General features: G+C 31.0%; 95 protein-coding genes and 1 tRNA gene (2 of these 96 cut by a window edge). 45 read left to right on the top strand and 51 right to left on the bottom strand.

What is annotated here, in order from left to right; genetic code table 11:
• From GCL57_RS13235 to kdsB, 20 genes are all read left to right on the top strand, one after another.
• A protein-coding gene (locus GCL57_RS13235; protein WP_152213834.1) for a DegT/DnrJ/EryC1/StrS family aminotransferase crosses the window boundary here: on the top strand, positions 1-901 show its 3' portion. Its footprint begins 206 nt before the window's first position; only the last 901 of its 1,107 coding nucleotides appear in the window; its start codon lies beyond the left edge, outside the window; the stop codon is at positions 899-901.
• A gap of 78 nt (positions 902-979) precedes the next feature.
• A complete protein-coding gene (locus GCL57_RS13240) occupies positions 980-1,735 on the top strand; it encodes a methyltransferase, TIGR04325 family (RefSeq protein WP_152213835.1) in 756 nt (251 codons plus the stop codon).
• Entirely contained in the window at positions 1,732-2,478 is a 747-nt protein-coding gene (locus tag GCL57_RS13245; RefSeq protein WP_152213836.1) for a formyltransferase family protein, read from the top strand. The genes GCL57_RS13240 and GCL57_RS13245 overlap by 4 nt, the downstream gene beginning before the upstream one ends.
• 4 nt (positions 2,479-2,482) lie before the next feature.
• Complete coding sequence (locus GCL57_RS13250) at positions 2,483-3,625, top strand: DegT/DnrJ/EryC1/StrS family aminotransferase (RefSeq protein ID WP_211363265.1); 1,143 nt, start codon at positions 2,483-2,485, stop codon at positions 3,623-3,625.
• A 3-nt stretch (positions 3,626-3,628) separates the two neighbouring features.
• Positions 3,629-4,048, top strand: a complete 420-nt coding sequence (locus GCL57_RS13255; protein ID WP_152213837.1) for a sugar 3,4-ketoisomerase — start codon at positions 3,629-3,631, stop codon at positions 4,046-4,048.
• Complete coding sequence (locus tag GCL57_RS13260) at positions 4,045-4,977, top strand: SDR family oxidoreductase (protein ID WP_152213838.1); 933 nt, start codon at positions 4,045-4,047, stop codon at positions 4,975-4,977. The genes GCL57_RS13255 and GCL57_RS13260 overlap by 4 nt, the downstream gene beginning before the upstream one ends.
• Before the next feature lie 24 nt (positions 4,978-5,001).
• Positions 5,002-5,541, top strand: a complete 540-nt coding sequence (gene rfbC, locus GCL57_RS13265; RefSeq protein WP_152213839.1) for a dTDP-4-dehydrorhamnose 3,5-epimerase — start codon at positions 5,002-5,004, stop codon at positions 5,539-5,541.
• The gene (gene pseB / locus GCL57_RS13270; RefSeq protein ID WP_152213840.1) at positions 5,522-6,544 is read left to right on the top strand and encodes a UDP-N-acetylglucosamine 4,6-dehydratase (inverting); all 1,023 of its coding nucleotides are present in this window, start codon (positions 5,522-5,524) and stop codon (positions 6,542-6,544) included. The genes rfbC and pseB overlap by 20 nt, the downstream gene beginning before the upstream one ends.
• A gap of 74 nt (positions 6,545-6,618) precedes the next feature.
• On the top strand, positions 6,619-7,236 hold the full coding sequence (locus GCL57_RS13275; RefSeq protein ID WP_152213841.1) for a cytidylyltransferase domain-containing protein: 618 nt from the start codon (positions 6,619-6,621) through the stop codon (positions 7,234-7,236).
• Positions 7,237-7,292: 56 nt separating this feature from the next.
• Positions 7,293-8,270, top strand: coding sequence for a sugar nucleotide-binding protein (locus tag GCL57_RS13280; protein WP_152213842.1), 978 nt, complete (start codon positions 7,293-7,295; stop codon positions 8,268-8,270).
• A gap of 38 nt (positions 8,271-8,308) precedes the next feature.
• A complete protein-coding gene (locus GCL57_RS13285) occupies positions 8,309-9,358 on the top strand; it encodes an N-acetylneuraminate synthase family protein (RefSeq protein ID WP_152213843.1) in 1,050 nt (349 codons plus the stop codon).
• Entirely contained in the window at positions 9,355-9,912 is a 558-nt protein-coding gene (locus GCL57_RS13290; RefSeq protein ID WP_152213844.1) for a GNAT family N-acetyltransferase, read from the top strand. Before GCL57_RS13285 ends, GCL57_RS13290 begins: the two co-directional genes overlap by 4 nt.
• Positions 9,913-9,936: 24 nt before the next feature.
• The gene (locus GCL57_RS13295) at positions 9,937-10,995 is read left to right on the top strand and encodes a class I SAM-dependent methyltransferase (RefSeq protein ID WP_152213845.1); all 1,059 of its coding nucleotides are present in this window, start codon (positions 9,937-9,939) and stop codon (positions 10,993-10,995) included.
• A 259-nt stretch (positions 10,996-11,254) separates the two neighbouring features.
• Positions 11,255-11,530, top strand: a complete 276-nt coding sequence (locus GCL57_RS13300; protein ID WP_152213846.1) for a hypothetical protein — start codon at positions 11,255-11,257, stop codon at positions 11,528-11,530.
• Between the two features lie 244 nt (positions 11,531-11,774).
• Complete coding sequence (locus GCL57_RS13305) at positions 11,775-12,686, top strand: class I SAM-dependent methyltransferase (RefSeq protein WP_211363266.1); 912 nt, start codon at positions 11,775-11,777, stop codon at positions 12,684-12,686.
• Between the two features lie 12 nt (positions 12,687-12,698).
• Positions 12,699-13,994 (top strand): DUF4910 domain-containing protein, encoded by a 1,296-nt coding sequence (locus tag GCL57_RS13310; RefSeq protein WP_152213848.1) that lies wholly within the window; start codon positions 12,699-12,701, stop codon positions 13,992-13,994.
• Positions 13,995-14,393: 399 nt separating this feature from the next.
• Positions 14,394-16,181, top strand: a complete 1,788-nt coding sequence (locus GCL57_RS13315; protein ID WP_152213849.1) for a hypothetical protein — start codon at positions 14,394-14,396, stop codon at positions 16,179-16,181.
• A 34-nt stretch (positions 16,182-16,215) separates the two neighbouring features.
• Complete coding sequence (locus tag GCL57_RS13320; RefSeq protein WP_161597766.1) at positions 16,216-17,178, top strand: glycosyltransferase family 2 protein; 963 nt, start codon at positions 16,216-16,218, stop codon at positions 17,176-17,178.
• 41 nt (positions 17,179-17,219) lie between these two features.
• On the top strand, positions 17,220-17,954 hold the full coding sequence (locus tag GCL57_RS13325) for an HpcH/HpaI aldolase family protein (protein ID WP_152213851.1): 735 nt from the start codon (positions 17,220-17,222) through the stop codon (positions 17,952-17,954).
• A complete protein-coding gene (gene kdsB / locus GCL57_RS13330) occupies positions 17,951-18,742 on the top strand; it encodes a 3-deoxy-manno-octulosonate cytidylyltransferase (protein WP_152213852.1) in 792 nt (263 codons plus the stop codon). The genes GCL57_RS13325 and kdsB overlap by 4 nt, the downstream gene beginning before the upstream one ends.
• A gap of 24 nt (positions 18,743-18,766) precedes the next feature.
• Here the strand turns inward: kdsB and GCL57_RS13335 are convergent, their stop codons facing one another.
• The 4 genes from GCL57_RS13335 to GCL57_RS13350 form a co-directional block, all read right to left on the bottom strand.
• Entirely contained in the window at positions 18,767-19,681 is a 915-nt protein-coding gene (locus GCL57_RS13335; protein ID WP_152213853.1) for an SGNH hydrolase domain-containing protein, read from the bottom strand.
• Positions 19,678-20,052: an acyltransferase family protein gene (locus GCL57_RS13340; RefSeq protein WP_152213854.1), complete on the bottom strand. Its 375-nt coding sequence runs from the start codon at positions 20,050-20,052 to the stop codon at positions 19,678-19,680. The genes GCL57_RS13335 and GCL57_RS13340 overlap by 4 nt, the downstream gene beginning before the upstream one ends.
• 107 nt (positions 20,053-20,159) lie before the next feature.
• Positions 20,160-20,777, bottom strand: coding sequence for an acyltransferase family protein (locus GCL57_RS13345; RefSeq protein WP_161597767.1), 618 nt, complete (start codon positions 20,775-20,777; stop codon positions 20,160-20,162).
• A gap of 105 nt (positions 20,778-20,882) precedes the next feature.
• Complete coding sequence (locus tag GCL57_RS13350) at positions 20,883-22,583, bottom strand: hypothetical protein (RefSeq protein ID WP_152213856.1); 1,701 nt, start codon at positions 22,581-22,583, stop codon at positions 20,883-20,885.
• Between the two features lie 1,192 nt (positions 22,584-23,775).
• Here GCL57_RS13350 and GCL57_RS15015 point away from each other — a divergent pair.
• From GCL57_RS15015 to GCL57_RS13410, 12 genes are all read left to right on the top strand, one after another.
• The gene (locus GCL57_RS15015; protein ID WP_281349674.1) at positions 23,776-24,126 is read left to right on the top strand and encodes a winged helix-turn-helix domain-containing protein; all 351 of its coding nucleotides are present in this window, start codon (positions 23,776-23,778) and stop codon (positions 24,124-24,126) included.
• Between the two features lie 670 nt (positions 24,127-24,796).
• Positions 24,797-25,813 carry an NAD(P)-dependent oxidoreductase gene (locus GCL57_RS13360; RefSeq protein WP_161597768.1) on the top strand — a complete coding sequence of 339 codons (1,017 nt, stop codon included), beginning with the start codon at positions 24,797-24,799 and terminating at the stop codon, positions 25,811-25,813.
• Positions 25,810-26,841: a Gfo/Idh/MocA family protein gene (locus GCL57_RS13365; RefSeq protein WP_152213859.1), complete on the top strand. Its 1,032-nt coding sequence runs from the start codon at positions 25,810-25,812 to the stop codon at positions 26,839-26,841. Before GCL57_RS13360 ends, GCL57_RS13365 begins: the two co-directional genes overlap by 4 nt.
• A gap of 10 nt (positions 26,842-26,851) precedes the next feature.
• Entirely contained in the window at positions 26,852-27,469 is a 618-nt protein-coding gene (locus GCL57_RS13370; protein ID WP_211363267.1) for a D-sedoheptulose-7-phosphate isomerase, read from the top strand.
• 22 nt (positions 27,470-27,491) lie between these two features.
• Positions 27,492-28,154, top strand: a complete 663-nt coding sequence (locus tag GCL57_RS13375) for a cyclase family protein (RefSeq protein WP_152213860.1) — start codon at positions 27,492-27,494, stop codon at positions 28,152-28,154.
• A gap of 41 nt (positions 28,155-28,195) precedes the next feature.
• Positions 28,196-29,200: a class I SAM-dependent methyltransferase gene (locus GCL57_RS13380; protein ID WP_152213861.1), complete on the top strand. Its 1,005-nt coding sequence runs from the start codon at positions 28,196-28,198 to the stop codon at positions 29,198-29,200.
• 30 nt (positions 29,201-29,230) lie between these two features.
• Positions 29,231-30,004 (top strand): HAD-IIA family hydrolase, encoded by a 774-nt coding sequence (locus tag GCL57_RS13385; RefSeq protein WP_152213862.1) that lies wholly within the window; start codon positions 29,231-29,233, stop codon positions 30,002-30,004.
• Between the two features lie 100 nt (positions 30,005-30,104).
• The gene (gene rfbF / locus GCL57_RS13390; protein WP_152213863.1) at positions 30,105-30,884 is read left to right on the top strand and encodes a glucose-1-phosphate cytidylyltransferase; all 780 of its coding nucleotides are present in this window, start codon (positions 30,105-30,107) and stop codon (positions 30,882-30,884) included.
• Positions 30,881-31,951: a CDP-glucose 4,6-dehydratase gene (gene rfbG / locus GCL57_RS13395; protein ID WP_152213864.1), complete on the top strand. Its 1,071-nt coding sequence runs from the start codon at positions 30,881-30,883 to the stop codon at positions 31,949-31,951. Before rfbF ends, rfbG begins: the two co-directional genes overlap by 4 nt.
• A gap of 23 nt (positions 31,952-31,974) precedes the next feature.
• The gene (locus GCL57_RS13400; RefSeq protein WP_152213865.1) at positions 31,975-33,099 is read left to right on the top strand and encodes a DegT/DnrJ/EryC1/StrS family aminotransferase; all 1,125 of its coding nucleotides are present in this window, start codon (positions 31,975-31,977) and stop codon (positions 33,097-33,099) included.
• 51 nt (positions 33,100-33,150) lie between these two features.
• Positions 33,151-33,600 (top strand): dTDP-4-dehydrorhamnose 3,5-epimerase family protein, encoded by a 450-nt coding sequence (locus tag GCL57_RS13405; RefSeq protein ID WP_152213866.1) that lies wholly within the window; start codon positions 33,151-33,153, stop codon positions 33,598-33,600.
• Positions 33,593-34,402, top strand: a complete 810-nt coding sequence (locus GCL57_RS13410; protein WP_152213867.1) for a glycosyltransferase family 2 protein — start codon at positions 33,593-33,595, stop codon at positions 34,400-34,402. Before GCL57_RS13405 ends, GCL57_RS13410 begins: the two co-directional genes overlap by 8 nt.
• Before the next feature lie 41 nt (positions 34,403-34,443).
• On the opposite strand, the gene GCL57_RS13415 is transcribed toward GCL57_RS13410, so the two are convergent.
• From GCL57_RS13415 to GCL57_RS13450, 8 genes are all read right to left on the bottom strand, one after another.
• Complete coding sequence (locus GCL57_RS13415; RefSeq protein ID WP_152213868.1) at positions 34,444-35,250, bottom strand: class I SAM-dependent methyltransferase; 807 nt, start codon at positions 35,248-35,250, stop codon at positions 34,444-34,446.
• 30 nt (positions 35,251-35,280) lie between these two features.
• A complete protein-coding gene (locus GCL57_RS13420) occupies positions 35,281-36,180 on the bottom strand; it encodes a class I SAM-dependent methyltransferase (RefSeq protein ID WP_152213869.1) in 900 nt (299 codons plus the stop codon).
• Position 36,181: 1 nt separating this feature from the next.
• Entirely contained in the window at positions 36,182-37,522 is a 1,341-nt protein-coding gene (locus GCL57_RS13425) for a nucleotide sugar dehydrogenase (protein ID WP_211363268.1), read from the bottom strand.
• 9 nt (positions 37,523-37,531) lie between these two features.
• Positions 37,532-39,397: an asparagine synthase (glutamine-hydrolyzing) gene (asnB, locus tag GCL57_RS13430; RefSeq protein WP_152213870.1), complete on the bottom strand. Its 1,866-nt coding sequence runs from the start codon at positions 39,395-39,397 to the stop codon at positions 37,532-37,534.
• A gap of 67 nt (positions 39,398-39,464) precedes the next feature.
• The gene (gene nusG / locus GCL57_RS13435) at positions 39,465-39,965 is read right to left on the bottom strand and encodes a transcription termination/antitermination protein NusG (protein WP_152213871.1); all 501 of its coding nucleotides are present in this window, start codon (positions 39,963-39,965) and stop codon (positions 39,465-39,467) included.
• Between the two features lie 152 nt (positions 39,966-40,117).
• Positions 40,118-41,695, bottom strand: a complete 1,578-nt coding sequence (locus GCL57_RS13440; protein ID WP_152213872.1) for a response regulator — start codon at positions 41,693-41,695, stop codon at positions 40,118-40,120.
• A gap of 2 nt (positions 41,696-41,697) precedes the next feature.
• Complete coding sequence (locus GCL57_RS13445) at positions 41,698-42,633, bottom strand: hypothetical protein (protein WP_152213873.1); 936 nt, start codon at positions 42,631-42,633, stop codon at positions 41,698-41,700.
• Positions 42,630-43,136 carry a hypothetical protein gene (locus tag GCL57_RS13450; RefSeq protein WP_152213874.1) on the bottom strand — a complete coding sequence of 169 codons (507 nt, stop codon included), beginning with the start codon at positions 43,134-43,136 and terminating at the stop codon, positions 42,630-42,632. The genes GCL57_RS13445 and GCL57_RS13450 overlap by 4 nt, the downstream gene beginning before the upstream one ends.
• A gap of 185 nt (positions 43,137-43,321) precedes the next feature.
• Between GCL57_RS13450 and fumC the strand changes: the two genes are divergently transcribed.
• Positions 43,322-44,716, top strand: a complete 1,395-nt coding sequence (gene fumC / locus GCL57_RS13455) for a class II fumarate hydratase (RefSeq protein WP_152213875.1) — start codon at positions 43,322-43,324, stop codon at positions 44,714-44,716.
• A gap of 5 nt (positions 44,717-44,721) precedes the next feature.
• Here the strand turns inward: fumC and GCL57_RS13460 are convergent, their stop codons facing one another.
• Positions 44,722-45,684, bottom strand: a complete 963-nt coding sequence (locus GCL57_RS13460; RefSeq protein WP_152213876.1) for a hypothetical protein — start codon at positions 45,682-45,684, stop codon at positions 44,722-44,724.
• 263 nt (positions 45,685-45,947) lie between these two features.
• Between GCL57_RS13460 and pheS the strand changes: the two genes are divergently transcribed.
• Both pheS and pheT read left to right on the top strand, forming a co-directional pair.
• Complete coding sequence (pheS, locus tag GCL57_RS13465) at positions 45,948-47,072, top strand: phenylalanine--tRNA ligase subunit alpha (protein WP_161597769.1); 1,125 nt, start codon at positions 45,948-45,950, stop codon at positions 47,070-47,072.
• Between the two features lie 27 nt (positions 47,073-47,099).
• Positions 47,100-49,928, top strand: coding sequence for a phenylalanine--tRNA ligase subunit beta (pheT, locus tag GCL57_RS13470; RefSeq protein ID WP_152213878.1), 2,829 nt, complete (start codon positions 47,100-47,102; stop codon positions 49,926-49,928).
• 74 nt (positions 49,929-50,002) lie between these two features.
• Here pheT and GCL57_RS13475 read toward each other — a convergent pair whose 3' ends face one another.
• Positions 50,003-51,448, bottom strand: coding sequence for a hypothetical protein (locus GCL57_RS13475; protein ID WP_152213879.1), 1,446 nt, complete (start codon positions 51,446-51,448; stop codon positions 50,003-50,005).
• 144 nt (positions 51,449-51,592) lie between these two features.
• Between GCL57_RS13475 and GCL57_RS13480 the strand changes: the two genes are divergently transcribed.
• Together GCL57_RS13480 and GCL57_RS13485 are read left to right on the top strand one after the other, a co-directional pair.
• Positions 51,593-51,817: a NifU family protein gene (locus tag GCL57_RS13480; protein WP_130611241.1), complete on the top strand. Its 225-nt coding sequence runs from the start codon at positions 51,593-51,595 to the stop codon at positions 51,815-51,817.
• 3 nt (positions 51,818-51,820) lie between these two features.
• Positions 51,821-52,972 (top strand): Mrp/NBP35 family ATP-binding protein, encoded by a 1,152-nt coding sequence (locus tag GCL57_RS13485; RefSeq protein WP_152213880.1) that lies wholly within the window; start codon positions 51,821-51,823, stop codon positions 52,970-52,972.
• Positions 52,973-52,979: 7 nt separating this feature from the next.
• Here the strand turns inward: GCL57_RS13485 and GCL57_RS13490 are convergent, their stop codons facing one another.
• From GCL57_RS13490 to GCL57_RS13540, 11 genes are all read right to left on the bottom strand, one after another.
• Positions 52,980-54,374: a homocitrate synthase/isopropylmalate synthase family protein gene (locus GCL57_RS13490; RefSeq protein WP_152213881.1), complete on the bottom strand. Its 1,395-nt coding sequence runs from the start codon at positions 54,372-54,374 to the stop codon at positions 52,980-52,982.
• The gene (locus GCL57_RS13495) at positions 54,358-55,398 is read right to left on the bottom strand and encodes an alpha/beta hydrolase (RefSeq protein ID WP_152213882.1); all 1,041 of its coding nucleotides are present in this window, start codon (positions 55,396-55,398) and stop codon (positions 54,358-54,360) included. The genes GCL57_RS13490 and GCL57_RS13495 overlap by 17 nt, the downstream gene beginning before the upstream one ends.
• A complete protein-coding gene (locus tag GCL57_RS13500; RefSeq protein WP_152213883.1) occupies positions 55,385-56,230 on the bottom strand; it encodes a HesA/MoeB/ThiF family protein in 846 nt (281 codons plus the stop codon). The genes GCL57_RS13495 and GCL57_RS13500 overlap by 14 nt, the downstream gene beginning before the upstream one ends.
• Positions 56,231-56,256: 26 nt before the next feature.
• The gene (locus GCL57_RS13505; protein ID WP_152213884.1) at positions 56,257-57,120 is read right to left on the bottom strand and encodes a HesA/MoeB/ThiF family protein; all 864 of its coding nucleotides are present in this window, start codon (positions 57,118-57,120) and stop codon (positions 56,257-56,259) included.
• A gap of 123 nt (positions 57,121-57,243) precedes the next feature.
• Positions 57,244-58,410 (bottom strand): response regulator, encoded by a 1,167-nt coding sequence (locus GCL57_RS13510; protein ID WP_152213885.1) that lies wholly within the window; start codon positions 58,408-58,410, stop codon positions 57,244-57,246.
• 142 nt (positions 58,411-58,552) lie between these two features.
• Positions 58,553-58,627 (bottom strand) — tRNA-Asn (locus GCL57_RS13515).
• A gap of 123 nt (positions 58,628-58,750) precedes the next feature.
• Positions 58,751-59,413, bottom strand: coding sequence for a hypothetical protein (locus GCL57_RS13520; RefSeq protein WP_152213886.1), 663 nt, complete (start codon positions 59,411-59,413; stop codon positions 58,751-58,753).
• A gap of 15 nt (positions 59,414-59,428) precedes the next feature.
• The gene (locus tag GCL57_RS13525) at positions 59,429-60,871 is read right to left on the bottom strand and encodes a DUF4340 domain-containing protein (protein WP_152213887.1); all 1,443 of its coding nucleotides are present in this window, start codon (positions 60,869-60,871) and stop codon (positions 59,429-59,431) included.
• Positions 60,868-62,526, bottom strand: coding sequence for a motility-associated ABC transporter substrate-binding family protein (locus GCL57_RS13530; RefSeq protein WP_152213888.1), 1,659 nt, complete (start codon positions 62,524-62,526; stop codon positions 60,868-60,870). The genes GCL57_RS13525 and GCL57_RS13530 overlap by 4 nt, the downstream gene beginning before the upstream one ends.
• A gap of 3 nt (positions 62,527-62,529) precedes the next feature.
• Positions 62,530-63,258: an ABC transporter permease gene (locus tag GCL57_RS13535; protein ID WP_152213889.1), complete on the bottom strand. Its 729-nt coding sequence runs from the start codon at positions 63,256-63,258 to the stop codon at positions 62,530-62,532.
• Positions 63,255-64,235 (bottom strand): ABC transporter ATP-binding protein, encoded by a 981-nt coding sequence (locus GCL57_RS13540; RefSeq protein WP_152213890.1) that lies wholly within the window; start codon positions 64,233-64,235, stop codon positions 63,255-63,257. Before GCL57_RS13540 ends, GCL57_RS13535 begins: the two co-directional genes overlap by 4 nt.
• 173 nt (positions 64,236-64,408) lie before the next feature.
• On the opposite strand from GCL57_RS13540, the gene GCL57_RS13545 reads away from it, so the two are divergent.
• The 3 genes from GCL57_RS13545 to GCL57_RS13555 all read left to right on the top strand — a co-directional run bounded on the left by GCL57_RS13545 (position 64,409) and on the right by GCL57_RS13555 (position 66,497).
• Positions 64,409-64,906: a response regulator gene (locus GCL57_RS13545; protein WP_152213891.1), complete on the top strand. Its 498-nt coding sequence runs from the start codon at positions 64,409-64,411 to the stop codon at positions 64,904-64,906.
• A gap of 6 nt (positions 64,907-64,912) precedes the next feature.
• Complete coding sequence (locus GCL57_RS13550) at positions 64,913-65,698, top strand: aspartate kinase (protein ID WP_152213892.1); 786 nt, start codon at positions 64,913-64,915, stop codon at positions 65,696-65,698.
• A 106-nt stretch (positions 65,699-65,804) separates the two neighbouring features.
• On the top strand, positions 65,805-66,497 hold the full coding sequence (locus tag GCL57_RS13555; RefSeq protein ID WP_152213893.1) for an NAD-dependent epimerase/dehydratase family protein: 693 nt from the start codon (positions 65,805-65,807) through the stop codon (positions 66,495-66,497).
• Here the strand turns inward: GCL57_RS13555 and GCL57_RS13560 are convergent.
• The 6 genes from GCL57_RS13560 to bioB all read right to left on the bottom strand — a co-directional run bounded on the left by GCL57_RS13560 (position 66,492) and on the right by bioB (position 74,225).
• Positions 66,492-67,880, bottom strand: coding sequence for an NAD-dependent epimerase/dehydratase family protein (locus GCL57_RS13560; protein WP_152213894.1), 1,389 nt, complete (start codon positions 67,878-67,880; stop codon positions 66,492-66,494). The genes GCL57_RS13555 and GCL57_RS13560 overlap by 6 nt on opposite strands.
• Positions 67,881-67,916: 36 nt before the next feature.
• Complete coding sequence (locus tag GCL57_RS13565) at positions 67,917-68,654, bottom strand: SDR family NAD(P)-dependent oxidoreductase (RefSeq protein ID WP_152213895.1); 738 nt, start codon at positions 68,652-68,654, stop codon at positions 67,917-67,919.
• Between the two features lie 20 nt (positions 68,655-68,674).
• Positions 68,675-69,646: a class I SAM-dependent methyltransferase gene (locus GCL57_RS13570; protein ID WP_152213896.1), complete on the bottom strand. Its 972-nt coding sequence runs from the start codon at positions 69,644-69,646 to the stop codon at positions 68,675-68,677.
• Between the two features lie 120 nt (positions 69,647-69,766).
• Positions 69,767-71,968, bottom strand: a complete 2,202-nt coding sequence (locus GCL57_RS13575) for an aminotransferase class III-fold pyridoxal phosphate-dependent enzyme (protein WP_152213897.1) — start codon at positions 71,966-71,968, stop codon at positions 69,767-69,769.
• 24 nt (positions 71,969-71,992) lie between these two features.
• On the bottom strand, positions 71,993-73,189 hold the full coding sequence (locus tag GCL57_RS13580) for an aminotransferase class I/II-fold pyridoxal phosphate-dependent enzyme (RefSeq protein WP_152213898.1): 1,197 nt from the start codon (positions 73,187-73,189) through the stop codon (positions 71,993-71,995).
• Positions 73,179-74,225, bottom strand: a complete 1,047-nt coding sequence (gene bioB, locus GCL57_RS13585) for a biotin synthase BioB (protein ID WP_152213899.1) — start codon at positions 74,223-74,225, stop codon at positions 73,179-73,181. Before bioB ends, GCL57_RS13580 begins: the two co-directional genes overlap by 11 nt.
• Positions 74,226-74,343: 118 nt before the next feature.
• Here bioB and GCL57_RS13590 point away from each other — a divergent pair, with 118 nt between their 5' ends.
• Entirely contained in the window at positions 74,344-75,654 is a 1,311-nt protein-coding gene (locus GCL57_RS13590; RefSeq protein WP_152213900.1) for a beta-ketoacyl-[acyl-carrier-protein] synthase family protein, read from the top strand.
• A 73-nt stretch (positions 75,655-75,727) separates the two neighbouring features.
• Here GCL57_RS13590 and GCL57_RS13595 read toward each other — a convergent pair whose 3' ends face one another.
• From GCL57_RS13595 to GCL57_RS13630, 8 genes are all read right to left on the bottom strand, one after another.
• Complete coding sequence (locus GCL57_RS13595) at positions 75,728-77,188, bottom strand: hypothetical protein (RefSeq protein ID WP_152213901.1); 1,461 nt, start codon at positions 77,186-77,188, stop codon at positions 75,728-75,730.
• A gap of 343 nt (positions 77,189-77,531) precedes the next feature.
• On the bottom strand, positions 77,532-78,131 hold the full coding sequence (locus GCL57_RS13600) for a hypothetical protein (RefSeq protein ID WP_152213902.1): 600 nt from the start codon (positions 78,129-78,131) through the stop codon (positions 77,532-77,534).
• 10 nt (positions 78,132-78,141) lie between these two features.
• A complete protein-coding gene (locus GCL57_RS13605; RefSeq protein ID WP_152213903.1) occupies positions 78,142-79,551 on the bottom strand; it encodes a hypothetical protein in 1,410 nt (469 codons plus the stop codon).
• A 13-nt stretch (positions 79,552-79,564) separates the two neighbouring features.
• Positions 79,565-80,305: a hypothetical protein gene (locus GCL57_RS13610; protein ID WP_152213904.1), complete on the bottom strand. Its 741-nt coding sequence runs from the start codon at positions 80,303-80,305 to the stop codon at positions 79,565-79,567.
• A 30-nt stretch (positions 80,306-80,335) separates the two neighbouring features.
• Entirely contained in the window at positions 80,336-81,154 is an 819-nt protein-coding gene (locus GCL57_RS13615) for a Hint domain-containing protein (protein WP_152213905.1), read from the bottom strand.
• 42 nt (positions 81,155-81,196) lie between these two features.
• Entirely contained in the window at positions 81,197-81,547 is a 351-nt protein-coding gene (locus tag GCL57_RS13620) for a hypothetical protein (protein WP_152213906.1), read from the bottom strand.
• 474 nt (positions 81,548-82,021) lie between these two features.
• Entirely contained in the window at positions 82,022-84,352 is a 2,331-nt protein-coding gene (locus tag GCL57_RS13625) for a penicillin acylase family protein (protein ID WP_152213907.1), read from the bottom strand.
• Positions 84,352-84,573 carry an MbtH family protein gene (locus tag GCL57_RS13630; RefSeq protein ID WP_211363269.1) on the bottom strand — a complete coding sequence of 74 codons (222 nt, stop codon included), beginning with the start codon at positions 84,571-84,573 and terminating at the stop codon, positions 84,352-84,354. The genes GCL57_RS13625 and GCL57_RS13630 overlap by 1 nt, the downstream gene beginning before the upstream one ends.
• Positions 84,574-84,781: 208 nt before the next feature.
• Here GCL57_RS13630 and GCL57_RS13635 point away from each other — a divergent pair, with 208 nt between their 5' ends.
• Positions 84,782-86,137, top strand: coding sequence for an MATE family efflux transporter (locus GCL57_RS13635; RefSeq protein ID WP_152213908.1), 1,356 nt, complete (start codon positions 84,782-84,784; stop codon positions 86,135-86,137).
• Here the strand turns inward: GCL57_RS13635 and GCL57_RS13640 are convergent.
• The 7 genes from GCL57_RS13640 to GCL57_RS13670 are packed head-to-tail and all read right to left on the bottom strand — an operon-like array spanning position 86,033 to position 106,325.
• Positions 86,033-86,701 (bottom strand): hypothetical protein, encoded by a 669-nt coding sequence (locus tag GCL57_RS13640; protein WP_152213909.1) that lies wholly within the window; start codon positions 86,699-86,701, stop codon positions 86,033-86,035. The genes GCL57_RS13635 and GCL57_RS13640 overlap by 105 nt on opposite strands.
• Positions 86,702-86,745: 44 nt before the next feature.
• Positions 86,746-87,585 (bottom strand): class I SAM-dependent methyltransferase, encoded by an 840-nt coding sequence (locus GCL57_RS13645; protein ID WP_152213910.1) that lies wholly within the window; start codon positions 87,583-87,585, stop codon positions 86,746-86,748.
• The gene (locus GCL57_RS13650) at positions 87,582-90,248 is read right to left on the bottom strand and encodes a lyase family protein (protein WP_161597770.1); all 2,667 of its coding nucleotides are present in this window, start codon (positions 90,246-90,248) and stop codon (positions 87,582-87,584) included. Before GCL57_RS13650 ends, GCL57_RS13645 begins: the two co-directional genes overlap by 4 nt.
• Positions 90,238-91,353, bottom strand: coding sequence for a pyridoxal-phosphate dependent enzyme (locus GCL57_RS13655; protein WP_161597771.1), 1,116 nt, complete (start codon positions 91,351-91,353; stop codon positions 90,238-90,240). Before GCL57_RS13655 ends, GCL57_RS13650 begins: the two co-directional genes overlap by 11 nt.
• A 14-nt stretch (positions 91,354-91,367) precedes the next feature.
• A complete protein-coding gene (locus tag GCL57_RS13660; protein WP_152213913.1) occupies positions 91,368-98,651 on the bottom strand; it encodes a non-ribosomal peptide synthetase in 7,284 nt (2,427 codons plus the stop codon).
• A 29-nt stretch (positions 98,652-98,680) separates the two neighbouring features.
• Positions 98,681-103,138 (bottom strand): type I polyketide synthase, encoded by a 4,458-nt coding sequence (locus GCL57_RS13665; protein WP_152213914.1) that lies wholly within the window; start codon positions 103,136-103,138, stop codon positions 98,681-98,683.
• Positions 103,125-106,325, bottom strand: coding sequence for a non-ribosomal peptide synthetase (locus GCL57_RS13670; RefSeq protein ID WP_152213915.1), 3,201 nt, complete (start codon positions 106,323-106,325; stop codon positions 103,125-103,127). Before GCL57_RS13670 ends, GCL57_RS13665 begins: the two co-directional genes overlap by 14 nt.
• Before the next feature lie 530 nt (positions 106,326-106,855).
• Here GCL57_RS13670 and GCL57_RS13675 point away from each other — a divergent pair.
• On the top strand, positions 106,856-108,769 hold the full coding sequence (locus GCL57_RS13675; protein ID WP_161597772.1) for a glycoside hydrolase: 1,914 nt from the start codon (positions 106,856-106,858) through the stop codon (positions 108,767-108,769).
• On the opposite strand, the gene GCL57_RS13680 is transcribed toward GCL57_RS13675, so the two are convergent.
• The 4 genes from GCL57_RS13680 to GCL57_RS13695 all read right to left on the bottom strand — a co-directional run bounded on the left by GCL57_RS13680 (position 108,766) and on the right by GCL57_RS13695 (position 112,361).
• Positions 108,766-109,491 (bottom strand): hypothetical protein, encoded by a 726-nt coding sequence (locus GCL57_RS13680; protein ID WP_152213917.1) that lies wholly within the window; start codon positions 109,489-109,491, stop codon positions 108,766-108,768. The genes GCL57_RS13675 and GCL57_RS13680 overlap by 4 nt on opposite strands.
• A gap of 21 nt (positions 109,492-109,512) precedes the next feature.
• Positions 109,513-110,721 (bottom strand): tetratricopeptide repeat protein, encoded by a 1,209-nt coding sequence (locus tag GCL57_RS13685; RefSeq protein WP_152213918.1) that lies wholly within the window; start codon positions 110,719-110,721, stop codon positions 109,513-109,515.
• A gap of 82 nt (positions 110,722-110,803) precedes the next feature.
• On the bottom strand, positions 110,804-111,445 hold the full coding sequence (locus GCL57_RS13690; protein ID WP_152213919.1) for a hypothetical protein: 642 nt from the start codon (positions 111,443-111,445) through the stop codon (positions 110,804-110,806).
• Between the two features lie 34 nt (positions 111,446-111,479).
• Positions 111,480-112,361: a hypothetical protein gene (locus GCL57_RS13695; RefSeq protein WP_152213920.1), complete on the bottom strand. Its 882-nt coding sequence runs from the start codon at positions 112,359-112,361 to the stop codon at positions 111,480-111,482.
• Between the two features lie 47 nt (positions 112,362-112,408).
• On the opposite strand from GCL57_RS13695, the gene tyrS reads away from it, so the two are divergent.
• Both tyrS and GCL57_RS13705 read left to right on the top strand, forming a co-directional pair.
• Positions 112,409-113,674: a tyrosine--tRNA ligase gene (tyrS, locus tag GCL57_RS13700; RefSeq protein WP_152213921.1), complete on the top strand. Its 1,266-nt coding sequence runs from the start codon at positions 112,409-112,411 to the stop codon at positions 113,672-113,674.
• 12 nt (positions 113,675-113,686) lie between these two features.
• Entirely contained in the window at positions 113,687-115,012 is a 1,326-nt protein-coding gene (locus GCL57_RS13705; protein ID WP_152213922.1) for a hypothetical protein, read from the top strand.
• 3 nt (positions 115,013-115,015) lie between these two features.
• Here GCL57_RS13705 and GCL57_RS13710 read toward each other — a convergent pair whose 3' ends face one another.
• On the bottom strand, positions 115,016-115,343 hold the end of the coding sequence (locus GCL57_RS13710) for a S8 family peptidase (protein WP_161597773.1). It continues 920 nt past the right edge of the window; only the last 328 of its 1,248 coding nucleotides appear in the window; the start codon falls outside the window, past its right edge — the gene reads right to left on this strand; its stop codon occupies positions 115,016-115,018.

Consider the following 115,343-nt stretch of genomic DNA (forward strand, 5'->3'; position numbering starts at 1 on the left):
GTTAACATTAAAAGCATTTGATATTGGCGCAGGAGATGAGGTTATTACAGTATCACATACAGCTCTAGCAACATCAGCAGCTGTGTTGTTAGCTGGAGCCACTCCAGTCCTCATTGATATTGAAGAAAATTATTACACACTAGATCCTTATAAAATTGAAGCCGCAATCACTTCAAGAACAAAAGCAATTATTCCAGTGCATTTATATGGGCAACCGTGTGACATGGATCCTATTTTAGAAATTGCAAAAAAAAATAATTTACTTGTGATAGAAGATTGTTCTCAGGCCCATGGCGCAACTTTTAAGGGAAGAAAAGTTGGCACACTTGGAGATGCGGGTTGTTTTAGTTTTTATCCCACTAAGAATTTGGGTGCACTGGGTGATGCAGGTGGCATTATTACAGACAACGAACACTTACAAATGAGAATTAAGCAAATACGCCAATATGGTTGGAATTCAAAGCGGATTAGCCAAGAGCCTGGTTGCGTTTCTCGATTAGACGAATTGCAAGCAGCTGTATTACGTGTAAAATTAAAACACCTCGATTCTAATAATGCAAAGCGCAATTCCATTGCTCAAGAATATGAAATGAAATTAAATAAATCACATTTAATTCTTCCAAAAATTCGACTGGAATGTGAACATGCTTTTCACCTTTATGTTGTCCGTTCACAAAAACGAGAACTATTAAAATACGATCTTGCAGAAATTGGAATTGAAACTGGAATCCATTATGCTTATCCAGTGCATAGACATCCTGGATATTGTGATAAAATTAGAATTTCACAAGAGGGACTAGAAAGAACAGAAAAGATTGTTCAAGAAATTTTAACATTGCCAATATATCCTGAGTTTGAATCAGATAATATTTTTAAAATGAATGAAGTACTACATTTTTGATAGAACTCAATTTAATTTAATTAGATATGAAACGAATATATAATTTTAAAATCTTTAATTTATAGAAGTATAATAGAGATGAATCAAATTAATAGTGTTTGGGAAGGTGTTTTTAAAAGCTTTGAAGAAGCTGAAGGTGACTTAGATGCATTTGATTCAGATATATGGATAAATAAACAGAAATTACGAGTTACTGAAGGGATGCAGAAGTATAGAAACAAAATTTTTCATTCAAATGAATATCCTCTTTCCATAATGATAGCAACAATTCTATCCCAAAATGAATCATTAAAAATTTTAGACTTTGGAGGAGGAATGGGACTGCAATATTTAGAATTAATTGCTACAGTCCCAGATGCTATGGAAAAAGTAGAGTACTATATAGTTGATGCTAAAAAATTGATTGAAAATAGACCTAGAGATCTAAATATATTTAAAAAGTTATACTTTTTTACTAGTATTGAAAATATAAAAGAAAATATAGATATTATTCATATTGGAAGTACATTACAGTATATTGATGACTGGCGCAATCTATTAGTTATGTTGAATGCAAAGCATTCTCCATATTATTATGTATTTTCAGATATTTTAGCCGGCAATATACCAACTTTTATTAGTCATCAGATTTTTTATAATAAAAAAATACCGATTAGACAAATAAATATAGATGAATTCAGAAATTTTGTTTATAGTTTATCATTTAAACTAATATATCTAGTAGATTTTCAAGTTCCAATTTTAGGAAACTATGAATTGCCTAATTCGTCTCTTCCTGAAAATTATAGATTAAAACATTCTTGTAATATGATTTTTAAAAAATTATCTTTATGAAAAATTTAATTTTTGTTTCTAAATATATAGGACTAGAGTGTTTAAAGTTCCATCTTGAAAAATATATAAATGATTATAATTATATTGTTGTAAGCGATCCAGAAAAAGAACAAATTATTAATTATCTAAAAATAAATAATATTCAATATATAGATATTGATAATTTTTCTATTAATAACTTAATGAATGAAAAGTTTGATTGGCTTTTAAATTTATGGGGAGGATACATATTTAAGCATGATATATTAGAGAGAGTTCATAACTCCTTAAATATACATCCAAGCTTTTTACCATTTGGCCGAGGCAGAGATCCTGTTGTTTGGGCTATACGTAATAGAAGTCCTGCAGGGGTTACATTGCATGAAATAAATAATCAAGTTGATGGTGGAGATATCTGGTATCAAGAAGAAGTGCCTTATACCCTACCAATCACAGGAAATAATTTATATCAAAAGGTAATAAATTCTTGTATAACAATTTTTAAAATCCACTGGCCTAAAATTAGAGACAAAAAATATATAAAAAGACAACAGGATACCCACAATCTACCCACATTTAAAAGAAAAGATTTATTTAGTGATCAAATTATTAATTTCAAAAATCTAAATTCTGAACAAATAGATATAATTTTGAAAATACTCGCACATGATTTTGATAAAAATTATTCCGCATTATTAATAATAGATAAAGAAAAGTTTAAAATCAGGTTTCATTTGGAAAAAGTTGATACTGAAGGAATTTAAATCTATGCAAAATGATATTTTTATGGCTGGCCCTTGGATTACAGATTTTGAAGAAAAATTTGTTTTAGACGCCTTAAGAAATGGCTGGTATGGTAAAAATGCATATGCCTATGTAGAAAAATTTGAATATGAATTTGCAAATTATCATGATCGTAAATATTCATTAATGACACCAAACTGCACAACTTCAATTCATTTACTACTTGCTGGCCTTGGAATACAAGATGGTGACGAAGTCATCGTTCCGGAATGCACTTGGATTGCAAGTGCCGCACCAATTACTTATCAGCGTGCCACAACAGTATTTGCAGATATCGATCCCATAAATTGGTGCATAGATCCAATTGCTATGGAAGAAAAAATCACTTCAAAAACAAAAGCAGTTATAGTCGTTGATTTGTATGGCAATATGCCAAATATGGATGTTTTACAGTCTATTTGCGATAAGCATCAAATATATTTAATTGAAGATGCTGCTGAATCTCTAGGGTCAAAATTCAAAAATACCCGAGCTGGAAAGTTTGGTATTGCATCGGTATTTAGTTTTCATAGAACGAAAACAATTACTACTGGTGAAGGCGGAATGCTTTTAATGGATGATGAAAATCTTTACAAACGATGCAAATTTTTAAGAGATCATGGAAGAGCACCTGGAACTTATTTTAATACGGAAATTACCTTTAAGTATATGCCATCTAATTTAGCCGCTTCACTTGGATATGCCCAATTTTTAAGAATTGAAGAGCTAGTAGCTAAAAAAAGATGGATCTGGCAAAAATTTAAAGAAAGTTTTATTGATCTTCCTGATATTTATTTAAATCCTGAACCAGAAGGTGTTGTAAATAGTGTATGGTGTACGGCTCTTGTTTTTGGAAAGTCGCACTCGGTCACTAAAGATTATGTCATGAATGAATTAAACCGATTAGGATTGCCATCCCGTCCTTTTTTCTATCCCCTGACTTCGCTTCCTGCATTTGGTTCAAAATCTGAAGAGGGTCGTATAAATAGTCCTATAGCATATGATATTTCCGAAAGAGCAATAAATCTACCATGTGCATTTAATGTGAATGAAGAACAAATAAAGCTCATAAGTGAAACAATAAAGTTAGTATTAAAAAATGTTCACAAAAATATGGTGAATAAATAAAATATGCAAAAAGAATTAATGGGAATAAATACACTCCAATTGATTACATTTCCACTATATGATGTTAAAAGCTCATTTCTTGTAGTTTTTGAAGGAGGAATTAATATTCCATTTCAAGTGCAACGCCTTTTTATAGTTAAATCGCAAGAAAAAAGTAAAAGAGGTTATCATGCGCATAAAGAATGCTCTCAATTACTTATTGCCCTTAACGGTGAATGTCTGATTACTTGTGATGATGGAAATGAAAGAAAAGAATTTCTTTTAAATAAACCCTCTGAAGGTCTTTTAATTCCTCCTACAATATGGGCCGAACAGGATTATTCTTTTGACGCAATTCTTTTAGTATTAACCGATAAGTTTTATAATGAAAATGATTACATGCGTGACTATAATGATTTTTTAACTTTTCGAGGGGTTATATGAAGATAGTTGTGACAGGTGCTCTAGGACATATTGGCTCAAGACTAATTAGAGAGCTTCCCAAACATTTTGACTTTCTTGAAGTAATCATTATTGATGATTTGTCCACACAACGTTTTGCAAGCCTTTTTAATTTACCAAAAAATGTTCATTATAGAATGATTGAAGGCAAAGTTCAGAATATAGAATTAGATAAAATAATTTTAGGAGCAAAGTGCCTTATTCATTTAGCAGCTACGACAGATGCATCGGGGACAGCTGATAAGCCTGAAATGGTACATAAAAATAATTTAGAATCAACACGGGCTGTTGCAAATGCATGTCTCAAAAATAATATCCCTATTATATATCCTTCCACTACAAGTGTATACGGTTCACAAAGTTCACTTGTTGATGAAGAATGTACAGAATTATTTCCACAAAGTCCTTATGCAGAATGCAAAATAAGTGAGGAAAATTTATTAAAAGATTTGTTTAATATTGGCTTAAGGGGAATAATTTGTAGATTTGGAACCATCTATGGCACTTCTCCAGGGATGCGATTCCACACCGCGGTCAATAAGTTTTGTTGGCAAGCTGTGTTAGGCCAGCCTATTACAGTATGGGAAACGGCATTTCATCAAAAAAGGCCTTATTTAGATCTTAAAGATGCCGTAAATTCTTTTATATGGATCATTAAAAATGAATTGTACAATGGGTATATAATGAATGTAGCAACTTACAATCACACTGTAAATGAAGTGGTTGATGCTATTCAAAAGAATATTCTAAATATTCAAATTGAATATGTGCAACACAAAATTATGAACCAGCTTTCTTATGAAGTCTCTTCTACTCGATTTTTAAATACTGGGTTTAGCTTTACAGGAAAACTGGAAATAGGAATACTTGATACCATTTCTTTATTAAAAAATACGATTAGTAAATTTTAATAAATTAAAATGAAATATTAAACAATGAAATTAAATAAAACTGGATTTGATGATCTATTATTAATAGAAGTAAATTTTTTTTATGATTTTCGAGGGAGTTTTTTTGAGTCTTGGCGTGAAAATGAATATAAAAAGCTAGGAATAAATGAAGTATTTATTCAAGATAATATCTCTATTTCAAAAAAAAATATCTTAAGGGGGCTTCATTTTCAAAAAAATCAAGGTCAACTTGTTACTGTTGTCCATGGAAAAATTTTTGATGTGGCTGTAGATCTAAGACCAAATTCAAAAACATATAAAAATTATTTTTCTATTGAGTTAAACTCCAAAAACCCCAAACAACTTTACATGCCACCAGGTTTTGCTCATGGCTTTTGTGTTTTAAGCGATCTTGCAATCATAAATTACAAATGCACTCAATATTATAATAGTAAAGATGAAGGAGGGATTATTTGGAATGACCCCTCAATAGATATTAAATGGCCGCTTAATGACCATATAATTTCTGAAAGAGATTCATCATTTCCTAAATTAGGACACAACTATGACAGAATATGCACTTAAAAACTTTCTCATTAGAAAACCTGATCTTACAAATAAAACAATTTTTATTACAGGTGGAACAGGATCTTTTGGAAATAAAATTGTTGAAACACTCATAGCACAATATGAACCTAAAAAGTTAATCATTTTCTCTCGTGATGAGTTAAAGCAATATGAAATGGCTCAGAATTTTCCCGAAAATAAATATAAGTTTATGAGATATTTTATCGGTGATGTTCGTGATTATAATCGTTTAGAAATGGCTTTAAGAGGGGTCGATATTGTTATTCATGCAGCCGCTTTAAAACATGTACCCATAGCTGAATACAATCCATATGAATGTATACATACAAATGTCATTGGAGCAGAAAACATTGTACGTGCTTCTTTAAGAAATGGTGTTCAAAAAGTCATTGCCCTATCTACTGATAAAGCAGTCAGTCCCATTAATTTATATGGAGCTAGTAAGCTTGCTGCAGAAAAAATATTTGTTGCTGCCAATAATATCCGGGGTTCCGATCCTACTATTTTTTCTGTGGTACGTTATGGAAATGTCGTAGGTTCTCGAGGAAGCGTTGTTCCTTTTTTTAAGAGACTTTTATCTGAAGGAGCAGAATCTTTACCTATTACAGATTTAAAAATGACGCGCTTTTGGATTACCTTACAGCAGGGGGTGGATTTTGTATTATCAAATTTATCATTAATGCAGGGTGGCGAAATATTTATTCCAAAAATTCCAAGCATGAAAATAACGGATCTTGTGGATGCCATTCAACCAGGAATAAAATCACATGTTATTGGTATTCGTTCTGGTGAAAAATTACATGAATGGATGCTGACATCCGATGAAGCTCTGCAGTCCATTGAATTAAATGATCGCTACATTATTTTACCATTTGCTGTTAAAGGTTGGGCTAATAATAGTATTGATTTTATTCCAATATGTGAGCGTTTTGTTTATTCCAGTGAAACAAATACAGAATGGATTGATACACATCAACTCAACTTAATGATTGAGTCTTAAAATAAAAGCAAATATAAATAATTTTATTATAAAATACTTATAGTCAATAAAAATCATCTTAGGATTTTAGATTTATGAAGAAAGTTGTCATAATTCAAGCACGAATGACTTCCACACGCCTTCCTGGAAAAGTTATGCTTCCTTTAGGAGATAAAACTGTGCTTGGGCATGTATTTATGCGCTCCTGGAATATTAAAGGTATTGATGAAGTTTGTTGTGCAATACCTGAAGGTGTAGAACATGATATATTAGTTTCAGAATCTCATAAATACAATGTAACAGTATTTCGAGGTTCAGAAAAAAATGTTTTAGAACGCTATTATTTAGCAGCAAATTTTTTAAATGCTCAAATAATCATGCGAATTACAAGTGACTGTCCTTTAATAAATCCAGAAGTCTGCAGTAATGTTCTAGAAACCCATATAAAAACTAGTGCAGAGTATACATGCAATAACTTGCCACCAACTTGGCCTCATGGGTATGATTGTGAAGTATTTGGTTATAAACAATTAAAAGAAGCCTACCAAAACGCAGTTGAATTATACGATTTAGAGCACGTTACTCCTTGGATGAGAAGAGCTTATAATGTAATTAATGTCCCAAATCCTGAAGGCAATTTTTATAGCCAAAGAATAACTTTAGATACACCTGAAGATTATTTTAATATCAAAAATATTTTTAATACTTTGTAATAAAAATATTTTTTCAAATTAAAATTAATAATAGATCTAAAAAAGGAATTCTTTAAATGCTAAAGAGATATTCTTTTATAGTAAAAACTGAACCTAAAGAAAGTCAAAGTGGAAAAATCCTGTTAATAGGATCAACAGGTTTAGTTGGAAGTAACCTAATAAGTCTTTTCAATTCAGAAGAAATAATACACGTCTCTAGGCATCATAAGAATTGGCTAAATTCAAATAATATTTTTCAACTACAAAATGATGTTTTTTTAACACCTGAAAAGCTTTTTACTTACGCTAATTATACATCTTGCGTTATTTTTTTAGCATTTCCAACGGACCTTGATGAATTAGAAAAGCTAAATGACGAAAAGCAAAATATTTTTGTTAATTCTTTTTATCATTTTGTTAATTTTTTTTCAAATCATCAAGTACCTATATTGTTTGCATCTACTGACGCAGTATTATGGGGGGTTAACCCGTTGCTGCGTAGTCCTAACACTCCACCAGTAAATCCACTAAATGTATATGCAAAATTAAAAATTCGATGCGAAGAAATTATATTAAACAATGCGGGTAATGATTCTATTATTATTAGAATAACCCCAATAGGATTTCATCCTTTTGAACCTTCCCATGGTTTTTTAGGGAAAATGTGCTCGCTTATTCGTAATCAAAACATAGAGGGCTATTCTAACAATGAAATTACTCCTATATCGGTAAATCAGCTCGTAAAATGGATTTACGATTGGGCAAAAACCTTGAGAAAAAAGCAGGTCTATCTAGATAAGATTTATCATTTGTGTTCACAAGACTCTATCTCAAAATATGAACTACTATTAACTGTTCTTAAAAATTATAAGAAAGAAAAAGAGCTTATAAAAACTCAAATGAAAACAAATACCTTAGCAAAAAGGGCTATAAATCAATGTTTAATTCCAACTATAAATGATAATACACCATTTTTCAAGACGAAAGAAGTAATTGAAAATATTCTAATACAAGCTTATAATATAAAGTATTATAGAAATAATTTTTCCAAATAAATATTTTTAACTATTCATGGCTATAAAACGGAGACTGTATGTTTGATAAACTCATTAAAATTGGAAGGTATGATATTTCAATAAATAATCCGACTTTTTTAATTGCTGAAATTGGTAGTAATTTTGACGGTTCTTTTGACAGAGCAAAGAAACTTATTAAAGACGCAAAAGATTGCGGAGCTCAGGTAGCAAAATTTCAATCATTTAAAACCGAAAAAATTATCAGCGCAAATAATTTCGGAAAATCTTCTTTCCAAAAAAACTGGGATCAAAGCGTTGGTGAAGTATATAAATCTGCTGAATTTCCCCTTGATTGGATGCTAGAACTTAAACAATATACAGAAGAACTAGGATTGGAATTCATGTCATCTCCTTATGATTTAAATGCTTTAGATGAATTGGTAAAAATTGGAGTTTCATGTATAAAAATTGGTTCAGGCGAGATTAGCAATCCTGAGTTTCTTAAATTAGCTGCTGAAACAAAGTTACCCATCATACTTGCAACTGGCGCAGCTTCACTATCTGAAATAGATGAAGCAATGAATATTTTCGACAAATCAAGAAATTCTAAAATAATACTTCTTCAATGTATTACTCAATATCCAACTCAATTTCAATATGCGAATATCAGAACAATTGAAACATATAGACAAACATATGGATGTATTGTTGGTTATTCAGATCATACACCAGGTTTAGCTGTTCCTTTAGGATCAGTTGCTTTAGGAGCTCGAGTTATAGAAAAACATTTTACAGATGATAAAAGCAGAAAAGGTCCAGATCATCCATTTGCAATGGATCTATTAGACTTTAAAGAAATGTCAGAACAAATTCGAAATTTAGAAAAAGCATTAGGAAACTCTTGGAAAAAAATAGAAGCATGTGAAGAAGAAACAATTATACTCCAACGAAGAGGCCTTGTTACTACTCAAAAAATTTATAAGGGTGAGCCGATAACAAAAGAAAACTCTACGTTGCTCAGACCACAAAAAGGAATTTTACCAAAGGATGTTCAAAATGTACTTGGTAAAATGTTAAATAAAGATCTTGATGCAGAAACCCCCATTCGTTGGGAGGATATAACATGATTTCAAATGGAAGTATTTATTTATTACCTCTCGAAAAAGAAAACCTGCAACAGCTCCAGCAATGGAGAAATAGCAATGATTTTAGAAAATATTTTCGAGAATTTAAAGAACTTAGTATGGATCATCAAGAAAGATGGTTTACTAAAATCCAATCTCTCCATTCTAATGATTTTATGTTTGGAATTTATGATAAAAAAAATTCTGAACTGATCGGTGCATGCGGCTTATGTTCTGTTCACTGGATATATCGAAATGCGGATTTGTCTTTTTACATTGGAAAGGACTCTCTCTATGCTGACCCTTTATATGCAAAAGATACTGTATTATCATTAATAAAATTTGCCTTTAATGATCTTAATTTAGAAAAAATTTGGTGTGAAATATATGAAAATGACGAAAAAAAAATAAATATATTAAGTCAAATAGGGTTTAGCAAAGAGGGATTTTTAAGACACAGTTCTTATAAAAATGGTAAATATATTAACAGTTTTTATTTTGGAATTTTAAAAAATGACACAATCAAATCTGAAGATAATCATCTAAATAAAGATTAAATTAACTCAATAGGCAATCTAATTATGTCAAATACACATCAAAAATCAAACGAAAATGTAAAACTTAAATATTCAAAGTCATCATCATTCTATCTTAACACTAAAAAAGATTTTTTCACTGATAATGATAAACTTCTTAATAATTCTATAATCCAAAATCAACTTTATGCTTCACAAGAGCCTCGAATAAATTGTAAAATTTGCCAATCAAAACTTAATACAACTTCTGATTTCCAGCAGAATGGAATCGAATATTCATTTTGTAATGAGTGTGGACACTTGAATGGTATTTTTGAAGATACAAAGCTATTTATTGAAAATCTATACTCATTAGATAGCGGTACAGAATATGCAAAAAACTATTTAGATATCAACTTTGATAAGAGAACGAGCGACATATACATTCCAAAAGTTGAGTTTTTATTAGAAAATATTCCAAATAAAAAATATAAGCTTCTTGATATTGGTTGTGGTAGCGGATATTTTGTTCATGCTTCTCTTCAAAAAGAGATAGAAGCAATAGGTATGGATATAAGCAAGGCTATGACTGACTACGGTAATAAGCAAATATCATTACTCAGAAATATATCTCCACTCAAATGTTACAATGAACTATGTTTTTTTAATTCGATTAAAGAAACCCAAGCAGACATCGTTTCTGCTTTGGGTGTAATTGAACATTTACGAGAACCACAAAAGTTATTTGAGGCATTTAGAGAATGTAAAGCAACTTATCTCTACTACTCAGTACCAATGTTTTCATTGTCTGTCATTTTAGAAAATATATTCAATCAAATATTTCCAAGACAGCTCTCTGGAGGGCATACGCATTTATTCACCGAAAGTTCAATAAAAAAAATGAATTCTCTTATTGGTGTAAAACCCATTGCCGAATGGAGATTTGGCACAGATATGTTAGATTTATACAGAAGCTGTACTATTATGCTCAGTAAAAATAATGCTTCAAAAAAACTTCTTAGTCATTTACAAATAGGTTTAGGTAATAATATCGACAAACTTCAAGCAGTTTTTGACAACAATCATTTTTGCTCAGAGATTCATCTTATAGCTTCTAAAAATTAAAATTATTTAATATTATATAAACTTTAATTATTCATCTATTCTATTGACAATAATTTATTTTTAAGCTAATCATAAAAGGTTTTACAAATGATAAAGTCACATCTAGGATTAATAAAAAAGGAATTAGTCCCAATAAAGGATATGGCTCTATTTCCTGTACCCATTTTTTTTAGACGAATCACCTTCGTCGCTATCGCTTCGAGTGGTACCCTTAAGACGCAATTCAGGAGGAGCCCTTCTTTGCAATCAGGCAAGGCATTTGAATAAAGATATTTTACCTAACTTTTATTATCGCCCCTTTCCCAATTCTGATACAGCATACTTTAGTGAAGAAAAATATATGAAAACTATTTATCCAAATTTAAAAGTTCTAACCGGCGATATGATTAAAAACATTTTAAAAACAAAATTATTGATATTAGATCATTATAGAACAGCTTTTTATGAAGCGATGGCTGCCAATACACCGCTCATTATATATTTTGGATGTCCAGAACTTAAATTTACCAAATATGCTGAAGAAATGTTCCCCTAATATTGCACGTTTTTCATGGTACCCGAATCGCCTACGTGGCTCTGCTAACTTGTCCATTGACTCCCCTTTTCTTGGTGAAAAAGTGTCAACTTGAAATGGGGGTTACGGTCAGATGTTTAAAAAACGCTTAGATTTTAAAGTAGCATTGATGAAATCAATGCTCACTGTACAATGGATTCTTAGTATTTTGATTCTTTAATATAATTATTATTCAAAGAGGTAATTTATGAGTAAGGAAAAAGACTTGCTTCAGCAGCATTATGATGCGTCAGCAGAAAATTATCATTTACAGTACGAACGAAATCTTCTTTCTGATGTAAATCGTGCATATCCTGCTAACTACTTTAGACTTCAATTACTCTTAAATTCTTTTCTTCGAAATAATGTAAAGCGTGTTATTGAAGTTGGTGTTGGTGAAGGAACCCCTTTAGTGACTTTAACTAAAGGTGGTATTGATGTTGCTGGATTCGATATCAGTGAAAGTATGGTCTCTAAATGTAAGTATAATTTCAAAAAAAATAATTTAGATGAAAGCAAAATAATGTGGGGGGATATTCAAGACCCAATAACATACGCCTCTCTTTTAAAAGATGGTCAATTCGATGCTTTGCTTGCGATGGGAGTAACTCCACATGTAAGAAATGATGAATTTGTACTTAAAAATATGCGGGATATGGTGAGACCAGGAGGAAGGGTTTTTATCGAATTTAGGAATAAACTCTTCTCGCTATTTACATTCAATAAATATACTTATGAATTTATTATGGATGATCTATTGCGTGGAGTTAGTCCTAAGATTAAGAAAATCGTCGAAATGGATCTAAAGAAAAGATTAGAGATGGATAAGCCGCCAGCACGATTAATTGGTGAAAGTGCTCATCTAATCGACGAATCTGTAAATGATAATGTTCCAGGATACGATGCTATTTTATCAAAATTTCATAATCCATTCGAAGTTTTAGATCTATTTAAGATTTGTGGATTTGTAGATACTCAACTACTTTGGTATCATTTTCATCCAGCGATGCCGTATCTAAATGAACAAAATAAAGAGTTATTTCGCGATGAAGCTCTTAAACTTGAGCACGATACTACAGGATGGAGGGGACTATTCTTGTGTTCTGCATTTGTTGTTGAAGCTGTTAAGCCCAAGTAATAGAGAAATTTAATGATAGGAACTGAAATACATAAATTTGCATGTTCGCTTTGGCATTTGAATAGAAGTATCACTGGTGATGGAGTTAGGCAAACGCTATCAATTATCAAAGAAGTTTTGCCTGACTTATCGATTGTAGAAGTTCCAACTGGAACTTCAGTTTTCGATTGGACTATTCCCAAAGAGTGGAAAGTTAATGATGCTTACATTGTCACGCCAAGTGGAACAAAAATATGTTCGTTCAAAGAGAATAATCTCCATTTAGTTGGGTATAGCATCCCAATTCATAAGAAATTAAGTCTCAACGAATTACAAGATAATCTATATTCATTATCAGATCAGCCTACGGCTATACCGTATATTACCTCGTACTACAAAGCGCGTTGGGGATTTTGTATATCGCAACAACAGCGAGATAGCTTACTGGAAGGTGAGTATGAGGTGTTTATTGATAGTGAGTTATTTGATGGTTCGTTAACTTATGGTGAACTATTTATTAAAGGAAAATCTCAAAGCGAAATTTTCATTTCAACCTACGTTTGTCATCCTTCTATGGCTAATAACGAGCTTTCTGGGCCAGCTGTTACTACTTTTATAGCAAAATGGTTATTAAGCAAAGCCAATAATAGATTTAGTTATCGATTTGTTTTTATTCCAGAAACTATTGGATCTATTGCTTATCTTAGTAGAAACAAAGATTATCTAAAATCTAAAGTTATTGCTGGTTTTAATGTGACTTGTATTGGAGATAATCGTGATTATTCATATTTACCATCGCGTAATAGTGAGACAATTAGTGATGCAGTGTCTAAACACGTATTAAAGCATATTTATCCAACATATAAATCCTATAAGTGGGCAGATAGAGGAAGTGATGAGAGACAGTATTGCTCTCCTGGAATTGATTTACCAATTGCATCTATTATGCGAACAAAGTATGGAAAATATGATGAATATCATACATCGCTTGATAATTTAATCAGTGTTGTAACGCCCGAGGGACTTGATGGTGGATACAATGTACTTAAGCGAGCTATAGAAGTATTGGAAAAGAATACTTATCCGAAAGTTAATGTCTTTTGTGAGCCACAATTAGGTAAGCGTGGCCTGTATCCAACTCTTTCTACAAAATCATGTAAATCTGAAGTTAGATTAATGATGGATTTAATTACGTGGTCAGATGGTACTAAGTCAATGCTTGATATTGCTGAGATATGTGATGTTCCTGTATGGGAACTTTATCCAATTGCTATGAAACTTGCTGAGCACAATTTATTAACTTTATATGATTATCCAGTCTCTTCTTAGATATCCACGATATGTGCTTCTAAAATTGATTTTTATAAAGTCAATAAACGTTTTCTAAAAAAAAGATTAAAATTAAAAATGCATACCGTATATCAAAATTAACTACATTTTATGAAATATTTTTTCATTAATATCTTTATGCTTTCAATCTTATTTTCAACTAATATAAACCATATATTTTGGCATAGATATCCTATTAATAATTTTGGATAATATACTTTCAAAAACATCTAAAATAAAAATATTTATGTTTTAACTTATGAAGAAAATCTTTTTAAAATTATATGATCTCTCAATTAATAATAAAGATTAATAAATATTTTTATCATAGTATCAAGTATATTTTTTGCTAAAGATAAACCACTTGCTTATACAAAGTAATAAAGGAATTGCTTCTTCATGATTAATTTGCATTTAGGACTTTTAAAAAAAGAATTAGATCCAACAAAAGATATGGCCTTATTTTCTTATTCGTATTTCAATCAGGAATTCTTAAAGAAACCTTTAAGTTTCTATAATATTAATACTTTAAGATTATTTAATAATTTCAATGAAAGAGAGATTATTTATAAGAAATGTAAAGAATTGGCAGATTTATATGTTTTAAAATATAAAAAGTCATACGAGTTTCAAAATAATGTTAATTATAATGAAAAATTTTATATACTTACATTAATGCCGTATTATTTTACAATAATTAATTTTTCATTCTCAAAATATTTATATATTAAAAAATTTATAGAAATGAATAAAGAAAAAGAATTTGTTTTAGAAACATTCGAATCTGATTTATCTAATCGATTTGAAACGAAAAATGATCTATTTTTAAACTTATGGACTAATATTGATTTTTTAGAATGGTTTTCTTCTGAAATTATAGAGAGCTTAAATTATAAAAATGTGAAAATAAAAAGAAATAAAGGTACTTTTAATATTGCTAAATATTCGCATGAAACAAGAAGTTTTTGGAAAGATTTAAAAATATTTTTTTGTAATATTGAGAATATTAAAAAAATTTACAGGTTAATTTTATTTGTAAATGCTTATTTTGTAAATTCTTTGCCATACAGAATAAGATCCTTTAAAAATATATATGGAATTGATTCAATACAAAGTTTAATATATTCTTTCATATTAAATTTAAAAGTCCTGTCAAGGAAAAAAGATCAAAGTGAATATTTAAATAATGTTTTAAATATAACGAATTGTGATTTTGATAATGATTTTATAAAAATATTAGATAATATTATTAGAAAAACTATGCCTCGATCCATAGATGATCTTTTTTCACAAAATATTACTCAAATAAAAAAAGAAAATTCATTTATAGCGGGAAAAGTGCGTTTTGATTCGACTGGATTTGTGAATGATCATAAAAGTTTTTTGCATGCTGTTGCCATATCTGAAGGAGAAAAAATTGTATTTTCACAACATGGCTCACATTATTGTACAATTGAAAATATTTGGCTTTCAGACTCATATGAATATTATGGAAACTATTTCATTAATTGGGGAAACGTTGAACCTAAAAATAGACCTTGCAAATTTATGACATTGCCAAGTCCACATTTATCCCGCCTACGTGATAAACATAAATTCAAAAATGAGTCGGTCATTTTGGTTGGAACTTCTCAAAGACAGACAATGGACGGCATTTGTAGTGCTGATCCTACTTATTTCTTAGACTATTATATTTCTAAAGAAGTTTTTATACGGCATTTGAATAAAGATATTTTACCTAACTTTTATTATCGCCCCTTTCCCAATTCTGATACAGCATACTTTAGTGAAGAAAAATATATGAAAACTATTTATCCAAATTTAAAAATTCTAACCGGCGATATGATTAAAAACATTTTAAAAACAAAATTATTGATATTAGATCATTATGGAACAGCTTTTTATGAAGCGATGGCTGCCAATACACCTGTCATTATATATTTTGGATGTCCAGAACTTAAATTTACCAAATATGCTGAAGAAATGTTTCAAGAATTTAAAAAAGTTGGCATCTTTTTCGATAATCCTGAATCAGCTGCCCATGCTGTTAATATGCAATATAAGAATGCAGAAGAATGGTGGTTTAGCAATAAAGTGCAAAAAGTGCGAAATATTTTTATAGATCAATTTGCCCTAACCGATAAAAATTGGCGTTGGCGCTGGACTAAATTTATCTTAAAGTTTTAAAATTAATTTGAATTTCAATATGGAAAAATTACATATGGATTTTAAAACACAAGAAAAACTAACTTTACCTTTGGTAACAATGGGTCTGTTGACATATAATCATCAAAGTTCAAAAATCATCGGGCCTGAGCTTTTCATAGAAGCTTTAAATAGTTTAGTAAATCAAGATTATGTTAATAAAGAGCTCATTATAATGGATGATTTCTCAACAGATGGCACCTACGAATTGTGTCAAGAATATGCAAATCGATATTCTTTTGTCAGGCTGTATAAGAATGATAAAAATTTAGGTGTTATGAACAATCTGGAAAAACTTTTTCAAAAATTATCTGGCGAATACTTTGTGTGGGTTTGCCCTGATGATCATTATGCAACAAATTATCTCACATTGTGTATTAATCAATTTATAAAAAATACAAATGCTGTTTTGATTACAACTGCTGTCAAAGTTTCTTATGATAATGGGGATATCCGTCATTTTCGATACTTTGATTTTTTAAGAAACCTACCATTTAGAAAAATGGTAAGAAACATATTACGATGCAAAGATTCGTTAGGAAAAAATGTTGAATATCAACAAATTATCCATAGTGGCATGGTAAAAGCAAATTTAATTCCTAAGATATATTGTAGAGTAGAATTTTATGGAATGGAATATGCATGGTTTATAAATGCAATGATATGGGGTGATATCGATTATATAGACAAGGTTTCATACTTTAGAAATGATTTTTCAATAAGTTATGAAATTAAAAATCCAGAAATTTATATAAATTATTCGGGACGTTTTCAAGTATTAAAAAATAATTTCAAATATTTAAATCACTTTTTATTTCAAACTAATTTTCCTCTAAGAAAAAAATTAATGTATTTTTGGGTTTCATTACATTTTTTAAGATATTATATTTTTCCTCGTCTAATTGCTGATTCAAAAGTAGTAATACTTATATTTATTCGAAAAATCGGTCTTATGCGCTATAATGCATCAAGAAAATAAAATCAAATTTTAACCTCTTTCTTCTGGAAGAAAATTTTAATATGGAAGTCCCATTTCATTCTGAACAAAAAACGATATTCGCTGCATGGCAGCAATTGCCTTCATCACAAATTACAATCGCCATGGCTAGTCTTGGTTTTAGCTGGATTGTAGTAGACCTTGAACATTCATCGATTAGTATAAATGAAGCTGAACTCATTTTCATTGCAGCCGAAAGACACAATTGCAAACCTTTTGTAAGGCTTCCCTCTGCTGATCCCTATTTAGCAAGACGATTGTTGGATATTGGAGCTGTAGGAATTATTATTCCTGTTGTTGAAGCGCGAGATGTGTTTGATGAATTTGCTCAACACTGTTTTTTTCCACCCAAAGGCAAAAGAGGAGTCGGTTTGGTAAGAGCTAATAATTGGGGCACTCATTTTGAAAAGTATTTTTATGACTTTAATCCGATAATTATTGCCCAAATTGAAACTTTAAAAGGAGAAAAAAATATTACTTCCATATTACAATCTCCTTTTATAAATGGAATTATGATTGGACCATACGATCTTTCAGCTGATCTTCAAATTCCTGGAAAATTTGATGATCCTAAGTTTTGTTCCATCTGTGATAATATATTCAAAGAAACAAGAAAACATAATAAACTAATTGGATATCATCAAGTCAATCCAAATAACGAAGAATTAAAGATGAAAATATCAATAGGTTATGATTTTATAGTTTACAGCACTGATATTATAGCTATGCGTCATGGATTACAGGGTATAAAAGTATGAATAAAAAACATCTTTGTATTATTCCTGCCCGAATGGGGAGTTCTCGTTTTCCTAATAAACCTCTAGCTAAAATTTGTGGAATTCCAATGATAGGTCATATTGCATTAAGGGCATGTTTAGAACCTATTTTTGATAATGTTGTTGTCGCCACATGTGATGAAGAAATAATTAGTTATTGTGATTCAATTAATATTAAAACTATTTTGACTTCAAATAAGCATGAAAGAGCAACGGACAGAACTCAAGAAGCAACCGAAAAACTAGAGAATGAGCTCAATATAAAATTTGATTTTATAACAATGTTACAAGGTGATGAACCTATGGTAACACCACAGATTTTAAAAAAAATCGTTGAAACACTTGAAAGATATAATACTCCCATATTAAATCTAGTTGGTAAAATTCATGATATGGAGGAATTTACCTCTAAAAATTGCGTAAAAATAACTATAAATAATAATAGCGAAGCTCTTTACTTTAGTAGAAGCCCTATACCTAGTAGTTTGAATGATAAAATTATGCCAATCGCATATAAACAATTTGGTATTATTGGCTTTGAAAGAAGTTTTTTAGATACTTATAGCTCATTAAAAGCAACTTATTTGGAGCAAATTGAATCAATAGATATGTTACGCTGCTTAGAAAATAATTATAAAATCAAAATTCTAACCATTGATAATCCAATATTTCCAGTTGATATTAAAGAAGATATTTTAAAAATAGAGAAACATTTTTCTGAATGTAAAGTATTCGATAAATACAGACAAAAATTTATTTATAATAGCTGATGAAAATAAAAAATAATAATAAATTTACCTTACTACTCTCTCAGATTTAAAAGTTGTTTTTTTCACTTTCTTATCCATATTTTCATTTAATTTCACACTATCATTAATTTTATTTTTAGATATTTCTCCAATAATTTTCTTTCCTATATAAATAGATCCTTCTAAATTTAAATGATGTTTGTCCCTATAAAATAAATTACCATTTATTGACATACTACAGTTAATTGAATTACAGAAAAATTTCGTGGTATTTAGCACATAAGTATTTTTGTTATGCTTTTTTATTTTTTCTATCTCCTCAAAAATTGATTGCTTCATATTTAAAATAGAATGAAAATTTTCATCACATTTTCCAGAATATAACCATCCTGAGTATTTACAATTTTTTGGATCAAAAGAAAATGTTGGAATATCGTTTGAAATATATATGGTCTTTCCTGCTTGTGATAAAATTTTTACAATATTATTAATTTTTTGCCATGTGTTAGGTGAATGCTGAGATCTATGCAACCAATAAGCAGATATAATAACAATTTGATGGTTAGACTGTTCTATAATCCAGTTAAAGTATGAATTTAAAATTTTTCCATGAGCCACATCTGGTAATGGCCAACTATCGATATACATAACATTTAAATTTTTTAATTGCTGAGATATTCCAGAAAAAAGATGCTGCCCATGACTATCTCCTATAATAACAATTTCTGTTTTATTATTTTCAATTTTTTTGGATCGATAACATTTTGTTTTAGCATTATCACTGTATAAAATTTCTCCTTGCTTTTCAAAAAAATCATTTGAAAAACACAAATGAAAATTTTCATTAAAATACTTCCCAAACTCAGAATAGCCAATCCCTCCTTTATTACGAACAATAACATTAGAACTTCCAAAAGAATTATTTATTAAACCTAATAGACTCCCGCCCCATAAACTCATAAAGAAAAATAGAGTACAACTAAAACTGTCACTACAGATTTAGTTGTATATTTCAAGTGACGCATAGGTTTTTCTAAGTATTTATAGGTTAAAAAAGCCAAAATAAATGATACCATAACAATCATAAATCGCATATTCCTAGAAGGATCTCCTTCAATATTAAATATCCATGCAAACGAAAGTAAAGGCCAATGCCACAAATACAAAGGATAACTCATTTTTCCTAAACATACTGCAATTTTATTTGAAAGAAAATTCTTATTTATAAATGCATTTGATCCTGAAAGTATTATTAAAGCTGCTCCCAATGTTGGATAAATTGCTACCCATCCTGGAAAATTTGAATCCTTGTTAATAAAAATAATGCCCATGAATATCAAAAGGAATCCCAGAAAAGAACACAAATTAATAATTATTTTGGATTGAAATATAGGCGAATATTCTTTATTAATTGAATAATATGCCAAAATACTTCCAATTAATAACTCCTTATTATAGTAAGCGGTGAATAAAATGCAAAAAATGGAAAAAATATACTTGTAAAAATATTTAAGCTAAATGAAAGTATAAATGTTATAAATATAAATGAAATAATTCTATTACGAAATTTGTAAAAAATTGATAATAATATTGGCCAAAATAAATAAAACTGCTCTTCTACTGCAAGAGACCATAAATGGAGTAGAGGTTTAGAGTATGCGAGATCATCAAAATAGCCACTTTCTTTTAAAAGAAGAAAATTTGAAAGAAATAAGGAGCTTCCAACAACGTGTTTAGCTAAACGCATAAAATCTTCTTGCACTAAAAGAATCCAACCAAGAAATACAGTTAAACTTACAACTAATATTAGAGCAGGGAAAATTCTTTTAATGCGTCTTTCATAAAATCCTGAGAAAGAAAATTTATTATGCTTTAAATCATTTAAAATTATAGAAGAAATTAAATAACCTGAAATTACAAAAAATATATCTACACCAATAAATCCACCTTTGCACCACATTGGGGAAGCATGGAAAACTACCACTAAAATAACAGCAACTGCTCGAAGACCATCAATATCAGACCTGTACTTCAACGAAGAAACATGATTATTCACTATTACACTCCTTTGTCTTTAGATAAATGAAATTTCTTATTATTAATTACATTTTTTATAAAATAAGATAGAAAAATATATTTTCATTATCCCTTAAAATGTTTATTAAAATCTTCCATTGAAAAATAATTCACTAATCGACATTTCCTCTGGACTTAAGTAAAATTCATTATACCAATTTTTAATTTTTATAGAGTGTGATTTAATATCTTTATAATCTTGCATTATCCGTCCAAGATCATTTTCATTAAAAATAACTTTTAATATTTCATTAAAATCATCATCAATTATTGGGACCATAGTAATTGAATTATCTGATCCAATTAATATAGGGGTTTTACCTAAACTTATTATATCCAAAATAGAACCTTGTGAATAGGAAAAAATAAATGATGCATTAAAAATAAGATCTTCTAAATTGTAATTTTTCATTTCAAGCCAATTGATATTTTGAGCAATGTCAAAATTTATTTTTGATTGATTAATATTTTCTTTAATCTTTTCTAAGGCACACATTGGATGATTTTTAAAAACAATTTCAATTGCTGGCAAAATTCTTCCTATATAATTAATAACGAAAGTTATAGATCGAAGAGTTAAATAGGGATCAATACTACCTAATACTAGACAGTATTCCTTTTTAAAGTGGTTTTTAAAAATTTCTTTTTCTGACAAATTATTATTATATCTTAATGTTGGTCCAATTTTTAAAATTATATTGTTTTCACACACAGATAACATTCTTTTTAAGACATTTATATATTTTGGGCCATTACTAAGAACAACATCTGGACAAAGCCCATTTTGAATCTCTACGTCAAGAGGCCAATTTGAAAGTTGAGTATCTATAATAGTTGAGTGCTGAGTTCCGATAATCACACATTCAGGATAATATTTTCTCAAAGCTAAATTACATCGCTTTTCATAAACTAAATTTTCAAATGAGCTAATAAATGTCCTTAAATTAAAAATTTTCATTTTTTTTAATTTTTTAATGATTCCTTCACCGCAGCAGGCAGCACCACCAACAATTGGTTGAGCACACAAAAGTTCTTTTAGGATAAAAAAATCAAAATTATTTTTTAACTTGTCAATAAATATTATTTTGTAAAAACATTTAAATATAATATTTAAGTCATATAGATAAAGAAATATTATATCTAATATTGATACCAACTGCTCGGGTATAAAAGCATTTTCAAAATCATTTCTTATTTTTTCTAAATTAATACTTTTTTTAGCTGAACCAACAAGAACAGCTATAAGTAAAATTTGTTTCTTATCAATATTACTCAATTCACAAATTTTTGGGAAATATCTATCAATAAATTTATCTTTTAGAAGCAAACTTTCATCTACAAAAGTAAAAATTACATGATTTGTAGATAAGAGATTTAATGGAATTTTATTTCTAAATTCAAATTTAATTTTAAGCAAATAAATAATATAATAAATTTTATAATACAAATTTTTCAAAAATAAATAAAATAGGATAGTAAAATATTTTAAATATATAACTTTTTTAATTTTCTCACGACTTCTTGTGAATGGGATGTAGGTGAAAATATTTTCAATATTTGATGAAATATCCATTCCCGCTTCTTGCATTTTCAAAAGACAAAAGTTTTTATATAAATCGTTTCCAATAGTATTTCGGTCAAAAATGTGATGGCAAAAAAATTTGCTAAAATTATTTGTTGCAAGACTTTTAAAATAATTTTCAAAATCTACTTTGATATTGCAATCACGAGCAAACTTATATATTTCTTTTGAAAAACAAATATTATTTTTTAAGTCGATGCTCATAGAACTCCTTCAATTTTCTCTTAAGTTTAACTCAATAAGAATAGCATGACAACTTTCCAGCGTAAATCATAGATATTAAAATGCTTAAATTTTTTTCACATAAAAACCGTATATTATATGCAGTCAAAAAAATAGATGACCAAAAACATAAAACGATTTAAAAAAGAAAATCAGGAGGAAAATTTTATAAACTAAAACTATTCGTTTAATAGGTATGCAACTTTTCCTCGCTACGACTAATAAAAAGGAACTCTTCATATTCCGAAGATACTAACTCATTTTAATAAATATTTATATAGACTTTTTATAAATATTTAACCGCACAAAATCTAAGGATCCTTGATAATATCCTGCTCTTTTTAATTAACATTAATTTGAAAAAAATATCAACAGTATTGAAGTGCAGCTCCAAAACGATGTATCAAACAATTAGAAATTCAAAATCAAATAGCATGCTATTCTTTTTGAAAAACCTCGTGCGGGTAAGAAAAATTTGTTAAACTCAGATATGGATTCAGATTTCAAAAGATAGATAATTTTACAAAAATCTCAATAATCTCAAGCAAAATTTGTTCATGTTAAAATTATAAAAAAGTTTATACATAAGAATAAAGGGAGAAAGTTTAGCAGATCTGGCATCTACTCATTTTGTAAGAAAATGAGTATAAGATAAGTCAAACCGAGACCAGTAAACGTTAAAAATGATCTTATACGCAGTCCAAAAAGTTTCTTCTAAAAAGGAGATACCCAAGAGCATAAAACTATTTATAAATAAATTAGGGGAAAATTTTTATAAATTGAAATTCTTCGTTTAAAAGGTATGCAGCACTTCAAATCAACAACTAATAAAAAAGGAATGCTGCATATGTCGAAAATAGTAACTCATTTTAATGAAACTTTAAAGGGACTACTTAAGAAAAAATTCACTGCGCAACTTATAATAAGACTTGCTATAATTCTGCTCTTTTGAATGGGTATTAAAGTGAAAAAAACATCATCAGTATTGAAATGTAGCTCAAAAATCGTATACCAAACTATCAGAAAATTTAAATCGAATAGATTAATGAATCTTTTAGAAAAGCCGTGTACTGGTAGGAAAAGTTTGTAAAACATAGATGAGGTTAATGATTTAAAAAAACAGTTAACATTACTAAACTCTCAGGAATCTCATGCAAAATTTGTTCACATTGAAATTATAAAAAATCTTATACATAAGAATAAAGGAAAGAAGTTTAGCAGATCTGGCATCTACTCATTTTATAAAAAAATAGGTATAAGAATAATAAAACCGAGACCAGTGCACGTTAAAAATGATCCGGAAGTCATTGAAGAATGGAGAAAAAGCTTTCCTAAAGTAATAGAAAAGGTAAAAAGAGAATATCCAAATAAAAATGTTATTCAATATTATCAAGTTGAAAGTAGATATGGACAAAAGACAATCACCTCAGGAATATGGAGTACAAAAGAGGTTCATTCAGAGTATAAAAATGAAAATGGTTTTTTAAATTCTTGGATTTATGGAGCAATAATTATTGAAATTTAAAAATTTAAACTGGTTCTTCAAACTTTAAGCAGTGAGAATATTCAAATATTTTTAATTGATTTATCAATAAAAATAAAGCGAAATGAACATGTAATAATGATTTTGGACGAGTCAATAGTGTATAACAATAGTAATATTGTTATACACTACTTTCCTCTTTTAGTCCGCAATTAAATCATATTGAATGAATGTAACGTTATTTAAAATTGAAATCATTTAACTTTTATATTTTTAAAAAAAAATAGTTTATATTATTCAAGCAAGGATTGGCGAATAGAATAAATTAACATATGGAATTATCAGATTCATCAGTTTTTTTGTAATCAAGAAAACGACGTGTGGAACATTATTAATGGACTACATATAAAGATTGAATTGAAATTCATTTGTTCATTCATTTTTTTGTCAGCTAGCCCACAAAAGTTTATTTTTTATAATACTTGAAAATTTTGTAACAAAAATATATACCTATATTATGAATTTTTTAAATTCAAGGACTTAGTATTTTAAACAATATTGTTGTTATTCATTCGTATCTTGGAATTTTCACCCAAGTTGTGGCAACTTGGCCATTTTAATAAAGTTGAAACTATTTAAATAATTTATATCTTTAAAATTAAAAACTATAATGAAATGAAAATAGAACTTATTTTTGAAAGAAAGTATGAAAATGACATCAGAAAATCATTTATTGATTGCTTTAAAAAATAATCAGAAAATATCTGATTTTTATAACAATGAAATAAATAAAATCGCTGTATTTCCACAATCATTTAACAAAAATAATGTTTTATTAAATGAACTTATAAAAGAAACGAAAATTTTTAATTGCTCAATATCATACTACAACAATGCCGACGGAAATTATAATAAATTTTTAGAACTGCATAAACCAAATATTATAATAGTTGGTCTCGAAAAGATAGACACTGAAGTACTTTCAAAAAATCCTCAATTAAAATTTATTTCAAAATATGGAGTTGGAATAGATAATTTAGATATTCCTCTCATTTATTCTAAACGTATTGGAATTGGTTGGACTCCTGGGGTTAATAAGAGATCGGTTGCTGAACTTGTACTTTCTTTTGCTCTAGGACATTTTCGAAATGTATTTAATTCAATTTTTAAAATGAAAAATTCTAAATGGATAAAAGATGGTGGCAAAGAACTTTCTTACTCAAAAGTAGGAATTATTGGACTTGGAAATATTGGATTAGAAGTTGCAAAATTATTTAAAGGATTTAATTGTGATGTCAGTTATTATGATATTGAAAATAAAAGCATTGAACAAAATAAATATGAGTTAAATAAAAGATCCTTTAATAATATTTTAGAAATTAGTGATATAATTACTTTTCATGTGCCCTTTAATGAACAAACTTTGAATATGCTTTCAAAAAAGGATATGAGTTTAATAAAATCAAGACCGCTTATAATTAATACTTCAAGAGGTGATATCATTGACTTTGAAGATGTTACTACAGCTGTCAAAGATGGAATAATATCAGGATATGCATCTGATGTTTTTCCAAAAGAACCATATGACTCTAAAGAATTTAAGGATGATTATCGATTTCTTTTTACTCCTCATATTGGAGGAAATTCACAAGAAGCAGTAATTGCAATGGGTAGAGAATCAATTAAACATATTGTTAAGTTTCTATCAGAAAGTCAAAACACACTATGAAAAAATTAACCGTAGGTATTGCAGGTTATGGAGTTATCGGAAAAAGAAGAAATCACTATATCGATTTAAATCCTAATTTAAAAACAGTGTCCATTTGTGATCATATGATTGATCAAATAAATATCAATAATAAAAATTTAAAAGCATTTAATAATATAGACGAAATGATACAAAATATACAGTTAGATATTCTCTTTGTTTGTTTAAGTAATGATGTTGCCGCAGAAACAGTAATTAAAGGCCTTAAAGCCGGGTTACATGTATTTTGCGAAAAACCACCAGGTAGAAATTTGAAAGAGATATTAGATATTATTTCAATAGAAAAAGAATGTCCAAATCAAAGATTGATGTATGGTTTTAATCATAGATATCATGACTCTGTTAAAGAGGCACTCAATATTATACGTAAAAAAGAATTTGGTTCTGTGATAAATCTCAGAGGGATTTATGGAAAATCAAAAATAATAGATTACAATTCAAATTGGAGAACGCAACGCAAAATTGCCGGTGGTGGAATTTTACTAGATCAAGGAATTCATATTGTCGATCTTATGAGACTTTTTGCAGGTGAATTTGAACAAATTTATAGTTTTATTTCCAATGACTTTTGGAAGCATGATGTTGAAGACAATGCTTATGCTCTCATGAAAACAAAAGATAATGTCGTTGCAGTACTTCATTCTTCTGCAACTCAATGGAGACATAAATTTCAACTTGATATAACCCTTGAAAAGGGGCAGTTGATTTTAGCTGGAATTTTATCGGGCACAAAAAGTTATGGCGCTGAAACATTAACAATAGTTCAAGCTGGTGAATTTGATAGTGGTGACCCAAAAGAAATCATGATTCGCTATAATTCTGATCCTTCCTGGAAAGATGAAATTGAATATTTCACAAATTGTATTATAAATAATAAAGCAATAGAAACAAGCTCATCAATTGACGCTTATAAAACAATGGAAACAGTTTTTAGAATTTATTGCGCAGATAAAAATTGGAGCGAAAAGTATAATATTACTTTAGAATAAGGAATAGAATGTGGAAAATAAAATAAGTATGATTTTTTTTGAATCAACATCTCCTATTGGTTTTGCTAAAAATTACCTTCACTATTTAAAAGTTTTATTGGATACCCTTGAACTGGAGGCAATAGAAAAATTTATAAAAATATTATTTGAGTCCCAAAAAAATGGGCATAGAATTTTCTTTATAGGTAATGGTGGAAGTGCTGCTACTGCGTCACATTTTTCTAATGATTTAAGTATTGGAACTCGATGTTTAGAAAACCCATTTAAAGCAATTAGCCTGACTGATAATAATGCTATTATCACTGCAATTAGTAATGATTTTGGATATAATGAAATTTTTATACAGCAATTAAAAGCACAAGGATTTTCCAAAAATGAAGTTTTAGTTTCTATTTCAGCGTCTGGAAATTCTGAAAATGTTTTAAAGGCGGTAGAATATGCCACAGAAAAAGATGGAATCACTATTGGTTTAACTGGATTTGACGGTGGACTGCTTAAAAAGAAATGCCAATTATCAATTCATGTAGATACAAATAAAGGTGAATATGGGCCTGTTGAAGATATACATATGATACTTGATCATCTTATTCATGCATATCTTTTAAATTCAATTCATCTTAAAAGATAATTTTACTTAAAGAGATAATACTGTGAGTTATATTTATTTATCCCATACAATTACTCCACAAACCCTTGGATTTGGAGGAAAAAAAGCTTTTACATCTGAATTAATCAGTTCTATTTGCTGCGGCAAATCTAATAATTCGTCTCATTGGAAATTTGATAATCATATTGGTACTCACATTGATACTCCTTATCATTTTTTTAATGAAGGGAAATCCATTGATAAATATTCACCTGAGTTTTGGATTTTTTCAAACCCATTTTTAATTATTAGGGAAAATACTTTTAAAGATGAGATCATTGAAGCTGGTAATTGGTTAAATGAAATTCCTCAAAACTGTGATTTATTATTATTAAAAACTGGATTTGAAAAATTTAGAAATTCAGATATTTATTACCTAAATAATCCGGCCATATCTCCTGAAATCGCTAATTGGATTAAAGTGAATAGAAAAAAAGTGAGAGCTATTGGATTTGATATCATCTCACTTACTGGATTTAACTATAGAGAACTTGGGCGCATTGCTCATAAAAATTTTTTAATAACTTCTGAACATGAAGAATCAATTTTAATTATCGAAGATATGAGACTAGAGCATTTAAATATTCATCCTAAAAATGTTTTTGTAGTACCAATGATTGTGAAAGGGGCGGACGGCTCACCTGTTACAGTTCTGGCTCAATTATAGTTTAAAAATTCTCCAATTTTTTTTAATAGGAAATAATTAAATTGAATGAAAATAAAGAAAATAATTATATAAAATCTGACTTTATTAAACCTTATTTTTCCACCGTTAAAGAAAGATGGCATCATTTACTTAGCAAATACTTTAACGATGATGGGAATTTAAGTGAAATTTTCACGACTAAAACAAACTGCCCTCATTGTACTTGCCATGATTTTAAGGAAAAATTTGAATTAAATAAATTTATTCATCAAACCTGTATAAATTGTGATTGCGTGTATGTGAGTCCTAGGTTAAATGATTCAGCATTAGAAGAATTATATAGTGACGATTACTATTCAGAATTATATGCAACTTCCATGATCCCTTTCTTTGAGCGCAGAAAAAAACTTATTGGTATAAATAAATTTAATCAAACAATTTCACACTTTAGTAAAATAAATATTTTTCCCTCTCAAATTAATGTTCTAGACATCGGTGCAGGTGTTGGTGAGGTAATTTGTACTTTTCAAGATCAAGGTTTTAATTGTGAAGCAACAGAAATGAATAAAAAGGCTGTTTCGTTTCTAAGGAGCAAACAGATAATCGTATTTGATGGAATATTTGATGATTTTCCTGAAAAAAATAAGTATGATATTATTATGGCTTGGGGCGTTGTTGAGCATGTAATAAACCCTAAGAATTTTTTAAATAAGGCTTTTCGTCTTTTAAATGATGAAGGTATTTTTGTTTCTGAAGTTCCAAATAGCCAAAGCCTATTAGTTGATTATTGTAGAGAAAATAAAAAGGATCCCACAAGAATTCTTATGGGAGAGCAACATATACTACTTTATTCAATTAGCGCCTATGAAGAATTACATACAAAATCTGGATTTGAAAAAATTCATATACAAACGAATGGATTAGATCTGGAAACGATATTATCAATTGAAAAACAAAATGCAATAAATGATAATTTGGTTTTAAATCTACAAAAACAAATTGATCTTTATATGAAGGGTGATTTAATTAGGGGATTCTGGAAGAAAAAATCTAATATTAAATTTTAATCTCTCTACGATCTCTTTTTCAAAATAAATATGAATAAAAATTTAAAAGTTTTCATTATAGATTTAGATGGAGTTGTATTTCAAGGAAATAATCTTATTCCCTTTGCTGATAAAGCTATCCAAAAATTAAAAAGCAAAGGTAAAATCCCTCTCTTCTTAACAAATAATTCAACAACTTCATCAATCCATCTGGCTCAAAAATTATTAAGCATGGGAATAGAGTGCAGTCACTCAGAAATTATGACCTCTGGTATTGCAGCAGCAGAATTTATTAAAACAACAAAAGTTGATAATGAAATGGGAATATTTGTTTGTGGTACAAATGATTTAAGATCAGAATTGACAAAACTTGATATTAAGATCTCATCTCCCGATACCTGTGGTGCATTATTAGTAGGACAAAATCCAAATTTTACATACGATGATTTAAAGCACTCCGTTTGGGCTTTACAACGTAAAATTCCTTTTATTGCTTGTAACATGGATCCAAATTTTCCTTCAGAAAATGGTCGCCTCATGCCTGGTTGTGGTTCTTTAGTAAGTGCTATTTCTACAGCAAGTAAATGTATCGTAAATTATGAAATTGGTAAACCAAATCCGCGAATACTTGATTTATTGCTATCAAAACATCGACTAAATAAAAAAGATTGCATAATTATTGGTGATAATAAAAATTCTGATATTGAATTAGCTCTTCAAGTAAATATTCCATCGGTATTCATTAATTCAAATCCCTCTCAAATCATTTCTAAAGATTATTTTGAAGCAAAAAGCTTGTTTGAAGCTGTTGAATTATTATTATAAAATAGTTATTTAAATAACTATTGATTTTGAAAGAGCATGCTGCTTCATTTTTTATTTGAAGATTCTTTTTTACTAACTATTTATTGGAGAAAATATTATAATGAAGACAGTTATTTTAGCAGGCGGATACGGAACACGTATAAGAGATGTTTCTAGCGATATTCCAAAGCCAATGATACCCGTTGGAGAATTTCCTATTCTTTGGCATATTATGAAACATTATTCATACTATGATATTAAAGATTTTATTTTATGCTTAGGTTACAAAAGTGAAGTTATAAAAGATTATTTTTTAAATCACTTAAAACGGCAAAATGATTTTACATTAAATTTAAAGTCACAAGAGCTTTGCTACCATTCAAGCCACATCGCAGAAGATTGGCAAATAATTTTTGCTGAAACAGGTTTAAATTCTTTTACTGGAGCAAGGCTTTTTAAAATAAAAAAGTACCTTGAAAATGATGATTATTTTATGCTCACATATGGAGATGGTGTTGGGAATGTGAATATTGAAGAGCTTATGTGCTTTCATAAAAATCACGGAAAATTAATGACAATAACAGGAGCGCATCCACCTGGAAGATTTGGTGAATTAGAAGTCCATAAAGATCAAGTTGTCGGCTTTAACGAAAAACCACAGGTAACAGAAGGATGGATTTCCGCCGGTTTTTTTGTTTGTAATAAGGAAGTTTTAGATTATTTAACTCCTGAAGAAAATCTTGTTTTTGAACAAGGGCCAATTGAAAATATTGTAAAGGACGGTCAATTAATGTGCTATAAACATCCTCACTTCTGGCATCCTATGGATACTTCGAGAGATTATCAATTACTAAACCAACTTTGGGATCAAAACAAAGCTCCTTGGAAAATTTGGTCATGAATTTAGATTTATTTGATTTTTATAGTAACAAAAAAATTCTAATTACAGGACATACTGGCTTCAAAGGAGCATGGCTCGCTATTTGGCTTCAACGATTAGGCGCACATGTCATAGGTTATGCATTAGAACCAGAATATGAAGATTCATTATTTGAAAAACTAAACTTAGTTTCTTTAATCAATCATAATATTGGTGATATCAGAGACTTTGAAAAGCTAAATAAATTAATTGCAGTTGAAAAACCAGAAATCATTTTTCACTTAGCCGCCCAAGCAATAGTCCATCGTTCCTATGATGATCCTTTAAACACTTATAGCACTAATGTAATGGGTTCTGCAAATATTTTAGAATCAATAAGAAATTCAAAATCGGTTCGTGTTTTGGTTTATATTACCTCAGATAAATGTTACTGGAATAACGAATGGACTTGGGGTTACCGAGAAAATGATCTTCTTGGAGGAACAGATCCTTACAGCGCATCTAAAGCTTGTGCGGAGCATGTTTTTAAAAGCTATTATTTATCCTTTTTTAAAGAACAGGAAAATTTTGCTTGCTCAAGTGCTCGTGCAGGAAATGTCATTGGAGGCGGCGACAGAGCACGTGATCGCATCGTGCCTGATATTGTCAAATCAATAGAAACAGGAACTCCCATTGTTTTAAGAAATCCAAATTCTACTAGACCATGGCAACACGTCCTCGATCCACTGCATGGCTATATAATGCTTGCTAAAGTACTTTATCAAAACCCCAAACAATTTAATGGTGAATCTTGGAATTTTGGTCCTACAAACCAATCCATTAAAACAGTTCATGATCTTACAAATATATTCATTAAATTATGGGACAATGCAGAAATAAAAGTTGAAATTCCACAAAATAAATTTTATGAATCAAACCTCCTCCATCTTTCAATAGATAAAGCGAATAGTCTTTTAAAATGGTTTCCTAAATATAAATTTTCCGAAGCCGTTTTAAAAACAGGAGAATGGTATAAACAAGTTCAAAATGGAGAAGATCCAAAAACAGAAACTTTAAATCAAATAGAAGCATTTATGAGTTATCAATGATATTTTCATGGCTGGAGTAAATTATGAAAATTCCTGTTTTTAAACCATACTTAGATAATAATGAAGTTCAAGCCTCAAAAAATGCAATTGAGCTTGGTTGGCTAGGACCAGGTAGCTATGTATGCGAATTTGAGCAAAATGTAGCTAAATTTATAAATGTTGATCCTGATTGCGTCATTGCTGTAAATACAGGAACTTCAGCGGTACATCTCGCATTAAAATCTTGTGATGTTGGAATAAATGATGAAGTAATCACTCCCTCATTTAATAATATTGCTGATTTCCAAGCAATAAAAACCCTACATGCTAATCCTGTTTTTTGCGATATAAAAGAAGATTCTTTAACAATGGATCCAGATGGGATAGTTGATTTAATATCAAATAAAACCAAAGCAATTATTTGTTTAGATTTCGGTGCTGCTTTATGCGACTTTGAAAAAATCAAGTCCATTGCAGATAGACATAATATTCCTTTGATTTATGATGCAGCACATTGTTTTGGCTCTTCTAATTATGGGCAAAAAGTTGGAGAATTTTCTGATATTTGTACTTTTAGTTTTGATCCCGTTAAAAATTTAACTTGTATAGATGGTGGTATTGTTATTTTAAAAAATAGAGAACAAGCACTTAAATTAAGACATATGCGAATGCTCGGACAAAAGCAAGATCAAAATAAGCTCTATTCAAATGATAGATCTTGGACATATGACGTTGACGATATCGGATACAGATATCATCTTGCAAATTTACATGCAGCAATTGGATTAGAACAATTAAAAAAATTCCCTGAAATTGCAAGAAAAAGAAAAGAACTTTTTCAGTTCTATCAAAATGAGTTAAGCGATATTCCTGGCCTCACTCTTCCTCAAAAGATTGATGAAAACGTAGTGCCTTTTATATTTGTAATTAGAGTCCTTAATAATAAAAGAACTGAATTTAGAAAATTTCTAGACGACAACTTTGTGGATACCGGAATACATTGGCAACCAGGACATTTATTTTCTCTTTTCAAAGATTGTAAGATGAATAATTTAAATATTACTAATATAATTTCTAATGAAATTGTAACAATCCCTTTTTATCCAGGTTTGACTGAAGAAGAAGGAATTAAGGTTACGCAGGTAATAAAATTATTTTTCAAGAAATGATGACAAATATTTTTGCATTAAAATATATTTTAATAAATTTAGGGTTAATAAATGATTGAAGGTGTCCTTAAAATTCCATTAAGACAAATTAAAGATGATCGTGGAAAAGTAATGCACATGCTACGTGCTACAGATGATCATTTTCAAAAATTTGGCGAAGTATATTTTTCCTGGATTAATCCTAATGTTATTAAGGGATGGCAAAAACATCTTGAGATGACTTTAAACTATGCTGTCCCAGTTGGCAAAATTAAACTTGTCTTATATGATGACAGAGAAATATCAAAAACATATAAACAGATTAATGAATACATATTAAATCAAGATGATTATTATTTATTGTCGATCCCACCTCATATTTGGTACGGCTTTCAATCCATTGGAAATCAAGCAGCGATGATCGTCAACTGTGCCACAATTCCTCATGACCCAAATGAAGTAAGAAGAATGGATTTATCTGAAAAAAAAATACCCTATAATTGGGAAATTGAACATGACTGAACTCCCATTAGTTTCCGTTGTTATTCCTACACACAATAGACCTTTATTTTTGAAGAAAACATTGGATTCTATTATAAAACAAACTTATCAAAATATAGAAATAATTGTTGTCTCAAATGGGTATAACACTGAAAATAGAACTGTTGTTGAAATTTTTAATAATAATAAAATAAAATATTTTGAGCAGAAAAATACAGGAGGCCCCGCTTCACCAAGAAATCATGGTATTCAAAATTCCTTAGGTAAATATATTGCTTTTTGTGATGATGATGATTTATGGGAGCCTTTAAAGTTAGAACAGCAAGTAAATGCTCTGGAGAAAAATCCTTCTTATGGACTTTGTTTTTCAAAAATGATGCGTTTTAATGAAGATAAAGAATGGTTTGTGCCGCACGAGGAAGGACCAACTAATTTAAAAAAACTTTTATATGTTAATACAGTTCCTATATCTTCAGTAATAATAAAAAGAGAAATTTTAATTAAAGTTAAAGGATTTTGTGAATCTAAAATTGTTGGACCATCCGAAGATTATGAATTTCTTTTGAGATGCTCTAGTTTTACAAAATTTTATTTTATAGACCAATATTTAATAAGATATTGGTCTGGAAATAACAGAACAACCGCAATAAATAAAATCAGTGATTATTATATTCACATAAATGGGGTTTATGGGTGCTATTATTTGTTATTAAAAAATAAATCTATAAATCCATTTAAACTTATTATTCCATCGTTATATCATTTTAAAATTTTTGTTAAATCATCATGCTATATTTTTCTAAATAGATTAGGAATTAAATAAATATTTAAATAGCATAAAAAAAATTGATAATAAATTTATTTTTACTTATTTTTTCTAAATAAATACTCATTACAACTGATTCCACCACAATATGTTTTCATTTTTTCTAGAGTAAAATCTTTACTTTTAAAATATTGAAAAACATCTTCAGGTTTTGCTACTTCAAAAGGATAACCTCCTACCCAATCAATTAAATCGTGATAAGCAGTCATACCTCGATCATTTTTTCCATAATTCATCCAACTTTTAAACGGATTTCCTTTCAGTGTATCTTTTAGAATACTAATTCCCCAAAATCTAATAAATGTATAAAGAATGAGTATTGATCTAATAAAAAAATTTGAGTTATTATATGTTTTTTTTATCCATTTCCATCTTTCAGAGGCTCTACCTTGATCATTATATATTGAAATAAAAAGATAACCATCACTTCTTACCAATGTAGATACATTTTCAAATGCATGAAACATTTGCCCTGTATGGTGCAATACACCCCAAGAATAAACAATATCAAATTGTCCTCGTTTTTTTATAAAGTCATCGTCAAGAATTGAACCCTGGCAAATATCCCAATCATTTTTAATATTATATTTTTCTTTTAAAAATTTAGTACAATTTACAGAATCTAAATCATAATCAAATGATGTTACTCTTGCTCCGAGTATTTTTGCCGCTAAGCTAAACAGTCCACTGCCAGAACCTACATCAATAAATGTTTTGTTTTCAATATCAATAATTTGCAGAAATTTTTGCAAACTTACTAATGCTTCTTGAACTTTTTCCTCAGTTAAAGAATTTAAATATTTTGACCAGTTTTTGCCAAATTCAAATCTGAGTTCTAACTCCATTTTATGCCTCTTACAATTTCAAAAAAACTTTTACTTCACAGCATATCCATGCCAAAAAGGAATTCCTTCCGAAAAGACCACACTCTTAAAACCATTTTTCATTAAAAGTTGTTCTATATCAGATTTGGAATATCTTTTTTCTAATGGTGTTCCAAATCGATCTCTACAATCATTCCTGATAATATAATAATTTTTATTCCTATAGCTCGAAAGGGGGATTCTAGTTCCCCATTTTTCGCCAAATATTTTAGCTACTATTTTAGCAGAAAATATGAGCGGAATATATATCAAAATAGACATTGTATCACAGCTTATATTTTTAATCCGCAAAGGCATCCTACTTATAATTTTTCTAACTAAATTTGCAATATTAAATATAGTTTTGAACAAAAAAGATCTTTGTTCAAAATTATAGTAAAAATAAAATAAAAAATATCCATTATTTTTTAATATTCGACTTATTTCTGAGACAGCTTTATCCGTATCTTTAATATGATGTAAAACGCCATAAGAAATAACTAAATCAATAGATGAGCTCACGAAGGGAAGCTTTTCGGCATATGCTCTTACTGGATATAAATTTGCATAGCTTTTAATATTATTTTTAAAAACATTTATTGATTCGGATGGATCCACTCCATAAAGAGAGTGAACATAAGGAGATATTCTTCTTGCCCATCGCCCCGTTCCACATCCAACATCAACAACTTTCCATTCTTTTTTGAAGTCAGTCAAAGGAAATATATCAAAATATTCATTTGCTGCGCTCTCTGAATAAGTAAGTTTATTATGATCGAAAAAAGTCCACTCTTCACCAAAGGATTCTATAGTTTCTTTACTTCCTGAATATTCACTCATAAAATCATGACTAATATATATATCATTTAATATTTTTATATTTGATACCATAATATCTGAGTTATTATTCATTTTATACTCGCCAATATTGCATTTTACATTTTATTTTATCTATTTGATTTTTACTAAGCATGGACTTAACATCTATAAATGTCCCTGTAAAGTTTGATTCATTAATTATTTCATCAATTAAATTATTAAATTCTAAATGGGGAACCGCAAAAAAAATACAATCATATATCTTGAAATCAATAATATTATGATTATATAATTCAATATTATACTCATGGAGCGCATCTCCACTATCAGCTATTGGGTCCATGATATCTACATGAAAGCTATAACTCTTAAGTGTATTTACAATATTAATTACTTTAGTATTGCGAACATCAGACACATTCTCTTTAAATGAGAACCCCAAAATAAGAGCCTTATAATATTCCAAATTCTTAGGTCTACTTTTCAAAACGAGTTTAATACTTTCAGAGGCAATAAAGCATCCCATAGAATCATTAATTGCCCTACCAGCTAAAATAACTTTTGGAATATAACCAACAGTCTCTGCTTTATGTGTTAAATAATAAGGATCAACACCTATGCAATGCCCGCCAACAAGACCTGGTGAAAAATTTAAAAAATTCCACTTAGTTTGCGCAGCAGTTAGAACCTCTTTTGTATCAATATTTAACTTAGAAAAAATAATGGCCAATTCATTGATAAGTGCAATATTAATATCCCGTTGAGTATTTTCTATTACTTTAGCCGCTTCTGCAACTTTTATAGAAGAAGCAATATAAACTCCTGCTGTTATAACTGAAGAATAAAGAGTTGCAAAAAAGTTTTTTGAATCTTCACAACAACCAGAAACAACCTTTACGATACTTTCAAATTTATGATTTTTATCTCCCGGATTGATTCTTTCAGGAGAATATCCAATAAAAAAATCAATTCCATGTTTTTTTTCGGATACTTTTTCAATAATTGGTATACAATCTTCTTCTGTACATCCTGGATATACAGTTGATTCAAAGCATATATAAGGTTTTTCATCACTGCTTTTAATTATTTCACCTAAAGTATTGCAGGCTGAAATAAGAGGGTTTAAATCAGGTTTATTTCCTTTATCAATTGGAGTTGGAACTGCTACAATATATGCTTTACACGCAAAAAGATCCATCATATTTTCAGTAAACAAAATTTTTTCATTTTTTAATAAATTGATATCTTCTATTTCATTCGTATAATCAATTCCATTTTTTAATTTTTCTATCTTTTTTTTATTACTATCAAAACCTATAACTCTATATTTTTTTGAAAATGACACTGCAAGAGGTAAGCCAACGTATCCTAAGCCAATAACGCCCAGTTTAAAATTTGAATCTTCAAGGACATTCATAACTTCATTTTCTTCCATGATTTATCCTCAGCTATTTTTAATAAAATTTTTTTTCCATTCATTTTCAATAAAAATATTCCAACGAGAAATTAAATTTGCCCCTGCCGGAAGATTTGACGGCAGGGGTACTCCAAAGCCCATTTTTGGCAATGAAGCCAATTCACTGTTTACTCTTCTAGACAAAGCATCACGCAAAATTCTCTTATGGATTCCATTTTTAAATTTATATTTTAATGGCAAAGAATGACCAAATTCAATCACACGATAATCTAGCAATGGAGATCTTGCCTCCAAGGAATATGCCATTGTTGCTCTATCTACTTTAACAAGAACATCATCACGCATATAAGAAACAAAATCTAATGCTGCTAAATTTTCTTCAATGCTACGAGATCTCAATGCTTCCCAAGAATAATCTGGGTACCAATTTTTAACTGTATCATAGTAATTATTAAAATAATTAACTAAAGTTCTATCTTTATCAGAAAGAAGATTTTTAGAGTTAGTACAAAGAATTGTATCATAAATTTCTTTATAACTATTTGCACTGATAAGTTCATTGACTTTTTGAATTTTAGAATCAATATTATTTGAATTAATTGATAGGAAGTTTAAAAATCTTTTAAATAAATATTTTCCATAGCTTGAATTTAAAAAATTTAGCATTAATTTATTTGAAACAGGTATATATTTAAAAAAATTATTTATTCTAGAAATTTTCTTTAAATATGAAAATCTTGGATATCCTATAAAAACCTCATCTCCACCGTCCCCTGTTAATACTACAGTTACATATTTTTGTGCAGCTTGAGAAATTGCTAAAGTCGGTATCTGAGAACTATCTGAAAATGGTTCATCGTAGTGGAAGGATATTTTATCAATTTGATTATTATAATCACATTCTTTTAAATGAAGAGTTTCTAAAGGATAATCGAGCATAAATGCTGTTTTTCTTGCTACCTCTGATTCATCAAAGTTCTTATCAGAAAATTTCACCGTAAATGCTTTAATATTTTTTGACTTTAAATTTTTAAGACTCGATAAAACGAGACTTGAATCGATTCCCCCTGAAAGAAATGTACCTACTGGAACATCTGAAATAAGTCGAATTCTTGTTGCATCATCTAAAAGTTCTAGAAATTCATCTATTGCATTTTCGTATGTGCCAGAATATACTTTTGCATAGCTTTTTAATGGATCCCAATATTGTATTTGATTCGTTAATTTTAATTTCTCATTTGAAAGATCAACATTAATATATGATGCAGCCTTTACTTTAAAACACTCTTTATAAATGCTTAAATGAGCAGGTACATAACCTAAGAAATGAAAGTAAGCCAAGCTCTCTTCATTTATTGTTAATTCAACTCCAAGTGACACAATTGATTTAAGCTCTGAAGAGAAAATAATAAGATCATTTGAATTATAAATATAGAGAGGCTTTTTTCCAACTCTATCTCGAGCAAATAAAATATTTTGTGCATTTAAATCTAAAAATGCCATTGCCAGCATTCCATTTATTTTTTTTAAAAATTTTGCTCCTTGAAAATGAAGACCAGCTAATAAAACTTCAGTATCTGAACTCGATTTAAAATTCCAATTAAGTTTGAATTCTTTTTTAAGATCTTGGTAATTATATATTTCTCCATTAAATACCAAACTTTGATGTATTCCATTTGGAGCAAGAAATGTCATTGGTTGATGCCCTGTTAAAGTTAAATCAATAATTGACAAACGCCTTTGACCTAACCAGACATCCCATTTTCCTTGAATTATAAATTTTTCGAGCCCCCAATCATTTGGCCCTCTGTGTGAAAGCTTATTGAGAGCATTTAAAACGTCTTTATGCTGAAATTGATTAGGTCGTGAAATCACACCAAATATTCCGCACATATAAATTCCTAAATTTAGATTTTAATTAAAAGTGTAATCAAAAAATAAAATAATCTTTTCTCAATAATTAAGTACTTTCAATCAAAGTGACAGGAAGTAAAACTTTCATTTCTCTTCCTAAAAAATTTAATAAAAGTTGAACTCGATCCTTATCTGTAAAGGATTCAAAAATTGCATTATGATCTTTAAAAGAACCTTCAACTATTTTAACTTTATCACCTTTTGAGAACAATTCTAAACTACTAATTGGTAGAATACCATCTTTATTCTCATTTTTTTTCAATTCATAAATAATTTGTTCAGACAATTGAACAGGCACATAATTTGCAGTGATAAGGCTTGAAATACCTCTTGTACCATTAATTTTACTCCATCTATCTTTTTCAATATCAAATTTTACAAATAGATAGCGAGGAAATAATGGAGCTAAGACTTCATCAACTTTACGAGCATGTCGACGGATTTTCTTTATACATGGTAAATAAACTTCAAAATCTTGTTCTAGCAAATGACTTTTTGCATATTTTTCTTTTAGGGGTTGTGTATGTGCAACATACCATTGCTTCATTTTTAACTCCAACAAAAAAGCTTGAATAAATTCTAAAGAATTTGAAAATAAGTCTGTATTATATTTTATGCTACGTCAATCTTTTTAAGATATTTTAATACAATTCAATTTTACAATTTATTTTTTTATTTTTTTAATTAAAGACAACTCTATTAACTCTTCACTTCAACTGCATCCTCATTCGTAACGGCAGGCATAAAACGAGCGACAATTTTTTTAAGTTCATCAAGGCCCGATTCTTTTGTCATATAAAAAACATTTTCATATTTAAAGCCACCATCTCCTTGATCGACAATATTGCTGCTAAAAAATATGAAAGGTGTGTTAATTTTTTCTTCACGCAAAGCTACCAAAAAGTGGGGGCCAGTCATTCTAGGCATGCGCACATCACTTATGATTGCGACAATTCGTTCGGCAATGGCTTTTTTGTCTTCCTGTTGAAAATATTCGAGAGCTTGCAGTCCATCTTCAGCTTCAACAGATTCCCAGCCAGCTTGCTTCATGCCACGTTTAACAAGTCTGCGAATGTCCGATTCATCATCAACAATCAATACAAGTGGCTTTGCGCTTCCTGTGTATTTTTGAGCCGTAATGTTGTCGGAACTTTCATTAGAGTCCTCTTTTTGTGGCTCTTCTTCTTGAAAGCAATTTAATGCAAGACTAAATAAAATATGAGACTCCTGCAGCATTGCTTCAAATTTTGCACTGCCGGGCATTTTATTTGCAAATTTTTCTAGTGTCGAAGTTTCAACTTTTTGCTTTCCACCTGGTATGCAAGAACACTGCGCCGATATAGTAACAAACTCATCATTGCCATTGATATCAAGATAAATAACGCTGTTACCTTCTGTGATAACGTCACAAAGTTCTGCAAATGCTGCATTCAACCACATAATAAAGTTTACGGGGTTTGCTAAAACATTTGGATCGTAGGTATCATCTTTCCGGATTTTATAAGTAATTCCCTGAGTGGTAAAGCGATGAACATTGAGCATTAAAGCATCATCTACCATACTCATAACATTTGTAATTTGCGTTTCGGAGAGTTTTGGATTTGAAAATTTTCTAAACCAAACAGCGAGATCTTGAATGTCTTGCATATATTGCAAAGCTTTTTTGAGATCTTCTTGAGCATTGGCATTCGTATTTAGAACAGGTAAAATTTGGGTCTGTAAAATACCGCGGCACATTGTAATAGGATTAATAAGTTGATGTGCAATATCTGCACCAATTTCTGATATTGTATTCATGCGAACTGAATAATGTAATTCAGCCTGCGTAGTCATTAAATCAGCGAGTTTTTCACGCATTTGTGCATGAGTACTTTGCAATTCGTCATACATTTTTGTCAAGCTTAAATCGGAAATTTCCATGCAAATTAATATTTCATTATTTGCAATAGTTATTTTATGCAATTTAACTTCTGCTGGGAATGAGCCAACAGGCCCTCTTCTTAACTGCCTTTGAAAATCATAAGCTTGTCCTAATTTCATTGCAATATTAAATAAATCATAAATAAGCGCATGATCTTTAGTATCAAAAAGATCATCAATATTTACTTTTGTTGCAGATTTTCCAGCTCCACCAAACCAAGTTTGTTTTTTAAAAGTGGCATTACACCAATACATAAATCGATCGCCCGCATTAAATAAGGCAATACCTGTTGAAACATTTTTTAGAATTTGAGAAGCAAGTGCCTTGTCGAGGTCCTTGCTAAATTCTGATGCCATTTTTAATGAGAGTCCTCAACTTTAAAATAGTGGAAACTCCTAAGTCTTTTATCAAAATCCTTAAATCTTTTTTCAAAGCGCATCAAGCAAACGATTTCAGTCATTTTCCCTGGATTTACATTGACAATATAATGATGAAGTCTTTCAAAAATAAGTTTAATTCCCAATCCTCCACTATTTCTTTTCCCAATATGCTCTGTTTTTTGATTTTCATCTAAATATTGCATAACTGTTTTTTTACTTAAAGAACCAAATGGATCTGCAACAGATAAACCAAAAACTTCACCATCAAATCCCCATTTTATTCTTACAGACTCATGATCTTCAAGTTCAAATGGCGCACTTCTGTCCACAGTTTTTAAACGTGGGTTTGCATCAAAAACTGCATTTAAAAGCAACTCATCTGCTAAATCACATACTCTTTGCGCATAGTGATCAAAGCGATCCGATCCGCCCCCAATTTTAATAATAAATTCCTCTAAAATTTTGAGAGCTTCACGTTTGTCTATCTGAGATTTTACTCTCTTTTCTTTAAATACTGCTGGAAAATTTAAATGCTTTTCGAGTCCAGGATAGTCTTTAGATTCAAATTTCTTAAGTAACATGATCAATTCACGTGCATCGAATTCACCATCATTTGTTGCAACAAAACATTGAATATTTGCACAATCAATTAAATTCGGAATGACTCTTTGCAAGGATTCTTGCAAAATAACAACAATTCTACTTTCAGGATATGCAACAGAAAATTCTTTTAAAAATTCAATTTTTTTAGCTTCTGCAAATAAAAAAAATCTATCTTTTTTTACATTTGCTGCAAAAACTTTAGCTTCTTCTTCCGTTTTGCAAGGTTGAAAATCGACTCCAGCTGAGCGCGTGAGCATTCCCAGTTTATTTTGAAAAGCAATTGAATCGGGTAAAAAACAGACAACTTTCAAGCTGCCTCCTTCTTAAACCTTTTAGGATTCGAAGAAATAAAATAGAAATATTCGCTTGGCTCAAAATCTATTTCAAGATCAAAGCCCTCTTTGTTTTTGAGAACTAAATTAAATTCATCATAATTATCTAAAATGGGGATTTCTTTACCAATATTCAATAAAAGAACTTCGTGAGTGTCATTTGATGGACAATAAAAATTTGCATAAATGCTTGAAACTGTCGTTTTTTCACTTAAAAAATCGCTAATATTAAACTGCTCAACCAACCATCTTGGTGCATTTACATAAATAAAAGAACAATCAAAGTTTTCTAAAATTTTATACCAGGCAAGAATTCCACATGAATTTGCACGTTTGACCTTAGAAAAATCAAGATTGACTTCTTTTTTTGCTGCTGAATTTTTAATCGCTTGCTCAAGACCTTGTTTAATTAAATCCACTGAGGATTCTTCATTAAGAAGACCCGAGAATTCAACTGTTGTATTATTAACGACCACTTCCATTGATCATACCTCAGACCAGTTGTTCATACAGATGTCAACATATCGGACTTCATGTAGCTCTCTTTAGCTACTCAGAAACTTGCTACATTGACGCCTCAATCCTATAAGTATTAGGTCGGCCTTCCTAAGTTGTATTAAGGAAGGATACTCCTTTTCATTCGACTTCTCTTTTAGGAGATTCTACTATGTCTACACGTATAGAAACAGATAGCATGGGCGAAATTGCCGTGCCACAAAATGCATACTGGGGAGCTCAGACTCAACGCAGTTTTCAAAATTTTAAAATCAGTGGAGAACGTTTTCCCCGTGTCTTTATAAGAGCTTATGCACTTGTTAAGAAAGCTGCGGCCCAAGTAAATGCCGAATTAGGAGAGCTTGCTAAGGAAAAAGAGAAACTTATCAGTCAGGCGTCTGACGAGGTAATTGCAGGGAAATTTGACGATCAGTTTCCTTTGGTTGTTTGGCAAACAGGCTCTGGCACACAGTCAAATATGAACTTTAATGAAGTCATTTCAAATCGAGCAATTGAAATTGCTGGCGGTATTATTGGTAGCAAAAAGCCCATTCACCCAAATGATGATGTTAACAGAGGCCAAAGCACCAATGACAGTTTTCCAACAGCTATGCATGTTGCAGCAGCCCTTGCTGTCCATGAAAACTTTATTCCTGCTATCGATAAAATCATTGCAACCTTCGAAGCAAAAGCGAAAGAGTTTTCAGATATTGTCAAAATAGGCAGAACCCACTTACAGGATGCAACTCCTTTAACACTCGGTGATGAAGTCAGCGGTTGGGCGATGCAACTTAAAATGTGCAAAAAAGCGGTGATAAACTCAATGGAAATGATTTATGAGCTTGCTGCAGGCGGAACAGCTGTGGGAACTGGCCTAAATTCCCACAAGAGTTATGCAAAGGGCATAGCGAAAAGATTGTCTGAATTCACAAAAATTCCTTTTGTAACAGCTCCAAATAAATTCCAAGCTTTAGCTGGCCAAGAAGCTCTTGCTAACCTTTCAGGATCGCTCAATACAACGGCAACTGCTTTTATGAAAATTGCCAATGACATTCGTTGGCTCGCAAGCGGACCACGTTGTGGAATTGGCGAAATTTCTATTCCAGAAAATGAACCTGGTAGTTCAATTATGCCTGGAAAAGTAAACCCAACACAAAGTGAAGCTGCAACTATGGCATGTTGTCAAGTCATGGGTAACCATGTTGCAGTGACTGTGGCTTCGAGCCAGGGTAATTTTGAATTAAACGTTTTTAAGCCTGTTATCATTCATAATGTGCTTCATTCCATACGTCTCTTAGCTGATTGCTTTATTGGTTTTGAAGAGCATTGCGCTTCTGGCATCAAAGCAAATAAAGAAAGAATTAATGATTTAATGTATAAATCTTTAATGCTCGTCACTGCATTAAACACTCATATTGGATATGACAAAGCAGCTTCAATTGCCAAAACCGCCCACAAAAATGGCACAACTTTAAAAGAAGCTGCTATTTCGTTAGGATATTTAACTTCTGAACAATTTGATGAATGGGTTGATCCTAAAAATATGCTTTCTCCACACGGAAAATAACAATTTTAATCAGTACTTACCCATTGTAAAACAAGCACACCCGGATTCCCAGCAACTCCGTTGGTGCCAAGTTGAGCTGCTTGTCCATTAGGATAACCTCTGCTCACTTGGCCACCATGTGCTTGATCACTTCTAATTCCACCATTTCCACCAATACCAACCTTATATGAGATCACCTGACCAGGTTGTACCTGCAGAGTATGTTCTTGCACTAAAGCTGCAAAACCATCTTTACCATGCCCACCATCACCTCCAAATCCTCCATATTGTTTAGTATTTTGATCACCCAAAGAAACAGACGCACCTACACCTCCCTTTCCTCCTTTTCCTCCAGCCCCTCCAGAGCAATACTTATAATGCTCAGTTAAATTTCCAGAAAGAGAGTTATTATTTACAATGCTCATTATATTTTGAGAAGCATACTGGAATTTGAAATCACCAAACTCTGATATTTCACCTAATTTACCTGACTCACCATTCTTTGTTGCTGAATTTGCAGCTTGAAATCCTGGAAAGCTATTTTGAAAAGGTGTGCATTTTAATACATTATGACGTTCATCGCAGATATGTCCTCGTTTTCCAGGATTCCCTCTTTCTCCTGATTCCACAATTCCATTTGCATCACCTCCTGCAGAACCATTGCCACCAAGTGAGTTGCCATTCCAGTTTCCTGTAAAAAGACCTGCTCCAGCTCCGCCAGCACCCCCACCACCTCCTCCGTTACCACCAGAGCAACCAATCATTTTAACTGAGTACACGTTGTCAGGCACAGTCCAGAATCCATTTAAAGATGAATAAGTTCCATCTTTATTGAATGCAGGTTTTAATATTTTAGTATTCAATTTAGTTTTAACTTGAGGGCGTGGGATATAAATAATATTTTCTTTAATTTCTTCCCTAGGATTACCACCGCAGCCTTGAACAATAGCCATTGCAAGAAAAGAACAGACTTGGAATTGAATTTTCATTTTGACTCCTTAGCATTATTATAGAATTCAACCGTTAGCTTGTTTATTCTGATTTGAAGAAGTACACTGCGGATAATGACTGATATAATTAAAATATTATTGCTCATTCTTTTGAAATATAGAGAGTTTAGATTCTTTATGATTGCTATTTAAGAGAGTCAGGATATAAGCTAAAATGTCTTAAATTGATGCTGCAAACACTTATTTTGCTTGTATTTTCAGCATTATTTATATCGGTTCATTCTATTGGAGAAGCATACGTTATGTCAGGAATTGAGGAAATTAAAAATATTTTAACCGCTCCCATATCGATCACATATCAAAATATCGAAGAACTCAAAAATCATATCGATGAAGAAAGAGTTCGATTTATAAATGTAGTGGGTAAAAATGGCTCAAATTCACCTGATTTAAACATATTCTCAAACGAAATAATGGAAGAGATACGTATCCGCTTTACGGGTAAAAAATCTCCTTTACAAGAATGGCTCAAATCTTTGCGGAATATTCCCAATGAAGAACGCAAAAGTGCGGGCGCTAAAATTAATGAATTAAAATCTGAAATTGAAAATAGTTTTAAATCCTTTTCTGAGAACTATAGAATTCAAGTAGAAAATAAAAAATTAAATTCTGAAACTGACGATATCACATTGCCATTAACACAACTTAATTTAGGTTCTCGTCACCCAGTTATGACGGTTATGCGCGATCTCATGGTTCCTTTTCAACGCATGGGTTTTTCAGTGGTTGATGGTCCCGAAATGGATAATGATTTCTTTAATTTTGAAGCTTTAAATGTTTTAAAAGATCATCCAGCCCGAGAAATGCAAGATACATTTTTTCTTGCCAGTGAATGGGTTTTACGCACACACACAAGTAATGTGCAAAGCCATGCAATGAAAGAACGAAAGTTACCTCTAAAAATTGTTTGTCCAGGCTGTGTTTATCGTAATGAATTCGACATGACTCATCTTCCTGCCTTTCGACAAATAGAATGTTTAGTTGTCGACAAGGGCATTCATATGGGGCATTTACGTCACACAATCAATGAACTTTTAAATGCGGCCTTTGCGCGGCCAGTCAAATTACGTTTTCGCTCAAGTTATTTTCCATTTACCGAGCCGAGTGCCGAAGTTGATGTCGAATGCCAACAGTGCTTTGGCAAAGGATGTCGCAGTTGCAAGCACACAGGTTGGTCTGAAATTGGTGGCTGTGGAGTTGTCAATAAAAAAGTTTTAGAAAGCTGTGGAATTGACTCCTCTGTATACAGTGGAATTGCTTTTGGGTTTGGAGTGGATCGCATTGCTAAGGATCGATTTGCTATTTCAGATCTTCGATCTTTAATTGATGGCAATGTTTCTTTCTTAAAATCATTCGGACTCGTTTAAAATAAACACGGAAATAAGGTAACAGACATGCTAGCAAGTTTAAATTTTGTAGAACGTTTTATAACTCTACCAAAAGTAACACAAAATATTAATATAAACAGTAAAAATATTTCTACCACACAATATGATCTCGAAAAAATTGCCCCTCTTTTAACTCGACAGGGTTTTGAAGTCGACAGCATTCAAGTGTGGGGTGCAGGGCTTGAAACTGTTGTCGTTGGCTATATCGAAAAAATTGAACCTCATCCTACAGCTGGAAAATTACAAATTTGCCAAGTAAATGTGGGTGAAGCGACTCTTAGACAAATAGTTTGTGGCGCTCCAAATGCACGCGCTGATATTTATGTTGCAGTAGCACTTCCCTCAACTAAACTACCCAATGGCCTGGAAATAAAACCTTCTAAAATTCGTGATGCAGAAAGCAACGGTATGCTTTGTGCACGTGATGAACTTGGCCTTCCCACAAATAAAGAGATAGATGGAGATGGAATTTGGGAGTTAGACATTGACTCTCAAGGTGGTGTTCCAAGAAAAATACTGGAAAATAAAATTGGTTATCCCATTTTTTATGCTCTTAATATGACAGATACTCTCCTTGAATTAAGCGTAACTCCAAATCGTCCTGACATGCTCTGCCATGAAGGCGTGGCGCGTGAATTGATGGCTGGTTTTACTTATGCAAAAATAACTTTTATTAAAAAGAAAGATGCTGAATTCGCAGCTCAAGTTACTTTAACAGAAGAAAATATAAAAGCGGATGCAATAAAAAATTCGCGTGCAAAGTGTGGCGAAATATCATTTACTTGTGAAAACCACCTCAATATTCCAGCATTTTTTGTTCTTATAGATTCCATTGAGGTGAAGCCAAGCCCTGCATGGTTAAGAAACCAACTTGAAGCTCTTGGACAAAACTCTATTAATAATATTGTTGATACTTCAAATTATGTTCTTTTAGCGTATGGACAGCCAAATCATGCTTTTGATTTAGAAAAGTTATCCTCACAAAATCCAAAAGAAAAACAGTTGATTCTTCGCAATGCAAAAGCCGGTGAAAAATTTATTGGCCTTGATAGCAAAGAAAGAAGCCTATATGAAGCGGATGAAATTGTTGCAGATATTGAAGGTGCACAAGCAATTCTTGGTGTTTTAGGAGGGGAGCATTCTAAAGTTTCAAGTCAAAGTAAAAAAATTGTTGTTGAATTTGCTAACCCAAATGCAGTTTCTGTCCGCAGAACATCGCGTCGACATGGTCGACAAACCGATGCTAGTTTTTTATTTGAAAAAGGCGTTGACGTACAAAAACGTTATAAAGCTGCGCTTGAGTTTTTTGCTCTTATTTCTGCTGAAAGCAAAAATAAACCACATTATTGCAGCACAATTCATTCAGTCAATGCACAAAAAAAACCTATGATTGTTACGCAATTTAATGCAAATGAAATTGAATTTAATTCGCATGATCAAGAAAAAGTTTTAGGTGCAAACATCATTCCTTATAAAGATCAACTTGAAATTATAGAGTCACTTGGATTTACATTAAAAAATGAATCTGAAAGCAAAACTAAAGCAACAGTGCCAAGTTGGAGATCACAAGATATTGCTGGGAATGCAGATCTTGTTGAAGAGTTTATTCGCATCGCTGGTATTGACTTAGTTCCTTCAGCATCCTTTCAGTCTCAAGCTATTGTCAGCCATGATGATCCACAATTCGCATTTAATGAAAAAATAAGTTCAAGATGTTCTGCACTTGGCTATAATGAAGTCATCAGTTTACATTTTATGCGTGCAGATGATCATGCGAAGCTTTCCTTAAATTCTATAAATTCTTTAGGTGAACCCGTTGCTCTCATAAATCCAATAATTGGTGATGAGCCCCTTATGCACACAACGTTAATTCCTGACTTATTAAGAAAGGTTTCTCGTAATATTAGCTATGGTATTAAGAGCGGACAGCTGTTTCATTCCTGCCGTACATTTCAAAATAGAGATGCAAATGGGGAGAGAATTTTTAACTCTAATGGAGAGTCTATTGGGCTACATAATGAACTCACATATAAATTAGACAATACATTAGAATATCATTACACACACGGATATGCTTACACTAAAGAAGAATCACAAACAGGTCGCCCCGTAGAAACTCCACGTCTTGCTGGCATTTGCTTTGGCAACAAATCAGAAAAAACATGGCAGAATTCGGCAGAAACTTTATGGTCATTGCATGATATAATGGCGCATGTGCAAGAAATAAGCCGCAGTGTGGGTGTCGAAATTTCTTTTGCACGTATTTCCGATATAGAAAATAATTCTGAATTCCAATTTCATCCTATTGCAAAAGCATTACATCCTGGAAGAAGAGTTAGTTTTTATATTAAAGATGAAAACAATAAGTCTGTTTCTTTAGGTTGGGCTGGAGAGCTTCATCCAAACACAATGAGAAACTTTGAAATTGAAGTGCCGTGCTATGTATTTGAATTAAATATTGCAATATTAATGCATAAAACAATGCTTCCAAAAGAAGTCACGCAAAGAGTTACAAACGCACAAAAATTCCCGACAATAACAAGAGATTTCGCTTTTCTATTAGATGAAAAAATAACAGGAAAAGACTTAAACGATGTGGTTTTAAATTCTATAAAAGACATTATTAAATCGGAAGTACCTGCTGTATTAAATTCAATTAAAATTTTTGATATCTACAGAGGTAAAGGAATGCCTGAAAATAAAAAATCTGTTGCATTCCAAATATCATTAGAACCAACAGAAAGAACGTTTACAGAGAAAGATATTTTGAAACTTACAAAGTCTATCATTAATAACGTAACAGAAAAATTTAATGCTGAGCTAAGGGGAGTTTAATTCTCTTAGCAAAAACAATAGAGCTACTCCAAAATAAAAATAAATTTAAAATAGATGTTTTTCTATTAGAACTTTTAAAAAGTTATATTAATTCCTGATTGAGTCGTAAATAAAATATCTGTTTGAGTCTCATCCTGCAAAGTTTTAATTTTCCAATCATAAAACCCGTAACTACAACTAACAAAGAAATATTTATTTGTACTCAGTTTCTCATCAAAAGAATATTTAAGAATTGGAGTTACAACAAATGAGTTTGCATCGGTCGCAATAAGTTTTTGAGAAGCATAAACAAATGAAATATCTAACCCCATTTGCCAATTTCTTGTGAAAAAATAGACCGGTTGGATATCAACACTCAAGCGGTTCGTCGACCTTGACATTCTACGTCCATCTGATTCTAGAGATTTTTTATCGTCTGCAACTCTTAGAACAGGCAATTCTGAGGCATAAGTATTATTTGTAAGAATAAATGCAGTTAAAATTCCACCATATGGCGTAAAATAAAATTCTGAAGAATCGAGAATTCCAATAGTATTTTGAGGATAATTTGGAGGAATACGTCCTTGACCAATATAAGAACTAGAGCCTGTATTATTATTGGGCTGAGCAGCTTTATCTGCGGGTAAAGATTGAAACCAAACAGAGGTATGCCCTTTAATTCCATCCGTTAAAGGTCTCAAAAAAATTCCGCCCACAATAAATGAAGATGAGTTTGCAACAGTATCTTTTTTGCTCCCATCGCTTGAAACATTTTTATCTGCAAACTCTTGATAATATCTTAAAGATAGTATGGGCTGAAATATTTTTCCTTCTGACAATAAAAATTTTCCAGAAAAAAAGGCGGTAAAAACATAATCATCTTCAGAAAACAATTTTGCTTTACCACTGCTATCTAAAATTTGATTTCCACTTTGATCTTTTGCAGTGGTAAAAACTGTTTCTTTATTTAATGAAACAGATGCCTGAAAAACTTCATTTTCAAAACCTAAGCCTTGAAGTTCAATTTGATTAAAAGGATTTTCAATTTGGAATAAATAAATATTATCAAATTCATATGTTCTTCTTCCAAGCCAAAAAGAAGATGTTTTTGCCAAATTCGGAAATAATAGATAGAGATCTCTGACATGAACGGTATTCTCTTCATAATATTTAGGGAATAAATTATAAATAACTTGTTTATCCCAATAATAATCCATTCTTAATTTTAAAGAGACCCAATCCACAAAATCGATGGAAAACTTTCCGGAAATTAAGTTTGGACTGAATGCCGAAGAACTTGATGCTTGATTTTCTGAGTTTTGATTAGGCTCATTGCTCAATTCAAAGGTATTGCCGGCAGTTCTAAGGTTTCCTTTCAGCTTAAGACCCAACCCCATTTCCCAAGAGTTTGAAATAACATACTTTTCTTCAGCACCTATTTTATATGTATTTATAACATTAATAAATATAAAAATGCCTATTCCAATAGACTTATTTAAAGAAAATAAACCCTTTTGAAAACATTTGATTACAAAATACAAGTTGATTCACCCGATATTAATATGTGATTATACTCAAAATACTCAAACAAGCCCCCCTTGACCGAGTAAGTTCAGATACTATGTTCATAATGAAACATTTTTTCAACCTTATGGGGTTGAACACTTTCTTAAGAGGTCTTATAAATGATTGCAAAGATTCAAGAAATTATTGAGCAACAGATTCGCCCTGCTCTCCAATCAGATGGAGGAGATATAGAGCTTATAGACGTAGAAGATGGGATTGTTAAGGTACGCCTTGTTGGTGCATGTTCACACTGCCCATCAAGTGCTATGACACTTTATCAAGGTGTTGAAAAAATGCTTATGGAAAAAGTGCCTGAAGTTAAGGGCATTGAGCAGGTCTGGTAAATAATGACTAAAAATAAAAAACTTATTCTTGATACAGTTCAAGAACTTGAAACTGTATTGTCTTTTGACGTGCAAAAATCATTAGGTGACTTTACTTGGAAAGAGAGAGCTCACGCAGTTGAAGAAGAAGCAGGAAACTACAAAATCCGCTTTTATTCAGACGGACTTAATTTAACCGCTAAAAGCGCAATTGAAACTGTTATTAAAAATAGTATTGGAAAAGATATAGAGAACTTTTCAGTTTATTTTGAACGAAAAGAAAAAGCACCTACCCAGCCTCAAAAACAACCAAACACCCCCTCACCCAATCATGAACAACATCAGCATACGCAACAGCCAGCACAAAAAGCGGAGATGCGTGCTCCTTCAGGGAAAAAACCCATTTCTGGAGTGAAACGTATTATTGCAGTTGCCAGTGGTAAAGGAGGAGTGGGTAAAAGTACGGTCAGTGTAAATCTCTCTCTTGCTCTATTCAATCAAGGTTATAAAGTTGGAATTCTTGACGCTGATATTTATGGTCCAAGCGTGCCTACAATGCTTAATATTCATAAAGATCCTTTGGTAAATGAAAATAATAAAATCATTCCACCCGAAGCATTTGGTTTAAAAGTTATGTCATTTGGTTTTTTTGCACCCGAAGAAACTGCTGTGATTTGGCGTGGGCCAATGATTATGAAAGCATTGCAGCAGTTTTTCTGGGATGTAGACTGGGGAGAACTTGATTTCCTCATTATAGATCTTCCACCTGGCACTGGTGATGCTCAATTGACTTTAGTACAAAGCATTCCAATAACGGGCGCTGTTATAGTAACAACTCCACAAAATGTTGCTCTTCTTGATGCTGTTAAAGGCATTGCAATGTTTAGAAAAACTGACGTCCCAATAATTGGAGTTGTGGAAAATATGTCAACTTTCTCATGCCCTGCATGTGGAACTGAAACACATATTTTTGGCTCTGGTGGGGCAGATAGAGTTTCTGAAAAATTTGAGGTGCCTGTCTTAGGTCATATCCCTCTCATTCAAGAAATCCGCTCAGCGGGAGATCTTGGTGAACCTTTAACAACCCTACCTAAACATGATGTCCGCATTCGCTTTGCAGAAATTGCCGAAAAAGTCGTAAAAAATGCTCTTACAATGGAAAGTAAAAATAAATAATTATTATTTATAGAAGACTTTTATTGTAAGAAGGAGACATCACGAAATTTAGAAACCTTCCAGTACCAGAAATATATTCATAGTTATGCGTAAGTTCAGCGGGAATAAAAACAGATGCTGGACTTTTAATTATTTTAGTTTCATTTCCTAATGTTACTTTAACGTTAAGACCAGATCCATCAACATTATTACCCATAAAAACAAAAATGCTATCACAATTATGTGCATGCGTATCGACATGAGGTTCATAACTTCCTACATAATCTTCGTGAAAAAGACGTTCAATAATATAAACGGGCGACCTCTCATCCACTCTTGAATCAATATGAACCCAACGATCCCCAACTCCATGTCTATGGTATTTCAGCTCAGCAGCTGATTTAACAAACGGATTTCCGACTTTAAATTCATTTGAAAATCTTAATTTACTTTCTCTCACGTATTCTTGCGGCAATAGTTTTCTTTCATATCCAAATAGCTCTGGAGATAAAAATTCATAAGCCTTATAATTTTTTGAATTTGCTTTTGCATGATATTTTGATGAATGAATAAATGCATTTTTACCTACAATGGGTCTATGAGGCTCGGGAATAAAAGTAGATATTCGAGCAACTATATCTTTTAAATATTTAGTTTCTTTAAAGTTAAAACTTACATCATCATAAAAATAAGCAAGAGAAGCACTCATTTGAAAGAGATCACAAATTCCTGCTCTTTCACCAATTCCAAGTACGCTCACATCAATAATAGAAGCACCTGCTTCAATAGCAGAATGTGCATTTGCTAAAGCAAGTCCAAAATCATTATGCAAGTGCACTTCAATTTCACAGTTGAAATTTTTTACTGCGAATTTGACCATTTGATAACATTTCTGAGGATTCCAAGCACCCACGGTATCTGCCAAACTCAAACGATCCACACCAGCTTGATTAGTTATTTGTGCTATTTCTTCAATTATTTCAAAAGATGTCCTAGAGGCATCTTCAATAGTAAACCTAACTTTTAAACCTAACTCTTTTGCAAATAAAATTGAAGATAAAACCTGTTCCTTTACCCACTCTTTTGACTTATTTGTAAATTTAGTTTCTAAAGAAATAGGATTAAATGAAGCCCAAATTCCCACCCAGTTTGCACCTGTATTATGGGCGGATAAAATTTCTGTTTTACAAGCCCGTGCATGCACTAAAGTTTCCATATTTTTAATTTGCTCACAAACCTTTTTACAAACTTCTTCCTCTAATTGTGAAATACCTGGATGTCCTACTTCAATTATATCAACACCAAAACTTTCTAGGTGCTTTGCAATTTCAATTTTTTCTTCAAGTGAAAAACAAACTCCTGAAGACTGTTCCCCTTCACGAAGAGTTGAATCGAGTAATTTTATTTTAGTAAGATGCGCCATAATTTTCCTTTTTATTTAGAAATGAAATGATTTCATCAATATAAACTTTTCGATTATCTTCATAGATAATCCAATGTGTCGCATTTTTAATAACTATTTCTTTTTTACTTTTAACTCCAGTGAGTTTTTTAAATAATTCTTTATCTGCAAAAATATCCTGATCGCCATTTATGACTAAAGTAGGTTGAGAGATTTTTGTAATGTCATAAACAGGGTGATTGGTCCAAATCTGAAAAAGATCTTTCATAGGCCCCATCGGTCTTCTTAAAGAACCATGAATTTTAGAGCCACTATCTAAATTTTTATATACTTTTTCAACTGCAAGTAATGAATATTTTGAAACTAAATTTTTTTCTTGCATCATCATTTTCCAATGTGAATAAATTGCTTCCCATGGGACAATTTGATATGCAGATAAATTATTATTAAATTGATTTTCTTTATCTGCAAATGGCTTAGTAAACAGAGGTAAGTTAAATGAGTGCATTGCCCCAGTCAAAACTAATTTATTAATTTTTGACTGATTTAATGATGCATATTCCGCAGCAACAATAGAACCAAAAGACCAACCAATTAAAGAAATATCCTGCACTTTTTTCTGTGCATGAATGTAGTCTATAATAATATTTAATTGCTTTACAGCATCTGCACTCTGTAAAGGAAAAACCCCTGTTGGAGCTGGAAATATTTGCATTACTTTTGGATAGGTCGATTTTCCCATACCTTCAAAGTCAACACTAAAAACATCAAAACCTTTTTTTGCTAATTCATCCATGAAAGACAATGATGGAATATCATATGCTTCTCCAGAAGGTATACAAAGAGGAGGAAGTAAAATAACCACTCGCTCTTTTCTATTTTTCGCATTTCCTTTTTCTATGCTTTTTTCTTTTAAATACAAAGTATTATCTTTTCCATTTTTAATAAAATGGTCAAAAGTTTTAATAGTTTTAATGTCAACTGAATATGCACTAAAGAGAATAAATATTTGTAGAAAAGCTAAAGTGTATTTAAAGTAACGCATTATCCCATGTTCCTTCCACTGGACTTTCTACTTTTACCATATCTGATTTTGCTAAATCTATTTTTACTAATTTCGGAGCATATGTTGGTTGCAAGTTTTCTCTATTTAATATGTATTTTAAAACCTCAAAACTAGCTAATAATCCAACAATATTTGCGACAGGACATAAAACAGTCCATGGCGCACTTTTTTCAACAAAAGAATTTGCCCAATCTTCTAAAGCACCAAACTGAACAGAATTTAATGCTCTTTCATTTTTAATTTTCATAATTTCATTTTTAACGTCTGGAGTCAGCTCCTTATTATATGAGCAGTGCCTTAATACAATTTCATACGCTGGAGTTTCATGAGAAAAAGTCATAACCCCACCTCTAAAAGGAGGCGTTACAGCAATCCAGACAGAAGGAATTTGCATTTTTTGTGCTGCTCTATGAATAATCACTCTTGTCACAAGATTATCTGTCGCATCGATGACAATCTCGCAATCTTTTAAAAGTTGTTGTGCATTATTTTCGTTAAACATTTCTAAAGAAACAGTGACATTAATATTTGGATTTATGTCCATGAGTGTTTCTTTAGCGCATTCAGCTTTATACTTTCCAATTCGAGAAACAGAGGATAACATTTGTCTGTTAATATTACTATATTCAAATTTATCCATATCAATAACATGAATATTTTTGAAACCCATACGTGCTAAAGAAACTAAAGCAATGCCACCGACACCCCCTGCACCAACAACTGTTACCTTTGAATTTGCAAGTTTTTGTTGTTCTTGCTCAGTAATTACTCCAATATTTCGCATAAAAATTGAATTTTCAATTGCTGTCATGATCCACCCTCTAATTATAAGTTTTATTAAATATGAGTTGCTTCCCAATAACCCTTATTTGGGGTTTGTACCGAAACAGGATTTTGTAAATTATCTAAATCAATTAAGAGCCCTTTGGGCGCTAATGCCAATGGTGGTTTCCCAATTATAAGCTGAATCACTTCATGGCAGCTAAACGATGCTAAAAGAGAGGCTCGAATGGGGGTGATAATCCATCCAACTTTTCCGGAGCAAAAATCGTCTGCCCACTCTTTGGGAGCTCCTTTTTCTACAGAGTAATTTGCTCTTTGTTTCTTTAAATTCTGCACAAATTCATGGACGATAGGATCAGATATTTTTTTACCGTGAGTTGGAATATTTAAAGCTGTTTCGTAATCAATTCCATCAGGAACAAAAGTGGAAACAAACCCTCTATGCGGGGGACTACCTGACATAGATATGCTTGGTATTCCATATTTTTTAGCGGCTCTATGTACGACAATTCTTGAAGGCATATCATCTAAAGCTTCGAGCACAACATCATGCCCTTTAATCAATTCATCTACATTTTCTTCTGTTACTTTTATATTTTGAAATGATGTCTTTAAATAGGGGTTAATATCTTTTAAGTACTTTTCAGTTGCATTGCTTTTAGATTCATTAATTGTGGAGCAAAATGCAAGCATTTGTCTGTTTATATTTGAAATTTCAAACGTATCTGGATCAACCCCACTCAAAGTTCCAATTCCTGCTCGCGCGCAAAGAATGGCTTCCATTCCTCCCACACCACCAAGTCCGAAAATAATGACTTTGCTCTTTGCAAGCATTTCTTGCTCTTTATGGGTATAGACTCCAATATTTTTTTTGGTCATTTCTGAATAAAAATCATTTTCCGATAAATTAAAAATCATCTTACCTCCCTTTTATGCAGTTGCATACATAAAATAGAGTTAAGCTATTGCAAACACAAGAGCTTAGCTGCAACAAAATGTTTCAGGAGTTGTTACTTTTTTTGATTATAACGCAAATAAAATTCAACCTGCACGAGAAGTTTTCATCACAGATTGGCTTGGAAAGTTTTTTTGTTGTTTTAATTGATAAGCTAAAATAGCTTCAAATAATCTTTTAGATAAATTTTGATTTTCAAACTCCACCCCTATACACCACTCACCTGATTCAGAGCTGGTCCATGAAATTTTTCCTACCATAGATTGTATGCGATGAGTTAAATCTTTTTCTACTACTTTTTTCTTTGTTACATTTGATAATGTCGATAATGATGAACTCTTTTTTTGTAATTTTTTTCCTTTTGCAACAGAGGTTTCTTCTTTTAAATTACTCTTTTTAATTTTTTCCTGTGAGATAGGAAATCCTTCTGCAATATTTGGAATATGAGATATTTTTGAAATTTCAAGAACACTTCCACTTTCAATATCAGAATGAGACGGTAATTTTAATGTAACAGAACTTCCTGATGAAATAATATCCATGCTTGCTAAAAGTAAATTCCAATCGGTAAGCCCCGATTTTCCATGTTTACTTGGCTTTAATTTAACCCCACTCAATGAACAATCTTCAATCACTCCACAAAAATAAATTGGAATGGGCGTTGTCACTTCTTTCTTTCCTTTTACGATTTTTTTATCTTTTGCATTTTTGTCAACTTTTTTTATTTCTTTTGTTTTTTTTGCGCCCCCCTTTACATCAGTTTTTTTGCTTTTTTGTGGCAACAAAATCTGCTGAAATGCAACTACGCTTTCATTTTCAAGCAGCACCTCAGCAAAGACAGGTAAATGACAGGAAACCCTTTTTTGCGCACGCGCTTTAACTTCACAAAAGCGTTGGGACACAGCAATAACAACTTCCGGGTTTACAGGTTTTTTAAGCCAGCTCTGGCAATCTGCATAGGGATGTAAGGATGTCTCGATAGAGTGCACAACCTCAGGTCTGTCAAAGGCCGTAATTAAAATTGGGGTTTCATATAACTTTTTAAGTAGCAATGCAGTTTTTGCACCGTTCAAGTCTGGTAGGTCAAAATCAATGACAAAAGCATCAACGCCTTCACTGCATTTAGCGAGCTGAAGGGCCTCTTCTGAGGTTTTAGCGACGAGAACTTGTATTCCTGGATAGTAATCTTTAAAAACTTCGCTGGTCATCACAAGGCTTGCTTTGCTTGAATCGGCAATTAAAATTTTTTTCACTTTTTAAGCTCCCAAGAATTGAATTCGCTTGAGAGATTATAAGCCAAAATGACAGACAGCTGTGTGACAAAATATACGAATAGGAAAAATTTGTCTTTTTTTAAAATGGAGAAAAAGGAGCTTTACAGGCTAGGATGAAGAATGGCTCCCCAGGGGTGGATTGAACACCCGACCAAGTGATTAACAGTCACTTGCTCTACCACTGAGCTACTGAGGAACGTCTTCGTGAAAGTGTGTCTACATAATCGCGAGAAAGAGGTCAAGTCGATTTAAAAAAAAATTTCCGTTTTTTTTAAATCTGATCTTTTTGCTCTATTTTGAGAAAAAAGATGCCCTATTTTTAAGGAATCAGGCCGTCCGCTGCCAACACATCGCTTTTTTCCCAAGCAAACTCCCACTTATGAACACGTTGCTGCCCACTGACAAGTGGACGAAGAATATCGAGACGTTTGAGCCTACGATGAAAATTCCCTGGATCGATTTCTTGGCTTGAAAGCATACCGACAAGTAGGCGCAAGTCTTGAATTGAAAAGACCTGTGACAGCAACTCAAAGGTAAAAGTCGTATTTTTTACCCAAAGAGGGACTTGATTCAAGCACTCACGTAAAAAAAGACGGCTGTCAGGAGCTAGAATAGAGTCCTGAGAGAAAAGGTTTTCAGCATCAAGCCAAATCCCCTTAACATGCGAAGAGAACTCCTGAGGGAGCGCAATAGCACGAACAATGGCGATGCTTTGCGATTGTTCAAACAGAAGATCTCTATCGTAAACATCGACAATGCGATCTTTACAACGAGCTGAGTTAAGCCAAGTGTCTAAGTCAGCAAATGGAACTCCTGAAAGAAGATCTCTTAAAATTTGGCGAGTTCCACCATGTAAATGAAGATCTTGCTTCAACATCATGCTTGGGAAAGTTTGTTTATCACTTGAGGGATCTTTGGTCACCAAAACGCGGAGACTATCACTGACAGCAGCGATAGGTATCAAAAAAAGTTCTGTTTTCAAAAGAAGTTACTCCATCTATTTTTTTACTGACGTATGTGACGTGTCACCAACTGAATAGAGTTGAGCAAGCAGTGAGAGCCACCCAGCCTCAACGATATACACGGTGGGAGCATCTGAACGCTTTAAGTACACACTTTTTTCGTTCTTTGGAACCCTATTGCCCACAATTATTTCAATAGACTTTGTATTAGAATTTGGTTTAAACAAAAATGAAAAAGTTTTAAGAGGCTTAGTTAGGCCAAAATGCACGAGATCTTCATTAGTTGCATTTAAAATGAGATCATCCGCAGTCATCAGCTCCCAATTTGAAAAAAAGGTTAATACTTCAGCATTGGGTGGTTGAGACACAGAAGGTTGTTGCGTCTCTGACTCCACAAAATACCAATTATTGTCTTTTCTTAAATATGTAGAATGAGATAGTTTTAAACCTGAAATATGATCTAAGTTTATACCAAGCAAAACCTGTCTATTGAGAAAATACTTGTCTTTGGGAATGAGATCGCTCCAAAGATCAAGGTTTAGCTGAGCAACAGCACCATCTCGCATTGTAACAAAAATACCATCCTTTGTAATCCCATATTCAAAATTTTGCAGAGTTTTTCCAGAAGAGTCTTTTAAATCAACCACGGCAGATGGTGGAAGAAGATTAAATTTTTTCTTTAAGTCAGGTGTAACATTTTGATTTTCATATATTTTTTGACCAAGTAAGCCTTGATATCGCCCCAAAAACTCTTCAAGAAAAGCTGGGTCCGCAGGCCAAGCATGCGGTTTTTGCACTTCCCATTTACTATTCTTGTCTTTTGAAACTACAATATTTCCTTCATGGGATTTTATATCTAGAGAAACAACATCCGTTCCCTTAAAATCACCAATTCTTTTGCTGCGAAAATCAGAGAGAGTCTTATTTTCAAGGACAGAAATAAAACTATTGTCTATAACTAAAAGCAATTTCTTTGTTGGATTCATTGCATACACTGATGCAGGATTGAATCCTCCTACACTTTTCTTTCCAAGATCGAGATCACTGCCAATAAAAAGCTGCTTAATTTCGGAGTTTTTAAGATCAATTGTGACAGAGTTTTTGGTATTTTCTAGACCAAACTCAGATAACATAGCCTTATCACCTTTAAGAGCAGCTTCTGTATTTAGAAGCTCTTGTTGAACTGTCAGTTGCTGTATCGCTGCTAAAATATTATTTACCGCGTCCTGATCTGCAGCCACCGCAATAGGTGAAATTAATTTCCAAGGAGAAGTGAGAGAATCACGAATAAATGTAAATACAGCATTTTTATTCTGTACAGTAAATTTAACAACGTCTTTTGTATCAAAAAAAATTGCATATGTTGTTTCTTTTTGCCGCTCATCTTTTTTAGTTGTCATATAATTATCGCCATAATAAACACCGGCGAGAGTGGCAATTGCAACAAGTCCAAGTGCTACTTTAATTGAATACTTCATGCAGATCTCCTCTTAAACCAAATAAATAAACCAGCAATTGCTGTGAATACAGGAAGAATGCCTGCAAAAAATGGTAACCATGCTGCGGGGTACAGAGACATATTAAACTGTTTGGGAGTGAAATCACGAGGAGCAATAGATACCAATTCCTCATCCTGATATAAATGAGCAACTGTTATAGGTAAAAGTTCTTCACTGATTGGATTTTCCTTAGAGTAAGGACCTAATAAGCCAAAACCAAAAACAACAACCTGAGATTTATCTTTCGCTGGGTCTGTTTCTTTATTCAAAATCTTATCAACTGCTAAATTCGAGACCCCTGTAATATCGACATTGACTGCTAAAGGCCATAATTTATTTGCATCATAAACGACATCGGGAGAAAGACGAAAAGGAGCCATTAAATCAATTTTATTTCTTGTCTCAGCTGATAAAGTAATTGGAGCCGCACTGTAAGCAGAAAGAAGAACAGTTGCATTTGTCAACACTTTTCCATTAGGAGAGTCTGACATTACAATTGAAAGAGGCCGACCACCATCAATTGGCATAACAGCCTGCACACCATAAACTTGTGCAAAAACTTTTGTTATGGGAGAGTCTGCATTGAAATTGCTTGCTAACACAGGTTGTCTTGAATAATTTTGTTTTTGAATCTGTTGCCCTATAGGCGTTGATGTATTTAATGTTAATAAAATGGGATCTAATTTCAAATTTATTTCAGAATATAATTTATCGAGACCTTGCTCGCGATATGGATTTACTATTAAAATCAATCGCCCACCAAAACCAATAAAGTTTTTAAGAATATTTTGAGTTTCTTCGCCATATGGTAAATTATTATCACCTGCAATAAGCACTTTGGCTTCTTGAGGTAGGTTACCTTGTTTGATATTCCATTCTTTAACTTCATAAGATTTAGCTTGTAAACCATTTACAATATCAGCATAACTCCGGCCTGAGTTATCTGGAGTTAAAACAGGTTCACCACTGCCAGACAAAAAATAAACAATCTTTTTAAATTTAACTAAATTAACAATTGCATTTGTAAGACGACTTTCGTTAATAACCCCATCAAGTTCACTCTTATTGGTACCACTCATTAAAATAAGGCGTGCAAAACCTGATGGTTGAATTTTTTGCACCATGGCTTTATCAGACAGACTCATTTGTCCTGCATTAATAAATTGATTTGATGTTTTACCATATAAATTAATTAAATCAACATTACTATCACAATAGTTTTCCAACATATTTGCTGCAGGAACACAAATGACTTCAATCGGTTTTTTTAAAGATTCTAAAACTTTTATGCTTTCATTGCTCAATGAATTTATTTTATTAGTCGTGAGATCAAATGTTTTTGAAAAATTACTTTTATTTAAAATAATAGCTATCCCAGCAATTACACAAATTCCTAAAACACTCGAAATAATAGCTTGAGAAAAATATTTTGGAGCATATTGTTCGGAATTATTTTGATCTTTCTTTCTCTTTTCACCAATTGGCAATACTAAATATAGAAGGCTAAAAGCGCATAGAGAAAGCATTAATATAGGTAAATACTTCCAAATAAATGTCAAATTCATCCACATAAGTAATGTAATAAAGGCAAGAAAAAGAGCGGCAATAGAAAATTCAAGTTTATGCTTTTTCATTAATTAAAATCTCCATTTTTTGCTTTCTACAACAAAACGACATAAGAAAAGAAAAACAGAAATAATTGCAAGATATGTTGCAACGGAGCCCGTTTTAATCACTCCTCTAGTGAAGTCAGAACTTAGTTCTAAAAGATTTACACTGTGTCTGTACCAATCAGGAATACCAGGAATAAAGCCAGAAAAAATAAAAAGTAGGATAAAAAATGCTGAACCTAAATAACTGATAATTGGATTTCGCGTGAATGAACCAATAAATAATCCTATTGAAATAATAGTGGCACAATTTAAAATAAGTCCAAGCCAGCCACTTAGTAAAACTTTGAAATCAGGTTGAGTAAAAATAACTGTGTATAATGGATAAAGTAGCATTAATATACCAATGATAGCAAAATACATCATAACACCTAAGAACTTCCCGCCCACAATTGACCAAGTAGAGATGGGTGCAGATGCCTGTAAGCGATATGTACCACTGCCTAAATCTTCACTCATTGTTTTCATTGTAAATGCAGGGATTATAAAAATATTTATATAGTTAAGAAAATTCAATATTTGACCAAAGATATCTGCAACAGGATCAATAGACTGTCCTCTTATTAATAACATTTGAACTACAATAAAAAAGACAATTCCTGAAATTAAAAAAATGATACAAGCAACAATCCACCCCAAAGGGGTGCCAAAAAACCCTTTAAAATCTCTCTCTGCAATGGCTAAAGTTACACTCATATAATTTCTCCTGTTGGGGATATTTGAGCCTGATGATGTCCAGGTTGTGAGCGAATCACTTCAAAAAATATTTCTTCAAGCCCTTCTTTTTTCTCTTCAATTCCAATTAAAGGAAAGTTTTGTTGGACAATCTGCTCAGTTACATTAGCAATATTTTCCCCAGCAGAATCTGCCCAAAACTCGCTCCCAAACTCAACTAAAATAGAATTATTTTTTTGTGACATAGGCTTTGCTGATTTAACATAGTTACGTTGTTGAAACCAGTGCAGTGCATTCTCTGTTTTAGAAGCAAATGTATATAGATAATAAAGTGGCTTTGTTTTATCGTTCTGCATTGAAGTTTTTGCTGCTATATGTCCATGATTTATTATTATAACTTCATCACATGTTGCTTGAACTTCAGACAGAATATGTGAACTTAAAATAACAGTTCTTTCGCTCGCAATTTTTTTAATTAACTTTCTAATATGCAAAATTTGATTCGGGTCGAGACCTTCAGTAGGTTCATCTAAAATCAAAACTTTTGGCTGATGAATAAGAGCTGCACAAAGTGCAACTCTTTGGCGATAGCCTTTAGATAAATTCCCAATCACACGGTGAGTCACATCACTTACATCACAGTCTTCAATCACTCTTTCGACTGCTGTTTTTCTGTTTTTACCTCCAATGCTCCTTAACTTTGCAACATAATTAACAAAATCAATAACTTTCATTTCTTTGTACAAAGGCGGATTGTCTGGCAAATAACCAACATGTTCTTTCACTTCTTGAGTTTGCTCAACAACATCATACCCACAAATTTGCACAGAACCTGAGCTTGGCCCTAATAAACCAGCTAGAATATCCATTGTTGTTGATTTACCAGAACCATTTGGCCCTAATAATCCACAAACTCGACCTGTGCCAACCGAAAAGTTTAAACCATGTAAAACTTTTCGATCGCCATAGAGTTTCACAAGTCCTTTCACTTCAATCATTTAGACCTCCTCAAAACAGACTCGACTGGGAAAGAAAATGCGGCAGAAATTCACCGCCAAATTGTCAATATCCTAATGTGTATGCGTAATATTAGCAAATTTAAGGAAATCAAAGTGTATACCGATCTCTAATAAGGTTAATAAGTTAGAGGTAATTGAAAAGGCATTTCTGTATGAAAAAACGAAACTTTGGGGATCAGACTTTTGCCAAAAGAGTTGCAGCTCTTAACAGAAAAGCAATGGCTCAAGAACATATTGTTAACTTAGATGCTTATCGAGCTGCGTCAAGAAGACCAGAAGCAAAAACCATACTGGTTGTTGATGACGAGCCCGTTATGAGAAATGCAATTAAAAGAATTTTTGAAAAAGATAATTTTAGAGTTCTAATTGCTAAAGATGCTATGGAACTTTCAAAAATAATTGAAGATACAAAACTTGATTTAGTTCTTCTAGATATCCAGCTCCCTTGGGTTGATGGTTATGAATTATGCGCTCTTTTAAAGTCACATCCACTCCTTAAAAATTTGCCAGTGGCATTTGTTTCAGGCAATAAAACAGAAGAGGATATTCGCAAAGGCTTTGATGCTGGCTGTGATGAATACATTACAAAACCTTTTGAAGTAGAAGCTATCCAGCGAATGGTTAATCAACTTTTATTAAAGTCGAGTTAGGTAACAATGAGCCCAGAAAAAAAATGTATCGTTCTCAAATTCGGGGGAGCCTCTGTCAGTTCTCCCGAATCTTTTTCATCAATCGCTGATATCATTTTACAGCGCAAAAAAGAATATGAAAAAGTAATTGTTGTTGTTAGTGCAATGGGAAGCACAACAGATGATCTCATTTCCTTAGCACAAAAAGTAAACCCGAATCCACCACGGCGTGAGCTCGATATGCTTATTTCAGTAGGAGAGCGCATCAGTGTGTCACTGCTTGCTATGGCTCTATCTGCAAAAGGAAGTGAAGCTATTAGCTTTACCGGAAGTCAATCAGGAATATTAACTACAGATGATCACTCCGATGCAAAGATTGTGAATGTAAAACCACAGAGGCTGTTACCTCACTTAGAAAATGGGAAAATTGTTATTGTTGCAGGTTTTCAAGGAATGAGTATATCAGGTGAAATTACCACACTTGGCAGAGGAGGTTCAGATACAACCGCAGTTGCGCTCGCCATTGCATTAAATGCAGAGCTTGTAGAGTTCTTTAAAGATGTTTATGGCATATATGATAAAGATCCAAAAGTTGATAAAGACGCAAAGCTCTTATCCTCATTAAGCTACAAAGAAGCCTTTCAAATTATGAATAATGGAGCAAAAGTATTGCATGCCCGCTGTGTACGACTTGCTGAGAAAAACTCCTTATCACTCAAAGTTTTACCTTTTGCGCATTACAATGAAAAAAATGTTGGCACAATAATTCATTCACAGGAAAAAAGAAAATTACATATTTCCTTCGAAATTTGATACCATCAATCATACAAATTCTTTTAGGGTTTGCCCAAATGCAACTTAATTTTCCCTTTAAAGAATTATTCTCGATTTTTCCTTAATTAATAGGAGAGAAATAGAAATGAAGCGTGTTGTCATTGCGGGAGGGAGTGGTCTTGTCGGAAGTCATATTTTAACAGCATTATCACAAATACAAAATATAGCTATTACAAGCCTAGTTCGAAAAATTGACGGAAGTACAAATATTCCATCTTTAAGTGAAGTTACTTTTGATTTCAATAACCCTAACGAATATAAAAAAATTGGCTCAGAAATAAAATGTGATATTTTCTATTGCTGCATTGGTACAACTATACGAAAAGCAAAATCTGCAGAAAATTTTTTAAAAGTTGATCGTGATTACCCAATACAGTTTATTGAAAATATAAAAATGAACTCCCCTAATACACTTTTTGTTTATATATCAAGCATTGGCGCTGCAAATCCACGAGGATTGTATTTAAATGCAAAATGTGATGTTGAAAAATCATTAACAAAAAGTCTTTTACCCTATATTATTGCTAGGCCTAGTTTACTTATTGGAAAAAGAAAAGAGTTTCGACCAGCTGAACAATTGGGTGGAATTATTTTTAACAAAATTGATAATTTTCTTAAAAAATACAAAATAAATGATACATTCGCAATAAATAAATATGTACCTATTAAAGCGATCGATGTAGCTAATTGTCTCGTGTATCGTGCGATGGATTTTGATAAAACAGTGCCTGGTATTATTATCGAGGGCAGTGATTTTAATATTAAGACAAAATTATAATGCTTCTTTATTTAAAGATTTTTCTCTCAGAAATTTATTAAATAATTCCATAACTAATGCATGTGCAACTGCCTGAGTAAATCTATATATGTACCAAGGTAAAGATGGATAAAAATCATGAATTGCAGCTACAACAGACTGCTCATGGGGCGAAATACGAAACTCAAGCCTAGCATTGGGGAATACTGGTTTTTTAACCAAAAATCCTCCTCTAATATAAAATAATTGTCGATCAAGAGAACTTCTATCAGTCGAATGATATAAAGTTAAAAGCTTAATACCAAATAATTTAAAATGAATATATTCACCTTCAATCTGTGATCTAATAAAAAAGAAGAGAAATTTAGGTAACCACTTTGTATACTCTTGTGCGACATCTATTGCATTCCATCCATCTGGTAAAAAAAGCCTTTGCACTGAACGTACATTATTTTCAAGTAATTCACTCTTTGACAATTTTATAATTTTTTTCTTTGTTTCCTTTTCTTTAGCAATAGCTTTGTCAAGAGATTGCTTTAATGAAATCGGATTAGGTATGTATTTTTGGAATAATTTTATATTTTTTGGGATCATATTATACTTAAGACTGTCAACAAGAGGTGATACAATTTCATAATACTGTCCTGTAATTAAAACCACCCAAAATTTTGAAAGATATAAAGTCGAAAACGAGATTGGATAAATATAACGCTTAAGTCCTAAAGATTTTGCAGTCATCTGCATAAATTCAATATACGTTAATTTTTCAGGGCCAAATGCGTCGATTGTTTCATTATATGTTTCTTCATTAGCAATGCTTAAGGAAATCATTTTCACAACATCATCGACATCAACTGGATAAGAGAGTGAATTTGTCCATTTAGGGCAGATCATAAATTTAAGCTTTTTTACCAAAGAGAAAACCATTTTAAAAGAAGTACTTCCTGCACCAATAATAATGGCTGCACGAATGCGTGTGACAGGAATGCCTGAACAGCTCAAAATCGTTTCAACTTCTTGCCGACTTTTTAAATGACGTGATAAATTTTCTTCATTTGGAGGTATGATTCCACCTAAATAAATAATCTGCTTTAATTGACTTTTTTTTGCTGCTTTTGCCGCATTATCCGCAATAATGAGATCAAGATCTTCAAACTCTGCCTGAGTCAGCCTTGTTCCTTTATTCATAGAATGAACCAAATAAACAAGATAATCACACCCATTAAATGCTTCTTCCGTTTCACGTAAATTATATAAATCACATTTGACCCAGTTAACTTTGTCACTTTTTAAATTTTTACGACTCAAAGCTTTTACATTATATTTTTCAGATAATTCATTGATTAAATTATTTCCAATAAATCCACTTGCACCTGCAATAATAATTGTTGGCTTATTTTGCATTATTGAATTCCTATTTTGAAAGGAGAATCTAAATTATTATATTTTAGGAGGGGTTCTTACATGGGTCAAGCCACCATCCACACGCAATATTTGCCCAGTCACAAATGAACTTTTATCATTTAATAAATACGAAATAGCCTGAGCAACATCTTTAGCTTCACCGATTCTTTTTATCGCATTCATAGCAGAACTTGCCTTTACAACCATCTCATTTTTAACTAAATTAACTGTCATTTTTGTATTGATAAGTGAGGGAGCAACACAGTTTACCCGAATTCCTGAGTTTGCATAGGTCATACTCAAACTCCTCACAAGAGCTTCTACGCCTCCTTTTGCAGCAGAAATAGCTTCGTGATTTGTTAAACCAACTCCAGCGGCTACAGAAGAAATAAGAACAATTGATCCATATTTTTGCCTTTGCATTATGGGTAAAATATATTTTAAAGAATAAAAAATACTATTCAAATTTAAATCCAGTGTGTTTTTCCATTCTTCCAATGAAGTTTGATGAAGTGGCTTTATTAGAATTGAACCAATAAAGTGTACATATTCATGAATAGCTCCATATTCTAAATTAATCTCTTCTATTGCAGATTTGATTTCTTCAGGACTTATTGCATCTGCTTCATATAAATTTATACCTTCTAAATTTTCATTCTTTTTTCGAACAATACCAACAATATTTTTTTCACTTTCTTCTATTTTAATTAGTGACTGCGCAATCGTTGAATAACATCCATTTATGAGCAATATTTTTTTTTCATATTCAGACATAATACTCTACTTTCAATAAATTAATATTTTTCATTCATATTTTTAGGTTTAGCAATAACAATTAAGACACCTAATCCAATGATTCTTTCAAGTATAAAAAATGGCCAAGTTATTATTTTTAAAAAAAGATAAGATAAAAATCTAGGTTCAAAGTCAATTAAATGAGTATTCTTTTCATGACACAACCTTTCATGTCGACCTAACCACCAAAGAGTAAAGGCATCAAGTGTACCATATTTTTTATATTTAACAACATTCCAACCACTTCTTGCAAGAGTATTTGTAATAGTTTGTTTAGTAAAGACAACCGTATGCCGAGGAGTGTGATAGCCTGCCCAAAACCCTTTTTGAATTTTAACAAAAAAAGAATTATGATTTGGTACCTCAATTATGAGAATACCATCCTCTGCTATGATTTTTTTTAAATTTTGTAAAATCATTACTGGATTATATTCATGTTCTAAAACATGCCAAAGTGTAATGACATTAAATTTTATATTTTTATTTAAATCAGAAAAAATGCCCTTTACTAAATTTAAATTATTCAATGAATTTATTTTATAATCTCCCCAACCTTGCTCTGAAATATCAAGACCAGAGCAATACGCATTGCTTTTCTTTTTTGCAAAATCTAAAAATGTAGGTTTTCCGCATCCATAGTCCAGTAAATGAGATTTCTCATTAAAATGAGGATAATATTTATTAACATAATTTAATTTTTTCATATCAACTGATATCTGTGCTTTATCAACAAATTTTGCATACTTTCCCCAAGCCTTACTACCAAGATGAGGCAAATAGCAACTATGATAATATTCGCTCATTTTCTCAGAGTTAGGTGGCATATTCAAATAAATGAGTGAACAATTTTTACACTTTAAAAATTGAAATATTTCATTTTTTTGTTGAAGCTGTACATGACTATTTTGTATTAGATATGCATCATTTATTTGACAATTTGGGCAAACAGATTTTAACCTAGGTTCATCCATAATTTGATTTTTTCTTTTAATAAGATAAAAAGCACATTAAATTATATTTCTCAAATTAAAATTTAGAAATAATTAATTACAAATTTTTTTACAAAATTCTAATACATACTATTTTAAATTTTATTCAAATTCAATTTCTTTAGACAATATTTCAAGTATAATCATTAGAATGGAGTCTAACTTTTTCTTTGAAGAATTAAAACCTGCCAAAATATAAATAACATTACCTAAAGGACGCACGGCTATGGAAGCGTTTTGCAGTTGAGTGACAAACTCTTTGGCTCTAATTGAAGCATAACCAGATTCTGTGTCTTTTAATTCAAGAGCAAAAATGCTTCCTAAGGCATAAACTCCAGCAATATTTGACAAGCAAGAAATTTTTTCAATAATAGAGTAATTCCATAAATTACATATGCTATCTCTTTCCACGCAATAATTAATTGATGCTTGAATTTCATCAAATGATTCAAGAGCAACAGAACAACCAATTGGAGTTGCCGTATAAGAATGACCATGAAGCAAAGCTTTATCTAAAGAGTCTCCTAAAAAGCATTCAAAATATTCTTCTCGAGCTAAAGTAACGGACATAGGTAACAATCCACCACTCAGAAGTTTTGCATAGCAGGCCACATCAGGTTTAATATTTAGCATTTGTGCTGCAGTCATTTTTCCGAGACGCCAAAAACCAGTAAACACTTCATCAATGATAATTGGTATTTTTCTTTTTTGACATTCACTTACTAATATCTTTTGGAACAGCGGATCGATAAACTTCATGCCCCCTGCACCTTGAATAATTGGCTCAATAAGCAAAGCGCCTACTCTTAGTTTTTGGTGTGCAATTAATTCAAAATTCTTTTGAATATATTCAAAATAAATTTTTGCTAATTCGCTATCCAGTCTTTCGTCATCAAAAAAGCTACCCAATGATTGAAAAGACATATGCCATATAGAATTTTCGGATATATCTAAAGGTAAAGTCACTAAATATTTTTTATTTTTTAAAGCAATCACAGGATATTCAAGCCAAAAACCTTTTGGTGTGTACCAATGCTCATTCGTTTTAAAAATATTCGGATTGGTTGCATTCATAGAACCATGGGTGTCGCCATGATAAGAATCCTTCAAACCAAGCACAAACACTTCTTGCTTTTCGTTATTTTGAGGAAGTCCAATAGATTTTCTGAATGCAATTTTGAGGGCAATTTCAACAGCCGTAGAACCATTATCCGAATAAAACACTCTATCAGCCCAAGCTTTACCCACAGTGTTAATTAATTTATATGTGAGTTTTGCAACAGGCTCATGAACATTCCCAGGAAACATAACATGACCGTAACGTCCTGCAGCCACTGCAGCGGCTTGTGTGATTTTGGGTAAACCATGCCCAATTCCCTGAGTCCACCAACTTGCCGAAGCATCATAATGATTTTGTGACAAAAAGTTATTATGTTCTTCATTTTGTAAGTTAACAAAACTAATATCATCTTTATAAGCACTTTCAATATACTTAGGAGAATCAATTAATTTATGTTGAGTGAAAGGCCACCAGATATGTTTTTTTGCAACTTCAATATATTCATCTACTATTTGAATTCTACTGAGATGATAATTTGACAAAAATCTAAATGCATCAGAAAATTGTATTAAATTATCTTGATACCACTGCTCAAGTTCTTTTGTATTTCCTTCACTATTATTTGCTGCATTCTTTACATTGAGATTTTTAAATTCAAAAACCGGATATTTATCTTTAAAATACTTTCTTAAAAAAGGAGCATTTTCATGTTCTCCCGCAAAAAGTAAAATACTTGTGATGATAAACCCTCTTGCTTCAAGCAGCTCAAGAGTACTTATTGAAGTGGAAATACCTCCTAATTTTGCATCGGCAATAAAAATTACGGGTAACCTTAAAGAACGATAAAAATCACACTGTAAATTTCCATACAATGAAGGGGAAGCAGCACCCCCAGCCCCTTCAATTAAAATAAAATCAGATTCATTTTGTTTAATTTCATCTCTAATTATATTCAATAATTGTTCTTCAAAATTTTCTAAAGAAGAATTTCCTTTAAGAGCTCTGTGCGGTGAAACAGCTTCAGAAAGAGAAAAAATTGTTTTTGCACTTACATTTTCTGACGGATTGTATTTCTTTACGAAAGAAGAATCAGAATCTTTAGGAAAACCTGTTTGAATCGGTTTTAAATAAAGTGTTTTGACATCTTCGTTGGTAGCTGCTTGGCATAAACCACCTGAAAAAAGTGTTTTACCAATATCTGTATTAGCGCCCATTACATAAAATGCGGGGTATTTAGTTAACATAATACACTCCTTTCAAAAAAAATATCAGACGATATTTTCCAATAATTCATCTATATCTCTCTTTGAATGATCACTCCTTAAAATAACTCTTAATCTTGCAGTTCCACGTGGAACAGAAGGAGGTCTTATTTCTTTAACCAATATTCCACACTTTAAAAGTTCAGAAACCTTATTAAGAACAAGCAAGTTTTCTCCAAAAATAATTGGGAAAATATGAGAACGATGCACTTTTAAATCATTAATATTTAGACAGAATTTTTTATTATTTTCAATCAAGCACAAAATCTTATTTTTTAGATATTCAATATTTTCAATTAATTTTATTCTTTTACAATCGCCTTCATCACTAAAAATAATCTTGAGTGATTGCAAAAGTGCTCCTACAACAAATGGAGGAGCTGCTGTAGAATAAATTAATGGTTTTGCTTTTTGCATTATTCTAAGTTTTAATTCATGGTAATCTGTTGATATAAAACCACCAGCCACCCCTAAAGCTTTGCCACAACCAGATACAATGGCAATAATATATTTTTTCAAAAAAATATGTTCTGCAAGATAACTTCCCGCTCGTTGTAATCCAATGGAATGCGTTTCATCAATTATTATATTTGCATTATATTTTTCACAAATGTGATTTAATTGAACAGCATCAAAATAGTCGCCATCCATGGAAAACAAAGATTCTATAACAATTATTTTTGCCCTTGCCGAAGATTGTTTTAGTTTTTGTTCTAAATTTTCAAAATCTAAATGACGAAAGATTGTAGATTTTATTTTTGAATTCCTAAATCCTAAATAAATACTTGCATGACACCTATGGTCAACAAATAACTCTTGCGAAAGATTCTCTTCGTCAAACATAAATGTAGAAAGTGCATCAAACAAAGCTATATTTGCCATAAATCCAGATGAAAAATAAAGAGAATATGCCAGACCAATGGATTTAGAAAAATAATCTTCAAGTTCAAGTAAATTATCATCTGTTTGTAAAACCATTCTAGATGAAGCTGTGCCTGCACCATTCCTCATAGCTGCACAATATCCAGATTCAATAATTCGAGCATCATGACGAATACCTAAATAATCATTAGTAGAAAAATCGAGGCGAATATTTTGCTCTCGATTATTTCTAAAATAAAGAATTGGTTTTCTAAAGTTTTGAGAATCCTTTAAGGCAGCATTAGCTTTCTGCCAGCAAGAGTTTAAATACTCAATTGACATGTTCACTTTCTTTTACGATTTTTAATGGCTTTGTTACATCATCAATAAGTTTATTATCAAATGAATAGCCTGGAAGTGGAGAAGTTAATAAAATATCTCCACTAAAAATTGAATTTGCACCCGCTGCTAAACATAAAATTTGAGCTTCACGACTTAAACTCATACGCCCTGCAGATAAACGTAAGCGTGCTTTAGGTATCATAATTCGTGCGACAGCAATGGTTCTTACAAATTCAAGAACATCAACATCTTCTTGATTTTCAAGAGGAGTTCCATCAAATTTTACAAGAAAATTAATTGGAATACTTTCAGGTTGAGGATCCATTGTTGCTAAAAAAGCAACTAATTTCATACGGTCTTCAGCACTCTCACCCATACCTAAAATTCCGCCGCAACAAATATTAATATCATTTCTTCTTAAATTACGGAGAGTCTCAACCCGATCTTTAAATTTACGAGTGGTAATTATTTTTGAATAATAATCTTTAGAAGTATCTACATTATGATTATAATAATCAAGTCCAGCTTCTTTTAATTTTCGACTTTGTTCATCATTTAACAACCCTAAAGTAACACAAGCTTCCATTCCAAGCGCTTTAACTTCACGAATAGCTTCGAGTACACGATCAAATTGCTCTCCACGTGGGGGCTTTCTCCATGCAGCTCCCATACAAAATCGCTGCGCACCGTTTTCCTTTGCAACTTTTGCTTTTTCTACAATGTCACAAACTTCCATTAAAGGATGTTTTTTTATATCTGTCTCATATCGGGCACTTTGTGGGCAATAAGAGCAGTCCTCAGGGCATGATCCTGTTTTAATAGAAAGAAGAGCACTGCGTTGAATATCAGCCTCAGGCCAATATTCTTTATGAACAAGTGCAGCTTCTTGCATAAGTTGCAAAAAAGGCATTTCATATAATTCAACTGCTTTTAGGTACAAATGCTCATCATAATTTTCACTGATAAGCTCTTTGGCTTCAGCCTCACACGGTATATTATTTAAGTTATTTACATTTTCAAATTCTAAGTGTTCCATTTTTATTCTCCTCTAATTAATATCTCCAAACAGAACTAAAAAAAGTCTTACATTTAATCTCGAAATATGTAAAGTACTGTTGTTATAGCTATATTCTTACTCAAAGGATAACTTCAATTTGGCAAATATAATTCAAACAATTCAGTATATTAAAATAAATTTAAGTTTTTCATATTTACCTAGCAGAAATATAGAAAATAAACAGATTGCAGCAAACTTCAAAAAAGATGGTAAGACCCTTTTTGATATTGAAAGCACAATTTATAAGCATACAGGCATATTAGAAAGAAGATATGGATTAAAGGAAGAAGCGGCAAGTGATTTAGCCATACGAGCCATTCAAACCAGTTCCGTTCCATTGCAAGACATAGGAGCAATGCTTATTGCAACGACTTCAGGTGATTATCCATCACCCTCAACAGCAACATTTGTCCACAAAGGACTTAATCTAAAAAAATCTGTGCATTGCTTAGATATTGCAAGCTCATGTACAAGTTTTCTCTCTGCTCTCCGCTGCTCTACTGGTTTTATTGCTACAAATACAAATACAGTCGTTATTGCAACAGAATTAAAGCACAAAGGCCTTTCTGAAAAAGATCTACGAACTCATTCTTTATTTGCTGATGGTGCCAGTGGTGTTTATTTAACAAAAGCACAAGAAGAATTTTTTTACTTCTGTTACCAAGAAACTCAATCTGATTTAGCAAAAAATATTTGTATTCCTGTGGGAGGCTCAAGAGAACCAACAAAAGAAAATAATATATTAAGAAATAAACTTGAAATTTCAGATGCAAAATTAATGTTTTTACATACTGTAAAGGCAATTGCTAAAGCCATTGGAGTTTGCTGGCAAGAAAGAGAGTTTGTCCTTAAATCAATTAAAAATCCAAATTTTAATAAAATTCCTTGTACAATTTATGTACACCAAGCTAATAAAAATATTTTAAATGAAGTTAAAAATAGATTAGAAAAAAATCTTGCAGAAAATATTCCAACTCTTATGTCAGATGTAGGAAATATGGTATGCGCCTCTCTACCAGTACTAAGAACTCGTATTCTATTTTTAAAAGCATTATTTTTTAAATGCACAAAAAAAATACCTAAATCAGAATTAGTCGATTTTTTTATTGAAACATGTACAAAAGATTCTTGTTTTTCATATAATATTGAAAATAATGGAATTTGTTTTAAAACTAACTATTTTAATGAAGAAGTGTGTATTTTTGATGGAGGAAGTTTATCATTAAAAGAAAGTTGGTTAGCGAAAATTTCTGACGAAGAATATGAAAATTTAATGCCGATATTTGCACAAGAATACAATTTATATTTAGAAAATAAAAGCTTCTATTTTTTAGATATTTGGGTTGCTGCTGGAGGCGGTTTTCAAACAATTGGTCTATTGCATGGAAATATAAAAATTAACAGTTGATATTTAACTCGCCTTCAATATCAATTATTCTAAATGCACTCTTATTCTAAAAATAGAAGTCATAAAGTAATCCTTATTTTAAATGCCCAAGTTCATAAATTGGCAATTGCTTATGTAAGCTTGGATCAAAAATAAAATTATTTCCTGAGTATAATCTATCTAAAAGCATTTTATTAGTAATTTCAATATTAGGATATTCTTTTTGTAAATTCATTTTAAGATAAATTAAATATGAGACTGCAACTGGAGTTGCATAGGAACTTACGATAGCTTCATACACGATAGGTGAAGTCCCTATATTAAAATTTGAGATTTGTATAACTCCTTTTCTAAATTGAGTATCTGGGGAATAATTTTGTACAGAAAAATTTATATAGATATCAGAACATGGTTTTGCATTTCGCTCAAGATGACTTAAAATATTTATGTTTTTACTTCCTTGAAATGGAATTGAAAGATTAAAGTCATTGACAGTCCCTACTCTGACTCTATTTTTTAGTTTTTGGCAGTCTGAAAAAAAATTTTCATCATGAATTGAGTTAATCTTATAGTTAGAAGCAGAATTTGCTTGGACTAATATAGCTTGAGTTTGAGTTGTTAAAGGCTGTAAAAATGAATCAAAATATATTTTATTTGTTTGTGAAATAAGTTTTTCTGAAGTATTTTTACAAATACTTAATTTTGATATATCCCTTAACATATCATTGCTAAAACCTCTTGAATAAGAAATAAAATCTATCTTATAATCATTAATTAATTGGGAAGTTTGATCGGATTGAGATTTAAATAGACTGCTTATTTTATTTATTTTTTCGTCTTCTGTTAAATTTTTATCACAAAATATTTCACCAAATTTATTCATCCCTGAATGAATTAAAACAAATTGACTATTTGGACTGTTATTTGCAATGTAATTAAAAATTATTGTACTGTGAGCATTATGATACTTGCCATCGGTAAAAAAATTTAAATTATTTACCATTTCACTAAATTTTTCCTGAAATATCTCCCCGTTTTGTCTTAATAGTTCAGAAGGAATTTTTTCATAGGCAGGATTTTGAAAAGTATCTAATAGTATTTCCTTTGCTGCTCGTGGCATCTGTAATTCTAAGGAAGCTCCATCAAGCATACCTGTCGTTTCATTTTCAAAAATGTTTTTTAAGACTCTTTCTCTATAACGTGTGTATGCAGCAGCTATCATTCCATAATCATCAATAATCATAACTCGATAGCCCAAACTACTCTCTTTTACAGTAGCTTTACCTGGATAAATTTGCACTAAAGCACAATTAGGATCTGTAGAAGCGTTTTCTTTTGTACAAGGCTCTAAAGTTGAAATTTTACTCTGGATGAAAGTATTTATTTCATTTGTAAGTGCTGGGTTTGGATCTTCCCAATTGCCAGAATTTTTCCAATTGCTTTCAAAGTGCATTTTTTCATTTTTAGAACCACAGCTTGTTAACATGAAGATTGAGATAATAAAATAAAAGTTAATTTTTATTTTATTATGTTTTAATAAAGATTTTATTATCATAATAAAACTTCTAATTGTAATCCCCATTTCAAGATGACATTTTTCCTAATATAATTAAAATTACTCTACCTGCAATTCTATTCTTCAATAGAGTGCATCGATTGTGATTGATCTTATAAAAAGCTCTGTTCTTTCAGAAACATATTTTATCCCGAGCTTTCAAGGTTGTATATAAACTATAATTTATCTCTTCTAGATCCACAAATTAGCATTAAATACTTTAATAATAATAGGGTAATAATAAATTTAATTCTCTTATAAGATATAAATGATATATTACCACTTTACATTATTTATAATTTTTATATTTATTATTTTAAAAAATTTTTTAAATAATAAATTTTTATTCATCATATATTGCATCAATTGTTATTTTTCTAATAAAAATTTCTGTCCACATTGCAATGTCTGCCACACAAAAACTTATATATCCCCTATCAACGTAATAATTACTGGGATTAAGTCGTGAAGAAGTGATAAATTCATTACTCTTTGTTGTGCCCGTATTAGCCCGAATATAAATGCTATAATCTCTACTATAAAGAATTTCTACTTCTTTTAATTCATGTAAAGGGAAAGCCGAGGAAGATATTTCTCTTTTATATCCGCTATTTTCAGAAAATGTTTTTATATGGAAGGTATTGATTTTAAAAATATCCGAAGGATCTTTTATCCATGCAAATGCAGTAGACTTAATTTCCAAATAAGGTATTAAATGTGCTTTTTTAGTTAAATAAATAGGCACTGTTGCTAATGCACAATCTCTATATGAATCATACCCAGGGTAATGCCAGAATGAATTATTTTTTATTCCTGCATTTGAAATGAAATCTTCAGAAGAAAAATGGAAACGTATAAAGTTGTCAAATGGTTCTACTTTAAGAGCATTTGCATTATAAGAAAAAGTAAAAAATATTAACACTATAAGTTTTTTATAAAGCATATTTATTTCCTTATTTTAAAAGTCCAAGTTCATAAATTGGCAATTGCTTATGTAAACTTGGATCAAATATAAAATTCCTTCCTGAGTATAATTTATCTAAAAGCATTTTATTAGTTATTTCAATATTGGGACTTTCTTTTTGCAATTGCATTTTAAGATGCATTAAATATGAGACTGCAACAGGAGTTGCATAGGAGCTTACGATAGCTTCATACATAATAGGTAATGTTCCTAAATTTAGTTGTGATACTTGTATTGCGCCTTTTCTAACTTGAGTATAGGGAAAATAGTCTTTTACAGCAAAATTTATATAGATATCAGAACAAAGTCTTGCATTTCGTTCAGAAGGACTTAAAATATTTATGTTTTTACTTCCTTGAAATGGAATTGAAAGATTAAAATCATTAACAGGCCCCACTCTGACTCTATTTTTTAGTTTTTGGCAGTCTGAAAAATAATTTTCATCATAAATTGAGTTAATTTTATAGTTAGAAGCTGAATTTGCTTGGACTAATATAGCTTGAGTTTGAGTTGTTAAAGGTTGTAAAAACAAATTAAAATATATTTTATTTGTCTTTGAAATAAGACTATCAGATGTATTTTTACACTCTCTTTTTCCAGCTATCTCTTTTAAAGTGTCATTGCTATATCCTCGAGAATAAGAAATAAAATCAATCTTATAATCATTAATTAACTTAGTAATTTGATCGGATTGGGACTTAAATAGACTGCTTATTTCGTTTATTTTCTCGTCTTCTGTTAAATTTTTATCACAAAATATTTCACCAAATTTATTCACCCCTGAATGAATTAAAACAAATTGACTATTTGGACTGTTATTTGCAATGTAATTAAAAATCATTGTGCTGTGGCCAATTACATTTATGGTATTCACCATTTCATTAAATTTTTCCTGAAATATCTTTGAGCTTGGTCTTAAAAGTTCGGAAGGAATTTTTTCATAGGCAGGATTTTTAAAGGTATCTAATAGTATTTCCTTAGCGGCTTGAGGCATTTCTAATTTTAATGGAGCTCCATCAAGCATGCCTGTCTTTTCATTTTCAAAAATATTTTTTAAAACTCTTTCACTGTAACGTGTGTATGCAGCTGTTTTCATACTATAATCATCTATAATCATAACTCGATAGCCTAGACTACTCTCTTTTACAGTTGCTTCACCTGGATAAATTTGCACTAAAGCGCAATTAGGATCTGTAGAAGCGTTTTCTTTTGTACAAGGCTCTAAAGTTGAAATTTTACTCTGAATGAAAGTATTTATTTCATTTGTAAGTGCTGGGTTTGGATCTTCCCAATTAATTGGAAGATTTACCTTGTTTTCAATTGTTAATTCTGCCTTGGCAGGTCCGCAGCTTGTGAGTGTAAAAAATATGCTTACTATTATAATATCTATTTTTCTCATTTAAACTATTCCTTTATTTCGAAAAATGCTGTTCTAGGAGTTTTCTTGCTTTTTCTTCTCCAACTTTTTCCATCAAAGAAAAAAATACTGAGTTCTTGTATATTTTTATGATTTCGTTGTTTTTTATTTCATTATTGAAGTTTATTTCTGTTAAATGATGTTCAATATTTTCAATAAATGAAGATGTATCTATAGTTGAAATATAATTGCTAATTAAATCATCTAAATCGGCTTTTTCTCCTTTTGAAAAGATTTCTTTATTTTGTAGTATTAGACTATATTCTTGGATTGTATTGAGCAGAGGTTCTATATTATTTATAAGAGCAATCTCTTTTAATCCATTAATTGCAAATACCCTAGCATAGGCTTGATTTTCAATGCTAATAACTTTTGCAAAATTATTATCTAAAATTATATTTTTAAAAATTTGAGCTATATTATTATTCTGGTTGTACATTTTCTGCAGTTTATCTTTAAAAATGGTATCAAATTGTAATTTTGTATATTCTTCTTTCATATTGTTAACAAAATCTCTTGTTTCAATAATATCTTCTTCAGTAAATTCTTTCTTATTTGAAAATTCTTTTTTTGTATTTGACTGCTTAATTGGATAAATAACTTTTGTTTTAGCTTGCGTTTTTATATTGGCGCTTATATTGCTATCCTGATGCATTTTTTTTTCAGAAAAAAATACTTTAAATATTATTAAAATAACTATCAATAATAACGTTATAAGTAATGATTTTTTTTTCATAGTGCTACCTAAAATTAATAGCGATAAGTTTTATTGTCTGATCGCTATTGCATTCAACATGCTTTTTAAATTATTTTGCCAAGCTAAATCGCCAACAATTAATCCTTCAGCAAAAACCGTATGTTCAATATTAGATTCTCCGGTAGTCAGAAGATTAAGTACGTTTTTGTTTGTTTTCAGAGACTCAATAGATTTGAGTTCTATTGGACTGCCATTTGCAAGAACCAATTGATCCGACATTTTTACATTTTTAGCAGCTACCATTTTTCCATTTGCAAGAAGAATTGCATGCTCTGAGGTAACAGCAAGGCGCAAATTATTAATCGTTTTAAATACAACGAGAGGTTTTTCTTCTGGACCGCTTGTCGTTGAAAGTAAATTATACAGTCCAATATTTAAATTTGTGAGGGTAGAATTGGGCTTTACACTCGCTACGCTAAATTTATTTTTTTCAGAAATAATTCTAGAAATAGGCTTATATCCTACTTCATTGCTAGAATTTTCAAAGCTAAAAATTCGGGTACTTTCTTCAAAGCAGCCACATGAGCAATGAGCTAATAATGAGTAATCAAAATCACAAAGTGGATATGCATTTATCCTAACTAAGGTACTATATTCCTGTTGATTAATGCATCGCACTTTTAGAGCTTGTTCTCTTTGTTTATTGCATTGTTCAGCGGCTACTGGTACTTTATGGCATCGTCCTGCTTGTGAATCTATAATTGGGTTGTCTTTAACTCGATCTCCCGTTGGCGGAGCTAAATCTGCAAATATTTGAATTGTAAATGCGAGCGATATACAAAATAGAAAAGATCTAATGAGTTTTCTCAAAAAACTTTTACCTGACATAATAAACACTCCTTTGTTTGAAAAAAAATTAAGTAAGGAATTTTACTTAATATCTGAATTATCGAGATCAAAATTAAAATCACTATTTATTTTATTAATATCGCATGGACACCATGAAACTAATCGATAATCTCTATCACACATGGGAGTTGAGTGATATTTAACGAGGGAATCATATTCATTGTGATTGATGCAGTTTGTTTCAAGCGCAAGTTTTCTTAACTTTTGGCAATACTCTTCTCTTATTAAATTTGAAATTACGCATCGACCTTTGCCAATTGGTCCATCAATCCTATTTTCCGGAGGAGCCGCGAAAGATTGAACTGTAAAAAAAATTGAAAGAATTAATAATAGGCATTTGGAAAGATTTTGAAAAAATAATTTAATTTTCATAAGAAACTCCTAAAAATTTAGAATCTTAATTCTGAGGATGTTTAAATTTTTTAAAAGAAAGCACAAGTTGCTGTCTGTTTGTCCAAATAATTAACGTTTGCATAACTTCAGGAAGAAATAGTCTTGAATTATATAGATATATAATTTTATATACATTTTTGGTAAGCATTTCTCTGCGGATCAAAATTTCAAGCGATCGTCAAAAAAATGGCAGTTTTATGAGATTAAAGATTTCGCATAAATATAAAATAGAGTTTTATATTTTTATTACAAATAATCCACAATGTGATCTATTGATTTAAGTTCTTTTTCATAATCATTGGGAAATAGTTAGTACTAGTATAATTATTCTTTATGAGTTTTTTCTCATCCTATAATAATTTATTTTTTTCGCTGTAAAATCAGATTAGATTGACTGAAATATTTCTTTTGCTGTTTTTCGGGTGATTTCTTCTAAAAAATAACAGTTGATATTTAACTCGGCTCTAATATCAATGTTTCATATTTTCCCCAACGTTCTTTTTCAGAACTCATAGGTATATACTTTCCATCTCTCCAAAGCGGCATTAAATCGTCATAATTTTTGCTAAATATATTTCCAGACTGCCCTAATGCCTGAATATAAACACTCTCTTCTAAATTATTAAAATCTACAATTTGTCTATACCCTGCTCCAGCAATTTGAGAAAAATTATTAAATTCATATGAACCAACATTTACTGTAAAGCCATCGCCAGGAGAAGAAATACTCCTATTCCAAAACCAACTCAAATATTTATTTTCAGAAAGTCCAATTTCATTAAAAATAGCTTTATGAGTGTAACCCCAATTCCAATTTTTTTGATGTGTGCCTTTATCCTGTGAAATTGCCTTCATAGTTTTATTTAAACTATTGCTTAAGAATTCACTACAATTTTTTGCTTCATTATTTTGACAAAATTTTCCGTTGGTCTCTAGTTGATTTTTAATAAACAATGGCTCAGGCCATTGCGAAAAAACTTTTAAATTATCTGGTACAATTTTTCCCAATTCTCTGAACCAATAAGCAAAAAGAGTTGCTTCATGACTATTGATGTTCATATCTCCATTCCATTTTTTTAATTTTTCAAGTGCTTCTAAAGCTTTACTATCTGTGGGAGTTGTATTTAAAAGAATTGATTTAAAGTCATTCCATAAATAACTTACGGTATCATTCTGTATTTTTTTAAAATCTAGCAAAGTTAATTTTTCATTATTATGCAATAAATCAATTATTCTAGATGCTCTATAAGGTGCTGTTTCGCAGCGTGGAGTTAAAGAATAAGGATAATTATTAGAGACAACTTTATTGTTAGCTGAGACAATAAAGCCCGCTTCAGGATTCAGTTTATTTGGCATTTCATGAAAGGGTATAAATTTATTCCATTCAAAATCTTTTTTGCTGTCAATTGGATACAAGCCAGACCACTTATCTCGAATAGGTATTTTCCCTGCTAAATAATATCCAATATTTCCTTTTTTATCTGCATACACATAGTTTTGAGAAGGAACGATAAAATAGCTTAGAGCATTTTTAAAGTCATCCCAATTTTTTGCGTAATTTAGCATTATAAATGCATGTAAAGTTGTATCATTTTCTAATAAACCAGTCCATTTTAAGGCAACCTTTTTTCCGACTCGACTGGCTTCAGTAATTTCACTAATAATAGGTCCATGGGAACTTATTTTAACTGGAAAAATAACATCTTGTCCATTTTTTACTTTAATAACTTCATTAATTGTTGTTAAAACTTGATCTTCAGATTCTACATAAAGATCTTGAGCATCAATACATCCATTGGTAACCCCCCAAGCAAGGTATTCATTGTGTCCAATGATGACTCCTGGCAATCCTGGTAAAGTTGCGCCTATACTATGAAAATTTTTACTCTTTATATCAGCTAAATACCATAATAATGGAGATGCTAAAGATAAGTGCGGATCATTTGCTAAAATTGGTTTGTTCGTATTTGTTAACTTACCAGACACGACCCAATTATTTGAACCTTTACCTGGAGGAGGGTTTTTATTAAATTCTTTACTTGAGCTTTTGCTCTGCTCAAGAAATTCATTTGAATAATTTGTTTTTTCAATAATATTTGCATTTATTCTCGTGGATAAATTTAAATCATTATCATTTAAAATGAGAGGAGCATTATCAGGATACTTGGGCGCAAACATTTCTAACTTCTCAGGTCCATATAAAGACGCTATGGTGTGATTTAAAATTTTATGTCGCCACGTTTCATTTAAATCCCATGCCATCATTTTTTGAAATGCGATACTATCAATATTTGTCCAAAGCGATGGAGTATAGCCAATAAGTTTAAGCTGAATTGGCATTTTTCCATTTTTTATAAAATAATTCACGCCTTTAGTATAACTTTCAACAATATCTTTACTTTCTTTTGGCAGGGATAAATATGCGGATTGCGCGGCACGATAAAAACCCAAAGTTCGTAATGCTTTATCTTTTGAAAGAGTCGCTTCACCAAACATTTCACTGAGCGAACCTTTCACCAAATGCCTTTGAATTTCCATCTGCCACATTCGATCTTGAGCATGTAAAAACCCAAGAGTAAAATAAGCGTCACTATCATTTTCTGCTTCAATATGTGGAACACCATATTGATCTCGATTCACAATTACTTTCTCTAATAAACCATTTATTTTTAAATTTCCACTCAGCAAATTTTGCGTGCTGCTATAGATAAAATAAATAAATATTAATAATGATGATACTGATATTAAAATAAATAATCCTAAATATTTAATTAATTTTTTCATTATAAGTGACTTTTTTCAATGTGTTTACGTAAACTCAATGGTCGCATGTCAACCCAAACTTCCTTAATAAAATTAAGACATTCCTCTTTAGTTCCAGTAAATCCCACATCCGTCCATCCTTGCGGATTTTCTCTAGTAATATCCCAAAGAGAATATTGCTCCTCATGATTAATAACGACTTTGTGTGTAAGAACTGGATTCATAGCATTTAAATCTTGCATTTTATTTCCTTATTAGTTTTAATTAAACAAACAAAATTAATATAAATAAGTATACTTTAGGGACATATTTAACTTGAAATAAGAGTATACTTTTACTAAAGTAAAAGTACAACTCAAATTTAAAAAAATTTCTATCTAATAGAAAATCCTTTTTATTTAATTCTATTTAATGTAGATTAAATTTTCCTCCACGATAAAGGTACTTAAAGTGAAAATAATTCAGACAAATGGTATATATCAACTTGCATATCTCGCATTTCCTCTCATGTTAAATAATTTATCTACTAATTTAATGCTATTTTTTGACAGACTCATACTTGCAAATTACTCAACGCATGCCATGAACGCTGCAATTACGATCGGAATAACATGCAACATTTTTCATTTTGCAGCCTCTTCAATTGCAGCAAGTGCAGAAGTTTTTGTTGGACGGGCAAACGGCTCAAATAACTACAAACAAATAGGAGAACCCGTCTGGCAAATGATATGGTTTTCAGTAATGACTTTTATTCTTTTTATTCCACTTGCTCTTTATGGAAAAAATATTTTTATTCCTGAGCAATATAAAGAGGCAGGAACAACATTTTATCAACTCTATATGTTTTGTGGTCCAATATTTCCATTTGTCATGGCTCTTACCACATTCTATATAGGGCGCGGTAAAACAAAAATAATTATCTGGACATCATTTATAGGCAATATTATTAATTTAATTTTAGCTTATATTCTTATAATCATTTTTAAAATGGGTCTCACGGGGGCTGCTCTTTCAACAATAATAGCTCAATCATTTCAAGCTATAATATTATTTAGTATTTTTCTCAAACGAGAAAATAGAAATATTTTTGGATCTAAAAAATTAAATATTAATATTAAACTATTTCTTGAAAATTTACATATTGGATTTCCAATGGCAATTGCTTACATGGTAGAGCTAGGGGGCTGGGCACTAATCTTACGTATTCTGTCTGCTTCAGGGCAAAAATATATAACCGCTTTTGCAATTGGACAAAGTCTTTTTATACTATTTACATTTATATCTGAGGGACTACAAAAAGCAATTACAGTTTTAGCTTCTAATTATATTGGTGCAAATAACTGGATAAATTTTAAAAAATTATTACGCGAGAGTGTGAAATTACAAATTCTAATTGCATTAGTCCTTTTAATTCCTTTCTTATTTTATGCAGAGCCTATCATTAAATCCTTTACCCATAGCTCTAATATGAATATAAATAATTTTAACCAATCTGCACAAAATGCCCTCATTTGGTTTTGGTTTTTCTTTATATGTGATGGAATTAAATGGATACTTGCTAGTTTATTAATTTCACTAAAAAAAGCCGCATATGTCATGCTTACTAATTTAGCAACGATTTGGATTATAGCAGTTCTACCAATATATATTTATGTTAAAACATTTAAAGGATCTGAAAATTTTGTTTGGTTCTTTATAATTTTATACAGTATAGTTAATGCTTTTATTCTCTATCTTTTTTACCGTTCCGAAATCAAAAAGAGTCATTTGAATTCTCTTGCATATAGCAATAATTCTAAAATCTAAATCAGATTTAAAAATATTTTCAATCAATTCATTCAGTTTATCTAAATAGTTAAAATTTTGATTTATTAAACTATTTTGATAATGAAACTCTAAACCATACATAATTATTTCAATTAGTTCAGGAATAAATAGTTGATAATTTAGCTTACGACATGGCAAAAATATAAATTTATTTTTTAAATCATGCGCTATTGTTGTATGCTTACAATTTAAATCAAGTAAATTTAACTTTTCAACACAAAAATAATTTATATCCGCTTCATCCATACTATTTAATTGAATACAATGTTTTCCCGTTTTAACAAACCCATTTCCATTTGGCTTTGCCCCTGGTAGGCGATGATATGTCATCCTATGCTGATCAATTATTACGAGCTCAAGGCCAGTGTATTTTAAAAAGTTTTGATGCCTAAATTGCGTTAAAATATAGCGATCTTTTTTAGAAGGGAAAAGATTTATCCAATAAAATAGTCTAGGCTCAATATTGTAGATATTTTCAAAAATTAAAAAATATTTTTTATGATCAATATTTATATTTTTGAAATTGAAATTTATAAACCCCATTTTTATTTCCTAAAATAATTATGATATTTTATATTAAAAAAAGCTCAATTTGAATTTTTTATTAATTCAGGCATATATGTTGCTTTAATTGAGAACATCAATGGCATTGAATCTTTTTTACCTTTTAATACATATTGATCGGGAGCATATTCTTCTAAATTTGGAAAACAATTAAAGCTACTATAAGAAAACTCATTCAAATGCTCAAGAACAAGACCAGCTTGCCTTAAAGAACAAACGATTTCACTCATTGAGTGCGGCCATTCATAAGCTAAATGAACAAACTGCTCATTAGTGTCTGCATAACTTCCATTTTGAGTGGAGCAAATAGAGTTCCCTTTATAAAAATAAGGCTCCGAAAACTCAGTCCAATCATCGTTTAACATATTAACAAATGGATGAAATTCTATAATATAGAAAGTACCCCCTGGTTTTAAAAAATGAGATATTGTTTTTCCCCAAATATTTAAATTGTGCAACCAAGTCAGTACGCCATATGAAGTGAATACAATATCGAATTTTTGATCTAATTTTTTAGATAGTTCAAAAATATCTGAACAAATAAATTTAGCCGGAATATTCAACTGATTACTCAAATCATTTGCTAATTTAATTGCTTCGTCTGAAAAATCAACTCCAGTTACTTTAGCACCTTTATTTGCCCAAGATAAGGTATCAAGGCCAAAGTGACATTGTAAATGCAGTAAAGTCTTTCCTTCTACAGATCCCATTTCTTTCAATTCAATATTCTTAAGAGAGTTTTTATTTATTTTAAATCCTTCAAGATCATAAAATGACGATTTTGCATTTATTTTCGTCCAACTGTTCCATAAAGATCGATTATTATTAAGAAGCTCTTCTTTTGCTGATATACATGTCTTCATTCTATCCTCTCTTTCAATATCATCTCAATTTTTAAATTTTTATCATTTAAAGATTGATTCCAAAACTTAATTTTTTCCTGTAACCACAATCCATCTTCTCTAAGACGCTTATCTGCATTTAAATTCTGAAGATTGACAGATAGTTTAGATGCTCCACCACCAAAATCAAAATTATCAATTAGACAATTATCTGGTAAAAGCGATAAAATTGCCTCTAATGGATTTTGTTTTGAATCAATAGCTTTTTGAATTGCCTCACCAACTTTAAAGTGTGATTCTCGAAATGGCAATCCTAATTTAACTAATTTTTCTGTTACTCCGAGAGCAATTGTCAGACCTTTTGTATTACTTTTAAACATATTTTCAGCATTCGGTTTTGCATTTTTTAAAATCAGCTCTAAAAGCTGCATTGATTCTATTATCTCTTTGAAACTTCTTTCAAAATCAACTAAAGCTTCTGTCCCAACCTCAACAGAATTAGAAAAAGGAGTTTTATGAATAGTCGCTAAACTCGACATTAAAATTCCGCATGGAATAATGGATTTTCCCTTTATTTTTTCTAAAAGAAATGGATTCTTTTTTTGCGGCATCATAGAAGATCCACCACAAAGTTCATCAGGTAAATCAAAAAAAGAAAATTCTTGAGTTGTCCATAATTGAAAATCATGCGCAATTCGGCTTATAACTGTTCCCATCATACTTAATATAGATAAAAGGTTTAGAGCTAAATCTCGACTTGCCACTGCATCTAGGGCATTTACAAAAGGATTTTTAAAGCCTAAATATTTAGCTGTTAATTTTGTGTCAATTGGAAAACTTGTCCCACAACCGGCTCCTGCACCTAAAGGACATTCCATAAGATTATCAAAACATACTTTTAACTTATTCTGCTCTCTTGAAAGAGCCTCTTCAATTGCTATGAGATAAAATGCATAGGTACCAGATAAAGCAGGTTGAAACTGACTATATATCGGCATTATTAAAGAATCATTATTTTGAGCTTGCTGTAAAATAGAATTACGTAATTTCCAACATGCATTGTATATATTCTGAAAATGTTCGCGCGCATTTAATTTAAAAACAGTGGCATTAATATCATTTCTTGAACGACCTGTATGAATCATACCCCCTGTTTCCATACCAAGTTTTTCTATCATAATATTTTCGTATAATAAGTATGTTCCTCTCAATGCATCTCTTTCAAAAAAGTCAGAAAAAGAGTTCTGTTTAAATAATTTTATTTGCTTTAAAATTAGCTCCGCTTTTTCATCTGAAATAATTTTTTGCTCCAAGAGCATTAAAATATGAGCTTCATCAATATGTGTAAGAAAATTAAGTTCTTTTATTATTTCATTTGCACTTTTCTTTTTTAGAACAATTTTTTGTGCGTCAGAGTGAATTGTTTTTGAAAGACGCCCTGTCTTATTATATGAGCTTCTTTGCTCATTATGATCATCTATAACAATTCTAATTTTTTCGAGAATCTTATTCACTTTAAATCGAGATTCTTCTAAACTATCAGCAGATGAAATTAAATATCCAATACGATCTCTAAAATCACCCAATTGAGTGCAGATATCTCCAACATTCTTTGCGATATAATATTTATCTAATATTTCCATATCAGAAAATCCATCAATTTTTGCTATTACACCTGCTTTCTCTGGAATTAAAAAGCGGATTGAAGAAAATCTCTTTAAATTAAATTTTACATCAACTTCTTTTCCACAATATAAATCTAAAAGTAAATCTATGAGATCGATTCCTAATGATTTTTCAATAAGCGCAGGGATCATTCCTCCAGCAAGTCTTGGATTAATTTCAATAATATAAGCTTGATTATTATGAATTCGCAACTCAATATGTGCCGCGCCAAAAATAAAATTCATCGCATTCAATGATTTTAATACTGTATTTTTAATTTTTAATTCAATATCACTACTCAATTTAGCTGGAAAATCATGGCCTATTTCTAAAAAATATGGTTCTTCACCAAGATATTTTTGAGTTATTCCTAAGATTTCAAAATTTTTCTCTGTCTTTAAAACTTCAACTGAGTATTCGCTACCCATAATATACTCTTGAACTAATATCTTTGGCTCAACTGAGTTCCCACGTTCATTTTTTGTATGACTTAAGAGCTGTTTAACGTGTTGTACAAAATCATTTAAATTCTTGCAGAGTTTAACTCCAATACTTCCACTTCCTGAAGCGGGTTTTACAACAACTGGAAATTGAATTTTTTGTTGAATTTGTATAAAATCATTTTCATTTTTTATAAGGATTGTATAAGGAATTGGTATGTCAAATTTTGCAAGTATTTCGGCTAAGATCTCTTTATTCCGACAATTATGAATAGCTGTTACCGAATTGCAAGGTAATGAAAACTTCTCGGCAACACTTGCTGTCACTTCAATAAAATATTCTGAACTTGAAAAAATTCCAAGTATATTTTTCTCATTCTCTAAACATTTAATAATACATTCTTCATTTGAGGTATCAATTTTAATTGGAGAGATTAAATATTTATTTAAAAATGAATATCTACTAGGGTCAGCTGCTAGAAATAAAATTTGATATCCTTTTTCAAGAGCTTTTTGAACAAATATTTCACCCGTCCCAGTCGTATTACTTTCAATAAATGCAAATTTTTTAATATCCATTTTTAGCATCCATAGTTTCTTTATAAGTTTTTCTATGCCAATTTATATATGACCATTCTTCATTAACTTCACTTGGATGTTTGACTTTTAATGGAAAATACGAAAGATCTTTACCGAAAAATCCTACTTCTTTTAGCCATTGATTGTTATAAACTGTAGATAAATATCTATGCCCCGTATCTGGAGCAATGAAAACAACTTTTTCATCTTTGTTTTGCTGACTCACCCATTTTGCGACATGATATGCTGCACCACTGGTTGGCCCATGAAAAGTTGAGTAACGTGAATGCATTTTTCTTGTTTGAAGATAGGCATCGCAAGCAGACACCCAATGAACTTCATCAAAAAGATTATGCTCTAAATTTTGTGGTAAAATAGAATTTCCAAGACCTCTTAAGATTCTTTTTTCATTATTTAAACCAAATAATACACTGCCAAAAGTATCTACACCAATCAAACGGTTAAATGGGTTATTTTCTCTTAAACATTTTATAGTTCCACAGGTAGATCCGCCAGATCCTACACTTCCAACTAAGGTCAGATTACTACCTAATTGATCAATTAAATATTCAGCCAAAAAAGAATAGGCTTTTTGATTTTCAGGATTATTATATTGCTCTGGCCAAAAACTTTGCGGATTGTCTATTAGATAATCCCTTAATGTATTAAGACGAAATATCTGTGGATTGTCTGCACTCAAAGCTTGGGATAGAATCTGAACATAGCCTCCCAAATCTTCTAATCTTCTTTTAAGATCGTCATCAATTGCAGGATCACTTATTATATGAAATGGAAGACCAAGCTCTGCACAGATAATTCCTAATCCTAGTGCATATGTTCCACTTGAGGTTTCAATAATTGGATATTTAGGATTAATTCTTTCTTCCCTGAGTGCTTTTTCAACAACATATTTTGCAGGCATTAATTTCATAAGCTGAAATGAAGCCATAAATAGATTTTTTTCTAATTGAATAATATTAGGTAAAAGAATTGAATCTGAATAGGATCTATAAATTTTTCCATTGTTAGAAATATTCAAATATTTGAGATTTTTTTCTTTCTCAATATTTAAGCAATCGACATTGAATGCTTGTTCAACTGACATGAAATTCGTCCTCATTATTTTAATTTATATTCACAAATTAGTTCTTTTCCTACTTCATTTTCACTTATCATTTTTTCAAGACCTAGAACTGTTGGCACTTTATAGAAATTACATAAAGGTATTTTTATATGATACTTATTTGATAGAAGAGATAGCATCTGAATAACTTTTAATGATTGTCCACCTAAATCAAAAAAATCATCACTGATGCCGATTGAATCCATTTTCAAAACTTTTTTCCAAATTTCCAATATTTCTTTTTGCATTATTGTTTTTGCCGGTTCTAAATTAAATGATTTTTTTATCAAATAGCTTGGCAATGCATTTTCATTAATTTTACCACTTTCAAACAAAGGCATTTCTGCAAGGAAGATGTATTGATCTGGGATCATATATGAAGGTAATATTTGATTTAACAGTTGCTTAATGATTCTACCATCAATGTTTGGCCACAAAACATCATCTTGATTTTCAAAAAAATGCTCTACCCAAACTGCAGGATCATAATAAGTCACAGAATCATCAGAAAAATCAACCTCAGCTGCTTGCAAAGTTTCTGGTAAATGTACAAGACCTGAATTCATTATGGGTGTGTTTGTCCAACTTTCCCAATCACTAATTTTAGCTTTTATATACTGAGATTTTAGATCAATCTTTAATATTTTCCCACCAATTCGCTCGTGCATACGCAACCAATTATCTAAAAGTTGTCCATCTTCTCTACGAGTAGAACACCAATCAGTGAAATTAACTTCTGGAAATTGAGCTTTGCCAGTTGGACGCACTGCAACTAAAATTCTCTGCAATTTATTTGCTTTAGCTATACTTTTAAAAATTTTTAAAATTTCAGAACTCAAACCTTTCGATTGAAACGATTCAGTCACTATCCCAGCTAAAATAAACAAAGTATTTGGCTTATTTTTTGTTTCTTTAAACGCATTTTCTAAAGCATAATCCCAACCATTTGGCAAATCTGCAATGGTTCCGTCCCAATAGATTGGAATTGAATTGCCAACTGCTGCAATTTCATCTTTTCCATCCACTATAAATGTTTGGAACTCTGAAAATTCTGAATATATTTTGGGCCATATTTTCATTAAAATATCACTGCCTTCAAAATATTTTGGCCAGGAACTGGAATGAATGATATTTAAATTTTTAAGAAGTTCAGGTCTTTGTGCAAGAGTAAACATTCTATAAATTGATTCATTAATTTTTATTTTATTAATTTCATCTTTTATTTCAATATATGCAGATAGAATATCTTCAGCACAAATTTTTACAATTGAATTTTTAATATATGGAATTTTTAATAATGCACCCGTAATTTCTTCCAATTCAACTCTATTTCCTCGCACTTTTACTTGTTTATCAGTTCTACCTAAATAATAAATATTCCCATCATCTGCAATTTTTCCTAAATCGCCCGATCTATATAAACGGTATAATTTTCCATCAATTGATTTTTCTATAAATGTCTGTTTCGATTTCTCAAAATCATTTAAGTATCCCTTTGTCAAACCAGGAGAACTTATATAAATCTCACCCACTACACCTTGTGGGACAAGGTTTAGATAGGGATCAAAAATGAAAATTTTCACATTTCCAATTGGTTTGCCAATTGGAACGACCTGACCATAAAAAGATTGAGAACAGTCAAAATATGATGCATCAACTGTTATTTCAGTTGGCCCATAATGATTCATCAATTGACAATTATATTGTTCAAAAAATCGGTCACGAATTATTTTTGTCAATTGTGCTCCACCTGAAATAACCAATCGCAATGAATCAGAATTAAATTTTGTTTCAATGAGTGCTTCAAGCATAATAGGAACACATTGAAATATACTTATTTGTTTTTCAAATATGGTTTTAGAAATTGCGTATGGATCTTTATGATTTTCTAGGCTCGGAAATACTAATTCTCCACCAAAAGAAAGCGTCCAAAAAATATCCAAAATAGATGCATCAAATGTATATGGAGTCAACATTAAAACTTTATCTGAATGAGACAGATTGTAACGTCTTTGAGTATCCAAAATTAAATTGATAAGTCCGTCATTTTGAATAGGTATTCCTTTAGGAATACCAGTTGTACCAGATGTATATATTATATATATAATTAAATCATGATCGATTTTTTTATAAATAAACTCTGAACTAAATTTATCAATTTCATCTTTTAAAATATTTAAATTTAAGGTTTCGCCTTTAAACAGCAAATTATCTTGTGAAAAAACATTATCATGTATCAAAAACTTTACATTTGCATGTTCTAAAATAGTTTCAGTTCGAGACAGAGGGTTTTCAGCTGAAATTGGTACATAATGTGCTGATAACTTCAATATTGCCAAAATAGAAACTACCATATGAATAGATGCTGGCAATACGAGTGCAACAGAATCTTCTGCTTTTACTCCTCTTTCTTTTAAAAAATTTGCCAATTGATTCGCAGATTCATGTAATTTTTTATATGTAAACGTTTCTTTTTCATCTGAAATAGCAATACTATTTGGTGCCTGAGTGAGTTGCTTTTCAAGCAACTGAACAATTTGATATTTTTCATATATTTTGTCCGTATCATTTATTTCATTTATTAAATAATTTTTTTTCTTTTCTGAAAAAATCGAATATTGAGTCAATTGCAAGCTTGAATTTTTAATCACCTCATCCACAATGAAAGCCATATCTTCAAGCATTCTATCAATTGTATTTTTCTTGAAAATATCTGTATTATAAATACAATTAAATGCGATATCGCTTCCCCATTGATCAACAACAAGAGTCAAATCAAACCTAGCTGCATTAGCTTCTGCACCATAAAGATTTTTGAAAAACCTCTCCGCACCTTGAAATTGAGTCGCTTCATATGCTTGAGTTTTATTATTTTGCACTCCATACATTACTGAAAATAATTTGGGTCGAGAGAGATCTTTAACATGATTTAATTCTTCAATAACTAGATTACATGGATAATAGTGATGCTCAAATGCTAAAAGAGACTGTTCTTTAATATGAGACAACAAGTTTTCAAAAGTCATGCTCTCATTTATTTTACAACGAATAGGCATAGGAGTTGCAAATAATCCAAGAATTGATTTAAAATCATCATGATCACGCCCGGCTATTGGACTGCCAATCACAATATTTTTTTGCCCCGTAATTCTGAAAAAGTATAAATCTATAATAGACATCATAAACATAAATAATGTTACATTATTTTTTTCAATAAATGAATTTAAATTACGAATACTATTACGTGGCAACCATGTTGAAATTGAATTCCCATTGTATGTTTGCATTGAAGGTCTAGGAAAATCGTTTGGAAGATTCAAAGCAGGTGGCATGTCCTTAAATTCTTCTAGCCAATATTTTTTATGCTTATCAAAATAACCCAATTGTATAGATTCATTTATCCATTGCGAATAGTCAAAATAATTTAATTTTAATTCTGGTAGTTCGGGAACTTCCTCTTTTAATAATGCATTATATATTGTAGATAACTCTTTAAAAAGATTTATAGTGCTTGTTTCATCCCAAATAATATGATGAATCACAAATAAAAGTTGAAATGTTTTATTTGGGTACTCTACAATATTTAGAACAAACAATGGTCCATTTTCAAAATCAAATGCTTTGTTACTATATTCACACGCTAAATTATTTGCTATAGTATCAATCTCTTCATCGTGTATATGTGTATAATCTAATAATATTTTATTTTTATGTAATATAAATTTGCTCTTTAATTTTTGAACTGGTTTCCCATCTACATAATCAAAATATATTCTAAAATTTGTATGTCTATCTAAAATATTTTGCCATGCTTTTATAAAAACATCCACATTTAGATTTTTGAAAAAGAGATCATTAAAACTAATATTATAGACGGGACTCAATCTGTCAATTTGATAGGAATACCACTCAGGAATCTGACAGGGAGCAAGATCGTACTGCTCTTTTAAAGGATATGACTTAACAGATGCTGTTTCTATCATTTCAAATTCTTTATGATCATTCTGAATGGAATTTGCTAATGTTTCAATAGTAGAAAATTCAAATAATTTTTTAAGCTCAATTTTAGAATTTAATTCTTTTTGTAACTTAATAACAGCTTCTGCTGCGAGTAAAGAATGCCCACCCATCTTAAAGAAATTATCAAAAATTCCAATTTTTTCTTTTCCTAAGACTTTTGACCAAACTTCAGTTATTTTAACTTCCAGTGAATTGCGAGGAGCTACATACACACTCTCATTTATAAAATCTTGATCCGTTGGAGTGGGTAATTTTTTCCTATCTACTTTCCCATTGCTTGATAAGGGAAAGTCATCCATTATTATGTACGATTCTGGCACCATATATTCAACTAAATTGAGTACACAATATTGTCTAATATCTGATTGAGTGGGAGCAGGAAAATATTTAGGGATAATATATGCAATTAAATTATAGTTATTATTAAGTTTATTTTTATTTGCTAATACAACACAACTTGCTATATTATGATGCTCACTTAAACGAGCTTCTATTTCTCCTATTTCAATTCTAAAACCTCGAATTTTAACTTGAAAGTCTGAACGGCCTAGAAATTCAATGGAGCCATCAACATGGCGTCTTGCAATGTCTCCAGTCTTATATAGTCTCTCCCCTAAAAATTTTGAAAATGGATTCGGCAGAAAACTTATAGCTGTTTTTTGTGGGTCATTTAAATATCCTCGACCAACTCCACAACCACCAAAATAAATTTCTCCTCGAACGCCTATTGGCACGGGCTCAAGTCCTTCATTTAAAATAAATGTCTGCTGGTTTGGTAAAGGTTGTTTAACGGGCATATAAGGCATTAAAGTTTGCGGAGGAATTGCAATGTGCAAATGGTGTGAGTCATCTGAACACTCTGTAGCTCCATATGCATTCACTAAAATAATATTTGGATTAAATTTAAACCATCGCTGACATTGTTCTAAGGTAAGTGGCTCCCCATTTGTAATATAAATTCGCAACGGATTTAATTGAAACTTTTCATTTATCTCCTGTTCATCAAGAATAACTTTTGTGTGCGAAGGAACAGATTCAAGTATTGTTACTTTTTCTTCTTTAATTTTTTCAATTAAAAGCTTAGGCTCCCATGCAGAATCTCCTGTAAATATAGCTGTCCTTCCACCAATAAGAAGCGGGCAGATAAATTGCCAAATCGAGACATCAAAGGTTTGCACAGCGATCTGTCCAACTACATCATCTTGATCCATTTTTAAATCAGTGATTTTTCCAAATAAATGATTTACCATTCCCTTATGCTCGAGCATAGCTCCTTTAGGTTTTCCAGTTGAGCCAGATGTAAAAATTAAATATGCCAATCCGCTAGGTATAGTCACATTTTTTGGAGTCTTATTTGAATAATTATCATTGAATGAGTCCTCAACTTTTATTATTTTATTTGTTGAATTAAATATCTTATTTGCACTTTCAAAATGCCTTTTCGAAGTAATTATAAATTGAGGACAACACTGTTCAACAATCTCAAAAGCTCGTTTATCTTTTGGAGTAGGATCCAGTGGAACAAATGCGGCTCCTGATTTCAAAACTCCAAGCATACTCACTAAATAATTAAACCCTCGATCAAGATACAAAGCAATTTTGTCTTCAACATGCGTTCCAACACTTCTCAAATAATGCGCAAATTGATTAGATTTTTCATGAAGATCTATATAAGTTAAATCTAAACCATCACAACTTGCCGCAATTCGATTAGGGGTTTTATTAACTTGCTCTTCAAACAACTCATGGACGCATTTACTTAAAGGAAATTTTTTATCAGTTAAATTAAAAGAATTTATTAAACTATTTTTTTCAAAATCATTCAGAATATCATAACTATCAATTTTAAGTTCTTGATTCATGCTGATATTTTTTAGAAGATTAACATAGTGCTTAATGAATTGATCCATAAAATTCTTTGTAAATAAGTCTGTATTAAACTCTAATATTCCATACAGATCATTTTCACGACTTTGTAATGTCAAAGTCAAATCAAATTTCGCAACGTTTAATTCTTGTTCAATTATATTTAACTGTAAATTTGCTAGAGATAGCTCTTCTGCAGGTGCATTCTGCAATTCAAACATAACTTGAAATATAGGTGAATGACTCAAGGAACGATCTGGTTGAATTTCTTTCACCAATTGTTCAAAAGGAAGATCTTGATTTTCATACGCTTCCAATGTCATAGCTCTTATTTTTTCTAATAAGTCAATGAAACTATCTTTATTATTAAGCTTCATTCTCAAAGCAATTGTATTTACAAAAAATCCAATTAAATTTTCTAACTCTCTATGATTTCTATTAGCTATTGTTGTCCCTATTGTTATATCGTTTTGCTTTGAATAATTCATAAGTAATATATAAAAAGCGGAGACTGTTACCATAAAAAGCGTAGCTGAATGTTTATTTCCAATATTTAATAACTTAGTTTCAAGATCTTTTTCAATACTAAATGCAAACGTATGCCCATTATATGATTGAATTGAAGGCCTGACAAAATCAGTAGGCATTTCTAATATAGGAGGTAAATCACTTAACTGATTTCTCCAATATGAAATAAGATCATTTAAATTCTTACCTTTAAGTTTATTTTTTTGCCAATCTGAAAAATCAATATATTGGATTGGAAGCTCAGGAAGAATATATTCTTCAGACTTTAAAATACCACTATATATTTTTGACAATTCATTGATGATAACTCCGGTAGACCACCCATCTGAAATGATATGATGGATAGTCATCAGTAAAACATGATCATTTTCAGAAATTTTAAGCAATCGCAGGCGTAGAAGTATGTCATTTTCAAGATTAAATGGTTTATGGGTTTCTTCAATTGATACTTGTTTTAAATTCAATTCATCAATAGTTTCAATCTGCAAATAAATTTTTCTTTTTGAGCTAATAACCTGATATGCGATTCCCTCTTTCTCTATGAAGTTGGTTCTGAGTGCTTCATGCCTCTCAATAATCACATTAAAACTGTTAGTAAGCGCTTCTACATTCAAATCTCCCTTTAAACGCAGTGCGAAGGGGATATTATATAATGCTGAATTTTCTTGGAGTTTTTCAATAAACCACAGTCTTTTTTGTGCAAATGAAAGTTCAAATAAATTAACTAAACGATCAATTTTAGGTATTTTATTTGAAGCAAGAGGAATATTATTTTTATTCACATTTTTTAATATATTTAACTTTTTTATTAATTCTGCCCTTTGTTGAGGACTCAGCGAATCAATTTTACTTTTATTTATTGTCATTTTTAAACTCTCTTATATGAAATTTATTACTACAAATCTTCCATTAATTTATTTAATAAATTCTCATCAATTTCAGACAATTTTTTTTGAATAATATATTCTGACATTTTTATTGCAGTAGGATTTTCAAACAATGTTTGTAAAGAAAATTCAATTTGAAAATTCTCTCTAACTTGCGCAGTAAGTTTTGTCGCTAATAAAGAATGTCCCCCTAGTTCAAAGAAATTATCTGTTATTCCAATTCCTTTAATTCCAAGAAGTGACTCTAATATTTCAATAATATTAATTTCTATTTCATCCCGTGGTGCCAAATATGGATTTAATAAATTTGGTCGACTGTGATTTTTATTAAAATCTTCACCTTTTTTTTGATTTGATTTATTTTCTTGATTGATCCAGCTTTGAATACGTTCATCAAGATTTTTAGTAGAAACAATAACACGTCCTAAAAAACCAGAATTCATAATATCCAAAAATACTTGGCATCCTTCGCCTTCTGAAATAGATAAATCCATTAATTTTTCTTCAAAATGAGATAAATTTTCATTCTCAAAAACCCAAGCATCCCAATTTATTGAAATGAGAGGTGTGTTTAAAATTGAATTATTATTAATTTGGACAAACTCATCAAGATATATATTTGCTGCAGCATATGCTGCATGGCCAAGACCAGCTAAAATAGAAGAGATAGATGAAAATAAACAGCAGAAATCAAAAGTTTTATTGTGCAATAATTTTTCAAGAACTTTTACACCTTCAATCTTTGCTTTAAAATGGCTTCTAAAATCATTTTCAGTTAGTTCTTCAACTATTTTAAACGATTCTTCCTTTAAATCAGCTGCAGCATGAATAATTCCATGTACAATTCCAAATTTTCTCTCCGCTTGACGCAAAGCATCGCTCATTTCTTCATAATCAGCAACATTTGCTTTTAAGAGCAACGTTTCTACCCCGTCCTCTTTTAATTCATTTAGCCTTTTTATTCTTTTAACAAGAAGAGTTGAACTGTCATTATTTTCAATTATATTTTTCCATTGGCCATCATCTGGAAAATCCGTTCTAGAAATTAAGACAATTTTTGCTTTGTACTCTTTGCCAAGTATTCCAGCTAAAGCTAAGCCGATGTTACCTAAGCCTCCTGTTATTAAATACACTCCACCCTCTTTTAAATGAGAGGATATGTTTTTATTTTGAGTTAACTTAATGTTTTCAAAAGTTGGCAACCAACGTAGCTTATTTCGATAAGCTACGATACTATTTCTTCTTTCTGAAGAAAACTCTTTCTCTATAAAATTTAATATATCTTTAGAGTATTGTAAAAAATTATCTAAATCTAAGTGCAAATAATTTATATTTGGAAATTCTTGAGAAACAGATTTAAGAACTCCTATAAAGAGTGAACTTTCTGGCCTTATATTTTGTTCACATCCATTTACCAAATATGCCTGCTCTGTTATACAAGAAATACAAATACTATTTATAATTTTACATTTAATAATAGATTTAATTAGATTTAACAAATCAAAAATGCAAATATTTTTAGAAATATAAACAATTCTTAATTCCTCATTTTTCTCCAATGAAATCAGTTTTAATACTTTTTCAAAGTGATTTTGTTGAGAATATTCTATTGAATATTTATTTTCATCAATTTTTGCAAAATTATCACTATCAATAGCAAAAAAAGAATTCTTATTATTTCTCATTAAATAATCTAAATCACTCAAGTCATCTTTATTTAGCAAATATAAATATTTAATTATTTTCTGCTTTTCATCTTTATAATCTATCAATCTTTCATATGACTGTCTCTTCCATATCTGACCATATAACCAATCTGTAGAGTCATTGCGAATATTTATACTCTCACCTTTACCTTTATCAATCCAATATCTTTGACGTTGAAATGGATAAGTTGGGAGAGGTATACGACCGCGACTTTCATGTGTGTATATATTTTCCCATTTTATTGCGATTCCATTTAACCATAGTTTTCCTAAAGTCTCTAAAAAAGCAATGGTGCTTGATTTATCTTCTTTTGCATGTGGCATTGTCATCAATGTTGTTGCGTGGGAATCATTTGTATTTTTCAGCATATTAATTAAGGAATGCCCCGGTCCAACTTCAAGATAAATATTATTTTCATTTTGAAGCAAGGTTTCAAGACCTTCAGAAAACCGAACTGTTTTTACAATATGCTGAGCCCAATAATCCAAATGGGTTGCTTCTTCATTTAAAATCCACTTTCCTGATAAATTTGAAATAAAACGAATTTTAGGTGCATTAAACTGAACTGTTTTTAATATATTCTTGAATTTCGGTAACATTTCTTCCATTTGCTGCGAGTGGAATGCATGCGAAGTAAATAATAATTTTGATTCAATATTGTGAAATGAAAGTTTCTTTTGAAGCCGTTCCATTGCAACCTGAGAGCCAGAAGCAACGCAAAGATTTTTACCGTTAATCGCCGCTAATGACATATCATTTTCTAGATATTTTTTTAATTCACTTTCGCTCAGTACAACTGAAAGCATTTTACCAGAAGCTAATTCCTGCATGTATTTGCCACGCATACAAACAATTTTTATAGCATCTTGAAGGGTAAAAACTTCAGCTATGCAAGCTGCTACATATTCACCAATGCTATGACCAATCATTGCATTGGGCTCAACTCCATAATGTCCCAAAAGTTTTACTAAACAATATTCAATCACAAATAAGACTGGTTGTGTCACATATGTCTGATTCAAAATCTCATTTTGAATGTTTTCTTGCGAAAATAGAATATTTTTTATTTTCATATCTAAATATTTATCAACTAATTGACAACAAATATCAAAATTTTCTTTGAAAATTTCTTCTTCAAGATATAAGTGATATGCCATATTTATATATTGAGATCCTTGACCAGGAAACATAAAAACAAGATCCATTTTATGTTGTGGAGCTTTATTTGAATAAATAAATTTATTATTTTTACTTAAAATTTTATCAATGCAGTCATTCTTAGTATTTGAAACAAAAAAACTTCTGTGTTTAAATTCATTTCGACCCATTTGCAATGTAAATGCGACGTCTGCCAGATTTTCTTCAGTTTTTTCTAAATAACCCGCTAAATTTAAATTTGCTGCACTTAAAGCTGTTTCTGATTTTGCTGACGTTATAAAAATATGTTGTGACCTTAACGAATCTCTTTTATTTTTTAAAGGAGCTTCTTCAACTATTACATGCGCATTTGTTCCACCAATACCAAAAGAACTGACAGCAGCTCTTCGAGGCAAATAACACTCATTCCAATCTTTTAATTTTGCATTGACATAAAATCCAGAATTATTAAATTGAATTTTAGGATTAGGATTATTAAAATTTATGCTTGGTGGTATTTTTTTATTTTTTAATGATAAAATTATTTTGATCAGTCCAGCAATACCTGCTGCGGTATTTAGATGACCAATATTTGCCTTAACGGAACCTAAACCACAATTGAAATCACTTATTTTTCTACTTTCAAAAGCTTCTTTAAGAGCATTTATTTCAATGGGATCACCTAAATGAGTCCCCGTACCATGAGTTTCTACATATGAGATATGATCAGAGGGTATATTTGCTATTTCAAGAGCCTCTGCAATCACCCGTGCCTGTCCACGAACGCTGGGTGCGGTGTAACCAATTTTTTCAGATCCATCATTATTGGCCGCACTTGCACGAATAATACAATGAATTGTATCATTATCTGCAATCGCATCTTCTAAGCGTTTTAAGACAACGACACCAAGACCATTTCCTTCTACTGTGCCTTGGGCTTTTTCATCAAAAGGTCTGCAATGCCCATCAGGTGAAAGAATGCTGCCTTCTTGATAAATATAGCCTTCATCTTGCGTCACATTTATAGAAACACCACCCGCTAAAGATAAATCACTCTCATAATTTAATAAACTTCTACATGCTTGATGAACCGCAATTAAAGAAGTTGAACAGGTTGTATTTACATCAATACTTGGACCTGTTAGATTGAGTTTATAAGATATTGGAGTTGATATTGAATCATTTCCATTTGAAATTTGCAGCAATCCATAGGAATTTATCAAATCTTTTCTTGAAAGAATATTAAAAATTAAATAGGAACTTATTGCAGATCCCAGGTAAACTGAAGCTTTTCCATTGAATTTTCCACTTACATATCCGCTATTTTCAAGAGCTTCAACAGCACACTCGAGCATTGCTCTTTGTTGAGGATCCATTATCTCAGCTTCTCTAGGAGAAAAGCCAAAATATTCTGCATCAAAATACTCAATTCTATCTAAATACCCAAATATATTAATGTGATTTTTATTTTTTGATTTCAGTCCTTCTATTACTCTTACAGACTCTTTTCCTTGTAAAATATTATTCCAAAATTCTTCAACATTATTTGCTTCTGGAAATCTCCCACTCAGGCCGATAACAGCAACAGAGCCTGCATATTCATTTAAATCAAGATTTGACATGAGACTTCCTTATATTCATATTATATCTTTGCTTATTAATTGCTTGTCGCTGTTTCTGCGCTGAATTAATTGTACTTTCATCTATAATTGATTTCCCACTTTGAGAACTTAAGAACTGAGATAAACTTTTTACTGTGGGATACTGAAATAAGATCATAACTTCTAAATTTGTTTTTAATAGTTCTTCAATTTTTTTATGCACAGATAAAATCATTAATGAATGAGCACCTAAATCAAAAAAATTATCTTCTATACTTATTTCTTCTACTCCCAATGTTTCTTTCCAGATTTGGGCAATTTGATTTTCAAGCTCATTCCTAGGTTTAAATATTTCAATTTTTTGAAATAAATTATATTCCATTTTTCTTAATTCATCTTTATCAACTTTACCATTTTGATTTAACGGAATATAATCAATGAATATATAACGAGCAGGAATCATATAATCGGGCAAATAATTTTTAATAAATTCTTTAATCACATTAGTTTCAATCTTTTTCTTTTTATCACAGACAATATATGCAGTTAAATAATTTTCACCATGAGCATTTTTTTGCGCTAAAACAATTGTATTTAAAATATCTTGATGCTTAAATAATACGTTTTCAATTTCACCTAGTTCAACCCTAAAACCACGTACCTTTATCTGTTCATCTATGCGCCCAATAAATTCAATTTGTCCATCAGGTAAATAGCGAGCAAGATCGCCTGTTCGATACAATCGTGTATTCAATTCAGCATTAAATGGATTTGGTATAAATTTATCTGCTGTTAATTCTGGCTTATTTAAATAACAACGAGCTAAATTTTCTCCCGCAATAAGTAATTCACCAACCTGTCCAATGGGAACTAAATTAAAATAGGAATCCGTTATATATAATTGACTGCCATCTATTGGACGACCAATGGGAATTTGTTCATTATTAAGGGACTTAAAGTTATTTTGAGAGTATTTCCAAATTGATGAGATAATTGTTCCTTCAGTTGGGCCATAAGTATTTATCCATTTAACTTTATCTTTAAAAAAATGGTTCCACTTAATAAATGAGGAATGATTTGCTTGTTCTCCACCTACTATTACGAGTTTTAGAGTGTTGTATCCTTCAAAATTATCAAGATGATTTACCCATGAATGCCAAAATGCAGTGGGTAAATTTAATATTGATATTTCATTTTTAGAAATAATATTTTGAAAATTTGGAATTGAGATGCCAATCTTATCTGGATATAGTATTAAGCTTGCGCCGCTCATTAAAGTCGGAAATATTTCTTCAATAGATAGATCGAAATTTATTGAGCTAAATTGTAAAACTCGATCATTCTTCGTTATTTCATACTGATTTTGAACAAACAAATTATGATTGAGAAGAGAGCTATGACTAACAACCACGCCTTTCGGCTTTCCTGTTGAACCTGAGGTGTATATAACATAGGCAGCTGAATTTAAATTTGTTACATTATTAATGCTATTATCTGAAAAATTAAATATTTTTTGTAATTTAATTTCATCAATAATATAATCTAAATTTGCGTCTTGAATGATATAATCAATTCTTTCCTTCGGGTATTTAGGATCGAGTGGAACATAAGCTGCTCCTGACTTTAGCACACCTAAAATTGTGATTATAGTGTCGGTAGATTTTGATAAATAAATACCAATAAAATTCTCACTTCCTAAACCTAAACTATTTATAAAATTTGCCACTTGATTTGATTTTTTATCTAGCTCTTCATACGTTATAATTTTATCCTGTATTTTTAACGCTACTCTGTCTGAATTCTTTTTAGCTATATTCATAATATAGCTTATCACAGAAGTATTTATTTTTTCATTTTTTGAATATTTATTCCATTCAGTTAAAATCTTTTTGCTCTCACTTTTACTAATAATTGAATATCCATAAATCAAATAATCTAAATTAAGAGTAACTTCATTTAGAAATTGCAAAAAGGAGTTCTTAAAATTATCTATGAAGGACTCACTAAATTTTGCAGCATTATATTCAATTTTAAATTCAATCATGTTTGGATGCGTCTGATATGCCATTCCTATGTCATTTTGAATTTTTTTTGCTTCATATTTAATTGAGTTAACTTCAACATCTATTAAATCAAGTGGAATTGAGCCTAAAAAAGCTTCAAATAAATCGACATTAAAAAACTGCTGTCCTTTTAAAATATTTTTTTCTCTCAGTCTTTCTACAATCTCTGTCAATGTACATCTTTGATGAAGCTTTGATTGTCGACGTTGAATTGATAATTCATTCAATAATTCTCTAAATGATTTATTATGATCAATTGATATCTGAAATAAAATATTATTTACAAAACATCCAGTACATTCTCGAAATCCAGTTGGCCGCATATTAACTGGATAATTTAAAACGACTGAACTCTGTCCTGAATATCTTAATAAAAGACTACCAAAAAGTGCTGATAGAAAAATAAATATTGATGTTTTTTCTTCTTTTATTATAGCTTTTAATCTCTGATATTTTTCATCTTCCAGTCTAAAAAATATTGATCGTGACTCTTGAGATTCAGTACTTTTTGTTTTTATATCTAAACTTAAATCACTTTTTTTTAAAAGATTTTCCCAATAATCTAAATCTAGATTAATCTCTTCAGCTGTGTAAGTATTTTTTTCAAATTCAACATACTCAGAAAATTGAGGTAATTTTTTATGCTCTATATATTTTCCATTTACTAGAAATGAATTGTATAAATTTGAAAAAATATTAATAAATGTGCTTGCTGTAATTGCATCAGAAATTATGTGATGTATATTTAATATTAATATACAGTGATTTTTATTAACATGCAAAAGCGCAAATTTATATAAGGGATTTTTTTTCAGATTAAATACATGAGATGTAATATTTTCAATATATTTATTAATTTTATCTCTAGAATGAACATTATTATCATCTATATATTCAATATCTAAATCAAGATCTACTTTGTCTAAAATAACCTGATATATTTTTCCATTTTCTTCTCGAATAAAAGTTCTGCATCCTTCAGCATAATAATTCACATAACTTTCTAAGGAGAAAATAATTGCATCAATATTGATCGAACCTTTAAGATCAAAAATAATTGGCGTATTATATGCAATACTATTTGGATTCAGTTGCCATTCAAGCCAAAAGCGCTTTTGATAGTATGAAAGCTCTAACGTTTTCATGAAAACCTCAAATTTTTAAATGATAAAATTCCATTTAACTAAAAATGCTTTTTTTACTGATTAATTTATCTGCATAATTATATAATAGTTATTTGTCGCCAAATAGACTCAACGACAAAAATTAATACTTTGATAACTGTTTTCAGTCTTAAACCATTTTCTTTTCAATTGCAACGTTATAGTGAAAATTCCATTTCATAAAATATTAATAGGAATAAATACTTTTAATCTTAATTATTTAAAATAAAATGATTTTTTTTATAATTTAAAATTTTATATGATACTTGTAAAATTATTTTAACGATTGTTTTGGATATCTATAACATGTCATATTTATTATTGTTATACAATAATAAATCATATCAATTTCATTCTAGAAGTGGTTTTTAATAAAATAAATTTCTTAAATTATTACTCTTTTAATCTTGATTATTTATATTTAACAATATATTATTATTTTCAATATTTAATTGAGTTTTTTTTCTAATTCAATTGAATTATTATTTCATTTCTCTAGTATGGAATCTCAAATGAAAATTCAAAGCCTTATACCAGTAATAACTATACTTTTTACTTTTACGAATGCTTATGGACAAGAAAATAATCTTCAATTTCGATTAAAAAACTGGAAAGCAATAATAAATCCTGAAAGTTTAAAAGTATTGAGTTCGTCTCCAAATGGATTAAATATCCTTACAAATCCAATACAATCAAACTTAGGGTCTATTGATAAATTAAAATTTAATAATTCCTCTGCAAGTTGGGTATTCCCCGAAAAACAACTTACAGTATCCATTAAGGTTGATAATGATAATCTCGTATTTAATTTTACGTCAAATAAAAATCAAATTTTAGAATGGCCCAGTACAAAAGAAGTGACAAACGCTCAAGATCTTATAATACCCGATGGAGAAGGTCTCCTTATTCCTTTAGAAAGTAAATTCTGGCAAAATGCTTTCGAAAAATATTATTCTACAGAATATGAAATGGCATCTGCTATGACCATGCCATTTTATGCAATACGTACTAAAAACTCAATTATTACATACTTATCTGATTCAAGTTTAAATAATTTACTCTATGTTAAAAACTCACAAAATAAAATTTTTGTTACTCAAACCCATGAATTCCGCAAAATTGATAACTACCCTCCCTATCAAATCTCTATAAATTTAATGCAGACGCTTGATCCTCTTGCTCCTGCAAAATTATTTAAAGAAAATTTAATAAAAAACTCTAAATTTAAAACATTGACTCAAAAAGAAAATGAAAACCCTAATATTAAAAAGTTATATGGCGCAATGCACTCCTATGTTTGGGGAACTGGGAGAACTGAAGATTTTTTAAATGATCTTCGTGATCTCAAAATAAATAATCTTTGGATTGGCTCTGATGTGGGGGAGTCAGATAAATATAAAATAACGCAAAATTATATTCAAAAGGCAATAAATTTAGGTTACCTTATTGGACCTTATGACACATGGGAAAATCTACAAAATCCAAAAACAGCCGACACACCACTTGCTATTTTTCCAAATGCTTGGCCCAAAGCAGCTATTATTAATAAGAATGGCTCAGCTAAACCCGGTTTTCAAAACAGAGGTTACGAAGCAAGTTCTCAATATTTTGCTATGCAAAATCCAATAAATAAGGATCTTAAAGATCGCTTAAATAAATTTGCAGAAACGGGAATCAATAGCTATTTTTTAGACGTCGATGCCACAGGCACTTTACATGATGATTATTCACCTACTCACCCTATGAATATTGAAAAAGATTTACAAAATCGCATCAGTCGTCTTAAATTAATTTCTCAAGATAAAAAACTTGTTCTTGGTTCCGAAACAGCAGTTTATCAATTTGTTCCTTATATTGCCTTTGCACATGGAAATGCTTCTGTTTTTAATGGACCCCATTGGAAACTGACTCGTGATAAAAAAACTTATGGCCGTTGGTACCCCACAGAACGTCCCTCATTTTTCTTTAATTCTTTAAATGCTCCCGAAGAATATAAAGAAACAAAATACAATCCTACTTATAGAATTCCTTTATTTCAAACAGTATTTCATGACAGCATTATCACAACTGATCGATGGGAAATACCTATTACTAAATTTAGGAACTTAATGAATGATCGTATTCTTTTAGAATTGCTATATGGTATACCTTCTATTTGGGCACTCGATAAAAAACAAATTAAAATGTATTCTAAAGAGATTAAAAACCTAAATGCTTTCTTTTCACCTCTTCATAAAAAGATCGCCACTCTACCAATGACTCAGTTTGAATGGCTTACAGAAAATAAATGCGTGCAAAGAACTCAGTTTGGTAATGAAGTTCAATTGACAGCAAATTTTTCAAATAATAAATTTGAAAATATTCCTGCAAAAAGCATTGAATTAAATTGGCTTAAAGAAAATAAAAAAGAAATTTATACACCTTAGTGTTTGTCTTTTTTGCCTTCATAGAAGACTTGATCAAAGACCTGTCTTTCTTCAGACATTGTATAAGAAGCTCTTGTATCTTTAATAAGTTTTGTTGCAAACTCTAAGACTTCTTGTAAATCACAATTTTGAATTCCTTTATTGATAAAATTCATTAATCCTTCATTTATTTTCTTTTGCGCTGCCAATGCATGTTCAATTCTTTGTGTTTGAATATCTTCAAAATTAAGAGATTGAATCATGGTATAAACCTGTGGACGTAATCTTTCCTCTAATCGACACACACTTTCCATACGTTTTGAAATATCAGACCAAATGTGATCATAAGCATTAGGACCTATATTTCCATCTTGCCCATTGGCTTCAGCTGATTTTTCAACAGCACTTCTAATTCCCGGTGGCAACAGTGCAGGATTCGCTTGCTCTGCTGCTTCAGCAAAAATATCATCTGCACGTGAGTTTGCTCGACTGTTTAAAGTCGCTGCTTCGTTATGTGTTGATTTATTAAATAAACTTTCAAATATTTCTTGAGCTGAACGACCTTCCTCTACCACTAAATTGTCCATTTGCTGAATAGCTGAAGACATAGCTTCAACAAATGCTCTTACATTCGCCTGCAAATCTATGAGTTGATATTCCATTAACACTGAAAAATGGAAAAGCAATTGAACAATCATGTGTTCAGGACTTTTTGCACTTGCAAAAGGGAGTTCTTTTTCCATTATAGCTCTCCGTCACTTATTTCATTCTTCAAAACTCGCGCCTAATTCTGTTAACTTATCTTTTGCCTTCGTATAATTAGGATCTATTTTTACTATACGACGCAGCACTTTAATTGCTTCGTCTTTTTTATCCCATAAAATTAACGTTACAGCCTTATTAAAGAGGACAAGATGATTATCGGGTTGTTTCTTTAAAATTTGATTGTAAGTTTGCACAGCCTTCTCATAATCTTTTGAGTCTCGGTAACAAATAGCTAAGGAGTTTGTAAAACTAACATTTTCAGGATCAAGATGAACTGCCTCTTTCAAAAGCTTTAAGGCATTAACATAATCTTTTTTAGAAAAATGACAAAAACCTAAGCGCTCAATAATATAAGGATGTTTTAATCCAGCTCCCGTTGCAATACTTAAAATCTGAATACATTCATCGATTTTATTTTGCTTTAATAGCATTTCAGTACAGCTTTCATAGCGAACAATATTTAATGGACTTACAGCAACTGCCTTTTTTAAATCTTCTAATGATTTCTCGTTTTCATTCATTTCTGAATATATTTCTGCGCGAACAACATAGGCATGCACATAATTTTCATTTCGTTCAATACCTTGTGTGGCATACTTTAGTGCTTCTTCAAGTTGTTTTTTAATTAAAAGAATTCTCGCCATACCTACAGGTGGACGAGCAGCTTTATGAGAAACTTTCAGTAATTCTTGATAAACTCTTAGCGCTTCATCAAATTCTTTATCGCGTATTTTTGATTTTGCAAATTCATAAATGCGTTCAGGATTTCTAGGATTGATAAATGCATTATATGCGCTTCGGATTTTTGGCATTAAATCGCCTTGAGAAATGGGACGAACTAAGAGATCATCCATCCCAACCTCTAAAGCGTACATCAATTCACCTTTATTAAGTGCTTTTGAAATAAGAACAAAGGCAGGACGATAACAATTGTGATCTTCACTTAATTCTTTAAGCATATCGTAGCCATTTACAAATTCGAGATCGTCTCCTTCAATGGCGATGTGGACTGGCTTAACTTTTAATTCTGCTAACGAAGCATGACCATCGCGATCTGTCTTAATATTAGCAAAGCCAAGTTTCTGCAAATGGTGTTTTATAATAAGACGAATTTCATTATGGGCCTCACCAACATGAATGGAAAGATCTGTGCTAAATGGAGTTGGCTCACTGACACCAAACATCTTAAATAAGTCGGTATTTTCCACTCCAGATAGCCTCCAAGTGAAGCTTTATGCCTCAAGAAACCCATCAAAACTCTTTATTCTGGCCAAAGAAAATATATGTAAATTATTGTCCTAAACCAGTTGCTAAGAGCTTTCTTCCTTGAGGAAAAAGAACTTCAATTTTATTACGCCCACTTTCAGCCACCACAAACCCAATTCCAAAAGATTTATGATTTAGAATTTCCCCAGGTTTGAATCGTACAGAAGCCTTATACTCTTTAGCATGTGATATGTTATTTTTTTGTGCACTTAATCGAGCTTCGTATTGAGCTATATCTTCAGAAGTTCCGGCTTGCATACTCAATGGCAATTGAGCTGCAGATTTAGAGCTAACTCTTGAGTCTGAATCGTCTTTTTTTCTAACCTTTGATTTAGACTTACTTTTTTTCTTAGTGCCGCCATCCTCTCCAGTCAAACGTTTAGCTCCGGCGTCTAGGTCAAGATCTTGTTCTTCATCACGTTCCATTTCCCGAGTTCCTCCTTTTGCTAATTCAGCCTCAGATTTGGGTGAGCGATATTGTTTTTCTGACTTACAGGTATTGCATAATACCTTATCAGGCTTATTATTTGCGCCACAAGTAACAATAGTATGAGTTAAATTCATCTTGCAACGATTGCAGTGTGCTAAAATGTCATTTCCAACTCGAGATGAAGACTTTGACTGCGATGAAATAAAAAGTGAATTCGGACCATCCGTAATTGCCATTTTTCCTCCAAATGGATCCAACGTGAACTAAAAATTAAAGAGAGAGAGCGATCTGTGCGCCCGCTGTTTGCCTGAGTGTTGTATCATTGGAATCAGTCTTGACAAGTGTATAATAGAGACGAAGCACTGGGCCATTAAAAAAAATTCCTGTCCCCCAAAAAAATCGTGATTCTCTTGGATTGTAACCAACACTCCCTTTAATATCAAAGAATTTATGAACTGCAACATTTAAACCACTGACCGCACTTAAAAATCCTGAGTTAGAATCAAACAGGGCATCTGCATTTACTGTATAATAACCATCAAGAATTACAGTTGAAACACCTGCATCAAATACTGTTGGATTAAATTTATCAAACATACCATTGCTACTCAAACCAAGAAAAATCGGCCTCCCACTTGCGAGATCAATTTGATAAAATAAACCAGCTCCGATTCTATAATTTTCTTTATCCCATTTCCATTTTTCACTCAGATTTAGCTGCTGATATTCTCCTGAAACACCAATGCTCAAATTTTTTATCTGAGTCATTTGATATGCAAGTCCAAGAGTAAAGCGCCTATCTCTATTAATATCATCATTTAAAAAAGTTTCTCGCGCTCTAAAAACAGCTGCAATGGGAGTGGATGAAGAATCAAATATTCCTAATTCCATTAAATCCACTTGATTTTGCAAAGCCGCTCCACCAAAAAAATAATATTCTTTTTTTAAAGCTGGTAAAAGAGCAGGATTGGCATCAACCATTGAAGCATCACCAGGAGCAGCCGCCCCTGCTCCGCTAAGTGCAGCAAAGGTTGAAGTTGGGGACATTAATGAATAAAAAGACTTAGGTGTATCTGCAAAAGTTTGTGATTGCATAAGAAAATTGGCTAAACAACACTGGACAAAAATAATATTCTTTAGTTTAAAAGACATTTTGAACTCCAAAAGAGATGCTTTCCATACAGAAAGGAAAAGATATCATGACGGCAAAAGATTCTCTTATCTCAAGGCTTCGCGAGCGCGGCCTCATTGCACAAATTAGCCACGAAGAAGAATTAGAACAATTGCTTAATAAAGGAAACAAAAATGAAAAAGGATTAACTCATGCAGCCTATTGCGGGTTTGATCCCACTGCAGCAAGCCTACATGTTGGAAATTTAGCTGCACTTATGATGCTCAGACGTGCTCAAAACGCAGGCTTGCAACCAATTGTTCTTTTTGGAGGAGCCACAGGTCTCATTGGAGATCCCACCGGCCGAACAGATATGAGACCGATGAATAGCAAAGAACAAATTGCTCACTATGTTGAAAATTTTAAAACACTCGTCAATCAATATTTTGACCTCAATGCATCAAATGCCCCTATTTTTGTAAATAATATTGATTGGATTGGGCCAATGAGTTGGATTGACTTTTCACGCAACGTAGGGTGCCATTTCACAGTTGCTCGCTTGCTTTCTGCTGAAGTAAATAAAACACGCTTTCAAGAGGGTGGCTTGACTTTTATGGAGCTAGGTTATCAATTACTTCAATCTTATGATTTCCTGCATCTATTTCAAAAATACAACTGCATAATCCAATTTGGAGGAGATGACCAATGGTCAAACGTTCTCGGTGGAGCCGATCTCATTCGTAGAGTTGAAAGTGGTAAAGCATTTGCCGTAACAACTCCTCTTCTTATAGGGAGTGATGGTAAAAAGTTTGGCAAAACGGCAGGAAATGCTATTTGGCTCGATGCAAAAATGACGTCACCCTATGACTTTTTTCAGTTTTTCCGCAATGTACACGATGCTGATGTAGCAAAAATGCTGAAGGTCTTTACTCTCATTGAACTAGACGAAATTGAAAAAATATTTGAGAATCCAAATATAAATGAAGTTAAAGAATTTATGGCGTTTGAAATTACAAGAATCGTACATGGAGAAGCAGAGGCTAATAAAGCTCTTGAAACTTCAAAAACTCTTTTTACAGGCAAAAGTGGGGATCTCTCAAATGCACCTACGACAGAAGTTTCAAAATCTGAATTAGAGGCTGGATTAGACATTTTAGCACTCCTCGTCAAATGCAAATTGTCTACAAGCCGAGGAGAAGCACGTAAACTTGTTCAAGGAAATGGCTTATATTTAAATGGTGAAAAGTTTATTAATTTTTCACATAAAATTTTAGAAAGTGATTTTCAAACAGAACAAAACACACTTGTACTTAGAAAAGGAAAAAAAGACTATCACCTAGTCAAACTTGTATAGGTAAATACACAGATGAAATTTACTAAGTATTCAAAAAGCACCTCTTTTATTTTTTTCTTGGTTTTAATAGATGGTTGTTCACTAAATATATTTAGCAATGATGATTCCGTCCCTAAAGGATATGAAAAGTTTAATTTTTCACCACTGTATAATCCAACTGAACTTATTCGTGACTCATTAGATAAAAGCATAAGTTCATTGAATGAAATAAAACCAGTTTTTAACCAAAAGACACAAACTCTTGATCAACACATTGATTATTTTATTATCGATAATAATTCTTTTAAAGAAATTCTATTGGAGCAATCATTTACTGATTTTATTTCCCAACTCCCTACTTTTCCAGATCAAGACATTTTAAAGAGTGCTAAAAAACAAATAGTTTCTTCATTTATTATGAATGCTATACCCGAGAATTTATTCGATCAGAATTATCAAATGGACGATCTTTTCCTTTTCAAAAAATACGGTTCAAAAACAAGTGAAGATAAGACTGCAAAAGTTAAAATTATTAATTCTGATTTAAATGATATTTCTATCAATGATAATCTTGCAGTTAAAATATCGACTCGCATATATTACTCTAGAAATTTATATGAAAGCATTATATTTCCTATAATAGATGATACAATTTCTCAATCTAAATCCACTTGGGAGTTCACCTTACAATGCGCACAAGCTCAAATTACAAACGCAAAAGGTATACAATATTTGGTAAAGCCTTGGCCAAGAATTGTTATTTTACAAACCAATTCAACCTCTAACTTAACTGATAAATATATATTGATTAAAAATTCTTTAATTAAAAATTCAGTGGATGAATTTATTTTTACTCCATCAACAAGCTTTTTACAAAATACAAAAAGGCAATTTATTTTAAATGAAAATGGCTTTCCGCCTAGTAGTACAATTAACAATACATTATACGCTTTTAACATACCAAATTCTTATGGCCACAATTACTCATATTTTCAAGATGGAATGTCAAGTTTTTTTTCGCATTTATCATCTTTAATCACTGATCAAGATCATGCTTATAACTCATACTCAAGTTGGCAAACTTTAATAAATAAATCTTATGTAGAAGTCTCACGCAAATTAAATCCAGATCATTCCATACCAGATTATAACAAAATATTATCAGTTCATTACTTAAATAAAGAAAATAATCCTGTAGATATTTCTTACTCTCAAGACTTTCAAACTGGTGGAATACACTACATAGACGTAAAGAATGTAAATAAAATTTTATTGTCTTACTCGAAAGAAAAAGACGCCAAATATCTTGGAATTTCTGAAAATTTCTTAACAAATACTTGCAATTCATTAATGAAATAGAATTTAATGATTTAAAAGAGCAATATCATATAATTTTTTTACATCAACTCGACCATAATGTGCAATCGTTTGAGACTCATAGAAATTGTAATTCATATTTGCGCTTGAAAATAATTGCTTAAGAGTGGTATTCACATTTGAATTTGGAGTAATACCGTAGTAAATTGATAATGCAGCAACAACAAGTGGAGCGGCAAAACTCGTCCCCCCCACTGTATCGACTTCTCCATATTTATTATTTAAATCTATCAATGCTCCTTGGGCTGTTAGATCAACTGATTTTCCATAATTTGAAGAAATAGCCCTGTTTAAATCAGTATTATGAGAGCCT

Origin of the sequence: Fluviispira multicolorata, assembly GCF_009208585.1 — a bacterium.
Taxonomy (GTDB): Bacteria; Bdellovibrionota_B; Oligoflexia; order Silvanigrellales; family Silvanigrellaceae; genus Silvanigrella; species Silvanigrella multicolorata.

What these genes read in the sequence shown, in the direction of transcription:
- GCL57_RS13240 (WP_152213835.1), top strand. Translation starts at nt 980, where the DNA reads ATGAATCAAATTAATAGTGTTTGGGAAGGTGTTTTTAAAAGCTTTGAA.
- GCL57_RS13245 (WP_152213836.1), top strand. Translation starts at nt 1,732, where the DNA reads ATGAAAAATTTAATTTTTGTTTCTAAATATATAGGACTAGAGTGTTTA.
- GCL57_RS13250 (WP_211363265.1), top strand. Translation starts at nt 2,483, where the DNA reads ATGCAAAATGATATTTTTATGGCTGGCCCTTGGATTACAGATTTTGAA.
- GCL57_RS13255 (WP_152213837.1), top strand. Translation starts at nt 3,629, where the DNA reads ATGCAAAAAGAATTAATGGGAATAAATACACTCCAATTGATTACATTT.
- GCL57_RS13260 (WP_152213838.1), top strand. Translation starts at nt 4,045, where the DNA reads ATGAAGATAGTTGTGACAGGTGCTCTAGGACATATTGGCTCAAGACTA.
- rfbC (WP_152213839.1), top strand. Translation starts at nt 5,002, where the DNA reads ATGAAATTAAATAAAACTGGATTTGATGATCTATTATTAATAGAAGTA.
- pseB (WP_152213840.1), top strand. Translation starts at nt 5,522, where the DNA reads ATGACAGAATATGCACTTAAAAACTTTCTCATTAGAAAACCTGATCTT.
- GCL57_RS13275 (WP_152213841.1), top strand. Translation starts at nt 6,619, where the DNA reads ATGAAGAAAGTTGTCATAATTCAAGCACGAATGACTTCCACACGCCTT.
- GCL57_RS13280 (WP_152213842.1), top strand. Translation starts at nt 7,293, where the DNA reads ATGCTAAAGAGATATTCTTTTATAGTAAAAACTGAACCTAAAGAAAGT.
- GCL57_RS13285 (WP_152213843.1), top strand. Translation starts at nt 8,309, where the DNA reads ATGTTTGATAAACTCATTAAAATTGGAAGGTATGATATTTCAATAAAT.
- GCL57_RS13290 (WP_152213844.1), top strand. Translation starts at nt 9,355, where the DNA reads ATGATTTCAAATGGAAGTATTTATTTATTACCTCTCGAAAAAGAAAAC.
- GCL57_RS13295 (WP_152213845.1), top strand. Translation starts at nt 9,937, where the DNA reads ATGTCAAATACACATCAAAAATCAAACGAAAATGTAAAACTTAAATAT.
- GCL57_RS13310 (WP_152213848.1), top strand. Translation starts at nt 12,699, where the DNA reads ATGATAGGAACTGAAATACATAAATTTGCATGTTCGCTTTGGCATTTG.
- GCL57_RS13315 (WP_152213849.1), top strand. Translation starts at nt 14,394, where the DNA reads ATGATTAATTTGCATTTAGGACTTTTAAAAAAAGAATTAGATCCAACA.
- GCL57_RS13320 (WP_161597766.1), top strand. Translation starts at nt 16,216, where the DNA reads ATGGATTTTAAAACACAAGAAAAACTAACTTTACCTTTGGTAACAATG.
- GCL57_RS13325 (WP_152213851.1), top strand. Translation starts at nt 17,220, where the DNA reads ATGGAAGTCCCATTTCATTCTGAACAAAAAACGATATTCGCTGCATGG.
- kdsB (WP_152213852.1), top strand. Translation starts at nt 17,951, where the DNA reads ATGAATAAAAAACATCTTTGTATTATTCCTGCCCGAATGGGGAGTTCT.
- GCL57_RS13335 (WP_152213853.1), bottom strand. Translation starts at nt 19,681, where the DNA reads ATGAGTTTATGGGGCGGGAGTCTATTAGGTTTAATAAATAATTCTTTT.
- GCL57_RS13340 (WP_152213854.1), bottom strand. Translation starts at nt 20,052, where the DNA reads ATGGGCATTATTTTTATTAACAAGGATTCAAATTTTCCAGGATGGGTA.
- GCL57_RS13350 (WP_152213856.1), bottom strand. Translation starts at nt 22,583, where the DNA reads ATGAGCATCGACTTAAAAAATAATATTTGTTTTTCAAAAGAAATATAT.
- GCL57_RS13360 (WP_161597768.1), top strand. Translation starts at nt 24,797, where the DNA reads ATGACATCAGAAAATCATTTATTGATTGCTTTAAAAAATAATCAGAAA.
- GCL57_RS13365 (WP_152213859.1), top strand. Translation starts at nt 25,810, where the DNA reads ATGAAAAAATTAACCGTAGGTATTGCAGGTTATGGAGTTATCGGAAAA.
- GCL57_RS13385 (WP_152213862.1), top strand. Translation starts at nt 29,231, where the DNA reads ATGAATAAAAATTTAAAAGTTTTCATTATAGATTTAGATGGAGTTGTA.
- rfbF (WP_152213863.1), top strand. Translation starts at nt 30,105, where the DNA reads ATGAAGACAGTTATTTTAGCAGGCGGATACGGAACACGTATAAGAGAT.
- rfbG (WP_152213864.1), top strand. Translation starts at nt 30,881, where the DNA reads ATGAATTTAGATTTATTTGATTTTTATAGTAACAAAAAAATTCTAATT.
- GCL57_RS13400 (WP_152213865.1), top strand. Translation starts at nt 31,975, where the DNA reads ATGAAAATTCCTGTTTTTAAACCATACTTAGATAATAATGAAGTTCAA.
- GCL57_RS13405 (WP_152213866.1), top strand. Translation starts at nt 33,151, where the DNA reads ATGATTGAAGGTGTCCTTAAAATTCCATTAAGACAAATTAAAGATGAT.
- GCL57_RS13410 (WP_152213867.1), top strand. Translation starts at nt 33,593, where the DNA reads ATGACTGAACTCCCATTAGTTTCCGTTGTTATTCCTACACACAATAGA.
- GCL57_RS13415 (WP_152213868.1), bottom strand. Translation starts at nt 35,250, where the DNA reads ATGGAGTTAGAACTCAGATTTGAATTTGGCAAAAACTGGTCAAAATAT.
- GCL57_RS13420 (WP_152213869.1), bottom strand. Translation starts at nt 36,180, where the DNA reads ATGAATAATAACTCAGATATTATGGTATCAAATATAAAAATATTAAAT.
- GCL57_RS13425 (WP_211363268.1), bottom strand. Translation starts at nt 37,522, where the DNA reads ATGGAAGAAAATGAAGTTATGAATGTCCTTGAAGATTCAAATTTTAAA.
- asnB (WP_152213870.1), bottom strand. Translation starts at nt 39,397, where the DNA reads ATGTGCGGAATATTTGGTGTGATTTCACGACCTAATCAATTTCAGCAT.
- nusG (WP_152213871.1), bottom strand. Translation starts at nt 39,965, where the DNA reads ATGAAGCAATGGTATGTTGCACATACACAACCCCTAAAAGAAAAATAT.
- GCL57_RS13440 (WP_152213872.1), bottom strand. Translation starts at nt 41,695, where the DNA reads ATGGCATCAGAATTTAGCAAGGACCTCGACAAGGCACTTGCTTCTCAA.
- GCL57_RS13450 (WP_152213874.1), bottom strand. Translation starts at nt 43,136, where the DNA reads ATGGAAGTGGTCGTTAATAATACAACAGTTGAATTCTCGGGTCTTCTT.
- fumC (WP_152213875.1), top strand. Translation starts at nt 43,322, where the DNA reads ATGTCTACACGTATAGAAACAGATAGCATGGGCGAAATTGCCGTGCCA.
- GCL57_RS13460 (WP_152213876.1), bottom strand. Translation starts at nt 45,684, where the DNA reads ATGAAAATTCAATTCCAAGTCTGTTCTTTTCTTGCAATGGCTATTGTT.
- pheS (WP_161597769.1), top strand. Translation starts at nt 45,948, where the DNA reads ATGTCAGGAATTGAGGAAATTAAAAATATTTTAACCGCTCCCATATCG.
- pheT (WP_152213878.1), top strand. Translation starts at nt 47,100, where the DNA reads ATGCTAGCAAGTTTAAATTTTGTAGAACGTTTTATAACTCTACCAAAA.
- GCL57_RS13480 (WP_130611241.1), top strand. Translation starts at nt 51,593, where the DNA reads ATGATTGCAAAGATTCAAGAAATTATTGAGCAACAGATTCGCCCTGCT.
- GCL57_RS13485 (WP_152213880.1), top strand. Translation starts at nt 51,821, where the DNA reads ATGACTAAAAATAAAAAACTTATTCTTGATACAGTTCAAGAACTTGAA.
- GCL57_RS13490 (WP_152213881.1), bottom strand. Translation starts at nt 54,374, where the DNA reads ATGGCGCATCTTACTAAAATAAAATTACTCGATTCAACTCTTCGTGAA.
- GCL57_RS13495 (WP_152213882.1), bottom strand. Translation starts at nt 55,398, where the DNA reads ATGCGTTACTTTAAATACACTTTAGCTTTTCTACAAATATTTATTCTC.
- GCL57_RS13500 (WP_152213883.1), bottom strand. Translation starts at nt 56,230, where the DNA reads ATGACAGCAATTGAAAATTCAATTTTTATGCGAAATATTGGAGTAATT.
- GCL57_RS13505 (WP_152213884.1), bottom strand. Translation starts at nt 57,120, where the DNA reads ATGATTTTTAATTTATCGGAAAATGATTTTTATTCAGAAATGACCAAA.
- GCL57_RS13525 (WP_152213887.1), bottom strand. Translation starts at nt 60,871, where the DNA reads ATGAAGTATTCAATTAAAGTAGCACTTGGACTTGTTGCAATTGCCACT.
- GCL57_RS13530 (WP_152213888.1), bottom strand. Translation starts at nt 62,526, where the DNA reads ATGAAAAAGCATAAACTTGAATTTTCTATTGCCGCTCTTTTTCTTGCC.
- GCL57_RS13535 (WP_152213889.1), bottom strand. Translation starts at nt 63,258, where the DNA reads ATGAGTGTAACTTTAGCCATTGCAGAGAGAGATTTTAAAGGGTTTTTT.
- GCL57_RS13540 (WP_152213890.1), bottom strand. Translation starts at nt 64,235, where the DNA reads ATGATTGAAGTGAAAGGACTTGTGAAACTCTATGGCGATCGAAAAGTT.
- GCL57_RS13545 (WP_152213891.1), top strand. Translation starts at nt 64,409, where the DNA reads ATGAAAAAACGAAACTTTGGGGATCAGACTTTTGCCAAAAGAGTTGCA.
- GCL57_RS13550 (WP_152213892.1), top strand. Translation starts at nt 64,913, where the DNA reads ATGAGCCCAGAAAAAAAATGTATCGTTCTCAAATTCGGGGGAGCCTCT.
- GCL57_RS13555 (WP_152213893.1), top strand. Translation starts at nt 65,805, where the DNA reads ATGAAGCGTGTTGTCATTGCGGGAGGGAGTGGTCTTGTCGGAAGTCAT.
- GCL57_RS13560 (WP_152213894.1), bottom strand. Translation starts at nt 67,880, where the DNA reads ATGCAAAATAAGCCAACAATTATTATTGCAGGTGCAAGTGGATTTATT.
- GCL57_RS13565 (WP_152213895.1), bottom strand. Translation starts at nt 68,654, where the DNA reads ATGTCTGAATATGAAAAAAAAATATTGCTCATAAATGGATGTTATTCA.
- GCL57_RS13570 (WP_152213896.1), bottom strand. Translation starts at nt 69,646, where the DNA reads ATGGATGAACCTAGGTTAAAATCTGTTTGCCCAAATTGTCAAATAAAT.
- GCL57_RS13575 (WP_152213897.1), bottom strand. Translation starts at nt 71,968, where the DNA reads ATGTTAACTAAATACCCCGCATTTTATGTAATGGGCGCTAATACAGAT.
- GCL57_RS13580 (WP_152213898.1), bottom strand. Translation starts at nt 73,189, where the DNA reads ATGTCAATTGAGTATTTAAACTCTTGCTGGCAGAAAGCTAATGCTGCC.
- bioB (WP_152213899.1), bottom strand. Translation starts at nt 74,225, where the DNA reads ATGGAACACTTAGAATTTGAAAATGTAAATAACTTAAATAATATACCG.
- GCL57_RS13595 (WP_152213901.1), bottom strand. Translation starts at nt 77,188, where the DNA reads ATGATAATAAAATCTTTATTAAAACATAATAAAATAAAAATTAACTTT.
- GCL57_RS13600 (WP_152213902.1), bottom strand. Translation starts at nt 78,131, where the DNA reads ATGCTTTATAAAAAACTTATAGTGTTAATATTTTTTACTTTTTCTTAT.
- GCL57_RS13605 (WP_152213903.1), bottom strand. Translation starts at nt 79,551, where the DNA reads ATGAGAAAAATAGATATTATAATAGTAAGCATATTTTTTACACTCACA.
- GCL57_RS13610 (WP_152213904.1), bottom strand. Translation starts at nt 80,305, where the DNA reads ATGAAAAAAAAATCATTACTTATAACGTTATTATTGATAGTTATTTTA.
- GCL57_RS13615 (WP_152213905.1), bottom strand. Translation starts at nt 81,154, where the DNA reads ATGTCAGGTAAAAGTTTTTTGAGAAAACTCATTAGATCTTTTCTATTT.
- GCL57_RS13620 (WP_152213906.1), bottom strand. Translation starts at nt 81,547, where the DNA reads ATGAAAATTAAATTATTTTTTCAAAATCTTTCCAAATGCCTATTATTA.
- GCL57_RS13625 (WP_152213907.1), bottom strand. Translation starts at nt 84,352, where the DNA reads ATGAAAAAATTAATTAAATATTTAGGATTATTTATTTTAATATCAGTA.
- GCL57_RS13630 (WP_211363269.1), bottom strand. Translation starts at nt 84,573, where the DNA reads ATGCAAGATTTAAATGCTATGAATCCAGTTCTTACACACAAAGTCGTT.
- GCL57_RS13640 (WP_152213909.1), bottom strand. Translation starts at nt 86,701, where the DNA reads ATGGGGTTTATAAATTTCAATTTCAAAAATATAAATATTGATCATAAA.
- GCL57_RS13645 (WP_152213910.1), bottom strand. Translation starts at nt 87,585, where the DNA reads ATGAAGACATGTATATCAGCAAAAGAAGAGCTTCTTAATAATAATCGA.
- GCL57_RS13650 (WP_161597770.1), bottom strand. Translation starts at nt 90,248, where the DNA reads ATGGATATTAAAAAATTTGCATTTATTGAAAGTAATACGACTGGGACG.
- GCL57_RS13655 (WP_161597771.1), bottom strand. Translation starts at nt 91,353, where the DNA reads ATGTCAGTTGAACAAGCATTCAATGTCGATTGCTTAAATATTGAGAAA.
- GCL57_RS13660 (WP_152213913.1), bottom strand. Translation starts at nt 98,651, where the DNA reads ATGACAATAAATAAAAGTAAAATTGATTCGCTGAGTCCTCAACAAAGG.
- GCL57_RS13665 (WP_152213914.1), bottom strand. Translation starts at nt 103,138, where the DNA reads ATGTCAAATCTTGATTTAAATGAATATGCAGGCTCTGTTGCTGTTATC.
- GCL57_RS13670 (WP_152213915.1), bottom strand. Translation starts at nt 106,325, where the DNA reads ATGAAAACGTTAGAGCTTTCATACTATCAAAAGCGCTTTTGGCTTGAA.
- GCL57_RS13675 (WP_161597772.1), top strand. Translation starts at nt 106,856, where the DNA reads ATGAAAATTCAAAGCCTTATACCAGTAATAACTATACTTTTTACTTTT.
- GCL57_RS13680 (WP_152213917.1), bottom strand. Translation starts at nt 109,491, where the DNA reads ATGGAAAAAGAACTCCCTTTTGCAAGTGCAAAAAGTCCTGAACACATG.
- GCL57_RS13690 (WP_152213919.1), bottom strand. Translation starts at nt 111,445, where the DNA reads ATGGCAATTACGGATGGTCCGAATTCACTTTTTATTTCATCGCAGTCA.
- GCL57_RS13695 (WP_152213920.1), bottom strand. Translation starts at nt 112,361, where the DNA reads ATGTCTTTTAAACTAAAGAATATTATTTTTGTCCAGTGTTGTTTAGCC.
- tyrS (WP_152213921.1), top strand. Translation starts at nt 112,409, where the DNA reads ATGACGGCAAAAGATTCTCTTATCTCAAGGCTTCGCGAGCGCGGCCTC.
- GCL57_RS13705 (WP_152213922.1), top strand. Translation starts at nt 113,687, where the DNA reads ATGAAATTTACTAAGTATTCAAAAAGCACCTCTTTTATTTTTTTCTTG.